Origin of the sequence: Enterococcus sp. 3G1_DIV0629 (genome assembly GCF_002141285.1) — a bacterium.
In the GTDB taxonomy this organism is placed as follows: domain Bacteria; phylum Bacillota; class Bacilli; order Lactobacillales; family Enterococcaceae; genus Enterococcus_B; species Enterococcus_B lactis.
Window position 1 is genome coordinate 289281 of record NZ_NGLI01000002.1, and the last position, 115343, is coordinate 404623.

General features: G+C 39.2%; 120 protein-coding genes and 2 pseudogenes (1 of these 122 only partly in view). 16 read left to right on the forward strand and 106 right to left on the reverse strand.

From position 1 onward, the window contains the following. The 8 genes and pseudogenes from A5816_RS10140 to treR form a co-directional block, all read right to left on the reverse strand. Nucleotides 1-291 (reverse strand): annotated as a pseudogene (locus A5816_RS10140) (hypothetical protein); the annotation flags it as partial. Nucleotides 292-988: 697 nt separating this feature from the next. Continuing rightward, nucleotides 989-1363, reverse strand: coding sequence for a hypothetical protein (locus A5816_RS10145; RefSeq protein ID WP_002289815.1), 375 nt, complete (start codon nt 1361-1363; stop codon nt 989-991). 116 nt (nt 1364-1479) lie between these two features. After that, complete coding sequence (locus A5816_RS10150) at nt 1480-1962, reverse strand: low molecular weight protein-tyrosine-phosphatase (protein WP_025478272.1); 483 nt, start codon at nt 1960-1962, stop codon at nt 1480-1482. Between the two features lie 52 nt (nt 1963-2014). Next, a complete protein-coding gene (locus A5816_RS10155; protein ID WP_002290530.1) occupies nt 2015-2593 on the reverse strand; it encodes a TetR/AcrR family transcriptional regulator in 579 nt (192 codons plus the stop codon). A gap of 28 nt (nt 2594-2621) precedes the next feature. Next, nucleotides 2622-3623 (reverse strand): Holliday junction branch migration DNA helicase RuvB, encoded by a 1002-nt coding sequence (gene ruvB, locus A5816_RS10160; protein ID WP_002290529.1) that lies wholly within the window; start codon nt 3621-3623, stop codon nt 2622-2624. 12 nt (nt 3624-3635) lie between these two features. Further along, entirely contained in the window at nt 3636-4238 is a 603-nt protein-coding gene (ruvA, locus tag A5816_RS10165) for a Holliday junction branch migration protein RuvA (protein ID WP_002290528.1), read from the reverse strand. A gap of 168 nt (nt 4239-4406) precedes the next feature. Beyond that, on the reverse strand, nt 4407-4853 hold the full coding sequence (gene msrB / locus A5816_RS10170) for a peptide-methionine (R)-S-oxide reductase MsrB (protein ID WP_086311280.1): 447 nt from the start codon (nt 4851-4853) through the stop codon (nt 4407-4409). Between the two features lie 76 nt (nt 4854-4929). Next, nucleotides 4930-5643 (reverse strand): trehalose operon repressor, encoded by a 714-nt coding sequence (treR, locus tag A5816_RS10175; protein WP_086311281.1) that lies wholly within the window; start codon nt 5641-5643, stop codon nt 4930-4932. 222 nt (nt 5644-5865) lie between these two features. Between treR and treP the strand changes: the two genes are divergently transcribed. Next, a complete protein-coding gene (treP, locus tag A5816_RS10180) occupies nt 5866-7854 on the forward strand; it encodes a PTS system trehalose-specific EIIBC component (protein WP_086311282.1) in 1989 nt (662 codons plus the stop codon). Between the two features lie 85 nt (nt 7855-7939). Here treP and A5816_RS10185 read toward each other — a convergent pair whose 3' ends face one another. From A5816_RS10185 to A5816_RS10220, 8 genes are all read right to left on the reverse strand, one after another. Continuing rightward, nucleotides 7940-8500 carry a nucleoside triphosphate pyrophosphatase gene (locus tag A5816_RS10185; RefSeq protein WP_002290524.1) on the reverse strand — a complete coding sequence of 187 codons (561 nt, stop codon included), beginning with the start codon at nt 8498-8500 and terminating at the stop codon, nt 7940-7942. Between the two features lie 20 nt (nt 8501-8520). Further along, nucleotides 8521-10629, reverse strand: coding sequence for a DNA mismatch repair endonuclease MutL (gene mutL, locus A5816_RS10190; RefSeq protein ID WP_086311283.1), 2109 nt, complete (start codon nt 10627-10629; stop codon nt 8521-8523). Nucleotides 10630-10646: 17 nt separating this feature from the next. After that, nucleotides 10647-13292, reverse strand: coding sequence for a DNA mismatch repair protein MutS (mutS, locus tag A5816_RS10195; RefSeq protein WP_086311284.1), 2646 nt, complete (start codon nt 13290-13292; stop codon nt 10647-10649). After that, entirely contained in the window at nt 13276-13692 is a 417-nt protein-coding gene (locus A5816_RS10200) for a YlbF family regulator (RefSeq protein ID WP_179189714.1), read from the reverse strand. Before A5816_RS10200 ends, mutS begins: the two co-directional genes overlap by 17 nt. Then, on the reverse strand, nt 13667-14464 hold the full coding sequence (locus A5816_RS10205) for a TIGR00282 family metallophosphoesterase (RefSeq protein ID WP_010731743.1): 798 nt from the start codon (nt 14462-14464) through the stop codon (nt 13667-13669). The genes A5816_RS10200 and A5816_RS10205 overlap by 26 nt, the downstream gene beginning before the upstream one ends. Nucleotides 14465-14874: 410 nt before the next feature. After that, nucleotides 14875-15648, reverse strand: coding sequence for a Cof-type HAD-IIB family hydrolase (locus A5816_RS10210; protein WP_002309794.1), 774 nt, complete (start codon nt 15646-15648; stop codon nt 14875-14877). A gap of 19 nt (nt 15649-15667) precedes the next feature. Continuing rightward, nucleotides 15668-16303 carry a DNA alkylation repair protein gene (locus tag A5816_RS10215; protein ID WP_002290514.1) on the reverse strand — a complete coding sequence of 212 codons (636 nt, stop codon included), beginning with the start codon at nt 16301-16303 and terminating at the stop codon, nt 15668-15670. A gap of 28 nt (nt 16304-16331) precedes the next feature. Further along, nucleotides 16332-17129, reverse strand: a complete 798-nt coding sequence (locus tag A5816_RS10220) for a formate/nitrite transporter family protein (RefSeq protein WP_025478266.1) — start codon at nt 17127-17129, stop codon at nt 16332-16334. Between the two features lie 316 nt (nt 17130-17445). Here A5816_RS10220 and rpsD point away from each other — a divergent pair, with 316 nt between their 5' ends. Together rpsD and A5816_RS10230 are read left to right on the forward strand one after the other, a co-directional pair. Next, entirely contained in the window at nt 17446-18057 is a 612-nt protein-coding gene (gene rpsD, locus A5816_RS10225) for a 30S ribosomal protein S4 (protein WP_002294265.1), read from the forward strand. Nucleotides 18058-18195: 138 nt separating this feature from the next. Then, entirely contained in the window at nt 18196-18735 is a 540-nt protein-coding gene (locus A5816_RS10230) for a biotin transporter BioY (protein ID WP_086311286.1), read from the forward strand. Nucleotides 18736-18809: 74 nt separating this feature from the next. Here the strand turns inward: A5816_RS10230 and A5816_RS10235 are convergent, their stop codons facing one another. The 6 genes and pseudogenes from A5816_RS10235 to A5816_RS10260 form a co-directional block, all read right to left on the reverse strand. Beyond that, nucleotides 18810-19319, reverse strand: coding sequence for a QueT transporter family protein (locus A5816_RS10235; RefSeq protein WP_086311287.1), 510 nt, complete (start codon nt 19317-19319; stop codon nt 18810-18812). A gap of 333 nt (nt 19320-19652) precedes the next feature. Next, on the reverse strand, nt 19653-20414 hold the full coding sequence (locus A5816_RS10240) for a 3-oxoacyl-ACP reductase (RefSeq protein ID WP_086311289.1): 762 nt from the start codon (nt 20412-20414) through the stop codon (nt 19653-19655). After that, complete coding sequence (locus A5816_RS10245; protein WP_002290506.1) at nt 20411-20632, reverse strand: DUF2829 domain-containing protein; 222 nt, start codon at nt 20630-20632, stop codon at nt 20411-20413. The genes A5816_RS10240 and A5816_RS10245 overlap by 4 nt, the downstream gene beginning before the upstream one ends. 19 nt (nt 20633-20651) lie before the next feature. Then, nucleotides 20652-22238: pseudogene (locus tag A5816_RS10250) on the reverse strand (helix-turn-helix domain-containing protein). Further along, nucleotides 22238-22939, reverse strand: coding sequence for an LrgB family protein (locus A5816_RS10255; protein WP_002315539.1), 702 nt, complete (start codon nt 22937-22939; stop codon nt 22238-22240). The pseudogene A5816_RS10250 and the gene A5816_RS10255 overlap by 1 nt, the downstream one beginning before the upstream one ends. Then, nucleotides 22932-23342 (reverse strand): CidA/LrgA family protein, encoded by a 411-nt coding sequence (locus A5816_RS10260; RefSeq protein WP_002312390.1) that lies wholly within the window; start codon nt 23340-23342, stop codon nt 22932-22934. The genes A5816_RS10255 and A5816_RS10260 overlap by 8 nt, the downstream gene beginning before the upstream one ends. A 325-nt stretch (nt 23343-23667) precedes the next feature. Between A5816_RS10260 and A5816_RS10265 the strand changes: the two genes are divergently transcribed. Next, nucleotides 23668-24402, forward strand: a complete 735-nt coding sequence (locus tag A5816_RS10265) for an MIP/aquaporin family protein (RefSeq protein WP_002290500.1) — start codon at nt 23668-23670, stop codon at nt 24400-24402. A 92-nt stretch (nt 24403-24494) separates the two neighbouring features. On the opposite strand, the gene A5816_RS10270 is transcribed toward A5816_RS10265, so the two are convergent. From A5816_RS10270 to A5816_RS10320, 11 genes are all read right to left on the reverse strand, one after another. Continuing rightward, nucleotides 24495-25964 carry a helix-turn-helix domain-containing protein gene (locus A5816_RS10270; protein ID WP_086311290.1) on the reverse strand — a complete coding sequence of 490 codons (1470 nt, stop codon included), beginning with the start codon at nt 25962-25964 and terminating at the stop codon, nt 24495-24497. Between the two features lie 264 nt (nt 25965-26228). Continuing rightward, entirely contained in the window at nt 26229-27335 is a 1107-nt protein-coding gene (locus A5816_RS10275; RefSeq protein ID WP_086311436.1) for a DUF916 and DUF3324 domain-containing protein, read from the reverse strand. Nucleotides 27336-27445: 110 nt separating this feature from the next. Beyond that, nucleotides 27446-29473 carry a MucBP domain-containing protein gene (locus A5816_RS10280; protein ID WP_086311291.1) on the reverse strand — a complete coding sequence of 676 codons (2028 nt, stop codon included), beginning with the start codon at nt 29471-29473 and terminating at the stop codon, nt 27446-27448. A 55-nt stretch (nt 29474-29528) separates the two neighbouring features. After that, on the reverse strand, nt 29529-30257 hold the full coding sequence (locus tag A5816_RS10285; protein ID WP_010731736.1) for a WxL domain-containing protein: 729 nt from the start codon (nt 30255-30257) through the stop codon (nt 29529-29531). Nucleotides 30258-30794: 537 nt separating this feature from the next. Continuing rightward, nucleotides 30795-31772: a tagatose-bisphosphate aldolase gene (lacD, locus tag A5816_RS10290; RefSeq protein WP_002372545.1), complete on the reverse strand. Its 978-nt coding sequence runs from the start codon at nt 31770-31772 to the stop codon at nt 30795-30797. A gap of 12 nt (nt 31773-31784) precedes the next feature. Further along, nucleotides 31785-32711, reverse strand: coding sequence for a tagatose-6-phosphate kinase (gene lacC, locus A5816_RS10295; protein ID WP_002372543.1), 927 nt, complete (start codon nt 32709-32711; stop codon nt 31785-31787). After that, complete coding sequence (gene lacB / locus A5816_RS10300; RefSeq protein WP_002372540.1) at nt 32708-33238, reverse strand: galactose-6-phosphate isomerase subunit LacB; 531 nt, start codon at nt 33236-33238, stop codon at nt 32708-32710. Before lacB ends, lacC begins: the two co-directional genes overlap by 4 nt. Nucleotides 33239-33251: 13 nt before the next feature. Then, entirely contained in the window at nt 33252-33680 is a 429-nt protein-coding gene (gene lacA / locus A5816_RS10305; RefSeq protein WP_002372539.1) for a galactose-6-phosphate isomerase subunit LacA, read from the reverse strand. 17 nt (nt 33681-33697) lie between these two features. Then, nucleotides 33698-35101 carry a 6-phospho-beta-galactosidase gene (gene lacG / locus A5816_RS10310; protein WP_002372537.1) on the reverse strand — a complete coding sequence of 468 codons (1404 nt, stop codon included), beginning with the start codon at nt 35099-35101 and terminating at the stop codon, nt 33698-33700. Between the two features lie 11 nt (nt 35102-35112). Beyond that, nucleotides 35113-36774 carry a lactose-specific PTS transporter subunit EIIC gene (locus tag A5816_RS10315; RefSeq protein WP_002372535.1) on the reverse strand — a complete coding sequence of 554 codons (1662 nt, stop codon included), beginning with the start codon at nt 36772-36774 and terminating at the stop codon, nt 35113-35115. Between the two features lie 15 nt (nt 36775-36789). Beyond that, complete coding sequence (locus A5816_RS10320) at nt 36790-37101, reverse strand: PTS lactose/cellobiose transporter subunit IIA (protein ID WP_002372533.1); 312 nt, start codon at nt 37099-37101, stop codon at nt 36790-36792. 173 nt (nt 37102-37274) lie between these two features. Here A5816_RS10320 and A5816_RS10325 point away from each other — a divergent pair, with 173 nt between their 5' ends. Continuing rightward, nucleotides 37275-38060, forward strand: a complete 786-nt coding sequence (locus A5816_RS10325) for a DeoR/GlpR family DNA-binding transcription regulator (protein ID WP_025478260.1) — start codon at nt 37275-37277, stop codon at nt 38058-38060. 148 nt (nt 38061-38208) lie between these two features. On the opposite strand, the gene A5816_RS10330 is transcribed toward A5816_RS10325, so the two are convergent. From A5816_RS10330 to A5816_RS10340, 3 genes are all read right to left on the reverse strand, one after another. Further along, on the reverse strand, nt 38209-39108 hold the full coding sequence (locus tag A5816_RS10330) for a metallophosphoesterase (protein ID WP_002372526.1): 900 nt from the start codon (nt 39106-39108) through the stop codon (nt 38209-38211). 9 nt (nt 39109-39117) lie between these two features. Then, nucleotides 39118-39474 (reverse strand): iron-sulfur cluster biosynthesis family protein, encoded by a 357-nt coding sequence (locus A5816_RS10335; protein ID WP_002287910.1) that lies wholly within the window; start codon nt 39472-39474, stop codon nt 39118-39120. A 63-nt stretch (nt 39475-39537) separates the two neighbouring features. After that, the gene (locus tag A5816_RS10340; RefSeq protein ID WP_002312367.1) at nt 39538-40119 is read right to left on the reverse strand and encodes a GNAT family N-acetyltransferase; all 582 of its coding nucleotides are present in this window, start codon (nt 40117-40119) and stop codon (nt 39538-39540) included. A 229-nt stretch (nt 40120-40348) separates the two neighbouring features. Here A5816_RS10340 and A5816_RS10345 point away from each other — a divergent pair, with 229 nt between their 5' ends. Beyond that, on the forward strand, nt 40349-40645 hold the full coding sequence (locus A5816_RS10345; RefSeq protein ID WP_002290488.1) for a hypothetical protein: 297 nt from the start codon (nt 40349-40351) through the stop codon (nt 40643-40645). A gap of 138 nt (nt 40646-40783) precedes the next feature. Here the strand turns inward: A5816_RS10345 and A5816_RS10350 are convergent, their stop codons facing one another. Genes A5816_RS10350 through A5816_RS10365 form a run of 4 tightly spaced genes read right to left on the reverse strand, consistent with a single transcriptional unit; the run spans nt 40784 to nt 44414 of the window. Beyond that, nucleotides 40784-41737, reverse strand: coding sequence for a siderophore ABC transporter substrate-binding protein (locus tag A5816_RS10350; protein ID WP_086311292.1), 954 nt, complete (start codon nt 41735-41737; stop codon nt 40784-40786). Between the two features lie 22 nt (nt 41738-41759). Continuing rightward, entirely contained in the window at nt 41760-42515 is a 756-nt protein-coding gene (locus A5816_RS10355; protein ID WP_002372520.1) for an ABC transporter ATP-binding protein, read from the reverse strand. Then, complete coding sequence (locus tag A5816_RS10360; protein WP_086311293.1) at nt 42512-43471, reverse strand: iron chelate uptake ABC transporter family permease subunit; 960 nt, start codon at nt 43469-43471, stop codon at nt 42512-42514. Before A5816_RS10360 ends, A5816_RS10355 begins: the two co-directional genes overlap by 4 nt. Then, nucleotides 43464-44414 (reverse strand): ABC transporter permease, encoded by a 951-nt coding sequence (locus A5816_RS10365; RefSeq protein WP_086311294.1) that lies wholly within the window; start codon nt 44412-44414, stop codon nt 43464-43466. Before A5816_RS10365 ends, A5816_RS10360 begins: the two co-directional genes overlap by 8 nt. A 149-nt stretch (nt 44415-44563) precedes the next feature. On the opposite strand from A5816_RS10365, the gene A5816_RS10370 reads away from it, so the two are divergent. Continuing rightward, nucleotides 44564-45016, forward strand: coding sequence for a YueI family protein (locus A5816_RS10370; RefSeq protein WP_002287902.1), 453 nt, complete (start codon nt 44564-44566; stop codon nt 45014-45016). 87 nt (nt 45017-45103) lie between these two features. Here the strand turns inward: A5816_RS10370 and gshAB are convergent, their stop codons facing one another. From gshAB to A5816_RS10445, 15 genes are all read right to left on the reverse strand, one after another. Beyond that, entirely contained in the window at nt 45104-47371 is a 2268-nt protein-coding gene (gene gshAB / locus A5816_RS10375; RefSeq protein ID WP_010731731.1) for a bifunctional glutamate--cysteine ligase GshA/glutathione synthetase GshB, read from the reverse strand. A 186-nt stretch (nt 47372-47557) separates the two neighbouring features. Further along, on the reverse strand, nt 47558-48556 hold the full coding sequence (ftsY, locus tag A5816_RS10380; RefSeq protein ID WP_002287900.1) for a signal recognition particle-docking protein FtsY: 999 nt from the start codon (nt 48554-48556) through the stop codon (nt 47558-47560). 11 nt (nt 48557-48567) lie between these two features. Continuing rightward, a complete protein-coding gene (locus A5816_RS10385; protein WP_002287898.1) occupies nt 48568-49377 on the reverse strand; it encodes a Cof-type HAD-IIB family hydrolase in 810 nt (269 codons plus the stop codon). An 8-nt stretch (nt 49378-49385) separates the two neighbouring features. Next, on the reverse strand, nt 49386-52967 hold the full coding sequence (smc, locus tag A5816_RS10390) for a chromosome segregation protein SMC (protein WP_086311296.1): 3582 nt from the start codon (nt 52965-52967) through the stop codon (nt 49386-49388). A 19-nt stretch (nt 52968-52986) separates the two neighbouring features. Beyond that, complete coding sequence (rnc, locus tag A5816_RS10395) at nt 52987-53673, reverse strand: ribonuclease III (protein WP_002287896.1); 687 nt, start codon at nt 53671-53673, stop codon at nt 52987-52989. Between the two features lie 347 nt (nt 53674-54020). Then, a complete protein-coding gene (locus tag A5816_RS10400) occupies nt 54021-55802 on the reverse strand; it encodes an oligopeptide ABC transporter substrate-binding protein (protein ID WP_002315512.1) in 1782 nt (593 codons plus the stop codon). Nucleotides 55803-55828: 26 nt separating this feature from the next. After that, a complete protein-coding gene (locus tag A5816_RS10405; protein WP_086311297.1) occupies nt 55829-56743 on the reverse strand; it encodes an ABC transporter permease in 915 nt (304 codons plus the stop codon). Between the two features lie 26 nt (nt 56744-56769). Beyond that, the gene (gene opp4B / locus A5816_RS10410; protein ID WP_002290474.1) at nt 56770-57732 is read right to left on the reverse strand and encodes an oligopeptide ABC transporter permease; all 963 of its coding nucleotides are present in this window, start codon (nt 57730-57732) and stop codon (nt 56770-56772) included. Next, on the reverse strand, nt 57732-58676 hold the full coding sequence (locus tag A5816_RS10415) for an ABC transporter ATP-binding protein (protein ID WP_002309831.1): 945 nt from the start codon (nt 58674-58676) through the stop codon (nt 57732-57734). Before A5816_RS10415 ends, opp4B begins: the two co-directional genes overlap by 1 nt. After that, nucleotides 58677-59681 (reverse strand): ABC transporter ATP-binding protein, encoded by a 1005-nt coding sequence (locus tag A5816_RS10420; RefSeq protein ID WP_002309832.1) that lies wholly within the window; start codon nt 59679-59681, stop codon nt 58677-58679. It abuts the gene before it with no gap. A 267-nt stretch (nt 59682-59948) separates the two neighbouring features. Then, the gene (gene acpP / locus A5816_RS10425; RefSeq protein ID WP_002294295.1) at nt 59949-60191 is read right to left on the reverse strand and encodes an acyl carrier protein; all 243 of its coding nucleotides are present in this window, start codon (nt 60189-60191) and stop codon (nt 59949-59951) included. A gap of 120 nt (nt 60192-60311) precedes the next feature. Next, nucleotides 60312-61313: a phosphate acyltransferase PlsX gene (gene plsX, locus A5816_RS10430; protein WP_086311298.1), complete on the reverse strand. Its 1002-nt coding sequence runs from the start codon at nt 61311-61313 to the stop codon at nt 60312-60314. Nucleotides 61314-61361: 48 nt separating this feature from the next. After that, the gene (recG, locus tag A5816_RS10435) at nt 61362-63398 is read right to left on the reverse strand and encodes an ATP-dependent DNA helicase RecG (protein WP_086311300.1); all 2037 of its coding nucleotides are present in this window, start codon (nt 63396-63398) and stop codon (nt 61362-61364) included. A gap of 117 nt (nt 63399-63515) precedes the next feature. Next, nucleotides 63516-65198, reverse strand: a complete 1683-nt coding sequence (locus A5816_RS10440; protein ID WP_002290465.1) for a DAK2 domain-containing protein — start codon at nt 65196-65198, stop codon at nt 63516-63518. Nucleotides 65199-65249: 51 nt separating this feature from the next. After that, a complete protein-coding gene (locus tag A5816_RS10445; RefSeq protein ID WP_002290464.1) occupies nt 65250-65612 on the reverse strand; it encodes an Asp23/Gls24 family envelope stress response protein in 363 nt (120 codons plus the stop codon). A gap of 269 nt (nt 65613-65881) precedes the next feature. Between A5816_RS10445 and rpmB the strand changes: the two genes are divergently transcribed. Both rpmB and A5816_RS10460 read left to right on the forward strand, forming a co-directional pair. Next, nucleotides 65882-66070: a 50S ribosomal protein L28 gene (rpmB, locus tag A5816_RS10455; RefSeq protein WP_002290463.1), complete on the forward strand. Its 189-nt coding sequence runs from the start codon at nt 65882-65884 to the stop codon at nt 66068-66070. Between the two features lie 238 nt (nt 66071-66308). Then, entirely contained in the window at nt 66309-68978 is a 2670-nt protein-coding gene (locus A5816_RS10460) for a YfhO family protein (RefSeq protein ID WP_086311301.1), read from the forward strand. 575 nt (nt 68979-69553) lie between these two features. Here the strand turns inward: A5816_RS10460 and truA are convergent. The 37 genes from truA to rpsL all read right to left on the reverse strand — a co-directional run bounded on the left by truA (nt 69554) and on the right by rpsL (nt 92253). Then, entirely contained in the window at nt 69554-70300 is a 747-nt protein-coding gene (gene truA, locus A5816_RS10470; protein ID WP_002373153.1) for a tRNA pseudouridine(38-40) synthase TruA, read from the reverse strand. A gap of 203 nt (nt 70301-70503) precedes the next feature. Then, entirely contained in the window at nt 70504-71301 is a 798-nt protein-coding gene (locus tag A5816_RS10475; protein ID WP_002315505.1) for an energy-coupling factor transporter transmembrane protein EcfT, read from the reverse strand. Then, nucleotides 71291-72160, reverse strand: a complete 870-nt coding sequence (locus tag A5816_RS10480; protein ID WP_002373152.1) for an energy-coupling factor ABC transporter ATP-binding protein — start codon at nt 72158-72160, stop codon at nt 71291-71293. Before A5816_RS10480 ends, A5816_RS10475 begins: the two co-directional genes overlap by 11 nt. After that, nucleotides 72136-72975, reverse strand: coding sequence for an energy-coupling factor ABC transporter ATP-binding protein (locus tag A5816_RS10485; protein ID WP_002290456.1), 840 nt, complete (start codon nt 72973-72975; stop codon nt 72136-72138). Before A5816_RS10485 ends, A5816_RS10480 begins: the two co-directional genes overlap by 25 nt. A gap of 271 nt (nt 72976-73246) precedes the next feature. Beyond that, entirely contained in the window at nt 73247-73627 is a 381-nt protein-coding gene (rplQ, locus tag A5816_RS10490; protein ID WP_002288716.1) for a 50S ribosomal protein L17, read from the reverse strand. Between the two features lie 27 nt (nt 73628-73654). Continuing rightward, entirely contained in the window at nt 73655-74593 is a 939-nt protein-coding gene (locus A5816_RS10495; RefSeq protein WP_002288715.1) for a DNA-directed RNA polymerase subunit alpha, read from the reverse strand. 79 nt (nt 74594-74672) lie between these two features. Next, a complete protein-coding gene (rpsK, locus tag A5816_RS10500) occupies nt 74673-75062 on the reverse strand; it encodes a 30S ribosomal protein S11 (protein ID WP_002288714.1) in 390 nt (129 codons plus the stop codon). 27 nt (nt 75063-75089) lie between these two features. Next, nucleotides 75090-75455: a 30S ribosomal protein S13 gene (gene rpsM, locus A5816_RS10505; RefSeq protein ID WP_002288713.1), complete on the reverse strand. Its 366-nt coding sequence runs from the start codon at nt 75453-75455 to the stop codon at nt 75090-75092. Nucleotides 75456-75472: 17 nt separating this feature from the next. Further along, nucleotides 75473-75589 (reverse strand): 50S ribosomal protein L36, encoded by a 117-nt coding sequence (gene rpmJ, locus A5816_RS10510; protein ID WP_002288710.1) that lies wholly within the window; start codon nt 75587-75589, stop codon nt 75473-75475. A 32-nt stretch (nt 75590-75621) separates the two neighbouring features. Continuing rightward, nucleotides 75622-75840, reverse strand: coding sequence for a translation initiation factor IF-1 (gene infA, locus A5816_RS10515; protein WP_002288695.1), 219 nt, complete (start codon nt 75838-75840; stop codon nt 75622-75624). A 190-nt stretch (nt 75841-76030) separates the two neighbouring features. Then, the gene (locus A5816_RS10520; RefSeq protein WP_002288690.1) at nt 76031-76678 is read right to left on the reverse strand and encodes an adenylate kinase; all 648 of its coding nucleotides are present in this window, start codon (nt 76676-76678) and stop codon (nt 76031-76033) included. Between the two features lie 61 nt (nt 76679-76739). Beyond that, nucleotides 76740-78035, reverse strand: coding sequence for a preprotein translocase subunit SecY (secY, locus tag A5816_RS10525; protein ID WP_002288688.1), 1296 nt, complete (start codon nt 78033-78035; stop codon nt 76740-76742). Then, complete coding sequence (gene rplO / locus A5816_RS10530; RefSeq protein ID WP_002288687.1) at nt 78035-78475, reverse strand: 50S ribosomal protein L15; 441 nt, start codon at nt 78473-78475, stop codon at nt 78035-78037. Before rplO ends, secY begins: the two co-directional genes overlap by 1 nt. A 42-nt stretch (nt 78476-78517) precedes the next feature. Beyond that, nucleotides 78518-78697, reverse strand: coding sequence for a 50S ribosomal protein L30 (gene rpmD / locus A5816_RS10535; protein ID WP_002290455.1), 180 nt, complete (start codon nt 78695-78697; stop codon nt 78518-78520). Between the two features lie 14 nt (nt 78698-78711). Then, nucleotides 78712-79212 carry a 30S ribosomal protein S5 gene (gene rpsE / locus A5816_RS10540; RefSeq protein WP_002288681.1) on the reverse strand — a complete coding sequence of 167 codons (501 nt, stop codon included), beginning with the start codon at nt 79210-79212 and terminating at the stop codon, nt 78712-78714. A 20-nt stretch (nt 79213-79232) separates the two neighbouring features. Beyond that, nucleotides 79233-79589 carry a 50S ribosomal protein L18 gene (rplR, locus tag A5816_RS10545; protein ID WP_002288679.1) on the reverse strand — a complete coding sequence of 119 codons (357 nt, stop codon included), beginning with the start codon at nt 79587-79589 and terminating at the stop codon, nt 79233-79235. Nucleotides 79590-79749: 160 nt separating this feature from the next. Continuing rightward, a complete protein-coding gene (gene rplF, locus A5816_RS10550; protein WP_002309839.1) occupies nt 79750-80286 on the reverse strand; it encodes a 50S ribosomal protein L6 in 537 nt (178 codons plus the stop codon). A gap of 31 nt (nt 80287-80317) precedes the next feature. Beyond that, entirely contained in the window at nt 80318-80716 is a 399-nt protein-coding gene (gene rpsH, locus A5816_RS10555) for a 30S ribosomal protein S8 (protein WP_002288675.1), read from the reverse strand. A 35-nt stretch (nt 80717-80751) separates the two neighbouring features. Then, nucleotides 80752-80937 (reverse strand): type Z 30S ribosomal protein S14, encoded by a 186-nt coding sequence (locus A5816_RS10560; RefSeq protein ID WP_002288673.1) that lies wholly within the window; start codon nt 80935-80937, stop codon nt 80752-80754. Nucleotides 80938-80955: 18 nt separating this feature from the next. Further along, a complete protein-coding gene (gene rplE / locus A5816_RS10565) occupies nt 80956-81495 on the reverse strand; it encodes a 50S ribosomal protein L5 (RefSeq protein ID WP_002288671.1) in 540 nt (179 codons plus the stop codon). Between the two features lie 27 nt (nt 81496-81522). Beyond that, entirely contained in the window at nt 81523-81831 is a 309-nt protein-coding gene (rplX, locus tag A5816_RS10570; protein WP_002288670.1) for a 50S ribosomal protein L24, read from the reverse strand. A gap of 36 nt (nt 81832-81867) precedes the next feature. Continuing rightward, nucleotides 81868-82236 carry a 50S ribosomal protein L14 gene (gene rplN, locus A5816_RS10575; RefSeq protein ID WP_002288669.1) on the reverse strand — a complete coding sequence of 123 codons (369 nt, stop codon included), beginning with the start codon at nt 82234-82236 and terminating at the stop codon, nt 81868-81870. Nucleotides 82237-82293: 57 nt separating this feature from the next. Beyond that, on the reverse strand, nt 82294-82560 hold the full coding sequence (rpsQ, locus tag A5816_RS10580) for a 30S ribosomal protein S17 (RefSeq protein ID WP_002288668.1): 267 nt from the start codon (nt 82558-82560) through the stop codon (nt 82294-82296). A gap of 24 nt (nt 82561-82584) precedes the next feature. Then, nucleotides 82585-82773 (reverse strand): 50S ribosomal protein L29, encoded by a 189-nt coding sequence (gene rpmC, locus A5816_RS10585; RefSeq protein ID WP_002288664.1) that lies wholly within the window; start codon nt 82771-82773, stop codon nt 82585-82587. Next, nucleotides 82763-83197 (reverse strand): 50S ribosomal protein L16, encoded by a 435-nt coding sequence (gene rplP / locus A5816_RS10590; RefSeq protein ID WP_002288661.1) that lies wholly within the window; start codon nt 83195-83197, stop codon nt 82763-82765. Before rplP ends, rpmC begins: the two co-directional genes overlap by 11 nt. 2 nt (nt 83198-83199) lie before the next feature. Continuing rightward, the gene (rpsC, locus tag A5816_RS10595; protein WP_002288659.1) at nt 83200-83856 is read right to left on the reverse strand and encodes a 30S ribosomal protein S3; all 657 of its coding nucleotides are present in this window, start codon (nt 83854-83856) and stop codon (nt 83200-83202) included. A gap of 13 nt (nt 83857-83869) precedes the next feature. Beyond that, nucleotides 83870-84217, reverse strand: a complete 348-nt coding sequence (rplV, locus tag A5816_RS10600) for a 50S ribosomal protein L22 (protein WP_002290452.1) — start codon at nt 84215-84217, stop codon at nt 83870-83872. Nucleotides 84218-84239: 22 nt separating this feature from the next. Continuing rightward, the gene (gene rpsS / locus A5816_RS10605) at nt 84240-84518 is read right to left on the reverse strand and encodes a 30S ribosomal protein S19 (protein WP_002288655.1); all 279 of its coding nucleotides are present in this window, start codon (nt 84516-84518) and stop codon (nt 84240-84242) included. 42 nt (nt 84519-84560) lie between these two features. Next, nucleotides 84561-85394, reverse strand: a complete 834-nt coding sequence (gene rplB, locus A5816_RS10610; RefSeq protein ID WP_002290451.1) for a 50S ribosomal protein L2 — start codon at nt 85392-85394, stop codon at nt 84561-84563. Nucleotides 85395-85432: 38 nt separating this feature from the next. After that, complete coding sequence (gene rplW / locus A5816_RS10615; protein WP_086311303.1) at nt 85433-85723, reverse strand: 50S ribosomal protein L23; 291 nt, start codon at nt 85721-85723, stop codon at nt 85433-85435. Then, the gene (gene rplD, locus A5816_RS10620; RefSeq protein WP_002290446.1) at nt 85723-86346 is read right to left on the reverse strand and encodes a 50S ribosomal protein L4; all 624 of its coding nucleotides are present in this window, start codon (nt 86344-86346) and stop codon (nt 85723-85725) included. Before rplD ends, rplW begins: the two co-directional genes overlap by 1 nt. Nucleotides 86347-86373: 27 nt before the next feature. Next, nucleotides 86374-87003 (reverse strand): 50S ribosomal protein L3, encoded by a 630-nt coding sequence (gene rplC, locus A5816_RS10625; RefSeq protein WP_002290445.1) that lies wholly within the window; start codon nt 87001-87003, stop codon nt 86374-86376. A gap of 30 nt (nt 87004-87033) precedes the next feature. Next, nucleotides 87034-87342 (reverse strand): 30S ribosomal protein S10, encoded by a 309-nt coding sequence (rpsJ, locus tag A5816_RS10630; RefSeq protein WP_002290443.1) that lies wholly within the window; start codon nt 87340-87342, stop codon nt 87034-87036. Nucleotides 87343-87745: 403 nt separating this feature from the next. Then, on the reverse strand, nt 87746-88933 hold the full coding sequence (gene tuf, locus A5816_RS10635) for an elongation factor Tu (protein ID WP_002373149.1): 1188 nt from the start codon (nt 88931-88933) through the stop codon (nt 87746-87748). Nucleotides 88934-89104: 171 nt separating this feature from the next. Then, nucleotides 89105-91192, reverse strand: a complete 2088-nt coding sequence (gene fusA / locus A5816_RS10640; protein WP_010731719.1) for an elongation factor G — start codon at nt 91190-91192, stop codon at nt 89105-89107. Nucleotides 91193-91285: 93 nt separating this feature from the next. After that, nucleotides 91286-91756, reverse strand: coding sequence for a 30S ribosomal protein S7 (gene rpsG, locus A5816_RS10645; protein ID WP_002290440.1), 471 nt, complete (start codon nt 91754-91756; stop codon nt 91286-91288). An 83-nt stretch (nt 91757-91839) separates the two neighbouring features. Then, complete coding sequence (rpsL, locus tag A5816_RS10650; protein ID WP_002294318.1) at nt 91840-92253, reverse strand: 30S ribosomal protein S12; 414 nt, start codon at nt 92251-92253, stop codon at nt 91840-91842. A gap of 318 nt (nt 92254-92571) precedes the next feature. Between rpsL and rpiA the strand changes: the two genes are divergently transcribed. The 4 genes from rpiA (at nt 92572) to A5816_RS10670 (ending at nt 96243) form a co-directional block, all read left to right on the forward strand. Next, nucleotides 92572-93255, forward strand: a complete 684-nt coding sequence (gene rpiA / locus A5816_RS10655; RefSeq protein WP_002309842.1) for a ribose-5-phosphate isomerase RpiA — start codon at nt 92572-92574, stop codon at nt 93253-93255. Between the two features lie 132 nt (nt 93256-93387). Further along, complete coding sequence (locus tag A5816_RS10660) at nt 93388-93969, forward strand: recombinase family protein (RefSeq protein WP_002290435.1); 582 nt, start codon at nt 93388-93390, stop codon at nt 93967-93969. A 170-nt stretch (nt 93970-94139) separates the two neighbouring features. Continuing rightward, nucleotides 94140-94826 carry a 2,3-diphosphoglycerate-dependent phosphoglycerate mutase gene (gene gpmA / locus A5816_RS10665; RefSeq protein WP_002294321.1) on the forward strand — a complete coding sequence of 229 codons (687 nt, stop codon included), beginning with the start codon at nt 94140-94142 and terminating at the stop codon, nt 94824-94826. 550 nt (nt 94827-95376) lie between these two features. Continuing rightward, a complete protein-coding gene (locus tag A5816_RS10670) occupies nt 95377-96243 on the forward strand; it encodes a carbohydrate binding domain-containing protein (protein ID WP_086311305.1) in 867 nt (288 codons plus the stop codon). A gap of 383 nt (nt 96244-96626) precedes the next feature. Here the strand turns inward: A5816_RS10670 and deoD are convergent, their stop codons facing one another. The 12 genes from deoD to A5816_RS10735 all read right to left on the reverse strand — a co-directional run bounded on the left by deoD (nt 96627) and on the right by A5816_RS10735 (nt 108959). Continuing rightward, entirely contained in the window at nt 96627-97334 is a 708-nt protein-coding gene (deoD, locus tag A5816_RS10680; protein ID WP_002291121.1) for a purine-nucleoside phosphorylase, read from the reverse strand. Between the two features lie 16 nt (nt 97335-97350). After that, nucleotides 97351-98169 carry a purine-nucleoside phosphorylase gene (locus tag A5816_RS10685; RefSeq protein ID WP_002373143.1) on the reverse strand — a complete coding sequence of 273 codons (819 nt, stop codon included), beginning with the start codon at nt 98167-98169 and terminating at the stop codon, nt 97351-97353. Nucleotides 98170-98193: 24 nt separating this feature from the next. Continuing rightward, entirely contained in the window at nt 98194-99360 is a 1167-nt protein-coding gene (gene deoB, locus A5816_RS10690) for a phosphopentomutase (protein WP_025478380.1), read from the reverse strand. A 98-nt stretch (nt 99361-99458) separates the two neighbouring features. Further along, nucleotides 99459-100415, reverse strand: a complete 957-nt coding sequence (locus A5816_RS10695; protein WP_002309847.1) for an ABC transporter permease — start codon at nt 100413-100415, stop codon at nt 99459-99461. Continuing rightward, nucleotides 100415-101548, reverse strand: a complete 1134-nt coding sequence (locus A5816_RS10700) for an ABC transporter permease (RefSeq protein WP_002291115.1) — start codon at nt 101546-101548, stop codon at nt 100415-100417. Before A5816_RS10700 ends, A5816_RS10695 begins: the two co-directional genes overlap by 1 nt. Continuing rightward, on the reverse strand, nt 101541-103103 hold the full coding sequence (locus tag A5816_RS10705) for an ABC transporter ATP-binding protein (protein WP_086311307.1): 1563 nt from the start codon (nt 103101-103103) through the stop codon (nt 101541-101543). The genes A5816_RS10700 and A5816_RS10705 overlap by 8 nt, the downstream gene beginning before the upstream one ends. Before the next feature lie 211 nt (nt 103104-103314). Further along, nucleotides 103315-104397, reverse strand: coding sequence for a BMP family protein (locus tag A5816_RS10710; RefSeq protein ID WP_010731713.1), 1083 nt, complete (start codon nt 104395-104397; stop codon nt 103315-103317). 65 nt (nt 104398-104462) lie between these two features. Then, on the reverse strand, nt 104463-104861 hold the full coding sequence (locus A5816_RS10715) for a cytidine deaminase (protein ID WP_002291109.1): 399 nt from the start codon (nt 104859-104861) through the stop codon (nt 104463-104465). An 18-nt stretch (nt 104862-104879) separates the two neighbouring features. Further along, a complete protein-coding gene (gene deoC, locus A5816_RS10720; RefSeq protein ID WP_086311308.1) occupies nt 104880-105542 on the reverse strand; it encodes a deoxyribose-phosphate aldolase in 663 nt (220 codons plus the stop codon). Nucleotides 105543-105588: 46 nt separating this feature from the next. After that, nucleotides 105589-106890, reverse strand: coding sequence for a pyrimidine-nucleoside phosphorylase (locus A5816_RS10725; protein ID WP_086311309.1), 1302 nt, complete (start codon nt 106888-106890; stop codon nt 105589-105591). A gap of 140 nt (nt 106891-107030) precedes the next feature. Continuing rightward, entirely contained in the window at nt 107031-108047 is a 1017-nt protein-coding gene (locus A5816_RS10730; RefSeq protein WP_002291103.1) for a LacI family DNA-binding transcriptional regulator, read from the reverse strand. A gap of 306 nt (nt 108048-108353) precedes the next feature. Continuing rightward, a complete protein-coding gene (locus A5816_RS10735) occupies nt 108354-108959 on the reverse strand; it encodes a class I SAM-dependent methyltransferase (protein ID WP_086311310.1) in 606 nt (201 codons plus the stop codon). A 195-nt stretch (nt 108960-109154) separates the two neighbouring features. Here A5816_RS10735 and coaA point away from each other — a divergent pair, with 195 nt between their 5' ends. Together coaA and guaA are read left to right on the forward strand one after the other, a co-directional pair. After that, nucleotides 109155-110078, forward strand: a complete 924-nt coding sequence (coaA, locus tag A5816_RS10740) for a type I pantothenate kinase (RefSeq protein ID WP_002288627.1) — start codon at nt 109155-109157, stop codon at nt 110076-110078. Nucleotides 110079-110136: 58 nt separating this feature from the next. Continuing rightward, nucleotides 110137-111702: a glutamine-hydrolyzing GMP synthase gene (gene guaA / locus A5816_RS10745; RefSeq protein ID WP_002298578.1), complete on the forward strand. Its 1566-nt coding sequence runs from the start codon at nt 110137-110139 to the stop codon at nt 111700-111702. 428 nt (nt 111703-112130) lie between these two features. On the opposite strand, the gene A5816_RS10750 is transcribed toward guaA, so the two are convergent. Both A5816_RS10750 and A5816_RS16560 read right to left on the reverse strand, forming a co-directional pair. Next, nucleotides 112131-114074, reverse strand: a complete 1944-nt coding sequence (locus A5816_RS10750; RefSeq protein ID WP_256926087.1) for a MucBP domain-containing protein — start codon at nt 114072-114074, stop codon at nt 112131-112133. A gap of 117 nt (nt 114075-114191) precedes the next feature. After that, a complete protein-coding gene (locus A5816_RS16560) occupies nt 114192-114323 on the reverse strand; it encodes a hypothetical protein (protein WP_256926088.1) in 132 nt (43 codons plus the stop codon). Nucleotides 114324-114612: 289 nt separating this feature from the next. Here A5816_RS16560 and A5816_RS10755 point away from each other — a divergent pair, with 289 nt between their 5' ends. Next, nucleotides 114613-115343 carry the 5' portion of a helix-turn-helix domain-containing protein gene (locus A5816_RS10755; protein WP_086311311.1) on the forward strand. It continues 106 nt past the right edge of the window, so 731 of the gene's 837 nt are visible here — the first part of the coding sequence; the start codon lies at nt 114613-114615; the stop codon falls past the right edge of the window.

Consider the following 115343-nt stretch of genomic DNA (forward strand, 5'->3'; position numbering starts at 1 on the left):
TTTCATCTTGTCAAAAAATCGGATATCCGTATAGTTGATTTTTTCTTCTCTGAATTCATAAAATTTTTGTGCGTATGTTTTTTTAGAAACCATCGTTCCTTTTTCAATAGAATCACCGATTCGCCATAACCAGCAAGCTTGTAGTCTACTTGAGCAATTAAGAAATTCTAAAACTGCCTCCTGATGACTAGTTAGCCCATCATATTCTTCTTCCTTGAAAAAAGCATAAGTGAATGGGATTCGATTACGTTCCAAATAAAAATCAATACTTTCTTTTTCTAATAGTTCCATCTTTTCTCTCCTTGTGTTCTTCTAACGGCACTCCTGATACACCAACACAACTGACCCTTTCATCTGCCACGTCAATACATGTTTCTCTCGAATTTTATCTATCCATTTTTATTTTATCGCAACTATCAAGACTTCTATTCCTATTATTTCTTTTTGGAGAAAAGATAGTTCTTAACTCATGGGAATCGCTGGATTTGTAAAAAAAGGTTGTGAAATCAGCGCCTTGGCTTAAGTATTAGAAAAGCAAAACAGCAAAATATAAGGAGCTATTTTACCGTTTTTTGAACTAATACCAAAGGGTAGCTGATTGCACAACGTGTCTTTTTATAGTATAAAATTTTAGACAAATATATGATATAAAAATAAATTTCGCAAAAAAACTTAACAACTTTCGAAAACTTTCGTCACAAAATATTCACAACTAATGACTATTATATAAGCATACCAACAAACAACCCTAACAACACTTTTTCATTTTTAACTCCTTATCCTGCTAGCTCCCCGGCTAGCAGGACCTTTTTTTATCAAAAAAACTTGTCCCATACAATCGATTCAACTAATCAACCGAATGCTGTCATGCTGTGATACTCATCGTAAAACGCTCCGTTTTACCGATATCCGCTTAAAGCATTCGGTTATTTTTGATTAGTAATGATTGATGGTACAAGCTCATACGTGCTTTTCTATCTGGTATACATTATTTTGATAACCGTTCCTGTTCTCCTGCTGGCGAAAGGATTGTTATTTTTTCAATTTGTTCTACGGGAACCATGCGGATCTGCTGCTCTTCGTTTTGTAGGCGGATCATTACTCGGTCTTTTTCGACCGTTTTTGTCGCCACCCAACCTGAGATCGTTTCATACTTGCTACTCAAACGATTCGCTCTTACTTGTAAGATAACTAAACTATGTTCAGTCGCAGCTTTTTGCAGCTCAAGAATAAACTTTCCTTGCAATCGTACATTCTTAGCATGTTCTTCAGTGTCATTTACAAAAGAATCAAAAAGTTGATACGAGGTATGAGTAACTAACTTCGTAAGCTTCTTCATTGGTGATACTGTCTCTTCGTTCATCGAATGCACTCCTCCTTTAGCTAAGAAAGTGTTACTTAATTAATCTTATTTTACCTAACATTTTACAAAAAAACAAGGAAATGCTCTAACGTCTCCCAAAAAAGAAAGCGCTAATTTTAGAAACTGTTTGTTATTTTATTTTCATCCATCCAAATGTCCCACCAATGATCTAACCCTTCTGTGATCAATTGATATGTCTCATCAAAGTTATTGGTATAGTATGGATCGGGAACATTTTCTTTTTCTTTTCCAGGAATGCTACTTAAAAACAAATGGATTTTTTCCTGTGCTGAGCGTGGTGCTCTTCTTTTCAGTTCTTCTACATTTTCTTGATCCATGCCAATGATCCAATCAAAAGTTTCAAAATCGTGGGGTGTGATTTGACGAGCAACCATATTCGTCATATCCACATTTTCTTGGTTTAATATTTTTTTCGTTCCAGGATGCGGTGTCTTTCCAACTTCATACGTACTTGTAGCAGCAGAATCCACAAAAAATTCTGCTTCCTTTCCTTCTGATGCTATTCGTTTCTTCAACAAGCCTTCTGCCATTGGTGAACGGCAAATATTTCCCAAACAAACAAATAAAATTTTTGTCATTTTCCCATCTCCTTTTAACGATCATGGATTTTTCAACAAAAGATTGTTTCTATTACTGTTCTTCCAACTCTTCTTTTGCATAAAGACGATAAGAATATAATTCCGTATCCTTGGCTAAACGGAAAAGCTGCATAGCGATTTCCATCGGTGTTTCTTCATATTCATTCGTGATCCAATTGACTAACACGCCGCTGCAACCGTAAGAAAAGAAACGAGCATAAAATAGTTTATCTTTTGCAGAAAGCTGTCTTTCTTCATCCATTTGCTCAAAAATCTTGATAAAAGATTTTTGGATTAGTTGAGAGAATTCTTTTTGTAAAATTTCTTGGTCAGAAAGCACAGTATTTGCGTAAAACTCTTTCTTTTCAGCAATTGCTTTCAGCATTTTCAATGCTTGCTCTTCCCAATTATCAAGAGTAAGACATTGCGGGTCTAAATAATGCAAGGCATCCTCACAATAGACCCAACGAAGCAAATCGTATTTATCTGTAAAATGATAATAAAATGTTTGACGATTGATTTTTGCTTCATTTGCGATTTTTTGGACGCTGATTTTTCGAAAAGATTGTGTTTGGCACAAATCAATCAATACGTTTTTGATCAATTGTTTCGTACGTGTTGTATCACTCATTCATTTTCCTCCAATCTAAAAGCAAAAATCACATATGATAGTCGTAGCCGAAATGTTCATAAGCATAAGCCGTAGCCATTCGCCCTCTAGGTGTACGCTTTAAAAATCCTTTTTGGATCAAGTACGGTTCATACATATCTTCGACTGTTTCTCGTTCTTCTCCTATATTTACGGAAAGCGTGCTTAATCCTACTGGTCCGCCGCCATATAATTCGATCATCGTCCGTAACAATTTCTGGTCAACATAATCCAAACCAGCTTGATCGACTTGTAGTAAAGTAAGAGCCTGATCTGCTATAGGACGATCGATTTTCCCGTCTCCTTGAACTTGCGCAAAATCACGAACCCGTTTGAGTAAGCGATTCGCGATTCTAGGCGTTCCTCGCGATCGGCGAGCAATTTCCAATGCCCCTTCTTCAATGATCTCTGTTTGAAAAATATCCGAAGAACGTAAAACGATCTCCTGCAGTTCCTGTTCGTCATAATATTCCATATGTGAAATGATGCCAAATCGATCGCGTAAAGGTGCAGAAAGCATACCTGCTCGCGTCGTCGCCCCAATCAAAGTAAAGGGAGGAAGAGGGAAATGGACCGGATGTGCGGTTGGTCCTTGTCCTACCATGATGTCTACATAAAAATCTTCCATGGCCGAATAAAGCATCTCTTCTACTACTCTAGGCAATCGATGGATCTCATCGATAAATAGGACATCCCCTGCTTCCAGTTCATTCAAGATCGCTACTAAATCACCCGGACGTTCGATAGCGGGGCCGCTTGTCGTACGAATGTTCACAGTCATCTCATTAGCAATGACCATAGCCATCGTCGTTTTCCCTAATCCAGGAGGCCCATACAACAGAACATGATCTAATGGTTCTTCCCGATTTCTGGCAGCTTCGATGTAGATCTGAAGTTCTTGTTTGACTTTTCTCTGCCCGATATACTGAGAAAGCAGCTGCGGACGAAGAGATTTTTCCAAACTCAGTTCATTTTCGCCAGTTTCTGGTGATAACAAGTATTCATCTGTCATTTGGTCTCCTCCTTATTTTTTCATCATCAGCTTGAGTGCTTGGCGTAAATACTCATCTGTTGTCTGATTATCGACTTCTTTTAATTGTTTTTCTACACGTTTGATTTCTCTATCACTGTAACCAAGAGCTGAGAGAGCCTCCATTGCTTCAGATAGAGCGGTAGCGTCTTTTGTATTTGCTTCATCGAATAGACTGAAGGGCGTATCAATACTCAGCTCACCAAATTTTCCTTTTAGATCCAAGATCATTTGTTGCGCCGTCTTCTTCCCTACCCCTGGAAATTTTGTCAAATAAGTGACGTCACTGGATTCCACTGCTTGGATCAAACCGGAGTGGTCTTCACTTGCCATGATCGCAAGAGCACTTTTTGGACCGATTCCTGAAACACTGACTAATCGCAAAAACAGTTGTTTTTCTTCTAAAGAATCAAATCCATACAAAAGATGCGCATCTTCGCGGATCACCTGATGGACATAAATTTTTATTTTTTGATTTAGTTTGCTACTGTAGCGGTAAGGATTTCCTAGTGCGATCTGGTAGCCGATACCATTGGTTTCTACTACTATGTAATAGGGGTTGATAAAGGTAACCACACCTGTCAGATATTCATACATATTCTAGTCCTCTTTCTTTTGCACACATACGTTCCCTTTATTGTAGCACATTTCCCCTTGTGAAAAAAGGAGTCTGGGGAGCGTTTCTTTCAAATAGCAATCGCTTGAATAAAAAAGAGCGGACGATCGAGTGAAGCCCCGTATTGTACCGCTCTTTTTGTATTTTCATTATTCTACCAGTGATTTGTATTCGCCATAACCGAGTTCATCCAGCTTTTCATAGGGAATGAATTTTAGTGAGGCAGAATTGATGCAGTAACGCAGACCGCCTTTATCTACTGGGCCATCGGTAAATACATGTCCAAGATGAGAGTTTGCTTCTTTGCTTCGAACTTCTATTCGATGCATGCCATGAGAAAAATCGGCTTTTTCGCGTACTTGTCTTTTCGCTATTGGTTTGCTGAATGATGGCCAGCCACAACCAGCGTCATATTTTTCCGCAGAGCTAAATAACGGTTCGCCGCTGACGATATCGACGTAGATCCCTTTTTCGTAAAAATCATCGTATTTTCCGGTAAATGGACGTTCTGTTGCATTTTCTTGTGTGACTGCATAAGCCATCGGTGATAATTTTTCTTTCAGTTCTTCTTTTTCTGGTCTTGTTGGTTTATCCATTAAAAATGCCCCCTTTGTGATCCTATCATAGCGCCAAAGCAGACAGATGCCAACAATTTGCTTTCTTTCGAATCATTTACACTTTTCGGCGCCGGGCAAACTCAACGAAACGGAATTTATCTAATCGGTGTACCGACTCAGAATACTCAAAACAGCGGGTATCTTCCAAATGAACAAGACTTCTGACGACTACTGCGTAAGTGTCATCGTGAAGATCCATCGTTGTTTTCATGATATCTGTTACTTCTTCTACTGTGATTTCCTTTTGTGCGTAAGCAATCGTTAAAGAAAGCTCATTTTCAAAATATTCATAGATCGATCCTTGTGCTTGTACTGGGGTTAAATGAGGAACGATCTCCTTTAATAGATAATCAGTATCTAATATAACCACTTCACCATCGATTTTTCTTTCGCGTATCAAATGCCAGACAGGTGCACCAATCTCCCAGCCAGTAATCTCATTCAGTGCTTTTGTTACTTCTGTTTCTTTTAACGTATGAACGATTGTTTCACTTGGAATACGTTGGGTTTCCTGTAGCTCTTTATAGCTTGTCAGCCCAGAAATAGGAAAATCAAAGCGGTTTCGATCTAGTACGATCGACCCTTTTCCTTGTTTTTTTTGAATATATCCTTCCGTCGTCAAAAGATTCAGTGCTTTTCTAATTGTTTCTCGTGAAACACCGTAGATTTTGATCAATTGGTTCTCACTAGGCAAAAGCGAATGCGGAGGATATTCTTTCGCTAAAATTTTCTGTTCCAAATCTAAAAAAATTTCATTGAACTTGTTCATGTTTTTTCCCTCACTCGTTCTTCCATCATTTCTTCACTATACTACAGCTCTTTTTGTATTTCAATGTTCCTCTTTTTAAGAAAAGCTTATTTTATGCTTTTTAAAACGATATCATTTTTCTGGATGTTTTTGAATAAAACGCTTGCAATTCTTCCTAAAAAAAAGTATAGTAAACGAAGAAGCAACTTGCATAGACAAGTTAAAAGAAAGGGGTTTATTGATATGGCAAAGTATCAAGCAGATGCCGAGAAACTGCTACATGATATCGGCGGAAAAGAAAATATTGCTGCAGTTAGTCATTGTGCAACTCGTATGCGTTTTGTCCTAAATGATCCTGGAAAAGCAGATCAAAAAGCAATCGAAGATATTCCTAGCGTGAAAGGGATGTTCACGAATGCTGGGCAGTTCCAAGTCATCATAGGAAACGATGTTTCTACTTTTTATAACGACTTCGTTGCAGTATCCGGAGTTGAAGGGGTTTCCAAAGAACAAGGAAAAGCAGCAGCAAAACAAAACCTTCATCCCGTACAACGCGCCATTGCCGTCTTGGCAGAAATCTTTACACCACTGATTCCTGCAATTATCGTCGGCGGATTGATCCTTGGGTTCAGAAATGTACTTGAAGGTATCCAGTTTGAAAGCCTTGGTGGAACGATCGTTGAACACTCGCAATTTTGGAATGGCGTCAATGCCTTTTTATGGCTGCCAGGTGAAGCAATTTTCCATTTTCTTCCAGTAGGTATCACTTGGAGTATTGCGAAAAAGATGGGTACTACACAAATATTAGGAATCGTTTTAGGAATTACATTAGTTTCTCCGCAATTATTAAATGCTTATGGTGTAGCTTCCACAGCCGCAGCAGATATTCCATTTTGGGATTTTGGTTTTGCTCAAGTCCAAATGATTGGTTATCAAGCACAAGTTATTCCAGCCATGCTGGCAGGGTTTATGTTAGCGTATCTAGAGATTTTCTTCCGCAAATATATCCCTCAGTCGATTTCAATGATCTTTGTTCCATTGTTTTCATTGTTACCAACTGTTTTAGCTGCTCACGTTATTTTAGGTCCTATCGGTTGGACAGTCGGAAGCTGGATTTCAACTATCGTAAATACCGGGTTGACGTCTTCTATCAGCTGGTTGTTTAGTGCTGTATTCGGGTTCCTGTATGCACCTTTAGTCATTACTGGTCTCCACCATATGACCAATGCGATTGATATGCAGCTGATTGCAGATTTCGGATCAACGAATTTATGGCCGATGATTGCTTTATCAAATATCGCCCAAGGCTCTGCAGTCTTAGCCATCGTCTTCTTGCATCGTGGGAACAAAAAAGAAGAACAAATCTCGATTCCAGCAATGATTTCTTGTTACTTAGGCGTAACTGAACCTGCTATGTTCGGAATCAATTTGAAATACGTCTATCCTTTCGTCGCAGCAATGGTCGGTTCTGGATTAGCTGGCATGTTTGCCAACTTGATGGATGTTCGAGCAAACGCGATCGGAGTAGGTGGTTTACCAGGAATACTAGCTATCCAAGCAGAAACATGGGTACCTTTCATCATCGCAATGATCATCGCTATCATCATTCCATTTGGCTTGACGATCGTCTTTAGACGTCAGGGAATCTTGAATAAGATTGATCCTGCTGTTCCTGAAAATGCTGCTGATGTACAGCTTCAAACAGCGAATGGCGCAACAGCAACGCCACAGTCTTTCGAACCTGTTTCAGCAACTGGTACGGCAGTTGCAACAAAAGAAACATTATTCGCAGTCGCTGCTGGGAACATCAAGGAAATTACTGAAGTAAATGACCCAGTTTTCTCACAAAAAATGATGGGTGACGGTTATGCTGTCGAACCGTCAAACGGCAAAGTCTATGCACCAGTAAATGGTAAAGTAACGAGTGTTTTTGAAACAAAACATGCCATTGGTATTCTTTCTGATGAGGGGCTGGAAGTACTTGTTCACATGGGATTAGATACCGTTGAACTAAAAGGCGTTCCTTTCACTGTATTCGTGAAAGAAGGAGATCTTGTCACACCAGAAACTCTGATTGCTGAAATGGAATTGCCAGAAATCGAACAAGCTGGTAAGAAAACTGATATTATTGTTGCTTTAACTAATAACGAAAAAGTTGCTGGTCTATCCCTTGACCAATCAGGACTTGTTCGCCCAGGCGAAGCAGTCGGTAAAGCTGAAGTAAAATCTTAGTCAGAGTAGATAAGTAATCTTTTCAATAAAAAAGACGGGCTATCATGGATTTTCAATCGAAAATCAGATAGTCCGCTTTTTTTGTTTAATTGAATGTTTTCAGTGCCTGATTGACAGCACCAATCGGAAACCCTACGATACTGTAGTAATCTCCAGAAATTTCTTTGACGAATACACTTGCAGCATTTTGGATGCCGTATGCCCCTGCTTTATCCGCATAGTCTCCCGTCTCCAAGTAACGATTGATTTCTTCATCTGTCAGTGGATAAAAAGTGACATGTGCTTCTGCTAGTATTCGTTCTTCTCGCTCCTTTGTTTTTAAAACAACTGCTGTGTATACAGTATGTGTTTCCCCACTTAATTTTTTCAACATGACTTCAGCCTCAGCCATATCTTCTGGTTTACCCATGATCTCCTGGTTGAGAACAACAGTCGTGTCGCTAGCAATCACTAAGCTGTCTTTCTTTTCTTTTTGTTCCCAAACAGTTCGTGCTTTTTCTTCAGCCATTCTGCGTACATAATCGACTGGCAGTTCGTCTGGAAATGGCGTTTCATCAATATCAGCAGGTTCGATCTCGAATTCTGAAACGATGTGAGCCAATAACTCTTTTCTTCTTGGTGATTGAGATGCTAGTATAATCTTCATGTTTCCCTCTTTTCTCTGACTTAATGCGGGTCTTGGATCCGTTTGAACATTCTTTCCATATCCGAGTTGGTAAAGTGAATCAATACTGGGCGGCCATGGGGACAATTGAACGGATTTTCGCATTGTGCTAAATCTTTCAGCAGCACACGTGCTTGTGCTTCATTCAAATAATGGTTGGCTTTGATCGATCGTTTACAGCTCATCATGATTGCTGTTGCTTCACGGAATTTTTTTACGCTCACACTTCCTGTCGTCAGTAGCATGTCGATCATCTCGCGAATAATCGATTCTTCTTCACCATTGGGATACCAAGTGGGATGGGCCCGTACAATAAAGCTGTTTTGACCAAATTCTTCTAAATAAATCCCTGCATCTTCTAGCAAATGCTTTTGCTCTTTTAGTTTCAAAGCATCACTGTTTGGATAGTCCAACACAAATGGAACAAGCAATTCTTGCAAATCATCAGATACTTCCCCAATTTTTTCCCGGAAATATTCATATTTGATACGCTCTTGAGCAGCATGCTGATCGATGATGTACAATCCTTCGCTACTTTGGGCAAAAAGATACGTTCCATGCATCTGTCCAAAATATTCCAATTGAGGAAAACGTTGAACTGGTTTTTCCGTTTCTAGTTTCTTGATCGCTTGTTCTAATGTTTTGTCGTTTCCTTGAGTGAAATCAAATTCAGGGTGGAGTGTCAATTCTTCCTCGTAAATCTGTTCATCCTCTTCCAAGGATATATCTATCTGTTCTTTATTTGTTTCTTCCGTGTTATCCACAGTAGGAATTTCTTTCTTTTCAGATTTTTCCACTGTTTTTTCTACAAAGTTATCAACATTTTCACCAAACTTATCCACCGTTTTCGTTGTTTTTTCTGGATAACTGGTGTTTTCTTCAGAAAAACCAGAAAAGTTTTCAACATTTTCCACAGACTTATCAACAGATCTGTCAACAAATGTGCTCTTTGGTTCTTCTACAAAAAAGGTTCCTGTCTTTCGGTCAAAATTCAAACTACTTGGCTTTTTAGGTTTTTCTTCTTCAAAAGCGTAGGACAAATCGATTTCGATTTGTTCCGTTTTAGGCTGATCTGGTACTTTTTTCTTGAACCGTAGATTATCCGCGGCACTTGGGATCAGGTTTTCTTGGGACAATGCTTGTTGAATGGCGTTACTAATTAGCTCTGTTAGTTCTTTTTCCTTCGACAACCGGACTTCCTGCTTCGTCGGATGGACATTTACATCGACTAAAAGAGGGTCCATCTTGATTTCCAATATAGCAATAGGAAAACGGCCGACCATTAATTTTGATCCATAACCTGCAACGATTGCTTTATTTAAGGAAAAATTCTTGATAAAACGTCCATTGATGATCGTCGATAAGTAGTTCCGACTGGCACGAGTCACCTCTGGCAATGAAACATAACCAAATAACTCAAAATCTAGATCTTTTCCTTCGATTTTCAACATTTTTTTAGCGGTAGATAATCCGTAGATTCCCGCAATCGTTTGTTTCAAATCGCCATTTCCAGCAGTTGCCAACATTTTGTTTCCATCATGTACTAAACGAAAAGCAATTGTTGGGTGACTTAATGCCAGACGATTGACGATGTCCCCGATGTTCGCTAATTCTGTGTGCAGTGTTTTCACGTATTTCAAGCGGGCTGGTGTATTGAAGAATAGGTTGCTGACGGTAATCTTCGTTCCTTGACGCAGAGGTGCTGGTCGATGCTCCATGACCTCGCCGCCTTTGAGCGAAAGATAAGTACCTTGGTTTTCTTCCTGATTCGCCGTTTCCAGAGTCATTTCAGAAACAGAGGCAATACTTGGCAAAGCTTCCCCTCGAAAGCCTAGCGTTCGTATGCGAAAAAGATCGTCGCGATTATGGATCTTACTTGTCGCATGCCGCTTGAAGGCATTCTCTACGTCGTCTGCCAAAATGCCTTCTCCGTTATCAATCACTTGGATCGTCCGCAGTCCCGCTTCTTCAACTAGGATATCAATCTGAGTACTACCGGCGTCAATTGCATTTTCCACTAATTCTTTCACGACGGAAGCTGGTCGTTCCACTACTTCTCCCGCAGCGATCTGATTAGCTAAACGTTCAGATAATTCTTGGATTTTGGCCATCGATATCCGCCTTCTTCCTACAGTTGTTTTTGTAATTCATATAATGTGTTTAGTGCATCCATTGGCGTCATTTCTAGTAAATTTATTTGCTTCAGTGATTCAATGACTTCTGTTTCATTTTCGGATAATTCACCGAATAAAGAAAGTTGTTGGTTTTCTTCTTTGACACTGTCTTGTATAGGGTCTTGGTTTACTTTTTCTGCAGGTGGTTTTATTTGCTCCTGTTTGGCTGTTTTAGTCTTCTCTTCTATTTCAGCTGGAACAGTATGGTGTCCGTTATCGCCATTTTCTAGCGTATGCAGAATATCTGCTGCTCGCTCTAGTAGATTGGCAGGCAACCCTGCGATTTTTGCCACATGTATACCATAGCTTTTATCCGCAGGTCCATCCATCATTTTATGCAAGAAGACAACTTCTCCGTCTTTTTCAACAGCTCCAACATGGACATTTTTAAGCTGCGGAAGTTCTTTTTCAAGTACCGTCAGTTCATGATAATGGGTAGAAAAGAGTGTTTTTGCTTGTACATGACGATGGATATATTCGATGATTGCTTGGGCCAACGCCATTCCGTCATAGGTTGCTGTTCCTCGCCCGAGTTCGTCAAACAAAATCAAACTGTTTGGCGTAGCATAACGCAGGGCTTGATTGGCTTCCATCATCTCTACCATAAAAGTACTTTGTCCAGCAATTAAGTCGTCACTTGCACCAATTCGGGTAAAAATCCGATCAAAAATAGGTAAAACTGCTTGTTTTGCCGGAACGAAACAGCCCATTTGTGCCATCAGAACAGTTAATGCCAACTGGCGCATATACGTACTTTTACCAGACATATTCGGTCCTGTAATCAGCAAGATCATTTCGTCTTCTGCCATTTCTACGCTGTTAGGGATATATTCCTGATGTCCTAATACTTTTTCTACTACAGGATGTCGTCCGTCTTTGATCAGAAGCTGATGCTTGTCACTGACAAGTTCTGGCCGAACATACTGATAGCGTTCGCTGATCGTTGCAAAACTTTGTAGCACATCTGCTGCGCTGATTGCTTTTGCAAGTACTTGTAGCGGCTGGATAGCCTTTTTGACTTCTTCTCTCACAGCTAAAAACAACTGATATTCTAAATCAACAGATTTTTCTTCTGCTTCGAGGATTTGTGTCTCCAATTCTTTTAGTTCTGGCGTGATGAAACGCTCTGCATTTGCTAAGGTTTGTTTTCGTTCATACTTCTCCAGTTCTGCATTTCCAAGATTTGCTTTTGTGATTTCTATATAATAACCGAAAACGCGGTTAAATCCGATTTTTAAGTTCTTGATTCCTGTTTCTTGACGCTCTTTTGCTTCAAGTTCTGCTAGCCACTTCTTTCCGTTTCTCATAGCAGAACGGTACGTATCGAGCTGCTCATTGAAACCATCTTTGATGATGTTTCCTTCCGTTATTTGTAACGGCGGATCATCTTGGATAGCTTGGTCGATCAATTGGACGAGATGGTCCATCGGTTGCATTTCTGAAAGCAGACTTTGCCATTGACCTTGATCGATTCCTTCAATCAACCCTCTGATCATTGGCACTTGTTCTAAAGAAGTTTTCAACTGGATCAAGTCTCGCCCATTGACATTACCGAAAGCTACTCGACCTGCAAGGCGTTCCAGATCATAGACTTTCGTTAATGCTGACTGCAAATCGATACGTTCAAAATAACTGTCTAGCAAAGAAGCGACCATTTCTTGTCTTGCTTTAATTTGTTTTGCCTGGATAAGCGGACGGTCTAGCCATTGTTTTAATAAGCGGCCACCCATTGCTGTTTTTGTTTCATCTAACAACCATAGAAGAGTGCCGTGCTTTTTCCCAGTCCGAATAGATTGGCTTAATTCTAGGTTGAATTTTGAATAATAATCCATTTTCAAAAAATGATCTGGTTGGTATTCTACTGCTTTTTGTATATGAGCTAAACTCCGCTTTTGTGTTACCGATAAATAAGTCAATAGTTTGCCGGTTGCTTCTTTTTCCAGCGGATCAACTAGTTCGCTTGTCAAAAAGCTAAATTCCGCGTTTTCTTCCATCTCATTTTGTTGAGAAAAGACTAGCCCTAAACGCCCGCTTAGCTGTTCGCGAAGGGTATCAGTGATCTCACTGCCTAATACGAGTTCTTTTGTCTGCAATGCAGAGGCTTCATTTAAAACAGCTTCTTCATCATGCAACCGAGCCGTCTTCAATTCTCCCGTACTTAGATCGGCATAAGCAAAGCCAAATTCATTTCCTTGACTAACTACAGCTGTTAAAAAATTGTTGTCTTTTGCCGACAATCCTTTGCTGTCCATGACTGTACCAGGAGTGACTAGCTGGATCACTTCGCGCTTGACCATCCCTTTAGTCGTCTTTGGATCTTCTACCTGCTCGCAAATCGCTACTTTATAGCCTTTTTCAATCAAGGCATCGATATATCCTTGTGCTGCATGGTGAGGGACACCGCACATAGGAATAGGTTCTTCTGCATTTCGATTTCTGCTCGTCAACGTTAATTCCAAAAGCTGTGATGCCTTGATCGCATCTTCATAAAATAATTCATAAAAGTCTCCTAAACGATAGAACAAAAAAGCATCTTGGTATTGTGCCTTGATGCTTAGATATTGTTCCATCATAGGAGTGTTTTTAGTTTTTTGAGGCATGTTTTTCCTCCTCTATTTGTCCATTGATTTCTTCTTGTATCATCGTTGTTAAATGATGAAGCAGATCATCTGCTTCCAACAGCTGTTTTCTATAAGCTATAACAAGCGGATGCTGATCAAATTCTTTCATGAATTGATCCGCTCGCTTGATGGCTTCTTGTTCTGCTGCTGGTTTATCATAGTGCGCAAAATGAACAGCTTCTTTTTGCGCTTGTTTGATTTTCTCTCTCAACTCAGCCAAATACTGGTTTTGCTGGATCTTTTCTTCAAGTTCTTTGTAGCGAATGATCGTTTCATTTTTTCTTAAAAGTTTTGTCAGTTTCCTTACTTCTTTTTGAATTTCCGGCTCCTGCTGCAAAAAACTGCCTCTCTTTCTACTCCATGAACGGTCGATCCTCATTGATTTGAATCAGCTGGATTCCTTTTGCATGACCTGTCGTATCATCCAATTCTAAGATACAGCCGCTTAAAATCGATCGGCCTTGTTCGACAACTTCAAAACGTTTTGGTAATGCGGTCAGAAACTTTTCGATCACAGGTTCTCTGCGCATACCCAAAATACCATCATAGGGTCCTGTCATCCCAACGTCTGTCAGATACGCTGTGCCTTTTGGCAAAATTCGCGCATCATTTGTCTGGACATGTGTATGTGTACCGACCACTGCTGAAACTTTCCCATCTAAAAACCAGCCCATCGCTTGTTTTTCACTTGTTGTTTCTCCATGAAAATCTACAAAAATGATTGGCGTACGTTTCCTAGCTTCTTCTACTAGTTCCTTCATTTTACGAAAAGGATCATCCAAGTCCACCATGAAAGAACGAGCTTGCATGTTGATTACTGCCAATTCGATCTGATTCACTTTGACAAAGACCATCCCTTGTCCAGGCGTCCCTTCCGGAAAATTTGCCGGCCGAACCATCTTTTTGGCTTCATTTACAAACTCAAAAATCCCGCGGTTGTCCCACGTATGATTTCCCATCGTCACGACGTCTACACCGTCTTGCAAAAATTTTTTATAGATTTTTTCTGTGATTCCACGTCCAGAAGCGGCATTCTCACCATTTACGATCGTTACTTGCGGACGATACTTCTTCTTCAACCTAGGAAGATATTCAGTAATCATCTCTCGTCCCATTGAACCTACTACATCACCAATAAACAATACCCGCACACTAAATTCCTCTTCTCTTTTAACATCACTCTATATTATAGTTGTTTTCAATAAGAAAGAAAAGGTCAAACAAAAGGAACTCTTTCCTGATATTTCTTAGATTTGAAAAATAAAATAAAGAAATGGGACGGTGATAAAAGTCTTATCACCGTCCCATTTCCCGAATAAACGTTGTTCCATCTGCTGCTTCTTCAGAAATAAGCCGAAATTTTTCAAAAATTTGAGAAGCAATTTTCATAAATCTCTTCTTATTACTTGAAACTGACCACTTCTGTCACGACATCTTCCTTAAACGGTGTTCAAAAGCTTGCATCTGCGGTAATAAGCCCAGCCAAACAAAAATAGCTCCTCCTATTTTTCGTTTGGCTGGGCTTATTACTTGATGCAGAACAGCTTTTTCACAACCTCTTTTAAATCACACTTAACTCTTTCAATGCCTTCCAGATACCATCTTGATCATTTGTATCAGTGACCATCTTGGCTTCTGCTTGTACTTCTGGCACAGCATTCCCCATAGCTATTCCGATCCCTGACATACGCAACATTTCACGGTCATTTTGTCCGTCACCAAAGCTGATAATATCTTCATGCGGGATACCTACTTGTTCTGCTAAGTGTAGGATCGTCGCCGCTTTAGAACCGTTTTGGGGAACGACATCTACACTGTTCTCATGCCAGCGGACAAATCGAATCTTATCATATGAAGAGAATTTTCCGTCATATGTTTGATCGAAAAATGCTAACGCTTGATAGATTTCTTGTTCCTCTGCAAAAAACTGATCTAGTTCAGGCAAGACAGCGCCGAAAGAATGCATCGCCTCTTCCATCACCGTTACATCATTGGAAGAAGAACGTTTGATATTGTCTAAGCTGACAAAAGCTGTGTCGATCTGTTCATGATGCGCTTCCTGGACGAATGCATCTAACTGTTCGCGATCTAGTAAATTCTTATATACTTGTTCATGGTCTAAAAAACCGGCCGCTCCATTACATAAAATGTAGTTCGTAAAATCCAGATCTCGAATGACTTCTTGCGCATGGAATCGGCTCCGCCCTGTAGCAATCGTGACCAGATGACCGGCTTTGCGTAATTTTTCCAATGCTTCTCTCGTGCTATCTAAAGCTTGTTTATTTGAATCTAACAACGTTCCATCAATATCAAAAGCAAATAATTTGCGTCTCATCTCTTGTCGTCTCGCTTTCTTATAAATACTTGCTTGCCTCTCGAACAGCTAACTTGCTCAAATCTGTTGTCAGCTGACTTTTTACCCAAGCGGCATCGGTCTTACTATAATCACGCAATGCCCAACCGATTGCTTTTTGGATAAAGAATTCCTTTGTTTGACGGTCTTCGTCTATTGCTCGGATCAATAGTGCTGTGTCTGTTTGCTGTTTATAACCTAATTGCAACGTGATTGCTATTCGACGCAACCAGAAATCTTCCTTTTTTTCGAACAACTGAAAGACTTCTTTACGTTGCTCTGGATGGGCTTTACACCATGTACTGTATACTTTTCTCCAAGAATCGATGCTGTCCCACCATTCTTTTTTCTGGACTAGTGGTAACAATGCAACTATCTCTTCAAAGGTAAGACGTTTGATGTTTTTTTGGACTAAATCGATCGCCACATACTGATATTCTCTTTCGATTTGTTCATAATAATAATGAACAAAAGCTAAAACTTCAGAAACAGATAAATGTTTGCTTTCATCCAATAACGGCTGTTGCAAAAGAGCGCGTTCCGGCTTAGGTACCCCAGCAAAAGGAAAGAGATTTTTCATGTACTTTTCCATTTGTAACGCTTTTTCTTCATTTTTTGGAAAAACTAACACTTCCATGGTATTTCCTCCCTTAATGAACGACTTTTTAGTCCACATAGGATGATTTTGATTGATTCAGCCAAGCATAACCCAGTCCCATCACTAAACCGCCACCAATATAATTCCCTGCCAAAGCAAAAAACAAATTATGTAACACATTGCTGGCTGTCATTCCATCCATCTGGCCTTGAGAAGCAAAGTAAGCAAGCGTAAAGGCAGGAAAATTCGCTATCACGTGTTCATATCCTAAAAAAGCAAAAATGAAAATAATGAATACGACCGTGATTACTTTCCCAGCATCCTCTTTCATCCGCATGCTGATCAGTACAGCGGTATTGACAACGATATTCGCAAACATCCCTTCCACCAAAATCGTTGTTGCAGGTTTTGCTAGTTTTACTGCTATTGATTCTAACATAAAGTTGTCCAACGTTAAATCTTGAAATGGCGTAGTCATAGAAATAAGAAATCCACATAACATGCCGCCAATCATATTGAAAAAAATACAGGCAAATAGAATCTTGGCTGCCTTACTTAAAGCAAGTCTCTGCCGAAAAACACCCACGGTCATATAAAGCATATTCGATGTTCCTAATTCGGCGTTCATGTATAGAATCATGACCAGACCCCAGCTGAACATAAATGCGTATAAAATCTTTCCTAGACCGTGCGCGATATCTTCCCCCTTCATCGCAATCGCAAATGCCACAGCCGTTCCTAAAGTCAAAAACAAACAGGCAAGAACCGCTCGAACAGCGTAACGTGAAAAGCTGTTTTCAAAAAGGTTCGCCTTCTTTTCAATTGAAGCATCGATTTTCTCAAATAATGGTGATACCGGATTCATTGATTTTCTCCTTAAACTTCTTTCACTTTTTTTCCATTTGCACATACCTTCTCATTTTATAAAGAGAGCCTAGGTTTGTAAAGCGTTTTTACGCACTAATTATCTTGACATTCATGGATGATCTATCATATACTGTAGTTTGTGTAAAATAATGCAGCAGAAAAATAATAACTCATCCCTAGTTTGTTGCCCCGTCTCGGGTTCGATTGTGTAACCGCGGCTGCAAAGGTGAAGATTGAAGAACAAACTATATGATTATGAATTTTTCAACGGATTATTTTACTCCAAAAACTTATATTCATTGGAGGAAATTTTAATGTCTCGTTATACAGGACCATCATGGAAAATTTCTCGTCGCTTAGGCATCTCATTGTCAGGCACAGGAAAAGAATTAGCACGTCGCCCTTACGCACCAGGTCAACACGGACCTAACAGCCGTGGCAAACAATCAGAATACGGCATGCAATTAACTGAAAAACAAAAACTTCGTCACATGTACGGAATGAACGAACGTCAATTCCGTAACTTGTTCGTAAAAGCTAGCAAAATCAAAGAAGGTAAACATGGTGTTAACTTCATGATCTTACTAGAACAACGTTTAGACAATGTTGTTTATCGTTTAGGACTTGCAACGACTCGTCGTCAAGCACGTCAATTAGTTAACCATGGTCACATTTTAGTTGATGGCAAACGCGTTGATATCCCTTCATACCACGTAGAAGTGGGTCAAGTGATCTCAGTTCGTGAAAAATCACAAAACATCGTAACAGTAAAAGAAGCTGTAGAAGCAACTGTTGGACGTCCAGCATTCGTAAGCTTTGACGCTGAAAAATTGGAAGGTTCATTGACTCGTTTACCAGAACGTGACGAACTATATCCAGAAATCGACGAAGCTCTTGTCGTTGAATACTACAACCAAAGCTTATAATTTCAAAAGCTTTCTTGAAAAAGACCGCTATCTATTGGATAGCTGGTCTTTTTTTTATTTTCTATTTACAAAGCAATCACTTTGTTTTACAATTTCGTTAACCAAATAAAAATATCAAGTTAACGAAAAGAGGGCATTATGAACCGAACATTGAAAGAATTGATACTTGCTGCGGAATTTGCCGCGATTATTTCTGTCCTTTCTCAGATGACCATTCCTTTTGGTTTGGTTCCTTTGACAGGGCAAACATTTGCTATTGGACTGACAGCCACTTTTCTCGGAAGAAAACTGGGATTGATATCTGTTACAGTTTATCTTTTACTGGGTTTGATCGGTCTTCCTGTATTTTCAGGGATGACTGGAGGCATAGCTGTTTTATTTGGTCCAACTGGCGGATACTTGATTGGATTTCTCTTTCAAACATGGCTAACTGGCTGGATGATCGAAAAAACAGACGCTCATTACTTGTACGCAATCTTTGCCAATCTAATGGGTTCTCTTGCCGCATTAGTCTGTGGGACGATCTGGCTGAAGATAAGTAGCGACCTTACTTTTACAACTGCATTTGCCAGCGGGCTGCTGCCTTTTTTACTGCCGGAAGTAATCAAAGCAACTGGAGCAGCCTATATCGGTGTCTTGTTGAAGAAACGGCTAAATCGATTTCTTCAAACGAATTGAGCAAAAAAGCAGCCTGGAAGAAGACTCAACATCCGGTCTCTTCCACGCTGCCATATTTTAATTTAAACAGATCTTTATTTTGTCAAATCCACTTTTTTACCGATCCAATAAATAATTATCCCACCGACAATCATTGATGCCAATTCTCCTAAAGCAATCACCCACCAATTCAAGAAAAAAGGTAGTTGATATAAAATCGTTAGCTGACCAGCTACTGTAAACATGGAAAAAGCGAATACGCATGCTGTCACTGCCATTTTGATTTTCATGTTTTTGATGCGACTAGTGATTTTATAGTTGATAAGCAATACAATCAGCGTGCTGACGCTTCCTACTACAACATCTATCAGTCCAAGAGGAGAAGCAATATTAGCCAAAGCTACTCCCGCTGTTACCGCGACGATGTATCTTTTGTTATACAAGGACAGATAGTTGAACATCTCCGAGAGACGAATCTGAATCACTCCAAAGCTAAAAACAGACAAAACCAGCGTCACTGCCACATATAAACCAGTGACTAGCGCCATCCGAGTCACATCTGTCGTTGTCCAGCGTTTGGCTGAACGGGTATTATTTTTTTCCATGTTCTATTTCTCCTTTGCAAGATAATTTTATCTTGGTAATGACTGCGACCAAAGGATGGGAAGAAAATTCCAACTGAAGTGCCGCAGAAGGTTGTGAAAAAGCTGCCCTGCAACAAGTAATAAGAATAGTCAAATAAAAATAGCTCCTCCTATTTTTCATTTGGCTGGACTTATTACCGCAGTTGCAAGCTTTTGAACACCGTTTATATCAGAAGGTTGTGAAAAAGCTGTCTGACATCAAGTGCCGGGAACAATCATCGACTTTCTTTTATCATCAACCATTTGGTTCTCTCTTTATTTCTTATCATACAGAAGCTTGAAAAAAACACAAGGTTATTTTAGCAACCAGCCACCGTCGATTGGAATAATCGTTCCTTGTATATAGCTTGCTTTAGGAGAGGCAAGAAATAATGTCAGCTCCGCTACTTCTTCCGGCTGTGCCCATCGTTTGACTGGTGTTTCATTTGCCACCCACTCTGCCATCTCACCTTTCCCTTCAAAATCAGCCGCATTCATCGGCGTTTGGATGGCTCCTGGAGCAATTCCTTTTACTCGGATCCCCTGCTCTGCGTAATCCAGAGCGAGTTGTTTGGTAAAACCAACGATTGCATGTTTCGCACTTGTATAAGCGATTCCACCTCCGCCAGCAACCAAACCCGCAATCGAAGCCATGTTGATGATTGTTCCGCTTTTTCGGCGGATCATATCAGGAAGGATGATGTTTGTTAGATGATACATGCTTTTCACATTCGTTTCATAAATCAGATCCCACAGCGATTCGTCAGTTTCCATCAAGGATTTGTATGCATCTAGTATCCCCGCAGTATTCAATAAAATCGTAACTTCACCAAAATGATTTTGGCATTTCGATACCGCTTGTTGGAGTTCTTTCCTCTGTCGGACATCCCCTAGTGCGTAGGCAAAAGTTTCAGGAAATCGAAAAGAAAGTTCTTCCATTTTTCCAAATTTTTGATCTAATCCAAACACAAAGGCATCTTGTTCCAGAAAAGCTTGGGCTTGTGCGGCACCAATACCAGAAGCAGCTCCTGTAATAAATACGACCTGTTTAGCTAAATCTGGATAACGGTTTTTCATTCTACGATCGCCCAATCATCTGCTAAAATATCGCAAACTGTAGGAGCAAAGCTAGAAAAACCTTCATCACTTGTTTTGATCAATAAGTAAGGCGTCACCGGACAGCCATCAAATTCATCATCGGATACGAGAACAACATAAAGCTCAAATCCACTCCATCCTTTACGAATAATCTTTGCACCTTTTTTCAATTCTGGTAAAATTTCTTCAAATGTCATCTTTATTCTCCTTTTTTTGTTATTGTTTTGATTGTTTTTGTTTTTGAATCATTTCAAATTTTTGAGATAGCTGAATGTAATCTATCAATTTTAATTCTTCGGTCACAATAAAATAGTCAAGATCCGCCCACGGTTTTCGATGAACTTTACTTGTTGAAATCAGAAGATCCACTTCTCTTCCCCGATAATCCGTTGGTAGAAAAATCAGCTGATAATCATTACGGAAAAACGTCCGTAACCCCTCCTCTAACAGTTGCTCTTCAAATAATGGGAAATCTGTCATCAAGAGGATCGTGATCTTTGGAAGCTGTGGAGTAAAGGCTCCTAATGTTTTAAACACAGTCAGATACCGACCCATCAAAAACGCATGATTTTTAAACGCCAGATGATTAGGCTGTTTGTGTCTGCTTTCAAAAAAGCGTACTAACCATTGTTTTAATTCCTTGTTTTCAATGACTAAATGATTAATGAAGTCACTACTGTTTCCATCAATCGTTTCTTTTGCGTTAGGAAAAAGATAGGCGAAAAAATGACTACTGAACAAATAGTTTTCTGCCTCAAAGGTCAGATTTTCCGCTGGTAGCTCCTGCTCTTCTTGATAAAGAGAAAGAGCTGCTTTTGCTTCAGAAAGAGCTGCAAAAGGCGGTGTTTCTGCTTGTTGATGGAAATCAAAGATTTTCTTCCGTATCTTAGGATCACTATAATATTCTTCACGCGTCATCAGAACAAGAAATAATGCGCCTAACTCGTCTTCTACTTGAAAATAATTAGGAAATACCGGTTCCATGACTTGGCAGAATCGCTGGAACAACAGATTGTCTGCGATCAGCCGTCTTTTTTTCTCATTCAATACCACATAATGCTTCTGTGATTTTCTTAAAAAAAAGGCACCTAGCATATATTCCAATCGTCTTTTTTTGATTTCATTCAAACGAACGTTGAAAAAAGCCATGATATGTTCCGCCATATTCTTTACGTCCATTTGAGAAATCGTTTCAAATGGCCAAATTTTCCCTCGAAACAACTGCCAAAATGTCATATGCAAGTAAAGTCGAATAATTTCTTCTTCGCCTTGCGCGATATATGTACCTCGTTGCAGACGAATGCCGTAAGTTTGCAATTGCTGTTTCCATTCATTGATTTTTCGATGAGCAGTGGATTCACTAATGTAATGCTTTTGCGCGAATTGATACATTGTATGAAATTCTTCAAAAAAAATGTCGTGCAACAGCTGGAATTTCAGCGTACTTTGCACGAGATAGATCAAAAAACGCTCATGTTCGATCGAATCGAGCGTATCATAAAAGTTATAGCCTGAACGGTGATTTTTTGTAAACAAAGGGTGCGTCTTACCGCTAAACTGCTGATAGTTTTTAGACAGCTCGTTTAGGTATTTCGACACGCTGCGGGCATCCAGCTGAACAACTTGCGCTAATTGTGCAGCAGTATGCCAAGCTTGATCCTCAAAACTTTCTAGGAGGAGAATCTTATAATATAGATCTTTATCAAATTGTTTAAGATACTCGGAAGACAAATACACGTCTTTCCCTCCTTTTTTATGCTAGAACGTTTTGGTTATTGTAGCATAAAATAGTGGTTTTCGCATCAAAACAAGCCAGCAAAGGGCTGAAAGAATAACGGTAGCAACAAAACGGTCAATATCCCATTTACGCATATCGCAAGCCCTGAAATGATCCCTTCTACTTCGCCAATCTCGATTGCTTTTGCTGTACCGATAGCATGAGAAGTACTTCCTAACGCCACACCGCGAGCAACGGGACTTTCGATCTTGAATAGGCGGAAAATATGAGTAGCGATCAGCGAGCCAAAAATACCTGTAGAGACAACAATAGCAAGAGTCACGGCATTCACCCCGCCCATCGTATGAGACAAATCGACAGAAATAGCCGTCGTTACAGATTTCGGTAGTAAGGAGATGACCATCTCTTTATGAAGAGAGAAGAAATAACCGATCCCTACACTAACCAAGCAATTTGCGACTATTCCTGCTAAAATCGCAGCTATTACAGGATAAAAATTTTCTTTCAGCAAACGGAAGTTTTTATAAAGCGGGATGGCAAGTGCCACTGTCGCAGGAGTAATCAGCATAGTCAAAAAATTGCCGCCGATATTATACTCTTTATAGCTGACGCCAGAAAAATGCAGAAATAAGATAATAACAACAATCGATAATACGAGAGGATTCAAAACAGGCAGTTTATATTTCCGCAAAAATTTGTCAGATAATACGTACACTCCTAAAGTCAAACTTAAGCCAAATAATGGATTTACAAAAAACTCAGTCAATTTGATTCTCCTCCATTTCGTTTACAGATACCCTGCTTGCTTTTTTCTTACGGACATAGCCTAGCAAAGCTTCTACCCCTTCTGCCGTTTTTCCCGCTGCGACCATCGTGACGATGGAACACACGACGACTGCCCCCAATAAAATAGGCCATATCGAAGCAATGTCATCAAAATATTCCAATAAACCTACACCAGCTGGAACAAATAAAATAGCTAGATTATTCAATAAAAAATCACCAGTTGCTCCGATTTTTTCAGGATCAACAAGATGCATTTCAAATGCTAAAAATAAAAAAAGAATCCCTAAGATACTCCCGGGAATAGGTAAATGAGCAAAAATTCGGATACCTTCTCCTAATACAGAAAAGAAAATAATAATGAAAAACTCTTGAAAAAATTTCATCAAACAACACTCCTTACGTATAGCTTTCATTTTACTAACAAACCTTTTCTGAAAGTTTCAAAACATGCTGTTTCTAAGATACAATTTTTGAGAAAAAAAACGTTTTTTTTTTGGTATATTTATAGTTAAGCTTGGTGATTTGTGGAGAACTTTTAAAAAGAGTTGGAGTTTTACTGTTGGTCTGGTTTCTTATACGTAATGGAAATCATTTTTTTATTCACATTTGTTAAGACTGCAGAAATCCTTCCGACACGAAACACTGCACCGATGCTTTTCGTGTTGATGTTTCTTTTTTTTTGCATTTTTATAACATTTGGAGGTATTTATGGATTACTCACTAATGACCCGTCTTGCGGCGGAAATGATTGGTACAGCATTACTAATCGTTCTAGGTAACGGTGCTGTAGCAAACGTAGATTTAAAAGGTACAAAAGGATATGGCAGCGACTGGATGCTGATTGCTGTCGGATATGGATTTGGGGTTATGATGCCGGCAATGATCTTTGGCGGAATCAGCGGTAACCACATCAACCCAGCATTTACGATCGCCTTAGCGTCTAACGGATTGTTCCCTTGGGCTGAAGTTGTTCCTTATATCATTGCACAATTGATTGGTGCAGCGATCGGACAATTGATCGTAGTGGCTTGTTACAAACCTTACTACGACCAAACAGAAGATGTAAACCATGTGTTAGGTACATTCTCAACAATCAACAGTGTTGGTTCTAAATTCAATGGTTTCGTCAATGAATTCTTTGGTTCATTCGTTTTATTCTTTGGAGCTTTAGGTATTACAAAAGCACCATTCTTCCAAGATAACCTTGGTACAGCTCACTTAGCACTTGGTTTCCTTGTATGGACATTAGTTGCTTCACTTGGTGGTCCTACAGGTCCTGGCCTGAACCCAGCTCGTGACTTTGCACCACGTCTTGTACACGCACTACTTCCATTGAAACATAAAGGTTCTTCTCAATGGGGATATGCATGGGTACCCGTTGTTGCACCTATCTGTGCTGGTGTCGTAGCAGTATTCTTATATAAATTATTATTTATGGCTTAATTAAAAGCTAAATAAAAAAACTTGGTACAGCGATTGCGTACCAAGTTTTTTTATTTTTAGAAAAAGCAGTCGGACTTTCTAAAAGAAGTTCACTATTCGATCCTGTCGATGATTTCTTCAGCAAAATCGTCTATTTGCTTGTCAATTTTGCTGTCTTTGTATTTCTCTTCTTGGATAGTCAACAAAATCTTTGTAAGGTTCCCCCAGTCTACTGCTCTTGGCGGATCAAGCCAAACCACTACTTGAGACACACTTTCTTCATATAAATTGTTTCTATTCGTGATTATAACATCCGGAAAATCAGGCTTTCCAGCCTCTATCACTTCCGTATTCAGATTAATGTACAAACTTAAATTTTTCTTGATAAATCGATTATAGGCAGCACCATAAGAAAAATCGATGATGATTTTTACTGGCTCAGAAACCAGTTGAACGGGTATGTGATTGATCAATAACAATAAATAACTGAAAAAAAGAAAAAATTTATCTTGAAGCAACTCTTTGTGTTTTGACATTAAATCATTCATATACTCTAACAGATAGCAATAAAATGTAGGATAGTTTTGATTAAAAAAAGAAATATCTAGTGGAAATTCATCCGATTTATTAAGGGTATAATGCAAAAGTTTAAAATGTATTTTGGTTAACTCATTTTGGATCGATTTTCTCGTCTCTTTCGGTAACCGTTTGAACCGTTTTTCAAAACTTTCAATGAACTGCTCATTCAACCATTCGATTGTTTCATCTTCTTTTTTCCTCAAATACTTTTGATCTAACTTATCATGGAGATAAAGCCACGAGAGGGTCTTACAGATAAAAACAACTGATTCCGTCTCCAGTACTCCTTTTAGATAGAAAAATCCTATATCTGAGAAAAATAGCGGCTGATTGTTGACAATATCTAAAGAATCTTCTTGTTCAGACAATAGATTGATTGCTAAAAAGTGGAATAATTTCTTTTTTTCATAAGCGGAAAGAGGATAATACCGATTTAAATTTTTTACCATTTTTTCTGTTTTTATAATTATAGGTAGCGCATACAACTTTTCAACACTTATTTCTGTTGAGTTAAAAAGATTATATAAAAAAAGGCGGATGTTTTTAGGATTTCCTGCCAACTTTCTTTTCTCAAAAAAAATTTGATACTTTTTTAGATTTCTTTTCAGCCCTTGCAATACTTTATAAGCCACAGAATAACTCACATGATGCTGTTCAGCAAAATTTTCTATTGAGATATATTTTTCCTGAAAGAAAGCCAATACCATTTTCATGGATAAAGAATCTGTTATATAGCGAGATAATAGGGCTTTACTAGAACTTTTACCATTGATTTCCAAACATATCACCAATTCACTAACAGTTAGACGAAAATTTTTCTCTAAATCGAACATTTGTAAATCATGTTTTAGCTTATCGATAGTTTTTTTCAAGAGAAATGTCGATAACGATAGTTTCTCTTGAATATCCGAGATTGATTCTGATAAATTTGAGCTTGCTTCTAAATATTTAAGTAATGAATAACTTCTATAATCTTCCTTGCTTAAAAAAAACTCATAATTCATTAGCCATCAGCTCTTTCTACGTATATTGCTGTTTCCATTCCTTCACTGCTACTATCCCTTCTTATTCATATTTTCTGCATTGTCCCAACTGTACGCTACACAACCTGGAGGATCCGTTTATTGACCATTCTTGCTGTTATACCAGTTATAATGATTATATCATTTGCTTATAGGCATCTACGCTAATACAAAAGCATTTTATACTATCGAAAAAGAACTTAAATATCACTCAATAAGGAAAAACTATTATTTGTTATTTTGATCTTACTTTTCTTTCTCTTCTTTCTTTTCTTTCTTTCTCAAAATAAACCAAAGGATAAGTATTAAAACGAACAACAAGAAAATCAGCGCTTCTAAGATGTAGATCCAATTATTGGCCTTTTTAATCGTCACATCCTTCGTATTCAATTCCTTGGCTTCTTTCCCGTCTATCATAAACACTTTTTCAAATATCCATTGGTCGGTATAGTTGATGGTGGTATTTTCTTTTTTTCTTGAGAATTTTCCGTTTTCATTTTCATTTCCTAGAATGGTCATTGTGAGATGATATTCGCCTGGAGTTAATGGCTGACCATCCAAAGCTGTTGGAAAAGAAAAGTTTGTATTCGGCGCAATCTGCAATCCTTCTTTTTCCTCCTGATACAAAACTTCAGAATGTCCTTTTTTTGTAATTTTTGTTTCAATAACTACTTGATTGATATAGGTTTTTTGATCATTTTGAACGTTTGCTAAAATGACATTTCTTGCATTGATTTGATCAGGTTTAACTTCATGGAGAACTAGGTTAGGAGCAACTTCATTCAGTGTCTGTCGCATTAACAAGGCCACAGTATAGGCGTATTCATTCTCAATCGATAAGCTTTGATCCTTGTTTTCTGTTTGATCCTTTTCCGTCACAATTTCTTTGAATGTGATCCCACCGGCCAATACACCATCGAATCGATCTTTTGGCATCTTGGCATGAAAAACCACGGTTTGAACGCTTTTAGGTTCCAGTGTCACTGTCTCTGGATAACTCACATAGTCGATCAGATCAAAGATTAGACTTTCGTCTTTTTCAATCTCATTTTTTCCATATTCAACCATCACGTTTGAATTAGTCGTTGCGCTATTTACAGAAATGTCGATTTTCACTTCTTTTTCCGTATCATTTCTCAATTCTGCTTTTAATTCTACTTCCTGATCTGGAACAAGTTGGAGATCGAAATAAGTTTTTCTTTTATCGATTTGATTCTCCGAAGTTATTGGCGTCACCGAAAAATTGAATGCACTAGCTGTCACTGGTAAATGGTTAAAAAGTGTCCCTATAATAACTAGGAGTGTTACAAATAATTGCTGTTTTGGTTTCAAGAAAATCGCTCCTTTCATCATATGTAAGAAAAGACGGGAACAAAAGCGTGTCTCTGCCATTTTAAGCTGTGCAATTTATGGTTCCTGTTGTCCTTGGTGAACCATGCTTTTGTCCTCATCTTCTCTTTTTATTAATTTTCTGGGACATCTGCAAGAATCCAGGATAGTTTCCCCTCAAATGTTCCAATCCTTTGATTTTCTACAGGAATATCTATTCTGATTCCATGTTGAGATGTAGAATCTAAAATAGCAGACAAATCACTTTCGCCTTTTTGGTCACTTTCGAAAATCGTAACAGCAGATGACCCTATAACCGTTGTCTCTTCAGAAGTAACAAAGGAAAGAGCTTCCGGGAGTTCAAACGTTCCATTTGTAAGAACTTTTTCTTGTTTCAATTGTAATGTCCAACCTCCACAAGCCCGTTCATCCATGATTTTCAATTCACCTGAGAACTGCCCAAATGCACTTAATGGTTTACTGGATATTTTATGTTGCCCAAAATCAACATACTGAGGAGCCGCTGAAAGATAAAGCTTTCCTTTTCTGTAATAAAAATAGATATCCGCCGTATTTTCGGAAAAGACACCTTCTGTATTCGCTGAATCAGAGTCAAAAACATATCCCTCAATATCAATAGGAATTTCTTTATAACTCTCTCCGATTTTTCCAGTGATTGTTTTCATTTCTGCGAGATCATTTTGACTCTCTTTCTCTTTATAATAAACATGGACATCTATTTCCTTCAGCTTCGCAATCGTCAGACTTATATCATTTGACTGCTCAATTAACTTTGCATTCTCAAGATATTCAAAGTGCATAGTCAGTACCTTTTCGGGAATGACTTCTCGCAAGTCTGTTTCCAACTCAATAATCAATGTATCACCAAGAACAAAATAATCTCCTAGATTGAGTGTGACTCGGTTTCCTGTTATCAGGATATCTTTGGTATCAACTTGATTTCCGTTGATCAAGATACGCTCAGGAATATTTAATTCTTGTGGTAGGTCTATACTAGTCTCCAATTTCTTATCTTCAAGAAAATTCCCAGTGACTTTCAATGTATTTCTGATAGTTATCTTATCGTTTCTTTCAACTTCAGCGATGGCCCCATAATCACTATCATTGACTTTTACATCAGCTGTTGATGACACATTAGATGGAAGTTGCGTCATTGCGATAGCGTTTTCTTGAAAAAATGTACCTGTTGAAGAAGTAAATCCCCAATTTACTTCTGTAGAACCGAATTGACTGATGAGATCAGGTACAATGTGAGAAGAGCGACCGACACCTTCCAGATCATAGGTGAGACTTCTTTGAGACGCGTCCCATTGAATGATTAATGTACGCCATGTACCATCAGAGAGAAAGGTAGGTGCTACTGTTACGCCAGTATGCTCTCCGGAATAATTGTTGTTATTTGGTTTAGGAGTGACAAAGGCGACATGTCCATGTCCCTTATTATCGGCAGTTATTTCACGATCCATTCGATCAGAAGAGCCACTATTTTTATATGTGTCGAACTCAATCGAGAGTGCATTTGCGACATAAGGCTGTCCTGATCGAGTCGAATAAGAACCAATTCCCATACCTGGAGAACCAATAACTTGACTGGGATCATTAGCCATTCTAGAATCACCAGTCAATGTAAAAGTCATACCATCTCCCGCTTTATCTCGTTGATTTCCTAAATATAAATAACATTTAAATGTAAAATCTGAGCGTAAATCGATTTTATTGTTTGACCAAATAGCGCCTCTTTGAGACCTCTCTGCTGGATTCAATTGCAATAGCTTCCCGTTTTCCAATATGGACGTGCTGGTACCGATGGGTTGTTGAAAAATCTTATCAATAGAAATAATATTGGGATCATTAGGCAGCCCCACTCGATAGGTCGGGGCATTCTCCAATGGCTGTTTGATTAACTCTTCAGATTCTTCTTTGTCAGTGATCTCTTTACTGTCAGTAGTACTTGAATTCTCACTGCTTTCTTGGATCTGGCTGGATTCTGTTAAATGATCGAGTGTCGAAGCCTCTTTACTTTCTTCGACTCTTCTATTATCATTCACCAACTGATTCGATTCCAAAGAATACCCTATAATCGGAAAGATATTAGTCGCTAATAGACTGCTTAAAATGAGCGCGATCCTTCTCTTTTTCACTATATCTTTTCCTCCTGATCGTTGAATTCCCAGATGAACTGTTCTTGCAAGTAAACTAGTTATTAGGTGTATCTTCTAATGTCCAAACTAATTTAGTAGAATATTGTTGCGCTAACTTGACAGATGTACCAGGTACCGAAAGCTGTACCGCATCTTTATTTTCATTTTCATTCGCACCAAATCGATAGACCCAAGTCCCCACACCTGTTCCTGATTTAGCATTGATTGCTAACGTATTATTTCCTCCTGGTGTCAGAGTTAATTCAGAATTGACCGTTTCAGGTGTATATGTTGGATCAACCAAAGAAACAGCCTGTCCTTTCGTAAACTTCAGCTGTGCTCCAACTAGTTCGTCCCCACTGGCAGTTTTAAATTGTTCTGGTTGGGCTACACTTAATTTCCACCCAGATAGTGTTCCTCTTTTATCTGTCACTTGGACATATGTCGGTTTTTTAGAACCATCAGTCATTTCATCAGCAGATGCATAATACGTTTTATCTGCAGTAGAAATTTTTTGAGTCCCAAATTTGAATTTTGATCCATAATCAATCGATAATGCTCCTCCTGTTCCAGGACTTGGAGGGTCTACTGGATCGACAGGGACGTTGGGATCAGGATCTTCCGGATCAACTGGAGGAGTTATTCCCTCATCTCCTGCTTCAAATGTGATCGTTCCGTCTGTGTTATATTCCTTTGGGTACACTTCAGCTGCAGAAACAAAAGTCGTACTTACTGCCATACTGAATAACATCGTTGCTACTAATATAGTTTCTTTTTTCATCATTGCCATTCCTCTTTCTTTTTTTAATAAATATACAATCGATCCATAGCATATGTTTGCTTTACGGAACTTATGAGAGAGAAGAATATCGTCCCGTGTCTGCTCATATATGTCGATTAGTTGTTAGATGATTATCAGTCCGTTTTGATTCTTATTTTTCTATTGCCGCTTGATGCAATTAAAATTAGAACTATAGCTGTCATAGTCTTTAAAATCATTTGTACGTCTCACACCTCCATCCATCAAAATATGACTTGACTGTCAAGACTGCAATCAATAGTTATTATAAGTAAATAAAAAATACATATTATATTATTTTTTGACAGTATCAGATAAAAAAAGAATAAACGCTTGCATCTAGTACTCCCTATGTTATGAATCGATTGATCAAATAAACATTCGCTGACTATTCTCCACAGCAAAAAAGCAGCAGATCCACGATAAATGGATCTACTGCTCTTACTTATCCTTATATTTGACAGGGATTTTCTTTGTCGTTGATGATATTCCATCACTGCCGTAGTAATAACAGAAAAAATATTAGAACCTATTAAAATCAATAGGTGTCGCGGTTTCCTTCAATACGGTATTTAAGCTTTCGATATTTGCTCGTCCTTGTGTATTCATCCATTCAATTGCTGCCTCTTTTCCATCAAGGACATAATGTTTGATTCCATCAGCCCAAGTGGCACGACCACAAAGAACACCGTTGAAGGTAGAACCAGCATGTTTTGCAAAGTGTAAGGTTTCTTGGAACAATTCAGAGGTTACACCAGCACTCAAAAAAACGTAAGGCAGAGGAGTAGATTCAGCTTGTTCTTTGAAAAAAGCTGCTGCTTCTGATTTTGTATAAATGGCTTCATCTATCCCATACCCTTCGACATATTTCATATTGACTGGCACTTCTACTTTTAGTGCATCCACCCCGTAACGTGTTTTAGAGAATTCTTTCATCATTCCAATCACTTTATGGGGTTTTTCGCGTGCATATTTTTTCGATGCTGAATCAGGAATGGTTGCATCATAAGACAGCAATTCTAGAAAGAATGGTAACTTCTCTGCTTGGCACTCCAAACCAATTCGTTCAATAAAGGCGTGCTTTTGATGATTTATTTCTTCAGATTCATCAATATCATAATATAGAAGTGTTTTACATGCATCCGCACCAGCTTCTTTCAAGCGCTTAACTGACCAAGCAGTTAACAAATCTGGGAGGCGTCCAGGAGTGGAGGTATCATAGCCAGTTTTCTCATAAGCTAACAATAATCCTGAATTTTCGTTCTTTACATCAGCAGCAGGTAGCCCGTAGTCTGGATCTAATAAAATAGATGATGCATATTCCGTTAATTCAGAGGCAACGATTTTCTTAAATTCTACAATCTCTGTGTCTTCTGCTTCACTTCCCTTGAATTGAGCAATCATTTTCTTCAATGCACCACGTTGGTCGATTGCTAAAGCACCAATTATCCCCTCGCTACTACATAAGCGATTGATAAATCGTCGTTTTTCTTCATTCAAATTGATATCCTCCTAGACTTCTTTTATTTGTATCTGCTTAATTAATGTATGATAATTTACTAACTCAATATAACCCGTGGTTTCTTCTTGTGCATTTAGTATTCCCAGAGCATTTCCTTGCTTCAGCACCACATCAACTGATTTTTCTTTTTCAATAGCAACCGCTAAACCAGCTAACATTGCATCACCAGAACCTACAGGGTTTACGGCTTTGATTGAAGGGATCATCACATGATAGAATCGATTCGAATGTTTAGCAAATGCACCTTTTCTACCCATCGAGACTACAACCCAGTCAATACCAGCAAATAACGGATCCGATAAAGCTACTTTCAGTTTCTTCACATCCGTAGTGATAGGCTGATCTAATAACTCCGCTAATTCTTGTATGTTTGGCTTAATCAAATACGGTTTAGATTCTCCTTTAAGTACTGTCATCAATGCTTCACCAGAACAATCTAACATGACCGGCTTGGGTCTGCAGACTTGTATCATTTGCTGGTAAAAATCTATCGGAAGTCCTTGAGGCAAACTACCAGAAAAACAAATAACATCAGCTTTTACTGCCAATTTTCCTAAATGATTGAGAAAGTCAGAAGCCTCTTGTGTAGAAACAATTGGTCCCCTTTCTAAGATTTCCGTCTGCTGATCTTCATGTAAAATAGCGATGCAATTTCGTGTTTCGCCTTTGATGGACAAAAATTCATGAAGGATATTATCTTGCGTTAACCTCTCTTTGATTTCTTCCCCTAAAACCCCACCAATTAATCCACTCGCCATCACTTCTGCATCTAATTGTTTCAAAATGCGTGTGACATTCAATCCTTTCCCACCGACTGTTTTTTTCACATTTTTCACACGATTGACTGCATCTAAACTAAATTCTGTTAATGGATAAGAAACATCGATTGAAGGATTCATCGTAATCGTTAGAATCATTGATTAGCCTCACAATCTTGGTATTCATCGCGATTCCATTTTTCGATAAATTCATCAAAAAAATTCGGATCAATTTGATACTCATTAGCTTTTTCGATTTGTTTGATTTTAGCAATCAGTTGCTGGTTCTCATCCGTTTCTTGATAGTTTGCCTGAATGAAAGCATCAAGAATATCACAAATCAAAAATTCTCCAGTAATCCGAGCGCCAAACCCGATCACATTTGCATCCAATTGTTCTTTTGCATAGATAGCTGTTGTCATATCACGCACTAATGCGCTCCGAATACCTGGAACTTTGTTTACTGCATTATTGATTCCTACCCCGGTCCCACATAAACAGACCCCTAGATCTGCTTTTCCCATCACTACTGCTTCTCCTACTTTTTTTCCATAAATAGGATAATGAGTCCGTGTGAAATCATAGGTTCCCATGTCTAATACTTCATGTCCTTTTGCTTTCAAAAAATCTGATAGAGCCATTTTAGTATCTGTGACGATGTGGTCACAACCAATTGCGATTTTCATACTTTCTCCTTTTTTATGCCATTTTATTCAACATATCTACACGAACTTGATGTCTACCACCTGCGTAAGTTGCTTGTAAAAATTCCTTTACGATCGATAACGCTAACTCTTCTCCTACAATCTTCGATCCAAGAGCAATCATGCGAGAATTATTGTGCTCTCTAGTCATATAAGCACTACGTTCGTCTGAAACTACTGCTGCAATCATCCCTTTGACTTTTGTTGCTGTGATGAAGCTTCCTACTCCGTAACTGTCTACTGTAATACCTAAACTTCCTTCATTCTTCATTAGATCATTCGCGACGGCTAAAGTAGATGCTACAAAATCTTCCGAAGGAGTCTCACTTTTATCTGCTATCATAAATCCTTTTTCGATTAGATCTTTCTTGATCACTTCTTTCAGTTGCATTCCATCTTTATCCGAACCGATTACTATACGCATCTTCTTACCTCTCTTCCTTATTCAAGCAATTTGCTGTTGCTGATTTTCTTATACCAATAGGCACTTTTTTTCGCATATCGATTTTGATTTTTAAAATCGACATAAAATAAACCATAGCGTTTCTTATAGCCATTTGTCCATGAAAACACGTCCATCAATGACCATACAAAGTAACCTTCTACATTTACCCCGCGCTCAATAGCTTTTAAAATGGCTTTCAAGTGTACGAAAATATAAGCGATTCGAGAATCATCTTGCACTTGCTTGTCACATAACACATCTTTTTCGCCCATTCCATTTTCTGTTACATAGATTTTTTTATAGTTTGGATACCGTTCCTTGATAAAGACCAACATATCCTCTAGTCCTTGCGGATAAATTGGCCAATCCCAGTCTGTTGTTGGAACTTCAGGGTTATTGACTCTTTCTCCGACCCCTTTCAATGCAAAACGACTACTTCCTTTTTCTCCCGTACCGTTGTGATGGATAGTAGATTCACCAATATAAGCTTTTACGAAATGGCTAGCATAATAATTGACTCCAATAAAATCAATTTGATCAGCTGCATAAGCTAATATCTCAAATTCTTCACGTGTAGTTTTCAACACTCCTTCGTTTTCGCGAAGAATCTCTTCGATGCTCTCCAAAGTATCTTCAGCGTAATATCCCCTATAAGTAGCGTCTAATAAAAATTGATTTGCCAAAATATGTTCTTTTCGTGCAGAACGTTCATCTTCAAGATGATTGGTAATACCATATTTTGATTCCAAGATGTGGACAATACCGATTTCCCCTAGGCACTCCGCCTTTTTATACTTTTCCACTACTTTTGCATGGGCAACCATCATGTTGTGCATGGCTTGGATGGCTTTTGGAAGATCGTATTTTATATTCGGTGGAAAATGACCAATAATGTATTGACCAGCTACTACAGACCAAGGCTCATTGAACGTGATCCAATAATTTACTTTGTTCCCATATTCTTTGAAACAAAACTCCGCAAAATCAACATAAGCAATAATCGTTTCTTGAGAAAGCCAATCGCCCTTTTCGAACAAAGATAAAGGGGTGTCAAAGTGATGCAAGGTGACAAAGGGTTCCACTCCATTAGCTATACATTCATCAATCAATTTGTGATAAAACTGAACACCGGATGGATCAAATTTTCCGACACCTGAAGGAAATATCCGTGACCAAGCAATAGAAATACGAAGACCATTGATACCGAATGCACGGCAGAATTCTAGATCTTCTGGGTATTTATGATAAAAATCACTTGCTAGACTTGGATCAAACATACCTTGCTCTTTTAAATAATCATCCCAATAATTCTTCCCTCGATTTCCTTCTAATAGTGCACCTTCTGCTTGAAAAGCAGCTGTCGCAGCACCAAAAACAAAATGTTCCGGAAACTTATTCATTCTTTACCTCCTTAAATTAAATTCTTAAAAACAAAATCTACTGCTTGATTCGGCGCTTTCGCTAAAGCCACATACTCCGCTCCACTAGTAGAAACAGCTTTTGTTTTGTAATTTTTTACATCTTCTTCCAACTCTTTAAACATTGAAGCCATTTGTGGAGCTAAAACGATCAAATCAAATTCATTGATTAAATCTTTGTGTTGCCCATAAGCCATTGCTGTAGATTCAATATCGATAGCTCGAGCTTTAGCACCTTTTTTGATTGCATTAGCCAACATAGAACTTGTTGCACCATTTGCACATAGAACCAATACATTTTTTTGACCACCTTCTTCCATTAACCCTGTAGTCACTTGTTCAGCTATAGGAGGTTCTTCTGTAAAGATTGGTTCAGCCTTTACTTCCTCAAGGTTTTCTTTTGCCACTAATTCATTGTCGTATGCTTTGAAAAATGGAAAATATATTAAAAAATCAACGATCAGTAATAGTATGACTAATAAAACTGCTAATCCAGCAAATCCTGTTCCTAAAATCAAACCAATTGGTCCAGGCGTTGTCCATGGCAAATTATAAATAAATCCATCCATCCCTAAAGTATCGACGAAAAACTTAAAAATCCACACATTTAAGATTGGCGCAGTCACAAAAGGAATAAAGAAAATCGGGTTCAAAACAACTGGTGCACCAAACAGGATCGGTTCATTCACACCAAATAACACAGGGATAGCAGAAGCACGGCCAATCGTTTTCATTTGCTTCGACTTTGCCAAAAAAGCAAACATGAATGTTAGGATAAGCGTAGCTCCTGTACCACCTAAAGTAGCGACAAAATATTGGATCCCTTGAGAAAGAATCCGTGGTGCATGTTCACCACTTTGATAGAGCTGAAGATTCGCTTCAACATTTGTAATATAGATTGCCGCAACTGCAGGTTCTACAATAGAAGGTCCGTGGATACCGACAAACCAGAAAAAAGCCATTGCACCAAAAATCAATGCCAGTCCTAAATATCCATCTGCAGCACTAAAAATTGGCTGGAACAATTCAATAATCTTTTCTGAGAATCCTGTTCCTGCTAAATGCCTGAACCCTAAGTCGAATAACCAAAAAAAGACAGTTACTAATGTGATTGGGATAAGATCTTTGAATGTCTGCGAAATATTCCCTGGAACTTCTTCAGGCATTTTTACAGTGATATTGTTTTTGACACAGAAACGATAGATGTTTGGGACAATAAATCCGACTACAAAAGCTGTCAACAATCCTTTTGTTCCCATAAAATCAGAAGAGAAACCGCCTTCAATCGTATCCACGCCAATAATCACAAATCCGATAAATGCTGCGATCATCGTTGAAGTAGGATTGATTTGATTGGTTTTAGGTAGTTTATTATTAAAAGTCTCTGTCAAACTTTTTGCCACAGTAGCGGCCATAAGCAAACCTAGAATACCCATTGATCCGTTGTAAGCCTTCATTAGAATCGTTTCGATTGATGTATCCCAATGGAAACCGAAAGCATTTGGAACATAAGCAGCTAACAAAAAGAAACTTGAAAAAAGAATCACTGGTATAAGGCTGATAAAGCCATCTCTAATCGCTCTCAAGTAAGGATTATTCGAAATCTTTTCAAAATGAGGTTTCATCTTTTCGATTGTTTGTATCAGCTGTTTCATACTGCTTCTGCCCCCTTACGCTTTTTTGTAGATATTGAATAAATGTCTGATCGTATCTTTCAACAACATCGTCGTCATCAAGTGATCTTGTGCATGGACCATGATAAAACCGATTTCGATTGATTCACCGTTTGCCTCAGCTGCTAACATTTGTGTTTGAGATTTATGTGCCTCCATCAAACTGGTATGAGCTTCTTCTACTAGCCGCTCTGCTTGCTCAAAATTTTTCTTTTCTGCTTCTTCAAGCGCTTCCATTAATTTGGATCGTGCTTCTCCTGCAAATGCAACTACTTCAAATCCAATCATTGCTGCTTCTTCTTTATTCATCGACTTCTCCTTTTTGTTTATTTTTGTTTGTTTTTGTTTCTTCCAAACATATCATAAAAGAAGAAGTCATTCCTGTCAATAGCAGAGTTACTGTTTAAAATTGACTTTATTTTCAAAATATAATATGTTTAATTCGGACATAAAAGAAGGACTTGAACGAGGGGCAAGAAAAAATGATAAAAGAAGAACGTCAAAAGTATTTGATGGATTTATTGAGCCAATATAAATTCTTAAAAGTAAGAGACATCGTCAATGAACTTAAAATAACTGACATGACTGTTCGTAGAGACTTTCAAGAATTAGAAGATAAAGGACTGATCATTCGTGTACATGGTGGTGCAAGAATCATTGAAGACAATAAGAATGATATACTTACTGAGCTAAGCCATCGAGAAAAACAACATATCCATCTCAATGAAAAATTGGAGATTGCAAAGATCATTGCTAAGAATATATTCGAAGACGAGACTGTTTTTTTGGGTGCAGGTACAACCATCGAACTGGTCTATGAGTTTTTAACCGTGAACCATGCCAAGATCATCACGAATTCCATTCATGTATTCGACAAATTCAAACATGATCCAAGATTTGAATTGATTTTGATTGGCGGTTCTTATCGGAGTAAAACAGGTGCATTTGTGGGGACGATTGCAAATGATTTTATTTCAGGAATCCATGTGATGAAAAGCTTTATCGGAGTAAATGGATTAGATACATCTGCTATCTATACTTCAAATGAAGACGAAGGATTAACTCAAAAATGTGCGTTGAATATTGCTGAACAGAGATTTATTGTTGCTGATCACCATAAAATAAATAAAAAAGATTTTTACAGTTTTTATTCTTTAAAAGACGCTGACTACCTAATCACTGACTCAATGATTACTGCGGAAGATCAAGAAATACTCGGAAAGAAGATTCCTATATTATCTTCTAAGGGACGACTTGATTTATCTTGAATAGAATGAATTTTCCGCTATTGCTTTCTCTCATGATGCCACAGATATAGAAAAACAAAAAAACTTGGTACACGAATGTTGTACCAAGTTTTTTTGTTTTTCTAGAATGTGTTTATCGATCAATCATACACAGGTGTAACTGTTTCTTTCAATACGAAATGATCGTCATCGCTTGTTCAAATTCCTCTTGTAAATGTTGTGTTTGATAGGCCTGAAAAGCTGGGTGATGGGCACGCAAGAGTACACGTAATTTCATAGGATCATAGCTGTCTAACAACTGTTCTTTCAAAACAAAATCACGAGTCAGTTGCCATTCATAATAATAACCGAATGGTCGACAACTATAAATTGCTCCATGGATCAACTGATCTTCGAACCGCCGATGCGTATGACCAAAAACTACTTGTTTGATATTTGAGTAATGGTCTAGTAATTTTCCGAATGATTCTGATCCTAAAAACGCATTTAATTTGTTCCAACGCTCATAAGGAGCAGATTGATACACGATAAATGCTCGTTTAGGAACGAAATGAGTGGATAAGATGACCTCAAGCTTTTTTGCTTCCAACTGGTCTAGCAATTTTTTTGCAGCTGCAAGCATTTCTGCATTGACCTCGAGATCTGTTTTCCCACGCTGGATGAACCGATCATACCAATACAAACGTTTCATTCGTACGATTGCATCGTAATCTTTCAATTCGGAAAACTGATAGTCGTACCAGCCATTCATCCCTAAAAGAACAGTCTGCTCATTTAAAGCAATATACCGTTCATTTAAAAAATGTGGGTCTGGAAAATGGTCCATCATCTGTTCATTGGGCACATCTGCCAACTCGTGATTGCCGAAATGAAATGTCGTAGATAATCCTTTATTGACGAAAAATTCGACAACAGCTAGGCAACGATCTACTTTATTGGCCGTATCTCCGGCTAGATGAAGCCGAGTGATCTTGTGCTTTTGCAAAACTTGCCAAAGCTGCATCAGCTCTGATTCGCCGAATTTATTGATGTCCACATGTAAGTCGCTGATGATCGCCAATTTTCCCATTTTATCCCTCTAGTCTTTTCGAACAACTTGCAAGTTGCCTTTTCTCAAGCCGCTTGGTCCTTTTAATTGTAAACTATTATAAGTTGGTTCTAAAGCAAGTGTTGATGGATCATCCATGTAAAGTATTGCACTGTCTTTGATTTTGATTGGTCCAACTGGTGTATCAGCCACAACAGAATAAAGACTTAGATCTGTTTGTGTATCTTTTTTAACAATGATCAATCGAAATGCCGTGTCTAATTGGCAACTGACTTGGCTTTCTGCAAATGGACCGTCGCCGTTTTCGATATCTAATAAAAGTTGATCATCTGCTTCTAATTTATTTTTCAATACTTCTTGTGCTTCTTTTGTCACTTCTAATTTCATCTGTATCACCTCACGTCATAGAATAATCACTTTATTCATCAGATGCAACTAATTTGTCTGGTTTTAGCTGTTTTCTGTTTGTTGGAGAGCCAACCATTCGGATCTTGTGATTCCTCTTATCACTAAAGAAACCACTTCACCATTTCTTCGCTCAGCATCTGAGATCAATCCTTCTTTTTTCATATGTAACTTCTCCATTACCCGTCCCGAATTGGAATTTCTCACGTCATGGGTAGCAAAGATCCTTACAAGATCTAATTGTTCGAAACCTAGTTTCAGCAAAGCAGCGGTAGCTTCAGGCATATAGCCATTTCCCCAATAGGCAGAATTGAGCGCATAGCCGATTTCGGCAGTCCCGTTATGGTCATTCACACGAATATCTGTCGTTCCGATCAGTTTACCTGATTTTTTTAGTTCTATACCATATTTTCCTAAAGGATCCTTTATAAAGGATGTAGCAATATTTGCTCTTGTTTCTGCTAATGATTGGTTTGCGGGAAAGAGGAACCGTGTCGTTACCTCATCACTTGCATATTCATATACATCCTCTGTATCTGCTAAAGTGACGGGTCGTAAAATAAGTCGTTCTGTTTCTATCCATTGATTTTCTGCCAGTACAAGGTCTGTTTTAATTTCTTCTCCCATCTAAATCCGCTTCTTTCGTTATTTTTTCTCTACTATAGCGAAGCAGGCTCCAAAAAGCAACCTGTTATTTGTCCAACCTTATCCATTCCTTAAATAACAAAATATATTCTAAAAAATAAACATCCCTTAATAACTATTGGAAAAAGAATAACTTTTTGTTCACGGATTATTAACAACTCTTCGGTAAAGTAAACTTATCAAATAAAAAGACTTCTTTGGAGGAATCACTATGAAAGAATATATAAAAAGTATCTATTTTATCGAAGAAACACAAAACATCGAGGGTTCTTATATTGAAGTAAAAACACTTTTTGTCAATGAAGATAAAACAAAAGCATTGGATATCTATAAAAAATTAGCTGCAAAACAAACGAATAGTTTTGGATTGATATTAAGCGAGTATAAGATCAAAGCAGAAGAAAGTTATTTCTATCAATTATTAAAACGTTGGAGTAAGCTTCCCGCCGATTTTTATCGAAAAATGCAGATCATCAACTATCAACCGCTTGCTGAGACACATGCGTGAATAAAGGTTGTGAAATCAGCTCTTTAACCTGAGTATTAAAGAAAAAAGATTTCCCAAACACATAAAAACCGACCTCTAAAGTTAGCTGGAAAATCTAACTTTTAGAGGTCGGTTCAATTTTTTCGATTATTTTTGATTCTACTTAAATGCTTGATCCACATCTTCGATCATCAGTTTCATTGACTCTAAACCGCCCCCGCTTAAATACCAAACATCTGGTTCAAGGGAGATGATCTGCTGATTTTTACCAGCATTCGTTTGTGCTACCAGTTCATTGGCAGAAATATCATCTTTGCTGTCGTCTCCACCAATAGCTTTTGTTCGGTCTACCACAAATAAGATATCCGGATTTTTTTCCAGCACATATTCATAAGAAACACTTTGACCGTGAGTGGATGCTTCGATTTGATCATCTGCTTGTTCAACGCCAAATAAATCATGGATGAAACCAAATCTAGAACCTGATCCATAGGCTGATAATTGCCCTTCATTCACAAGTGTGACTAGTGCTTTTTTGTCAGACGCTTCTGCTTTCTTTTTCGTCTGATCGATTGCATTGGATAATTCCTCTAATTGAGTTTTGGCTTCTTCTTGCTTGCCAAAGATCTCCCCTAAAGTAGTGACATTTTGCTGGAAAGATTCCCATGGCTTTTTCGCATCTAAAGAAAGGAAAATAGTCGGAGCGATTTGACTTAGATCTTTTTGAAAATCTCTTTGTCGGCCAGAAATGATGATCAGATCTGGCTGAAGCTGATTGATTTTTTCTAAGTCTGGTTCTTTGATCCCACCTGCTGATTCCACTTTTTTATAGGAGGAAAGATACTCTGGAAGGCTGCTCGTAGCTGCTCCAACTACCTTATCTCCAACACCAAGAGCATCCATCGTATCTAAAGAACCATTGTCGAATACGACGACTTTTTTAGGATTCTTTGGCACCTCGATTTGATCGCCATTACTGTCTTTTATCGTTAATGCCGTTTCAGCTTGCGTACTGCTTTTCTTTGTATCTGCCTGACTGGTGTTGTTACTATTTCCACATGCTGCTAAACCAAATGATGCTAGAATCAAAATACCTACTACTAATTTTTTCATCTCTTCTCTCCTAATGTTAGTTTTAGAAATAAAGACAGAATCTGCGGCCTTCAATCTCACAAATCCGTATGTCCATTTCGTACAATTCATCCAATACATCTTTTTTTATCATTTCTTGGGTCGTTCCTTGCGTAAATAACTGCCCCTCTTTCATTGCAACGATCTCGTCTGCATAACTTGCAGCAAAGTTGATATCATGAAGAACGATAACAATTGTTTTCCCAATTTCTTGTACTAACTTTTTTAAAATCTGCATGATTTGAACAGCAAAATTCATATCCAGATTGTTCAAAGGTTCATCCAGTAAAATATAATCCGTGTCTTGCGCTAGTACCATTGCAATATACGCACGTTGGAGTTGACCTCCTGAAAGAGTGTCAATCGATTGATCTGCTATTTCTTCTAACCCGAGGTGTTCCAGTGATTCCTGAACGATTTTTTGATCTTTTGTCGTCAATTTTCCTTTCGTATAAGGAAATCGTCCAAATTCTACTAATTCTTTCACGGTGATTTGGACATTTATTTCATTCGATTGTCGCAAGATCGATAATTTTTTGGCTAATTCATTGGATTTCCAAGCCTTTACTTCGTTATGGTCTAAATAGATTTCACCTGTATCTTTTGGTATCAAACGACTGATCATCGACAACACAGTTGACTTTCCAGCACCATTTGGACCGATAAAAGCAGTCAACTTCTTTTCAGGAATCGTTAACTGTACATCTTTGACCACTGATTTTCCATGGTACAGTTTATTGACCTTTTGTAAATCGATCATAGGATACTCTTCCTTTCGCGAATCAATTTTGTGACAAAATAAATTCCTCCGACAAATTCAACGACGACACTCACTGTTGTATTCCAGCCGAAAATCTGCTCTACTGCGAGCTGTCCGCCTGTCAGAAACAGCATAGCTACCAGAAAACTTCCGATAAATAGCTGACCATGACGATAAGTAGAAAATACACGGTAACTGACATTTGCGACAATAAACCCTAAAAAAGTAACTGGACCCACAAGAGCCGTTGATGTTCCTGTCAGAAGACTGACACAACACAAAATAAAAAATTCAAATCGATCTGTTTCTACCCCAAGGTTTACAGCTTGTTCATTCCCAAGATGGAAAACGTCTAGCACATGTCGATATCGAAATAACAGGAACCAACAGCCGATAATGATCAAAGAAGCAGGCAAAAGATACTGGCTTTGGATATTGCCAAAACTTGCAAATAATCTCCCTTGAAGCAAATCATATTCATTCGGATCCATGATAACTTGTAAAAAGGTACTGACACTACCAAAAAGCGTACCTAAAATCATCCCTGACATCAGTAACAAAAAAAGATTCGCTTTCATTTTTTTCAAAAGAAAGAAAAATAACAACAGACTCAACCCGACCATCAGCCCAACGTTCAATAAGAAAAAAACTGTACCTGTCTGCTGAAGCATCGTCACTCCTCCGATAAAGAAGAAAAGGACCGTTTGGACAAGGACATATAACGACTCAAGTCCCAATACTGAAGGAGTCAAAAACTGGTTATGCGTAATTGTCTGAAAGCTGATCGTAGCACTGCTGACAGCTAGCGAGACAAGGATAAATGCAAAAATTTTCTTACTCCTCAATGCCCACGCAAAATGCCAGTTTCCATATGTATGGATCGTCAAGTACACTCCTGTAACAAATAGAACAAGAACAAGCATACCAATAAAAATAGACGGCTTTTTTTTAAGCATATCGTCGCCCCCTTATCAGAAGATAAAGGAAGATAGCCCCACCGATGATTCCAACGATCACACTGACTGGTATTTCATAAGGAAAAATCAACACACGAGCGACAAGATCGCAAAATACTAAGAACAAACTACCTGCTAAAGCAGTTACGCTAATTGTTTTGTGCACTTGATCTCCGTATATTCTAGAGACAAGATTCGGAATGATCACTCCGATAAAAGGAATGCTTCCCACCATGATCAACATGACTGCACTAGCCAATGAAACCAAGCCAATACCTAAAAACTGCATCTTCTGGTAATCTATTCCCAAATTTACTGCAAACGATTCGCCCAGACCAATGATTGTAAATCGGTAAGCAAATAGCCAAACCACGAGCAGCAATGGAACAACAGCATACAGTAACTCATAATTTCCTCGTATCACAGTCGCAAAATTCCCTTGAAGCCACGAAGTCATATTTTGTACCAATTGGAATTGATAAGCAAAAAAAGTAGCAACTGAACCAATGATATTCCCTAACATGACCCCAATCAACGGAAGCATCAATTGATTTTTCTGGGGGAACAATCGCGTAAGGGATAAAAAAAGCAATGTTCCTGCGAAAGCAAAGCAAAATGCAGTCAAGGATCGGACAATCAAGGATGCACCAGGTAGGAAAATCATGGCCACTAAAATACCTAAACGCGCACTATCCATCGTACCCGCAGTCGTCGGTGAAACAAATTTATTTTGGGTCAAATGTTGCATGATCAACCCACAAATGCTACTAGTCGCTCCCACAAGAATCAAACAAATCGTTCGCGGCAAACGAGTCGCTAGCAAGATTTGTAAACTTTGCCCATTTAACTGGAGCAATTCTGACAATTGTACATTCGATACTCCAATGAACAATGAAATACTACTTAAAATAACTAATAATGCTACTAGTCGTCCGTAGCGCATCCAATCCACCTTTCTAATTGAGAATGATTTTCATTCTTATTTTAAGTGAATCGTTGAACAAAAGCAACCGCTTTTTCATATGTTTTAGGTATTATTGGGAATATGCTATAATCGTAAGAAAGACAAAGAGAAGAAGGAGGGTATTTTTTATGGCACAAGATGATGTAAAAAGCCATTTGGATAAGGGACTTTATGGTACACCTTTAGTGAACCCTGAAGAACAGCATAAATATTTAGGGACATTCAGGGAACGTTGCTATCTTAGTATGACTGTTGCTGAAATGATCCAACCGAAAAACAAAGAAAACTTTTTAAAAGAACTCAAAAAACATCCAGATGCTTCCATACTCTTGAATGGGGCTCTACCCCTTTCTGTCCAAAACCAATATATCCAGCTAGCAACGAAAAACAATAGCCGATTTACTGTAGTCAACGATTACGTCACTGCAAATCCTGAGGAATTCGGATTGCTCTTAACAGCAAAAGAAGCAGTAAATGAACCTGTGATCGATATCGAAAAAAAATACCCAGAAGAAAACTCTTCGCCAGCTGAAAAAGAAAAACCAAAAAAGAAAAAAAGCTTCTGGGATCGTTTATTTTAAAACGAAAAAACACATAAATTTTTACATGCAAAAAAGCTTTTGAACAGATTGACATCAAATAGGACAATCTGTCAAAAGCTTTTTCGTTTAAAATACTTCAGGATATAACAATTTCAATACATTCATCGTCAATCTTCTGCCTTTTCCTGCAAAAGGATAAACATGCATATGCATCGCTGGATTGAAATTTGCTTCGATGATCCCGTATGCTTTTTTATCGGTTGTAGGATCGATTTCTTTATCTGGTATGATCAAATCAATACCACTGATTTTAGCTCCTAGTGCTTCTACCGCAGAAACGGCGATTTTTTTGTAAGCTTCAGAAAATTCATCAGTCATATCGATCGAATCACCGCCCGTACTGATATTTGAGTTCTCCCTTAGATAAACAATTTGATTGGCTTGGGGAACTGATTCGATCGTTAACCCTTGTTCTTTCAACATCAATTGTTCTAATTCGCCTAATTGGATCAATTCCAACGGTGCACGATGATTCGTTCCACGCAAAGGGTCACTATTTTTTTCTTCAACAAGTTCTTTCACTGTTCGGATACCGTCACCAATAACATTAGCAGGGACTCGCAACATGATGGCTTGGACTTCTCCATCGATTACAAAGAAACGATATTCCGTTCCCGGCATAAATTCTTCTACTAAAACCGAGCTGTCTTCACGAAAAGCAATCGCCAATCCTGCTTGATAATCCTCCAGATCAGCCCCTTCCTTGAAAATCGTGATACCCAACCCGTAATTTGTGGACTTAGGTTTGATCACAAAGGCCTGATCGGCAAATCTTGGATAAGCTTTTACGGCTTCTTCCATGGATGAAAATTCTGCGCCACCTGGCACTCGGAACCCAGCTTCTTTTAAAACTTTTTTCGTTACTGTTTTGTTTTCCATGATAAGTGGAACGATATAGCTGTCCTTACTTGTCATGTTTGCATTTTTCACATATTCTACATGGTCTTGGAATTGCAGACGCAAAAATTGATCCGACTCATCTAATACTTTGACTTGGACACCTTTTTGGATGGCATCGAACATAAATATCTGAGTAGAAAGTTCCATTTCGCGAAAACCAGCCAACTGATAGGGACGTTCATGACTTTCTTTATAATATTGATGTCCCAATGCCACAGCAACTTCTTGCTGACTCGATAGCTGTGCTTCTTGATAGAGTTTCGCTGCTAATGTTTGTTCGGGATGATCCATTTGAATCAATGCTTCCTCCACTAAATAAAGAGAATCCAACCAATCCAATTCAACCAACATTTGCTTCATCCCTTCAAGGATTTCTCTACCTTCTTGATGAAATTCTGTTTGATCTGATGGTTGTTCTAGTGCTACTTTGTTATTTCGAGTTGTACCTTCTGCCACCCATTGGTCACTGTCTTCTTTTTCTTCTGTCCATAGCATATACATCAGGAATAATTGTAAGAAACGAACTTGTTCCGGATTGATTCCCAGCCTTGCGTAAGGGTTCAGATCGATATTCCGCAATTCAATATAACGAACGCCTGTTGTTGCTAAATCTGCGACTTTCTTTCCGCCTCGGAAACGAAGCGGTGTATAAAATTCTTTCTCCTCTGAAAGTTTCCCTTCTTCGATCATTCTCTCAATATCTGCTAAATACTGTTTCATGGAAGCATAGGAAACTTTCACATTTGGATGATTCGTATAGCCTAGCGCACTGTTTCGAATACTGCGAACAGGTTCTTGCGGATGCGATTCATTTATAAAATAGTTTTTCTCACTCATCGGTGAAGCACCAAATAAATAAGTGATCATCCAGCGATAACGTAAAAAATTTCTCGCTGTTTTCAAATAAAGTTCTGTTTTGAATTCAGAAAAATCCTGAAATTCTTCCTGATGGCTGAACAATGTTCTTAACAATTCGTCACCAAATTCAAAATTGAAATGGATGCCGCTTACCATCTGTTTTCGCTTCCCATATTCTTTTGCTAAATAACGTCGATACAAGACATCTTCGAAATTTTTTAATTTTGCAATAATGATTTCTTCGTCTTTTTCCGGTAAGGCAGGTGGCATACTTAATGGCCAGATCATCTCTTCTTTCGGTATAGAACGAGCAGTCACATCATAAACAGCAGCCAGATACTGAAATAATTCGGGAATAGAATCGGTAACAGGGGTGATCATCTCTGTTTGTGTTTCGCTAAAATCTGTTTGGATATAGGGGTGATAGGATCGATCGCCAAAAATTGCTGGATGATCGGTTTTTGCTAGATTTCCTGCAAGATCAACCCGCTGTCCTTCCCGTTCTATACCAAATCGAGCTTGGTCGATAAAAGGGCGCGCATTGTCATGCAATAATAATTGCTTAAAATTCATCATTAAGTGACCTCCAATTCATATGAATCTAATTATAATCAAAAAGTCTAAGAAAAAGAACGAAATTGTTTGAGAACCGCTTACAAATAAGTATAAAAATGAAGGCATCAAAAACACAGCTATGTTAAAAACAATCATTCAAACAAGGAGCTGCAACTTTTGTCACAGCTCCTGCTTTTTAGACATGGGTTATTCTTCTTTTAGTAATCCTTTGAATAATCCAACGACAAAATCGTTTGGATCAAACGGCTCCAAGTCATCGATTCCTTCACCAAGACCGACCAATTTCACTGGTAAATGCAATTCATTACGGATAGCAAGTACGATACCGCCTTTTGCTGTACCATCTAATTTTGTCAAAACAAGACCGGTCACATCTGTTGTTTCTTTGAATTGTTTTGCTTGAACCATCGCGTTTTGACCAGTTGTTGCATCTAATACAAGTAATGTTTCTTGGGGTGCTTCTGGTAATTCCCGCTGGATTACTCGTTTTATTTTTTCTAATTCGTTCATCAAGTTCACTTTATTTTGCAGTCGGCCTGCAGTATCAACTAGTAAAACATCTGCCTGCTCTGTCTTTGCTCTTTCCAAAGCATCGAATACGACAGCTGCTGGATCGCCGCCTGCATTGCCACGAACAACTTCAACACCAGCGCGTTCGCCCCAGACAACTAATTGGTCGATTGCTCCAGCACGGAAGGTATCTGCTGCTGCCATCAATACTTTTTTACCTTCATTTTTGAACTGATGGGCAAGTTTACCAATACTTGTTGTTTTCCCTACACCATTGACGCCGACAAACAAAATAACTGTTAGTCCGTCTTCTTGGATATTTAGTTCATTTACTTCATTGATTCCTTCCGCTTCATAGAGATCCACAAGTTTCTCGATGATTGCATTTTGGACTTCTGCCGATTTTTTCGCATTTCTGAGTTTCACTTCTTGACGTAACGCTTCGGTAATTCGTATCGCTGTTTCAAAACCTACATCTGCCCCGATAAGTGTTTCTTCTAATTCTTCAAAAAAGTCTTCATCGACTGTTCGAAAATTGGCAAACAGCTCATTCATCCGTTCACCAAATGTTTTACGCGTCTTTTCTAAACCCTTGTCGTACTTCTCCTGTACTTCAACTTCTTCCGTTTTCTCCTCGCCAGTAAAAGCACGCTTGATTTTATCAAAAAATCCCATTTGACTCCCCCCTACTCTAATACAAATTTTTGGATCACTTTGGCTACGCCATTTTCTTCATTGCTGGCTGTCACGAAATCTGCTGCTTCTTTGACGAAAGGCACAGCATTCTCCATCGCTACGCCTAGACCAGCGTATTGGATCATCGGTAAATCATTTTCTTCATCACCGATTGCCATGATTTCTTCTTGTTTCAAACCAAGATCTTTTGCCAATAAAGAAATACCATAAGCTTTTGTGACACCTTTTGGCATAAATTCCAAAAGCATACTTCTCGTTTTGATGATCTCATACATTTCATGGAATTCTGCTGGTATTTCTTTGATTTTAGGATCTAATTCTTCTTGGTCATAAGCGATTACTGCCTTATTAAGCACAAATTCATCTGTAATATCGCTTATATCCGCTGGTTGGAATTGCAGCAGTTTATTCAACACATTGTACAAGGATTGCTTCCTTGGTGCACTAGGCAGCTGTAAAACCACATTGTCAGACAAAACATCTAGTGGCAGATCCAATTGCTGAGCCAATTTGTATAAGCGTTGGATATCTGATACTTCCATCACTTTCTTTTCCATGATTTCACCAGTATCGTTTTTTTGTACCAAACCGCCGTTGAAAGTGATGCTATAGTCACCCTCATCTACCAGCCCTAATTCTTGCAGATAATGCGCCATCGCAGCTAAGGGGCGTCCTGTGCATAGAACGATCTTGACCCCTTGCTGTTTTGCTTGTGCTAATGCTTGTTTATTCTCATCTGAAATTAGCTTTTGTTCATTTAATAATGTACCGTCCAAATCAATTGCTACTAATTTGATCATTTTCGTTCCTACACTTTCGTTTCGTTGATTTTCGCCTCTTCATTGATATCTTCCATCCGTACAGAAACGATTTTTGATACACCGGATTCCTGCATCGTCACTCCGTACAGTACATCTGCTGCGACCATCGTTCCTTTACGGTGTGTGACTACGATAAATTGTGTGTCATCTTGGAAGTCGCTTAAGTAACGACCAAAACGTTTCACATTTGCTTCATCTAACGCTGCTTCTACCTCATCTAAGATGCAAAACGGAACAGGACAGACACGGATAATAGAAAAGAGCAGCGCAATGGCTGTAAGTGCTCGTTCTCCTCCGGAAAGCAAACTTAAACTTTGCAGTTTTTTGCCAGGAGGTTGTACTTCAATCTCAATACCTGTTTTCAGCAGATCAGTTGGTTCTGTCAATACTAATTCAGCTTTACCGCCGCCAAACATATTTGGAAAGACAATTTTGAATTCTTGACGGATAGCTTCAAATACTTCTTTGAATCTTGTCCGCACTTCGTCATCCATCTCATCCATCGTTTCAAACAACTGGTTTTTCGCTGCTAACAGATCATCTCGCTGTGTCGCTAAGAAGGTATGTCTTTCACTAACTTGTTCGTATTGTTCGATTGAATTTAAGTTTACTGGTCCTAGCTTTTCAATTTGTTCTTTTAAGGAAGCAACCTTTATTCTGCTGTCTTCGATATCGGTTGTTTCTTGATAGTCGTGGGAAGCTTTCTCAAATGTCAGCTGATATTCTGACTGCAGATAGGTTAAATGATTATCTAAAATCATTTCAGCTCGGTCTTTTTGGACTTCTAATTTGGATTGTTCCGACAGTCGTGCTTTTTGCTCACGATTACGCTCTGCCAAGACTGCTTCAAGCTCATCGATCTCCCTTTGCCTTCTATCTCGCTGCTCTTTGGCTTTTGCCAACTCGGCTTTCAATGTTTCTCGCTGAGCAGATAATTCGTTAATTTGTTTTTCCAAACTTTCTTCTGTGACTTCATGATCAGAAAAGTCTGCTGTCAATGTCGCCAACTGTTTTTCTATCGCTTCTTGACGTTCGATTGCCTCTGCTTTTTGGACTCGGGCACCGCGGAGCTGGATCTGCAGATGATTAAACTGCTCTTTCAAGACAGCAAGATCTGCTTGTTCTTGTGCTTTTTGACTTTGCACTTGTGCTCTTCTGGCTTCCATCTGGTCACTTTCTTGACTTAAAGATTTGATCTCTTCGTCGATTTGTTGACGTTGCGTTTCAAGATCTGTTTGTTTGTCTTTCAACTCGTTCGTTTGTTTTTCGTAATCTTCGATAAACTGCTGCAGCTCACGTGTCTCAAAAGTTGAGATTTGCTTTTCTTTTTCAAAACGTTCAAGTTCGTTTATGATGTTTTGCAACTGATTTGTCGCTTCTTGTTCTTCAAAACGTAATTGTTCGCCTCGTGTACGCAAAACTTCTTGTTCTTCGGCTAAACGAGCTGTTTCTTGTTGCAGCTCCTGAACTTTCTTTTCTTGCACTTGAAGTTGTTTATCTGCTTCTTCGAATTCACTAGTCAACTGTTTCAATTCTTGGTTCTGTACAAACAAACTGCCTTGGTTTCCTCGTTTGTTCGCTCCACCTGTCATGGATCCTCCGGCATTCATCACGTCACCTTCTAAGGAAACCACTCGGTATTGATAGCGGATCGTTTGCGCGATTGCATTAGCACTAGTTAAGTCTTTTGCTAAAAGGATCGTTCCTAACAGGTTTTGAACCACTGTTTGGATTTGATCAGGATAAGCAACTTGTTCACTGGCAATCCCTATAAACCCTTCTACAGCTGTTGCTTGTGTCAATATATGAGCTGGTAACTGTCTTGGTTTGATTGTCGTCAGCGGAAGGAATGTTGCTCTTCCTCCTCTTTGCTGTTTCAAATACGTGATGGCTTGCCGAGCATCTTTTTCATTTTCAACGATGACATGTTGAGCTGCTCCACCTAAAGCTGTTTCAATGGCTAACGTGAAATCTGCAGGGACGTCGATCAGTTCAGCCACTGCTCCGACAATACCGGAAAGCTGCTGTTTATGCTGCAAGACCAATCGAACGCCTTGGTAAAAGCCAAAATAGTTTTCTTGGATCTCTTGAAGGCTTTTCTGACGAGCACGCAGCTGCTGGACTTGATTCATCAATTGATACATTTTAGGCTGTTCTTTTGCTAATGCTTCTTGGAACTTTTTCCCGTTTCGTTGGATCATTTCTAACTTCTCTTTTGTTTCAGTTAAAGATGATTTTAGCTGCGCCTGCTTTTGTGTCAATTCTTCTTTTTGTAAGATCAATCGGTCTACTGATGCTTCTACTTCCGATTGCTTGGCTAACGTCTGCTTGCTTTTTGCTGTTTCTTGTACATATTGACGTTCCAGATACTTCAGTTCGTTTCCTACAGCTGCTTGTTCTTGCATCAAATCAACATATTGATCTCTTAGTTCTGCCAATAATTCTTTCGTTGATTTTTGGTATTTTTCTAATTCTTGCTGTGTTTTTATGAGATTTGCTTCAGCTTTTTGGATCTCTGTTTCTTTTTCTGCTGCTTCTTTCATCAAGCTTTCTTGAAGCTTTTCAAAATGTTTAACCTTTTTTTGTGCTTCTGCTAATGAAGTTTGATATTCTTGCGAGCTTTTTTGTGTATGCTTTGTCCGCTCCTGCAAAACATCTTTTTGTCCTTCTGTCTGCTTCAGTTTTTCCGAAAGATCTAATAATACTTGCTGATTTTTTTCGATCAGACGATCGGCTTGCGCATTTTCTTTACGCTGCTTCGCCAAAATGGATTCTTGTTCTTGGATCGACTCAGATAGTTTTCCTAATTCTAGATTGAATTTCGCAAGCTGTGCTTGTTTGTTGTCCCAATCTTTTTTTGCTGTCTTGATTTCAGCAACCATCAAAGAAACATCGGTTTGAGTCAGTGTTTCTTTTAGCCGTAAAAACTCCTTTGCTGCCTCACTCTGGGCGGCCAAAGGAGTTAACTGTTCTTCCAATTCATGGATGATGTCTTGGACGCGGCTGAGGTTGTCTTCTGTTTCAAAAAGCTTTTGTTCTGCTTTCTTTTTCCGCTGCTTGTATTTCAACACACCAGCTGCTTCTTCAAAGATCCCACGACGGTCTTCCGGTTTACTACTGAAAATCGCTTCTACTTTTCCTTGAGAAATGATTGAGAATGATTCTTTTCCTAATCCAGAATCTAAGAACAATTCTTGGATATCTTTTAATCTGCAGCTTTGTTTATTGATGAAAAACTCGCTTTCCCCAGTCCGTCGATAACGGCGGGTTACACTGATCTCATTGTACTCCAATGGCAGATAATGATCACTATTGTCTAAAATCACTGTGACTTCTGCAATATTCAGCTGCTTACGGGTATCGGAACCGGCAAAGATGATATCCGGCATTTTTCCGCCTCGCAAACTTTTAGCAGATTGTTCTCCTAATACCCAGCGGATAGCTTCTGTAATATTGCTTTTTCCGCTGCCATTTGGTCCAACCACTGCTGTGACGCTGTTTTCAAAATCAATGACTGTCTTGTCTGCAAATGATTTAAAACCGGCTATTTCAATTCGTTTCAAATACAAAGCTTTCCCTCACTTACTTTTACAGTGCTGCCAATGCATTTTCCGCCGCAGCTTGTTCTGCTAATTTTTTCGATTTTCCTTGTCCAGTGCCAATCAATTGATCATCTACGTAAACTTCGATCCAAAATACTCGTTCATGAGCTGGACCTTCTTCATTGATCAATCGGTATTCGATCGATACATCACCTGATTTTTGCAAGACTTCTTGCAATTTTGTTTTATGATCCATCTCATGTGAAAAAGCACCTGCTTTGACTTTAGGAAAAATCACTTTTTCGATGAACGCATGGGTCGTGTCGAATCCTTGGTCAAGATATAACGCGCCTAAAAAAGCTTCGAATAGGTCGCAAAGCAATGCTGGTCGCGTACGTCCTCCTGAATTCTCTTCTCCCTTGCCCAACAGAACATATTGATCAAAGTGACATTCTTTGGCAAATTTCGATAAACTGTCTTCGCGAACGATCGCTGCTCGTGTTTTTGTCAATTTTCCTTCTGGCAAATGAGGATATAAACGGAATAAATACTGAGAAACCATCAATTCTAAAACGGCATCTCCTAAAAATTCAAGTCGTTCATTATCCGATAATTGCAGATTGCGATGCTCATTCACATAGGATGAATGGGTAAAAGCTTGTTCAAGCAAATTTAGATCGTGAAAAACGATGTTATAATTTTCTTTTAGTTCTTTTGTCAGCTGGTTGTCCATTTTCCACATTCCTTTTATGGATATTTTTTCGATACTTCCTTATTATACTGGTTTTTTGTTAAATTTGAAATGGTTCAGGTAAAAGGTAAGTAAAGCTTTAATAATCCTAGTGATTGACGAGAAGTTGTGAAAAAGCCGTTTAGTTTGGAGTATGAAGAAAAAATTTTGTGAAAATGGCTTTCCATATTTTTGCATAAATTTGACTTAATACCGAGAAACTGGACTTTGAACACCGTTTATTGGAGAAGTCATGAAATCAGCGCCTTGACCTGAATATTAGAGAAATAAACAGAAAAATATTAAAAAACCGAAAAAGGACATCGCCCTTTTTCGGTCATTTTTATTGATTATGAACGTGAATCTGCTGTAACAGAAACATTTGCCCATGGGTTTGGTACATCATAGGACCAATCCCAGTCTTTGACACGGTCGTTCACTGGCAATACTTCGTTACGGAACAACGTTGGAATCGCAAATGCTTCTTCAAACGCATATTGTTGCCATTTTTGATAGGCTTCTTTCAAATAGTCTTCATCAAATGCTTTGCTTGAACTGATATCGTTGATCAACTTTGTATTTTCTTCTGATTCATAACGAGTGTAGTTGAATGCTGCATTTGGTCCCCATAGTCCACTTGGATTTGGATCAGTTCCTGTATTCCAAGCAGCTTGGTAAACATCGATTTCAGGATCATCATTTTCTAATTTATCGTAGAAAGAGTTGAATTCGATCAGACGACCTGTTGTGTATTGGACATCCAAACCGATTTCTTTCCATTGTTGGATATAGTAATCTGCCAATGGTTGCGCTGTTTCTCCACCGGACATCGAAGCAAAGTTGATGGTTAGTTTGTTTCCATCTTTGTCTTCTCTTAAACCATCGTCGTCCACATCTTTGTAGCCGGCATCATCCAATAGTTTTTTCGCTTTGTCTAAATCTTGTGTGAATCCTTTCATCTCATCATCGTGATATGACTGGAATACTGGAGGGATCAATGAAGTCGCATTGCTTCTCAAACCTGCATAGAAACGTTCACCTACTGCATTGTTATCTAATGCATAGCCCATGGCTTGACGTAATGATTTATCAGCCATTTTTGAATCTGGATTGTATTCCACACTCTTTGTATCTGAATTCCATTTACCTAACTTGAATCCTAGATAAGTATAAGAAGTTTGTTCACGGCCTAAGTTTGTATAGCCAGCAATTTCTTTATACGTATCATAAGTATCTGTTGGCATTTGGAAAATCATGTCATATAGCTTAGAGTTCAATGCTTCAGTTGCACTAGCCATCGGTACAGATTTCATCGTGATTTTTTTCAATTTAGGTGTACCGTTCCAGTAGTGCTCGTTTGGTAAGTACTCTACTGATTCTCCTGCAACAATATTACTCATGTAATAAGGGCCGAAAGTCACTGGATTTTTACGTACTTGATCGCTTGATTCCATGTCTTTGATTGCTACACCTTCTAACGTATGTTTCGGTGCTGCATATGTCCAGATACCGCCACCCGATTGAAGCATGCTTGGATTTACTTCTTTATATTCGATTTCAACTGTTTTGTCGTCTATCTTTTTGATTCCAGAGATCGTATCGGCACTTCCATCATGATATTCTTCCATACCTACGATGTTACGGAAAGTGTCGTCATAACGGATACCAGTGTAATCTTTATTCCCAATGATTTCGTAAGGGAAAATCACATCGTCCGCCGTTACATCTTCACCATCTGACCATTTGACGTTGTCTTTTACTTTGATTGTCGCTTTTTTCGTATCTTCGTCTAGATCAAGTGTTGCAGCTCCGTCATCTGTGATTCTAAAATCATCATCGTTTGCAAACAATGGTTCGTGAGAGGGTGCCATAAACGCTGCATCATATGAATCTTGATAAAACTCCCACTGGAACAATCCTTTGAACTGACTGTCCGTTGCGACCGCAGCTTCTAATTCACCGTCTTCGATTGCATCATCATTGTTTTTTGTTGCGATTGGAAAAGTTAATTCCTCTTTGTTATTGCTGTTGCCTCCAGAGTTATTTCCAGAAGTATCTGTACCTCCGCCCCCGCATGCTGCAAGAACGACAGCAGACATCAGCGTTGCAAATCCAAAAATCGTTTTCTTCATTCCTATTTCCCCCTTCGCTTCTATAACTAGCCTAACCGTTGGCGTGCATCTGCAGAACGCTTGAATGCCTGTCCAACATAATTGATACTCAACATCAAAACTAAAATGAGGATTGATGCGGGTAACCAGATCCATTGCCGATTCACTAAGACTTCTCCATTACTTGCATAACCGATCAGTGTACCTAAACTAGGTACATTTGCCGGCAAACCGAAACCTAAGAAAGTCAAAGTTGTCTCGATACCGATGTTTGCCGCAAAGTTCATTGTCAAGTTCGTAATGATCAATGAACTTAGATTCGGCATGATTTCGCGGAACATGATTTTAAAATCACTTGTTCCCATTGTTTTTGAGGCACTGACATAATCTCTTCTTGCTTCAGATAATGTCTTGCTTCGGAATAATCGGGCTTTAGCTACCCAATAAAATGCACTCATGATGAAAATAAAGGACCAGACATTGTATCTAGAAATAATCGATACGAAGACGATGATGATCAGCATGATCGGTAGAATCATGATAAAATCAACGATTCGCATCAAGATGTTGTCAATGATCCCTCCGTAGTAGCCAGAGATGATCCCTAATCCAACCCCGATGATCGAAGTAAGGATCGTGATCGCAAATCCGATCGTAACAGAGTTTCTAGCACCTATGATCAATTGACCTAATACATCACGTCCGCCTTCATCTGCTCCCAGAATGAACTTTTGTCCTTGTGTCGAAACTGCTCCTGGGGCAGCATATTTGTCAAAAATACTAACATACATCACTTTATCTTGATCGGTCAGCGTTGCACCGATAAAAATCACTAATAATAAAACCACTAGCAAACCTAATGAAAAAATAGCGATTTTATCTTTTTTAAATTCTCGAGCAATCATTCGTATCCCCATAGGAGGGATACTTTCTTGAACTGCTGTATTGTTTTTTTCACTCATCGATCCATTCTCCTTTCTGATTGGTTTTATTGAATCCGAATGCGCGGGTCAACGATACTCATAATGATATCTGACAGTAATGTCCCCACTAGCGTCGCGATTCCTAAAATCAATACTAAGGATGTGATCACGGTGTAGTCTCGTTGACCAATAGAGTCAATAAATAGTTTACCGACTCCTGGATAGCCAAAAATCTTTTCGATAACTACAGAACCAGCAATCAACGAAGTGATTTCATACCCCATTTGCGAAGCCATCGGCAACGCTGCATTCCGGAAGATATGTCTACTGAATACTTTATTCGTCGGTACCCCTTTGGAACGGGCTGTTCTGACAAAATCAAGCGACTTCGAATCGATTACTTCGCTTCGCAGATATTGGATCGTAACGGCAGTCGCCAGAAATGCTTGGGTAATCGATGGTAGCAGAATATATTTCAAGCGATCTATCCACTGAGTGATAAATCCCCCTTGCAAACCTAGTGTTTGAGAACCGCTTGTTGGGAACCAGCCTAAACGATAACCAAAAACAAACAGCATGATCAAGCCGAAGATAAATAACGGAACAGCAAAACTAAAGAAGTTATAAATCACGACGATCTTATCCAAGATCGAATTTTGATACCGGCCTGCTAGCATCCCTAGAGGCACAGCAATCAAATAAGTAAGGACAACTGTCAAGATCGATAGATATAACGTGTTGATGATCCGTTCACCGATTAAGTCAGCAACAGAGCGTTTGTATAAGAAACTTTGACCAAAATCGCCTTGCAAAGCATTTCCGATCCAACGGAAGTACTGGACATACCATGGGTCATTCAATCCAGCTGATTGTCGCATTTGTTCGATCACTGCCGGATCTTGGTTTGGGTTGATCAAACCAGTAAATGGATCCCCTGGCATCGCTTGGGCTAATAAGAAGATCAGAACACTTAAAATAATAACTTGCGGGATCATCAATAAAACACGTCGCAGAATCGTTTTCCACATTAGCTCGCACCTCCATCTTTCAACGCCACTTTATGTGTAGTTGTGATCGTACGCAAATCGTAGACTCGGCCAGTCGCATCATAGTATTCTCTTTGGTTTTGGATATACTCTTGTTCTACTTTTCGGCGATTTTCTTTGTGGCTTTCCCGATTTTCTACATCGATTTGCGGAATTGCTGAAAGCAGACGTTTCGTATAGATGTGGCGCGGGTCATTATAAATGTCTTCTCTTGTACCGATTTCTACAAATCGACCTTTGTACATAATCGCGATGTTGTCGCACATATGTTTTACTACACCTAAATCATGAGAAATAAATAAATAGCTGAGACCGTATTCTTGCTGGATCCGTTTCATGAAATTCAATACTTGCGCTTGAACAGATAGATCCAGAGCAGATACCGGTTCATCGGCCACGATTAATTTTGGATTAGTAGCAACAGCGCGGGCTACTCCTAGACGTTGGCGTTGTCCCCCTGAAAATTCATGAGGATATTTGTAAAGTGCATCTTCCGGCATCCCAACGATATCTAGCAATCCTTTTACCTTCTTCTTTTCTTCTTGATCGCTTAACCGTTCAAAATTTCGGATAGGTTCTGCAATGATATCCAATACTCGTTTTTTAGGATTCAAACTAGACATTGAATCTTGGAAGATCATTTGTACGTCTTTGTTATAACCCATTTTTTTTCGGTTGCTTCGCTTCGTTACATCTTTTCCTTCATACATGATTTGTCCAGCTGTCGTCTTTTCTAAACCAACGACTGCTTTTCCTGTAGTGGATTTTCCGGAACCGGACTCTCCCACCAAACCATACGTCTTTCCTTTTTCGATAATAAAATCCACACCATCTACAGCATATACATGATCCGTTACTCGATTGAAGAATCCACTGCGAATAGGGTAATGAACTTTCAGGTCTTTGATTGTGATTAATTCTGTCATCTACACCTCTCCTTTTTCGTCTCTAAAGTGGAAATGCTTGTAGCAAGAGCAACGTACCAAATGGTTCGGAGCGACTTCATGAAGGATAGGATCTTCTTCGTGATCACTTGCTGGTATCCACGGAATACGTGGAGCAAATCGGCACCCTTTACGAGGCATGTTTTTCAGAGAAGGAACGACACCTTCGATCACATGGAGTTCTGCATCATGATTTCCTTCTTGAGGTATAGAGTTCAATAAAGAGCGCGTATAAGGATGTTTCGGATGATCAAACAGTTCTTTTACACCCGCTACTTCAACAAACTGTCCGCCATACATCACTGCCACTCGATCAGCCATTTCTGCTACGACTCCTAAGTCATGAGTGATCAGGATGATCCCTGTTTTTGTTTCTTCCTGAAGATCTTTCAGTAAATCAAGAATCTGTGCTTGGATGGTTACATCTAGGGCTGTCGTCGGTTCATCTGCAATGACGATTGGAGGTTTGCAGGCGATTGCGATCGCGATGATGACACGTTGTCTCATACCGCCTGATAATTCATGGGGATATTGACGTCCAACTCTTGCTGGATTAGGAATCCCTACTTGTTCTAGTAATTCCAGTGCGCGAGCTTGACGCTGTTCTGCATTCATCTTTGTGTGATAGGAAAGTCCTTCTTTGATCTGGTCTTCGATTCTCATGAGAGGATTTAATGCAGACAACGGATCTTGGAAAATCATTCCGATATCATTTCCGCGGATTTTATTATAAAGCGTTTCGTTCAGTTCGATTAAATTCAGATCGTTATATAAAATTTCACCTGTAATTTTTGTGTTATTAGGATCAAGTAATCCCATAATCGTAGTAGCTAATGTACTTTTCCCGCACCCAGATTCCCCAACGATTGCTAAGATCTCGTTTTTGTCTAAAGTAAATGAAACATCATCTACTGCATCGTAATAGTCATCTTTGAGTCGGAAGCCTGTATGTAGGTTCTGAACTTCTAATAATTGATTATCTGACAATCGAATACCCCTCTCTGCTTCCTAAACGGAAGTTTTTCTTAGTAAAAAAAGAACATTACACAGAATAAAGCGTTTTATAACAAAGGTTATTCTTATCTTTGTGTAATGAATTATTAATAATTATATAGAAAACCGCTTTACTTTGCAACATAATTTCTAATTATCGCCAGAATTATCAGAAAAATGTCTTTTCCGTGTCAAAAAGATTAAAAAAAGAAGGATAAAAAGTTGCATACAACTTTTTATCCTTCTTTGCTTTTATTGAAATTATTTGAGATGGCTGCTGATATAATCTACTGCACCGCCAACTGTTTCAATTTGTTCAGCATCTTCATCTGAAATTTCTGTACCGAATTCATCTTCAAGTTCTAAAACGAACTCCATAATACTAATTGAATCAGCTTTTAAATCATCTTTGATGTTCAATTCATCCGTCACTTTATCGGTATCTATCTCAAAATGATTTGAAATAATTTTCGCTACTTTGTTAAATACTTCTTCGCGAGTCAACTTTTTCACCTCCAAGAATCATACACTTGTCAATTACCTACACCATGGCTAATTTTACTGACATTTTTCAGGAATGTCCACCTTTTTTTAACGAACCGGATTGCCTCAGCTATCTGAATATTATTCTTCGCTTTTTTCAAATTGTTCGACTAACTGTCCTACTACATTTGTTTCAAGCATCGTGTGGATTTGGCGGATCGTATAGCGGACAGCATCAGGACCTGTTGCTCCGTGGGTTTTAATGACTGGTGCTTTCAAGCCAAACAAAACAGCTCCGCCATGTTTGGAATAATCCATTTCAGATTTTAAAGAACGCAAGCCGTCTTTTAAAAGCATGGCGCCCATTTTCCCTTTGATCCCTTCGTTTAGAATAGCGGATTTTAATAGATCCATCATATTCATTGCCGTTCCTTCAATGGATTTCAAAACAGCATTGCCTGTAAATCCATCTGTGACTACTACGTCAGCCACACCATTGAGCAACTCGCGCGCTTCTACATTTCCAATGAAATTCAAACTGGTTTCATTCTGAAGAAGTTCATAGGCTTTTTTCGTCACTTCACTACCTTTTGTGGCTTCTGTTCCGTTGTTTAAAAGAGCAACGCGGGGACGTCCGATCCCTCGGACTTTACGTGCATAGAAAGAACCTAAAATACCGTATTGCAACAAATGTTCTGGTTTGTTTTCTGCGTTAGCGCCGAGATCCAGCATATCGAAACCGGCACCTTCTTTTCCTACTACTGGCAAGGTAGACATCAAGCCAGGGCGTTCGATATTTTTGATACGTCCTACGATGAACAAACCCGCTGCTAGCAGCGCACCTGTATTCCCTGCTGAAAATATAGCATCCGCTTCGCCGTTTTTCACTGCTTGTGCAGCAAGGACCATTGAAGCAGTCTTTTTCCGTCGGATCGCTTTTACTGGCTCATCATCACTATTGATTTTTTCGTCTGTATGGATAATCGTGATGTTTTTTTCATTTGTTAAGTATTTCTTGATTTCTGCTTCTTTTCCGTAAAGTAAGAATTCTACTTCTGGAAAATCTTGCTGCGCTAAAACCACGCCTTCTACAATTGCTTGAGGTGCGTGATCTCCGCCCATTGCATCTACGGCAATTTTCATTGTTCCCACTCCTTTTTCCATCATCATTATAAAGTATAGCATAGTCTGCTAATCGAAATAACGATTATCCTGATTTTCTATCTGGAGGCTTTGTGCTAGAGGCTGATACTCAGGCAGCATCTGCCAATTCTTTATCTGCCAAAGAGCTGCAGCCTCTTCTCTGGCTACCTCCAAAACATTTCCATCCGTCACCAAGTCAGCAATCGCAAATTGAGGTAAACCAGATTGTCGGAAGCCGAATACTTCACCGGGACCGCGTAATTCCAGATCTTTTTCACTTAGTACAAAACCATTGGTGGTCTCTGTCATGATTTTCATCCGTTCCACGCCTAGTTCATTTTTGGGATTAGCAACTAAGATACAGTAGGAAGCATCACTTCCGCGTCCAACACGTCCACGAAGCTGATGCAGCTGTGCCAAACCAAATCGATCCGCATCCATAATCAGCATGACGGTTGCGTTTGGCACGTTTACCCCTACTTCTATTACCGTAGTAGAAACTAATATCTGCATCTGGTTATCTTTGAAAGCTTCCATGATCACTTCTTTTTCCTGATTCTTCATTTTACCATGTAACAAGCCAACTTCATATTTTGGTGCAAATAGTTCACGAAGTTTTTCATAGATTTCCACTGCGTTTTTTACGTCTAATGCTTCTGATTCTTCGATCAGTGGACAGATGACATACATTTGATGTCCCCTTGCCAGTTCTTTCCTTGTCCAATCCAGTACACTGTCTAATTGAGGTGTTCTTACCCAGCGTGTTTCAATAGGGATACGTCCAGCTGGAAGTTCATCAATGATCGATACGTCCATCTCACCGTACGCTGTGATAGCTAGCGTTCTAGGGATCGGAGTGGCTGTCATAAACAAGACATCAGGTCGCCAGCCTTTTTCACGAAGGACTTTCCGCTGATTCACACCAAAACGGTGCTGTTCATCCGTAATAACTAGTCCTAAATTCTGAAATTCAACTCCATCTTGGATCAATGCATGTGTACCGATCACGACGTTGATTTCTCCTCGTTCTAGTTTTTCAAGGAGTTCACGTCGTTCTTTTGTTTTCGTTGACCCTGTAAGCAATGCGACCGTTACTTCATTGGGATCAAACAGCTGTTGCAAACTTTCCATGTGCTGTTGTGCCAAGATTTCGGTAGGCACCATCAACGCACCTTGGAACCCCGCTGTAACGGTGGCATATAATGCGATTGCGGCAACTACTGTTTTTCCGCTACCTACATCTCCCTGCAAAAGTCGCTGCATATGTTGAGGACTGCGAAGATCCCGACAGATTTCATTCGTTACCCGTTTTTGGGCATTTGTCAGTTCAAAAGGCAGCTTTTGAGTAAATTCTTTTAATTTTTGGACATCATAAAGGATTTCCAAGCCATTCGTTTCTGCTTTTTCTGCTTTTTTCAATCCTTGAAGACGCATTTGAAATAAAAAGAATTCTTCAAAAACGACACGTCGTTTGGCTTGGTAATTTTCTTCGTGGTTTTTCGGAAAGTGCATACTTCTTACAGCGGAAGCTCGGTCAAGTAGTCGATATTTCTCCACAAGGTTGTTCGGCAGGTTTTCTTCGATCAATGTGCCGTATTCTTGAAACCCTTTTTTGATTAGATCAACTAATGTCGTTTGACGAATCGATTTATTGACGTGATATATCGGCGAAAAGTCATCCATTGTTTGAGAACCTAAAATCTTCATCCCGTTCAAGGCTTTACGCTTTGCATCCCATTTACCATATACAGCGATTTCCTCCGATAAAATGACTTTTTCTTTTAGATAAGGTTGATTAAAAAAAGAAACGTTGAACACATCATGTTCTTGCATCATACGAAATTGCAATCGGCTTTTTTTATAACCAAATCGATTCATCACAGGAGGAGAGACTACGATTCCTTTCAAAGTAACCTTTTCTTGATCTTGGATCTCGTTTAGATTTCTTTCCTGAATATCTTCGTAGCGAAAAGGATAATAAGTCAGTAAGTCTTCAATCGTTTGGATGCCCAAGCTGGCAAGACTAGCTGCTCTTTTTTCTCCGACTCCTGCCAGCATAGTGATTGGATCATCTAAAGAACGCATATATTTTTTCCTCCCTCCTTTAACAAAAAAAGGACTTGGTCAGTGATCATACCTGATCACTAACCGAAGGCCTTTTATGAATGAATACTGTGTTAGAAAGATATTCTGTCACAGGAATTATTCAGCAGAAAATAGATAAGGATAGACAGGCTGATCTCCTTGGTGGATCTCGATTTCCAAATCAGGATGTTTTTCTGTTAGTTTCTCAGCAAATTCATTTGCTTGTTCAACTGTTCCTTCATCACCTGCTAAGATCGTTACGATCTCTGTGTCCTCATTGATCATTTGTTCTAGTGTACTTAACGCTGTTGCTGTGATATCTGGGTTAGAGATCATGATTTTTCCATCGATCATGCCTAAAAAGTCGCCTTCTTTGATCTCTACACCGTCGATTGAGGTATCTCTGATTGCGTGAGTGACTTGACCACTTACGACGCTAGACAACATTTCTGTCATCGTTTCTTTGTTTTCTTCTAAAGAAGCTTGATCATTGAATGAAAGCATAGCCGTCAATCCTTGAGAAATCGTTCTTGAAGGAACAACTGCTACTGGGATATCTGCTACTTCTGCCGCTTGATCAGCTGCCATGAAGATGTTTTTGTTGTTCGGTAAGACAATCACTTTATCTGCGTTCACTTCTTGGATTGCTTTAACGATGTCTTCCGTACTTGGGTTCATTGTTTGCCCACCGCTGATAACATAATTAGCGCCTAAACTTTCAAACAGCTCTTGGACGCCTTTACCAGCAGCGATTGCTACGATACCATACGGGATACGTGGTGTTTCTTTTTTCGCAAACTCGTTCACTTCTTCATCGTGTTCCAAAATCGTCTCATGCTGCAAGCGCATGTTGTCGACTTTGATTTTGACTAATGAACCGAATTTTTGTCCATAGTTCAAGACTTCTCCTGGGTTTTCTGTATGCACGTGGACTTTGATGATCTCGTCATCATTGACCACAAGTAAAGAATCTCCAATACCATCTAAATAGTTACGGAATTCTTCGTAGTCGAACGTGCTATCAACAGTAGGTCCTTCACCGATTTTCACCATGATTTCTGTACAATAACCAAAATGGATATCTTCTGTCGCCATTTGTCCTTGGACACTGCGATGGTGCTCTGCATTGACCATATCATCCATTTCTGCTGGAGAAGGTTCATATGTTTCATCCGCTTGGAATTCTCCATTCAATGCGCTTAAAAAGCCCTCATAAACAAACAGCAATCCTTGTCCTCCACTGTCTACAACACCGACTTCTTTTAGGACTGGAAGCAAGTCTGGGGTTTTCGCTAAAGCACGTTTTGCTCCTTTTACAACAGCTGTCATCACTTCAACGACATCATCTGTACTCTTCGCTTTCTTTTCTCCAGCTTTTGCTGCTTCTCTAGCTACTGTCAAAATCGTTCCTTCTACTGGTTTCATTACTGCTTTATACGCAGTTTCAACACCATGAGTGAATGCTGCAGCAAGATCAGAAGCATTTAATGAGACAACATCTGGAATTTGCTTAGAAAATCCTCGGAACAATTGAGACAAAATAACGCCGGAATTTCCGCGCGCACCCATCAGCAATCCTTTTGAAAGCATTGCTGCTAATTCTCCTACTTTTTCTGAGGTTGAATCTACTACTGCCTTCGCTCCACTAGTCATAGATAGATTCATATTTGTTCCCGTATCGCCATCTGGCACAGGGAATACATTTAATGAATTGACGTATTCTGCATTTACTTGCAGACGATTCGCACCAGCCTGCACCATTTCCTGGAACTGGCTTGCACTTATTTCTGTTACACTCACCTAGATAATCCTCCTTCAGATCGACTGCTGAGTTATCAGCCAGTCTCCTGCCTAGTCTGGCAGTACACGAACACCTTGTACAAAGACATTAACTGAATTGGCAGCTACGCCTAATAATGCCTCTAGATTGTATTTCACTTTTTCTTGGACGTTGCGAGAAACTTCAGAGATTTTCGTACCATAGCTGATAATCGTATAAACATCTACAGCAATACCATTATCTTCTTGGCGGACAACTACTCCTCTTGAGTAATTTTCTTTACGCAAAATCTCAGTAATATTATCTTTAATTTGATTTTTGCTGGCCATTCCTACAACACCGAACACATCTGTCGCGGCGCCACCAACAACTGTTGCAATTACATCATTGGTAATTTCAATGGTTCCAGCTGACGTTTGAATTTTTACAGCCATGAATGAGCCTCCTTAACGGGTAAAATACTCCCATTTTTCTTCTATCATATTTTATCATAGCGCAACTTGAAATAAAAGGCAGTTACCCAAAGTACTCAAAAACCTTGCAAAATTTCAGGTATAACCCTGTTTAATTTACAATTATTCTTCACAAATGTCAATTGTATCCATGAAAATGTACTTGCAAATTTCCAATCTATATGATATGTTAGTCTGGTATGAGCTGAATTATTCTATTGCTCCAAATCAAGGCAAAGGAGGAAATTACCATGGCAAAAGTTTGTTACTTTACAGGTCGCAAGACAAAAAGTGGAAACAACCGTTCACACGCTATGAACTCAACAAAACGTACTGTTAAACCTAACTTACAAAAAGTTCGCGTTATGGTCGACGGAAAACCTAAAAAAGTTTGGGTGTCAACTCGTGCTTTGAAATCAGGAAAAGTTGAACGCGTTTAATTGAATGATACTTGGACCGTTCAGATAGTGAACGGTTTTTTATTTAATAAAAATTTTGGTGGGTGGAATTTTTGATTCCTCCCCTTTTTTTGTGTTTATTTTTGTTATACGAACAAATTGTGAAGTTATTTATTCCCAAATTTTATTTTTTTATGAAAACTAGACTCTTTTTAAGCAGAGAAAAACAAGGATATGATAAACTAAATACAACTTCATAGAAATTTGGTGGAAAATAAATATGAAAAAAAACTTAAAGTCATTCTTTAGAGAAAACGGACGCTACGCAGCAGCTAGTTTCCTGATTCCGTTTTTGATTTTAGCACTTGTTTATTTAAGTATCGGGATCTATCCCGGGAGCAGCAGAAGTATTTTGGCAAGTGATGCCTTTTCACAATTTTCTAATTTTCATGCAAGCTTCCGAAATGTCCTTCTTGGAAAGCAAAGTATTTTCTATACATGGAATGCTTCTCTGGGCTTGAATTATCTGTCTTTGATTTCTTATTATCTCGGCGGAATCTTCACGCCACTGGTTTTCTTCTTTCCAAACCAGATGATGCCAGATGCACTTTATGTTCTGACTTTGCTTAAAGTCGGCTGTGCCGGATTAGCTTTTTGGTTTCTTGCACGCACATTCAAGATTCCTCGCTGGGGGCATGTTGCACTTAGCGTCAGTTACGCATTGATCTCATTCATCACTGCACATTCGGAGATCATCATGTGGCTGGATGCATTTGTTTATCTTCCATTAGTGATTTTGGGGATTCATCGTGTCATGGATCTGAAACGGCCGAAACTTTTATTCATCAGCTATTTACTCTTGTTTCTATCCAGTTTTTATATGGGCTTTATGATTGGTGTCTTTTCTTTCTTATATTTTATTGCCCGTCTATTGACAAACTGGTCAGAATACAAAAAATCGATTGTTCCTTATGGGATCACTTCTTTACTGGCAGGCGGCGCTTCAATGATCATTGTATTACCAGCAGTACTGGATCTTCGGTCAAATGGCGAAGCATTGAGTCAAATCACTACGCTGAAAACAGAAGCGACTTCTTATCTGGATCTGATCATGAAAAACATGATTGGTGTTTATGACACCACAAAATACGGTTCGATTCCGTTCATTTATGTAGGTCTACTTCCGCTGGTCCTTTGCTTGTTTTATTTTGCCAGTCGGAAAGTACCGTTGAAAAATAAGTTTTTGTACGGTGGTCTTTTCGCCATACTTATCGCAAGTTTTTATCTTGTTCCATTGAATTTGTTTTGGCATGGTATGCATGCACCGAATATGTTTTTATTCCGTTATGCCTATCTGTTCTCTTTCTTAGTTCTCCTGCTTGCAGGAAAAGGATGGGAAAAGGTAGAACAAGACGATCGTGGGCTGTTGTTAGGAATCATTTTGGTCGTAGCTGCTCTCTTTGCGGTGGCATGGGGCATCAAACCTGAAGGAAGCTACACCTATGTGACAATGACTTCCTTTGTATTGACAGTTGTTTTCTTAGGGATCTATGCTTTTGCTGTGGGATTTTATCAGCATAAAAAACTTTCCTTCAACCATCTAAGTATATTGTTGTTATTGATCATGTCTGCTGAGGCTCTAGTCAATACGAACAGCATGATCCATGGTATCCTTGATGATTGGAATTATGCTTCCCGCAGTTTGTATACGGATCCTTATCCTGACTTGAAAGCTCTTGTAAATGAAACAAAAGAAGATTCTGACTCGTTTTACCGCTTGGAAAATCTGGATCCGGTATCGCCAAACGATTCGATCAACTACGGTTACAGTGGCATCAGCTTGTTTTCTTCTATAAGAAATCGTAATTCTTCCTCTTATCTGGATACATTAGGGTTCCGTTCAAGAGGGACAAATTTGAATATCCGTTACAATAATAATACTTTGCTGATGGATGGCTTTACAGGAATCAAATACAACATTTCTAAGAACGAAAGCACGTTCAGCAAATATGGCTTCCGCCAAGCTGGTCAAAGCGGCGACTATACACTGTATCAGAATGTCAATGCATTGCCACTGGCATTTACCGCACCGTTATCCGTTAATGATATTGAGCAGCCCGTAACAGATAATTTAACTAGTCAGACAAACTTGATCAATACATTATCTGGTCTAAATGAACAGTATTTTACATTCTATACGCCTACTTTGAAGAATCAGTTAAATACGACGATCACAAAAACAACGACTGGTGTGACTTATTCAGAGACGGCAGATAATCAACCGAAAGAGCTCACATGGGAAGTCCATGTACCTGCAAATACACAAGCTTACTTAAGTTTGTTCCCAACCAATTTTGCACAATTAGAAAGTTCTAGTGCAACGATCACTGTCAATGGTACATCGAGGAAAACGCAAATCAATATTTCTGGACAATACTATGATCTTGGCTATTATCCCCAAGAGACAACGGTGACATTTACTGCAAGTTTTTATGGGACGAAAGAAGTAAGTTTCATGGAGCCGAAAGTCGTTGGTCTAGATGTTGTAGCCTATCAAGCCGCAATGAATCAGATCAAAGAAAAAGGTGTCGAAATGAAAGCATCTGGCAGAAAAGCTTCTGGAACTGTAGATACCGCAGAAGATTCTATGTTGGTGACAACTATTCCTTACGACAAAGGATGGAAAGCCGAAATCGATGGAAAGCCAGTCAAAGTCAGCAACTTCAAAAACGCATTCTTGATGATAAAAGTTCCAGCAGGTAAACATACGGTCACTTTCAGCTACTTGCCTGAAGGATTTATGATAGGTGCAATCCTTTTTGTCCTATGTATTGCATTGTTTATTCTTTATGTCTGGTACCTTGACCGCAATCGCCCCTTTTATGGCACGATTGATCCAACAATAGAAGAAAAACCGCGAAACACACACAGAAGAAGACGAAGAAAATAAAGAAACGATGGAACCTGTTCAGACTGTCCGCACCAAGGGCAATCAAAACAACGTTCCATCGTTTTTTGGTTACAAAAAAGTAGTGTGGCAAAAAGAAGGTTCACTTATCCATGCTTCGTTCACAAGTTGTGATATTCATCAAACGCGAGAAGCTGTTTTTTGAAATTATTTCTTGTGACTCAGAGCTAAATGACAGGCTCACGACCTCTTTCTTAAACGGTGTTCAATCAGCTGTCCTTCGGTATTAGCTCAACAAACGGCAAAATATGAGGAGCTATTTTTCCGTTTGTTTCTCTAATACTCAGGTCAAAACGCTGATTTCACGACCTCTTCCTTAAACGGTGTTCTCCTGCCAACTCCTCGGTCACAAGTCACAATATTCAACAAACATGAGAAGCTGTTTTTTGAAATTGCTCCTTGTGACTCAGAGTTAAACGGCAGGATCACGACCTCTTGGTAAACGGTGTTCAAAACTTGCATCTGCAGTAATAAGCCCAACCAAACGAAAAATAGGAGGAGCTATTTTGGTTTGGCTGTTCTTATTGCTTGATGCAGGGCAGCTTTTTCACAACCTCTTATTCATATTTCACTTCATACAAATAAAGTCCTTCAGGGTGTGCTGTAGGTCCTGCTGCATTACGATCTTTTTTCGCAATAATCGCTGGGATACTATCTTCAGGCAATCGGCCATTACCAATTTTCAAAAGCGTTCCTACTAAGATACGTATCATCTTATACAAGAAGCCATTTCCCCTAAAAGTAAACAACAATTCGTCTTTTGTTTCATTGACCTCCATCTTAGCCTCATAGATCGTACGTACTTTATCCTCTATCGAGCTTCCTGATGCGCAAAAAGAGGTGAAATCGTGGGTCCCCAATAAATCAGGTAGTGCCCGCTGAATTTTTTCCAAATCAAGTGGGTAAGGATAATAACTGGCATAATGACGTCGAAAGGGACTGCGTGGCTTGCCTATATCCACTCGAAATTGATAAGTTTTTTCTTTGACCAAATATCTTGCATGGAATTCTTCTGAAACGATTTCTACTTGTCTTACAGCGATATCCTCTGGTGACTGGGTATCTAACGCAAAACGCATTCGTTCTAACGGGCGTTCTTCTGGATAATCAAAATGGATCACTTGCCCGATTGCATGTACTCCGGCATCTGTCCTTCCCGAACCAAAGACCGTGATTTCTTTCCCGTTTGCCATTTTTTGTAATGTTTTTTCTACTTCTTCTTGAACAGTACGTCCATTTGGCTGTTTCTGGAACCCATTGAAATTTGTTCCGTCGTATGCAATGATTGCTTTGTAACGTACCATGGTTTTCTCTCCTTTGTTTCTAAAAAGTTGTCTAGAAATAGTGGTTTTTCCAGATAATGTTGTTTGTTCTTTTTTTCAAATAAAAGAAAAAGGCCTGTGACATTAGTCTGCCACAGACCCTAATGTTTCTTGTCATACACTGCTCGCATACTTTCTTGCAAATAGATTAGCAAGAAAAGGATAGATAGCGGTCCACTGAACGTTTATCCTCTTAAAAAGATCAGTAGCACGGTTAATAATATAAAAGCAATGATAACCATCGTGTCTCTATTATGCCAATGCAAGACACGATATTTCGTTCTTCCTTCCCCGCCCTTGTAGCCCCTTGCTTCCATAGCGGTCGCAAGATCTTCCGCTCGGTTGAAACTGCTGACAAATAAAGGTATCAGCAAAGGAATGACTGCTTTCATTTTCTGAACTAGATTGCCTTCACCAAAGTCAACACCACGCGCGCGCTGAGCGTTCATGATCTTTTCTGTTTCATCCATCAATGTAGGCACAAAACGAAGCGCAATCGACAGCATCAAAGAAATTTCGTGGACTGGGAACCGTACGGCTTTCAATGGTCGAAGCAAGTACTCAATCGCATCAGATAATTCCAAAGGCGGTGTAGTAAGCGTGAGCAGCGTCGACATAAAAATAATCAACACGAATCGGCAGAAAATAAAGAGACCGTTCATCACCCCAAATTCAGTGATATGGAAAACACCCCAACTCCAATAAGTTTCTCCGCCACTAGTAAACAAGACTTGCAAAGCTACAGTAAAGAGGATCAGCCAAATCAATGGGCGAATACCTCGGATAAAAAATTTCAAGTCTACTTTTGATAAGAAGACAGAAAATAATGTGAAAACTGCCAATACAAGATATGTTTCCCAATTATTTGCTAAAAAAATGATACCAATAAAATAAAAACTGGCTAATAATTTGGCTCGGGGATCCAATCGATGGATCAAGGAATCTCCTGGCATATAACGACCAAATATCAATTTATTCATCATGGGCATTTCCTCCAGCAGAATGGACGATGGCGTCTGCTAATTCTTCAGCTGTCAAAGGTAAGGTAGTGAAGTCCATCCCTTTAGCCATTAATTCTTCTGCAAATTCTGTGGCAGTAGGTACACCTAACTGTTTTTCTTTTAGCCATTCGATGTTTTGAAAAACCTCTTTGGGCTGCCCGCTATTAACGATTCGCCCCTTCTCCAGTACATAGACATAGTCTGCAAAATTAGCTACATCATCCATTAAATGCGTCACTAAAACAATAGTAATCTGTTGTTCCTTATGAAGACGCCAAAACATCTCCATCATTTCTTTTCTGCCCTGAGGATCAAGTCCTGCCGTTGGTTCATCCAATACAAGTACTTCAGGCTTCATGGCAAGCACACCAGCGATTGCTACTCTACGCATTTGCCCTCCTGAAAGTTCAAATGGTGAACGTTCCAAATAGCTTTCATCCAGTCCAACTTGTTCTAATGTTTCTTTTGCTAGTATCACCGCTTCTTCTTCACTGACACCAAAGTTTTTAGGACCGAAGGCAATATCTTTTGCCACTGTTTCTTCGAATAGCTGTGCTTCTGGAAACTGAAAGACGATGCCGACTTTTTTTCGGATAGGCTTTAGATTTTTATTATCCGTATCTGGCTGAATGTCGCGTTCTCCAATATGGACGGTACCGCTTGTTGGCTTAACAAGCGCATTCAAATGTTGGAGTAAAGTTGATTTCCCGCTTCCGGTATGCCCTACTAATGCTGTATAACTGTTTTCTTTGATCGTCATATTGATGTCAAATAAGGCCCGTTGTTCAAATGGTGTATTCGGCTGATAAGTGAAGTCTACTTGTTCAAAACGGATGTCCATAACCAATCCACCATCCTTTCTTCTGTCATATATTCACTTGGCACATCTACCCCACGTTCTTTCAGTGCACGTTTCAGTTTTTCAGGAAATGGTAGATCTAGACCTAAATCGATCAGTTCAGGACCCGCAGAAAAGATTTCTTTTGGTGTACCTTCACGGACAAGTTCTCCTTGCCTCATCACTAGTATCCGATTGGCATTAGCTGCCTCATCAATATCATGAGTGATAGATATAACGGTCAATTGACTTTCTTCTTTGATCTTCTTGATCGTAGAAATCACTTCTTCACGGCCTTCTGGATCTAGCATACTTGTTGCTTCATCTAAAATAATGATATCAGGTCGTAAGGCAACCACGCCGGCAATAGCAACACGCTGTTTTTGTCCTCCTGATAAACGAGCAGGCTCGCGTGTAGCAAACTCAGCCATTCTAACTTTCTCAAGTGCATCTTTCACACGTATCAGCATTTCTTCTCTGGGAATCCCTTGATTTTCAAGACCAAACGCAACGTCATCTTCTACTGTCGAACCAACGAACTGATTGTCTGGATTTTGAAAAACCATTCCAACCATTTGCCGGATTGTCCAAATGTTTTCTTCATCCAATACTTGATTTCCGACTTTCACGACCCCTGATTCTGGCAGAAGTAGCCCATTGATTGTTTTGGCAAGTGTCGATTTTCCTGAACCGTTGTGTCCAATAATAGCGATCCACTCACCTTTATCAATTGTAAAGGAGACATCTTTCAATGCGGGGCGAAGATCATCTGGCTGGTATTTGTAATTTATTTTCTCTAATTCAATAATTGGCTCCATGATTACTCCTTCTTCATCCTAAAGTTCCTACTAACACTATCAAAAAAAGACAAAATTTTCAATTATTTCTCGCTTAAAATGTTTTTTTATGCCTTCAAGCAGAGCTGTCATGACAGTTAATTGAAGGTATAAAAAAACACTTTATGATGAGTGCTTACTCCCCAAGCGATATTCGCTTGAGGAGCAGCGCTGAGCTAGACTCGGAAAAATATCTTCCAACATCATAACACTCTAAAAGAATCATCTATAAAGTGATGTTATTAGTGTGATTTTAGACAAGTTCTAAGACAACCATTGGTGCACCATCACCGCGTCTTGGTTCTGTCTTCAAAATGCGTGTGTATCCGCCTTGACGTTCTGCGTAACGAGGTGCAATATCGTTGAATAGTTTTTGTAAAGCTGATTCAATGACGATGTCCTCATTTTCTTCACGCACGCTGGCAACTTCATTACGTACGAAAGCCGCAGCTTGACGACGTGCATGCAAATCTCCGCGTTTACCTAAAGTGATCATTTTTTCTGCAGTTGAGCGAACTTCTTTCGCACGAGCTTCAGTAGTCACAATACGTTCGTTGATTAATAAATCAGTTGTTAAATCACGCAACATCGCTTTACGTTGGCTAGATGTGCGTCCTAGTTTACGATAACTCACGTTGGTTTCCCTCCTTCGTAAAAGGTTTTAATCTTCTTTACGTAAACCTAAACCTAAGTCGTGCAATTTTGCTTTAACTTCTTCTAATGATTTACGTCCTAAGTTACGGACTTTGATCATTTCAGGCTCAGATTTATTTGTAAGTTCTTGTACAGTATTGATTCCTGCACGTTTCAAACAATTGTAAGAGCGAACAGACAAGTCTAACTCTTCGATCGTCATTTCCAACATTTTTTCTTTTTGTGTTTCTTCTTTTTCGACCATGATTTCAGCATTTTTTGCTTCATCAGTTAAGTTCACAAAAATATCCAAATGTTCAGTCATAATTTTCGCAGATAAACTCATTGCTTCCAACGGTTCGATTGAACCATCTGTCCAAATCTCCATCGTCAATTTATCAAAATCTTCACGGTGTCCAACACGTGTGTTCTCAACTTGATAGTTCACACGACGAACAGGTGTGTAGATTGAATCGACTGGAAGAACGCCAATTGGCATATCTTCTTTTTTATTTTCATCTGCTTGAACATAACCACGTCCAGGTTTCACTGTTAAGCGAGCATGGAACGTAGCTCCTTCAGAGACACTACAGATGTACATATCTTTGTTAAGAATTTCTACATCACTATCAACGATAATATCGCCAGCAGTTACTGTAGCAGGTCCGGTAATATCGATTTCAAGGGTTTTTTCTTCTTGGCCATACATTTTCAGCGCTAAGCCTTTAATGTTCAAGATGATTTGAGTGACGTCTTCTCTAACACCTTTGATGGTAGAGAATTCATGCAGTACACCATCGATTTGAATATTAGTGATGGCAGCACCTGGCAAAGAAGATAATAAAATACGACGTAGGGAATTCCCTAAAGTAGTCCCATACCCTCTTTCAAGAGGTTCAACGATGAACTTGCCATAATCTTTTTCTTCATCAATTTTTGCGATTCTTGGTTTTTCGAACTCAATCATTCTTATCTTTACCCCTTTCAAAACGAAAAGTGTCTTGTTCAATGACGTTACTGATAAAACTCAAAATGAGCGGCACTCATTAAACACGACGGCGTTTTGGAGGGCGGGCACCATTATGAGGAACTGGAGTCACGTCACGAATTGCAGTCACTTCTAAACCTGTAGCTTGTAATGAACGAATTGCTGCTTCACGTCCAGAACCAGGTCCTTTAACTGTTACTTCAACAGTCTTTAATCCGTGTTCCATTGCTGCTTTTGTAGCAGTTTCTGCTGCCATTTGAGCGGCAAAAGGAGTTGATTTTTTGCTTCCTTTGAAACCTAATGAACCAGCTGATGACCACGCTAATGCATTTCCGTGAGTATCAGTGATCATGATGATAGTGTTATTGAATGTAGAATGGATATGTGCAATACCTGCTTCTATATTCTTCTTCACACGGCGTTTACGATTCACTTTTTTTGCTGCCATGAAGTTTTAACCTCCTTCACTTAAGAATTATTTTTTCTTGCCAGCGATAGCGCGAGCTGGGCCTTTACGAGTACGTGCATTGTTTTTCGTGTTTTGTCCACGAACAGGCAATCCACGGCGATGACGGATTCCACGGTAAGAACCGATTTCCATCAAACGTTTGATGTTCAAGTTCACTTCACGACGAAGATCCCCTTCAACTTTTAATTTATCTACTTCTGCACGGATAGCATCTGTTTGTTCATTCGTTAATTCACGAACGCGAACATCTTCAGATACACCAGCATCAGCTAAGATCTTTTTAGCAGTAGTGTTACCAATACCATAGATATAAGTAAGTGAAACTACCACACGTTTATCACGAGGAATATCTACTCCTGCAATACGAGCCATATTTATAGCACCTCCAATTATCCTTGACGTTGTTTATGTTTTGGATTTGCTGGGCAAATCACCATAACGCGTCCTTTACGACGAATTACTTTACAATGTTCGCACATTGGTTTTACTGATGGTCTTACTTTCATGATAATACCTCCTGTAGTTTTACGGAGTACAATTATTTAAAGCGATAAGTAATACGGCCACGGTTAAGATCGTATGGAGACAATTCAACCGTTACTTTGTCACCAGGTAAGATACGGATGTAATGCATACGAATTTTACCTGAAACAGTAGCAAGAACTTGGTGTCCGTTTTCTAGTTCAACTTTAAACATTGCATTCGGCAAAGTTTCGACGACTGTACCTTCGACTTCAATCATATCTTCTTTTGCCACGCACAGTACCTCCTTGTACTTGTTTCGCATTTTCACACGATAAAATGGCGGAAACTGCAGTTCCCACCTCAAAATTCTCAAAATGGATCATCTAGAGGATTCTCTAGAAGTCGGACTGACATATTCTATCATAATTTATTGAACTTGACAAGAGTAACTGCATAATGCAAGTCGGCTACGGGCAATCGTGCTATTTTTCAATGATTTTTTGTACATCTGCAAATACAGCATCGATTTCACGAGCACCATCAATAGTGTTTAGCAAACCTTGTTCTTTATAATAAGCCAAGATTGGTTCACTATTTTTGATGTTGATAGCCAGACGATTTTTAACCGTCTCAGGTTTATCATCTTCTCTTTGATAGAATTCATGCCCACCGCAACGATCACATGTGTCTTCAACTTTTGTAGGGTTGAAAATTTTATGGTAAGTTGCTCCACAATTGCTGCAGATAAATCGGCCGGCTAGACGTTCGACCAAGATTTCTTCACCAACATGGATATCGATGACAGCATCAATTTTTTTATTCAAATCTTTTAGCATTGCGTCCAGAGCTTTTGCTTGATCTAGTGTACGTGGAAAGCCGTCTAATAAGAAGCCTTTCTCTGTATCTGGTTCAGCTAGTCGCTCTTTCACGATTCCATTTGTTACTTCATCAGGAACTAATGCACCTTTATCCATATAAGACTTTGCTTCCAGGCCAAGAGCTGTTTCGTTTTGCATCGCTGCGCGGAACATATCTCCTGTTGAGATGTGCGGAATACCATAAGCGTCAATGATTTTTTCAGCTTGTGTTCCTTTACCTGCGCCTGGCAGCCCCATTAAAATGAGGTTCATTGTTTTCCCTCCTAATAAATGTGTGAGAACGTGTGTTGAGGAAGAACCTCAACACGCTTTCTTACTCAATGAATCCAACATATTTACGTTTCAGCATTAAGCCTTCTAACTGTTTCGCAGTTTCTAAAGCTACACCGATAACGATCAGTAAGCTTGTACCACCTAATCCAATTGATTGTGGAAGATCCCAAACCATTTGAGCAATGATTGGAAGCAATGCCACTAAACCAAGGAAGACTGCACCAACTGTACTTAAGCGCATCAGTAATCTTGAGACATACTCTTCAGTCCCCTTACCAGGGCGTACGCTTGGTATATAACTTCCTTGCTTTTGCAAGTTTTCCGCTAATTTCTCAGGGTTTACTTGTACAAAGGCGTAGAAGAAAGTGAAGGCAACGATCAGAATCGTATAAATCGTAGCACCAGGTGCTGTATTATAGTTAAAGATCTCCATCATCACTTTATACCAGTTTTCAGAACCGAATCTACCACTCAATGCTTGTAAAACAGCATTTGGCGTAGCAATAAACGAACTAGCAAAGATAACTGGAATAACTCCAGCTGCATTTACTTTCAACGGCAGATAGCTGCTTGTAGGCGCGCCAGCGACACGTTTCGTATATTGGATCGGGATCTTGCGTTCAGCTTGTTGGAAAAATGTTACGAATGTCACGATCAATAAGACCGCTACTAATAAAATGGCCACAAAAATAGCAGATTTCCATATGTCTGAAGGATCGATATTTATAAAGTAATCTTCATAAATTTCTCTGATACTTTCAGGCAATCTAGAAATGATACCTGCAAAAATGATCATTGATACGCCATTTCCGATACCTTTTTCTGTGATCTGTTCTCCTAGCCAAGTAACAAACATCGTACCGGCTGTTAGAATCAAACCGATCGTTACGTAAGTTGCTACGTTAGGATTATTCACGAAACCTAATTGAGCGTATTGATTGAATCCAGCAGTGATACCGACAGATTGGATAAATGCCAATACTAATGTCAGATATCGAGTGGCTTGATTCAATTTTTTACGACCCACTTCCCCTTGTTTCGACCATTCAACAAATCGAGGCACGATGTCCATTTGAAGAAGCTGAATGACGATAGAAGCAGTAATGTATGGTGAAACCCCCATTGAGAAAATGGAGAAGTTTTGCATCGCACTACCACTTACCAAGTTCAACATATTGAAAAATGGCAAAGAAGAAAGGTTTTGCAATGAAGCAGCATTTACGCCTGGTACAGTGATATGTGCACCTAGGCGAAATACAAACAACACAAATACAGTAAATAGGATTTTTGATCTAATGTCTTTTACTTTAAAAGCATCTTTTAATAGTCTAAACATTAGATCACCTCGATTGATCCACCAGCCGCTTCAATTGCTTCTTGAGCTGCTTTAGAGAATTTTGCTGCTTTCACAGTTAATTTCTTGTTTAGTTCCCCGTTAGCTAATACTTTGATTCCAGCTTTTTCGTTTTTCACGATTCCAGCTTCAACTAAGGCAACAGGAGTTACTTCAGCTCCGTCTTCAAAGCGGTTCAATACATCAAGATTGATGACTGCATAGTCTTTACGGTTCACGTTTGTGAATCCTCGTTTTGGTAAACGACGGAACAATGGTGTTTGTCCCCCTTCAAATCCTAAACGCACACCACCGCCTGAACGGGCTTTTTGTCCTTTTTGTCCGCGTCCGGCAGTTTTTCCGTTACCAGATGAAGTACCACGACCAACACGGTTACGTACTTGGCGTGAACCTTCAGCAGGTTTTAATTCATGAAGTTTCATAGGTTTGGCACCTCCTTAATATTCTAGTTCTGATTTTTTTAATTAAACTTCTTCAACGTCCACTAGGTGAGAAACAGTATTGATCATGCCTTTAATTGCTTCATTAGAAGGCTTAACCACTGAACTGTTAATCTTTGTAAGACCTAACGCTTTAACTGTATCGCGTTGGTTTTGAGGACGTCCGATAATACTGCGTTTTAAAGTAACTTTTAATTCAGCCATTATTGTTGTCCTCCTTATCCGATTAATTCTTCAACTGATTTGCCGCGAAGTTCTGCAACTTCTTCTGCACGTTTCAATTGTTTCAAACCTTCAACTGTTGCGCGAACAACGTTGATTGGTGTATTTGAGCCTAAAGATTTAGAAGTGATATCTGCTACCCCAGCTAATTCTAATACGGCACGAACTGGTCCGCCAGCAGCAACCCCAGAACCTTCTACAGCAGGTTTCATTAGGATTCTACCACCACTAAAAGCACCGATTACTTCGTGTGGGATTGTTGAACCAACCATAGGTACTTCAACTAAGTTTTTCTTCGCATCTTCAATTGCTTTACGGATTGCTTCAGGAACTTCTTGAGCTTTACCTGTACCAAATCCTACGTGTCCGTTTTTGTCACCGACAACAACTAAAGCAGCAAAACGTAGACGACGTCCACCTTTAACAACTTTTGTTACACGGTTAATTGCAACAACGCGGTCTTCTAATTCCAAATGTTTTGGATCGATATAAACCATGAATGGTATTCCTCCTTCTTCTAAAATTCTAGTCCATTTTCGCGAGCAGCTTCAGCTAAAGCTTGCACACGGCCATGGTAAAGGTATCCACCACGGTCAAAGACTACTACTTTAATGCCTTTTTCAGCTGCACGTTCAGCAACTAGTTTACCGACAGCTTGTGCTGCTTCTGTTTTTGTTCCACCTGAAATTTCTTTATCCAAGGTAGAGGCACTTGCTAGCGTTACACCCGCTACGTCATCAATAATTTGAGCGTAGATGTTTTTGTTAGAACGAAAAACGTTCAAGCGTGGGCGCTCAGCAGTACCAGAGATATTGTTACGTACACGACGATGTCTCTTTTGACGTGTTTTGTTCTTATCTGGTTTTGTAATCACAATTGTCACCTCTTTATTTTTATTGTACTACTATTTCAAGCAGTAAATACGTTTCGAAAAATAGAAGCTGCGGCACAAGTAAAAATTTATTTTTTTGAAGGTAAACTTCAGCCAAATGCCTTTTTCCTGCTGCTGGCTTCTATGCAATTTTTCTAAACGATTATTTACCAGTTTTACCTTCTTTACGGCGTACATATTCGCCAACATAACGAATACCTTTACCTTTATAAGGTTCTGGAGGACGAGTTCCGCGAATATTTGCAGCTAATTCGCCAACTTCTTCTTTGTTCGCACCTTTAACAATTACTTGTGTGTTAGCTGGTACTTCAACAGTTACTCCAGCTGGTGGTGTGATTTCTACTGGATGTGAGTAACCAACGTTCAATACAAGTTTTGATCCTTGTAATTGTGCACGGTACCCAACCCCGATTAATTCTAACGCTTTTTGGAAACCTTCGCTGACACCTACAACCATGTTGTTGAAGTTCGCACGAGTTGTTCCATGAATTGTTTTCATTTCTTTACTGTCGTTTGGACGAGTGAAAGTCACTTCGTTTCCTTCGATATTCATTTTGATATCTGCTGAGAAAGTACGAGTCAATTCACCTTTTGGTCCTTTAACTGTAACGTTGTTTCCTTCTTGAGTAACTGTTACTCCTTCAGGGATAACAACGACTTTATTTCCGATACGGCTCACTTAAAGACACCTCCTTGTAGATTCTACTTGATTACCATACGTAAGCGATAACTTCGCCGCCGATATTTTTTTCACGAGCTTCTTTATCAGTGACAACACCTTCAGAAGTCGAAATGATTGCGATACCTAAACCGTTCAATACTTTTGGTACTTCGTCAGCTTTGACATAAGCACGCAAACCTGGTTTAGAGATACGTTTTAAGTTTGTGATAACACGTTCGCCGTTTTTACCAAATTTTAGGAAAACACGGATCACGCCTTGTTTGTCATCTTCGATGTATTCAACATCACGAACGAAACCTTCACGTTTCAAGATTTCAGCGATGTCACGTTTAATTTTTGATGCAGGTACTTCTAAAGACTCATGTTTAACCATGTTTGCGTTACGGATACGAGTTAGAAAATCTGCAATTGGATCTGTCATGACCATTGATCTTTTACCTCCTTCTTATGCGAATTTACTTTTTACCAGCTAGCTTTCTTCACGCCGGGAATTTGACCTTTATAGGCAAGTTCGCGGAAGCAAATACGGCAAAGATGGAACTTACGATAAACTGAATGTGGACGTCCGCAACGTTCGCAACGAGTATAAGCTTGTGTTGAAAATTTTGCAGGACGTTTGTTTTTAGCAATCATTGATTTTTTAGCCACGTAGTTCGCCTCCTTTAATTATTTTTGGAATGGCATGCCTAATTGTGTCAACAACTCACGAGATTCTTCATCAGAGTTTGCTGTTGTTACAATAACGATGTCCATACCACGTACTTTATCTACTAAATCATAATCTACTTCTGGGAAGATCAATTGTTCTTTAATACCTAAAGTATAGTTTCCACGACCGTCAAAGGCTTTTTTACTTACACCATGGAAGTCACGTACACGTGGTAGTGAAACTGAAACCAATTTGTCTAAGAATTCGTACATTCTTTCTCCGCGCAATGTAACTTTTGCACCAATTGGCATTCCTTCACGTAAACGGAATCCAGCGATTGATTTTTTAGCTTTTGTAATCATTGGTTTTTGACCAGTGATCAAAGTTAATTCTTCAACTGCTTTATCTAAGTTTTTAGCGTTTGATACCGCATCACCAACACCCATGTTGATGACGATTTTTTCAACTTTAGGTGTTTGCATAACAGAGCTATAGTTAAATTTTTCCATCAATGATGGAGTTACTTCTTTAAGATATTTTTCTTTTAGGCGGTTCATTCAGTAAGACCCTCCTTCCTTAAACTTTTATTTATCTAAAACTTCACCGGTTTTTTTAGAAACACGGACTTTTTTGCCGTCTACTTCTTTGTAGCCAACTCGGCCAGCTACACCAGTAGAGTCAACCACCATCACGTTAGAAACATGAATTGGCGCTTCCATCTCAACAATTCCACCTTGAGGAGCAGCTTGAGAAGGTTTTTGGTGTTTTTTAACGACATTTACACCTTCGACAATAACTTTATCTTTTTTCGGGAACGCTGCTAGTACAACGCCTTCTTTGTTTTTGTCTTTTCCAGTGATAACTTTAACTTTATCGCCTTTTTTAACAAACATAACTGTTTCGCACCTCCTTTGATAAGTGTCTCAAGATTATAAAACTTCTGGTGCTAGTGAAACGATCTTCATGAAGTTGTTTTCACGTAGTTCACGTGCAACTGGCCCAAAGATACGTGTTCCACGAGGGCTTTTATCATCACGAATAATCACTGCAGCATTTTCATCAAATTTAATATATGAACCGTCTGTACGACGAGCTCCTGATTTTGTTCGAACGATAACGGCTTTAACGACGTCACCTTTTTTGACAACCCCACCTGGCGTTGCTTGTTTAACCGTAGCAACGATCACATCACCGATGTTAGCAGTTTTACGACCAGATCCACCAAGGACTTTGATCGTCAAAATTTCACGTGCGCCTGAGTTATCAGCGACTTTTAAACGACTTTCTGCTTGGATCACGTTGTGTATCCTCCTTTCAGATTTTGCATTCAATCTATATAGGAAAATCTCGTGTTATTAGATAATAACTGCTTCTTCGACTACTTCCAACAAACGGAAACGTTTTGTAGCTGATAATGGACGAGTTTCCATAATTCTCACGATGTCGCCAACTTTTGCTGTGTTGTTTTCATCATGCACTTTGTATTTCTTAGAATAGTTCATGCGTTTGCCATAGATAGGGTGGTTTTTCTTTGTTTCGACAGCAACGGTAATTGTTTTATCCATTTTGTCTGAAACCACGCGACCTTGATAAACTTTGCGTTGATTTCTTCCTTCAGTCATACGCTTAATGGCCTCCTTCCATAATTACTTAGCTTGTTCACGCAACACAGTTTTGATGCGTGCAATCGATTTACGTACTTCTTTAATACGTGCAGTGTTTTCTAATTGACCTGTTGCTAATTGGAATCTAAGATTAAACAATTCTTCTTTTAATTGTTTTTCTTGATCAAGCATTTCGGCAGTGGTTAATTCTCTGATTTCTTTAACCTTCATTCGATTCACCACCCATTTCCTCACGTTTTACGATCTTAGTTTTCATTGGTAATTTGTGAGAAGCTAGACGTAACGCTTCACGAGCTACTTCTTCAGGAACGCCTGCGATTTCAAACATGATTTTACCACGTTTTACTGGTGCAACCCATCCTTCAGGTGCCCCTTTACCAGAACCCATACGTACCCCAATTGCTTTGGCAGTATAAGATTTGTGAGGGAAAATTTTAATCCATACTTTCCCACCACGTTTCATGTAACGAGTCATTGCGATACGAGCAGCTTCGATTTGGCGGTTTGTGATCCAATGTGAATCAACAGCTTGCAAACCGTATTCACCGAATGCTACTTCTTTTCCGCCTTTAGCTTCCCCGCGCATTTTTCCGCGGAATTCACGACGGTGTTTTACACGTTTAGGTACTAACATGATTATTTCCCTCCTTTCTCAGTGTTTTTTTTAGTTGGAAGAATTTCTCCACGATAGATCCACACTTTAACTCCTAGTTTTCCGTATGTTGTATCTGCTTCTTCCCATGCGTAATCAATGTCCGCACGTAAAGTATGAAGAGGAACAGTTCCCTCTGAGTATCCTTCTGAACGAGCGATATCTGCTCCGTTTAGACGACCAGATACTTGAGTTTTGATCCCTTGAGCGCCAGCACGCATTGAGCGTTGGATCGCTTGTTTTTGAGCGCGACGGAAAGCAACACGGTTTTCTAATTGACGTGCGATTCCTTCACCTACTAATTTTGCATCTAGATCTGGTTTTTTGATTTCCACGATGTTGATGTGGATTCTTTTACCAGTTAATTTGTTTAATTCTTTTCTTAGGCTTTCGACTTCAGAACCGCCTTTACCAATAACCATACCTGGTTTAGCTGTGTGAATTGAAATGTTTACGCGACCTGTTGCACGTTCGATTTCAACTGTTGATACAGCAGCATCAGCAAGTTTAGTTGAAATAAATTTACGGATTCTTAAATCTTCGTGTAAGAACTCAGCATACTCTTTTTCAGCATACCATTTAGCATCCCAGTCGCGGATGATGCCTACACGCATTCCAATTGGATGTACTTTTTGACCCACTGATTATCCCTCCTTATTTTTCTGATACGACTACCGTGATATGACTTGTACGTTTGTTGATTGGAGAAGCTGATCCTTTTGCACGAGGACGGAAACGTTTCATTGTAGGTCCTTCGTTAACAAAAGCTTCGGTTACTACCAAGTTTTCAACATCTAAGTCAAAGTTATTTTCTGCATTCGCAACTGCTGACATCAATACTTTTTCAATGATTCCAGCAGATTTGTTTGGTGTGAATTTCAAGATTGAAATTGCATCTGCGACACTTTTACCTCTGATAAGGTCAATTACTAAACGGGCTTTTCGAGGTGAAGTGCGAACTGTTTTTGCAGTTGCTTTAGCTGATGTGATTTGTTCTGCCATTTGGATTTATCCTCCCCTCAAATTAGCGTTTCGTTTTCTTATCGTCAGCAGCATGTCCACGATAAGTTCTTGTAGGTGCAAATTCACCTAATTTGTGTCCTACCATGTCTTCTTGGATGTAAACTGGTACATGTTTACGTCCATCATAAACTGCGATGGTATATCCAACAAAACTTGGGAAAACTGTTGAACGGCGTGACCAAGTTTTGATAACTTTTTTCTTTTCAACCCCTGCTTGAGCTTCAACTTTTTTCATTAAATGCTCATCGACAAAAGGTCCTTTCTTTAAACTACGACCCATGGTGAACCTCCTCTCAAAATGTGCGACACATGGTCAAAGTAATTATTTATTTTTGCGACGACGAACAATAAGTTTGTCTGATTTAGCTTTTTTGTTACGAGTTTTGTAACCAAGAGCTGGTTGACCCCAAGGAGAAACTGGTGCTTTACGTCCGATAGGAGCTTTACCTTCACCACCACCGTGTGGGTGATCATTAGGGTTCATTACGCTACCACGTACAGTTGGGCGTTTACGCATCCAACGAGAGCGTCCAGCTTTACCGATGTTGATTAATTCGTGTTGTTCGTTGCCTACAGAACCGATTGTTGCGCGGCATGCAGCTAAGATCATACGAACTTCACCAGAGTTCAAGCGGATCAATACGTATTTGCCTTCTTTACCAAGTACTTGAGCACTTGTACCAGCAGAACGGATCAATTGTCCACCTTTACCAGGTTTCATTTCAATGTTGTGGATAACAGTACCAACTGGAATGTTTTCTAATGGAAGAGCATTTCCGACTTTGATATCTGCTTCTGGACCTGAAACAAGTTTCATACCCACTTCTAGTCCTTTAGGTGCTAAGATGTAAGCTTTCACTCCATCTTCATAGTGTACTAACGCGATGTTAGCTGAACGGTTTGGATCATATTCGATCGTTTGAACAGTTGCAACAACGTTGTCTTTGTTACGTTTGAAGTCGATCACGCGATATTGGCGTTTGTGTCCGCCACCTTGATGACGTACAGTGATGCGGCCGTTGTTGTTACGTCCAGCATGGTTTTTCAATGGTTGTAACAATGATTTTTCAGGTGTTGATGTTGTGATTTCAGCAAAATCAGAACCTGTCATGTTACGACGACCATTTGAGGTAGGTTTGTACTTTTTAATCGCCACGTTTTTCCCTCCTAATTTAATGAGTTATCTATTAGTGCTTATTCAGCAACTTCGAATAATTGGATTTCTTTTGAATCTTCAGTCAATGTAACGATCGCTTTGCGACGTTTTTTTGTATATCCTGCATATTTGCCCATACGTTTGAATTTCGCACGTACGTTCACGATGTTCACGTTTTTGACTTTAACGTCAAAAGCAGCTTCTACCGCTTGTTTTACTAAAGTTTTGTTTGCGCGAGTGTCCACTTCAAAAGTGTATTTCTTGTCATCCATGGCAAGCATTGATTTTTCAGTGATCACTGGGCGTTTGATTACGTCTAGTAAGTTCATTATGCAAGCACCTCCTCAATTTGAGTAAGAGCAGTTTGTGTTGCTAACACTTTTGTATTTGATACAACGTCTAGCACACTCACATTATCAGAAGTTACTACAGAAACGTTTGGTAAGTTACGTGCTGATAAAGCAGCAAAGTCGTTACCTTTTTCTAGAACAACCAATACTTTAGAGTCGATAGATAAGTTAGCAAGAACTTGTTTGAATTCTTTTGTTTTTGGTGCGTCGAAGTTCAAGCCTTCGATTGCTACCAAGTTGTTTTCAGCAACTTTTTCTGACAATACAGATTTCATTGCTAAACGACGAACTTTTTTAGGAAGTTTGTAGCTGTAAGAACGTGGTGTTGGTCCAAAGACTACGCCACCTCCACGCCATTGTGGTGAGCGGATAGATCCTTGACGTGCACGACCTGTTCCTTTTTGACGCCATGGTTTACGTCCACCGCCACGAACAGCGCTACGGTTTTTAACCGCGTGTGTTCCTTGTCTTAATGACGCACGTTGCATTACGATTGCATCGTAAACAACACTTTCATTAGGTTCAATTCCGAAGATTTCTTCGTTAAGTGTGATTTCACCGTTTTGGCTTCCATCTTGTTTGAATAATGCTACATTCGGCATTCCTTAGTTCCTCCTTTCTTCCTACAATTATTTAGCTTTCACAGCTGATTTGATAGTGATTAAAGATTTTTTCGCTCCAGGAACATTACCTTTGATCAAGATAACATTTCTTTCTGCATCTACACGTACAACTTCCAAGTTTTGGATAGTTACGCGGTTGCCACCCATACGGCCAGCAAGACGTTTGTTTTTGAATACACGGTTAGGTGCAACTGGACCCATTGACCCAGGACGACGATGGTAACGAGAACCGTGAGCCATTGGTCCGCGGCTTTGTCCATGGCGTTTGATAACCCCTTGGAATCCTTTACCTTTCGTAGTACCTGTTACATCAATAATGTCTCCTGCTTGGAAAACATCTACTGTAATTTCTTTTCCTACTTCATATTCTCCTAGCTCAACATTTTTGAATTCACGAATGAAGCGCTTAGGAGCCGTGTTTGCTTTTGCAACATGACCTTTCGCAGGTTTGTTTGATAAAACTTCACGCATATCTTGGTAACCAACTTGAATAGCTTCGTAGCCATCCGTTTCCATTGTTTTCACTTGTAGTACTACGTTTGGCGTAGCTTCTACAACAGTAACTGGAATTAATTCACCAGATTCAGTGAAGATTTGTGTCATTCCCACTTTTTTCCCTAAGATTCCTTTGGTCATGAGTACACCTCCATTATTTTTGTTTTAGTTTTATAATTTGATTTCGATGTTTACACCAGATGGTAAGTCTAGCTTCATCAAAGCATCAACAGTTTTTGGTGTTGGGTTCACAATGTCGATAAGACGTTTGTGTGTACGCATTTCGAATTGTTCGCGTGAATCTTTGTATTTATGAGTCGCACGGATGATTGTGTAAAGACTGCGTTCAGTTGGTAATGGAATTGGACCAGACACGCTAGCTCCAGTTCTTTTTGCAGTTTCCACGATTTTATCCGCTGATTGATCTAAAATACGGTGTTCATACGCTTTTAAACGGATACGAATTTTTTGTTTTGCCATCTTGTTCCCTCCTTCGCCTATTTTGAAAAGTAGACATAGCTCCACGAAAATTTCCGTCACGCTCGTTCGTGGCAAAGCGTCCGGGCGTGTCGCAACCTCTCGTTTCTTAGCCGACGAAATCAATCTGATTACGTCTGTGCAATTCACTAAAGTAAACGCACCTTTGTCATTATAATATATATAAACTCACAACGCAAGGCTTTTTCTTGTAAAAAACATTTTGTTTTCATAAAGTTTCATTTAAAAAACACTAACCCTTTTATTTCGCGTTCCTTCTATTATAATGCCCTGTCTTTTCTTTCCTGAGCCTGCAATAAATAAAAAAGCTCGGAACAAAGATCCTGAGATCTTCATTCCGAGCGATTACGTCCGAATAAATGTTGCTTAGTTTTGCTTAATTCAATTAAGCTTTGATTTCTGTAACGACACCGGCACCAACTGTACGTCCGCCTTCACGGATTGAGAATTTAGTACCGTTTTCGATAGCGATTGGGTGGATTAATTCAACTTCCATTGTTACGTTGTCGCCAGGCATAACCATTTCAGTTCCTTCTGGTAATTCAACAACACCTGTTACGTCAGTTGTACGGAAGTAGAATTGTGGACGGTAGTTAGTGAAGAATGGAGTGTGACGTCCACCTTCTTCTTTTGTCAACACGTATACTTCTGCAGAGAATTTTGTATGAGGTGTGATTGTACCTGGTTTAGCCAAAACTTGTCCACGTTGGATGTCTTCACGTGCAACACCACGTAGTAAAGCACCAATGTTGTCTCCAGCTTCAGCGTAGTCTAACAATTTACGGAACATTTCAACACCAGTAACTGTTGTTTTTGAAGTTTCTTCAGAAATACCAACAACTTCAACTTCGTCACCAACGCGAACTTGTCCACGTTCCACACGACCTGTAGCAACAGTACCACGACCAGTAATTGAGAACACGTCTTCAACTGGCATCATGAATGGTTTGTCGTTTTCACGTTCTGGAGTTGGGATGTATTCGTCAACTGCAGCCATTAATTCAAGAATTTTTTCTTCGTATGAAGCGTCGCCTTCTAGAGCTTTCAAAGCTGAACCAGCAACTACAGGAACATCGTCACCAGGGAATTCGTATTCTGTTAATAGGTCACGAACTTCCATTTCAACTAATTCTAGTAATTCTTCGTCATCAACCATGTCTACTTTGTTCAAGAATACAACGATGTAAGGAACACCAACTTGACGAGACAATAGGATGTGTTCACGAGTTTGAGGCATAGGGCCATCAGCAGCAGAAACTACCAAGATAGCTCCGTCCATTTGAGCAGCACCAGTGATCATGTTTTTAACGTAGTCCGCGTGTCCTGGGCAGTCAACGTGAGCATAGTGACGTGCGTCAGTTTCGTACTCAACGTGAGCTGTTGAGATTGTGATTCCGCGTTCGCGTTCTTCTGGAGCACCATCGATTTGATCGTAAGCCATAGCTTGGCCGCCGTTTTTCTTAGATAGTACAGTTGTGATTGCAGCTGTTAATGTAGTTTTACCATGGTCAACGTGTCCGATAGTACCAATGTTAACGTGTGGTTTAGAACGGTCAAATTTTTCTTTTGCCATTTTAAAATGTCCTCCTAAAAATACAATATATTTTTTATTTGTCTGATAGGTATATGATGTACACGAGGTACACCACATGCCCATATCATCGATAATTATTTTACACGAAACTATATTAAAAATATAGTCTCTTTGGATAATCTCTTTGCAGGACTATCCGGTTTTAAGAAATTATTCAGCTTTTCCGCCGTTTTTCTTAATGATTTCTTCTTGTACTGATTTTGGTACATCTTCGTAGTGGTCAAATGTCATTGTAAATGTACCACGACCTTGAGTAGCAGAACGAAGAGTTGTAGCATAACCAAACATTTCAGCAAGTGGAACCATCGCACGAACAACTTGTTGGCCGCCAGCGCGAGCTTCCATACCTTCAACACGTCCACGACGAGCAGTTACGTGACCCATAACATCACCTAAGTAATCTTCAGGGATAACAACTTCTACAGCCATGATTGGTTCAAGGATTACTGGATTAGCTTTCTTAGCTGCTGCACGTAATGCCATAGAAGCAGCAACACGGAAGGCAGTTTCATTTGAATCGACATCATGGTATGAACCATCGTAAAGTTTAGCTTTGATATCTACTAATGGATAGCCAGCTAAGACACCATTTTCCATAGCATCTTTCAAACCAGTTTCAACAGCTGGAATGTATTCACGAGGAACAACCCCACCAACGATCGCATTTTCAAATTCGAAACCAGCACCTTCTTCGTTTGGTGTAAATTCGATCCATACGTGACCGTATTGACCTTTACCACCAGACTGACGTACAAACTTACCTTCGGCTTGAGTGCCAGCACGGAAAGTTTCACGGTAAGATACTTGAGGCGCACCTACGTTAGCTTCAACTTTGAATTCACGACGCATACGGTCAACGATGATATCTAAGTGAAGTTCACCCATACCAGCGATGATTGTTTCGCCTGTTTCCACGTTTGTTTCAGCACGGAAAGTAGGATCTTCTTCAGATAGTTTTTGTAAAGCCACACCCATTTTATCTTGGTCAGCTTTTGATTTAGGTTCAATAGCGACTTGGATAACTGGTTCTGGGAATTCCATTGATTCAAGAATAACTAGATTCTTTTCATCACATAGTGTGTCCCCAGTAGTTGTGTCTTTCAAACCAACAGCAGCAGCGATATCTCCAGCGTAAACTTCAGAGATTTCTGAACGAGAGTTGGCATGCATCTGTAGGATACGACCAACACGTTCGCGTTTGCCTTTTGTTGCGTTTTGTACGTATGAACCTGATTTTAAAACACCAGAGTACACACGGAAGAAAGTTAAACGACCTACGAATGGGTCAGTCATAACTTTAAATGCTAAAGCTGAGAAAGGAGCGCTGTCGTCTGCAGGACGTTCTACTTCTTCATCAGTTTTAGGGTCAATCCCTTTGATAGCTGGGATATCTAACGGTGATGGCAAGTAATCAAGAACAGCGTCCAATAGTAGTTGAACCCCTTTGTTCTTAAATGCTGAACCACATAGTACTGGGTAGAATTCTACGTTAACTGTTGCGCGGCGGATACCTTCTTTTAACTCAGCTTCAGTGATTTCTTCACCTTCTAAGTATTTCAAAGTAAGTTCTTCATCAGTTTCAGCTACAGCTTCAACCAATTTTTCGCGCCATTCTTCAGCTAATTCGCGGTATTCTTCAGGAATTTCTGTTTCTTCGATCTCTGTTCCAAGATCGTTTGTATACATTTCAGCCTTCATTGTTACAAGGTCAATAATTCCTGTAAAGTCGTCTTCCGCACCAATTGGTAATTGGATTGGGTGAGCGTTTGCTTGCAAACGGTCATGTAAAGTTGATACTGAATATAAGAAGTCAGCACCGATCTTGTCCATTTTGTTTGCAAATACGATACGAGGTACACCGTAAGTTGTAGCTTGACGCCAAACTGTTTCAGTTTGAGGTTCAACACCTGATTGTGCATCAAGAACAGTTACAGCACCATCAAGTACACGCAATGAACGTTCAACTTCAACTGTGAAGTCTACGTGTCCTGGTGTGTCGATGATGTTGATTCGGTGACCCTTCCATTGTGCTGTAGTAGCAGCAGAAGTGATCGTAATCCCACGTTCTTGTTCTTGTTCCATCCAGTCCATTTGTGAAGCTCCTTCATGAGTTTCACCAATTTTATGGATTTTACCAGTATAGTACAAGATACGTTCAGTAGCAGTCGTTTTACCAGCATCGATGTGGGCCATGATACCGATATTACGAGTGTTGTGTAAAGAAAATTCTCTGGTCATTCTCCTTGTTTCTCCTCTCTTTACTATCTAGTTGCTAAAAATAAGGACACTATCTGAGGTCGGCTTATAAAAGCCGACCAAACAGAGAGAATCTTACCAGCGATAGTGAGCAAACGCACGGTTGGCATCAGCCATTTTATGAGTGTCTTCACGTTTTTTAACAGAAGCACCTGTGTTGTTTGCAGCATCCATGATTTCTTTTGCTAAGCGTTCTTCCATTGTGTGTTCACCGCGCAAGCGAGCGTAGTTTACTACCCAACGAAGACCTAGAGTAACCCGGCGTTCAGGGCGAACTTCAACTGGTACTTGGTAGTTTGAACCCCCAACACGACGTGCTTTAACTTCAAGAACAGGTTGAACGTTTTTCATTGCTTGTTCAAACACTTCTAATGGATCGTTACCTGTAGATTCTTTGATCAAGTCAAAGGCATTATAGATAATGTTAGCTGCAATCCCGCGTTTTCCGTCAACCATTACACGGTTGATCAAGCGAGTTACTAATTTTGAGTTATAAATAGGATCTGGTAAAACATCACGTTTTGCAACAGGACCTTTACGTGGCATCCGTAACTCCTCCTTCCGAAATATTGTTCATAGTAATTACTTCTATATAATAGAAGCAAGTTTCATTTGTTTAATAATTAAAATTAAGCTTTAGGTTTTTTAGTTCCGTATTTAGAACGGCTTTGTTTACGGTCGTTAACACCAGCAGTATCTAAAGCACCGCGAACGATATGGTAACGTACCCCTGGTAAGTCTTTTACACGACCACCGCGTAATAATACAACACTGTGTTCTTGTAAGTTATGACCAATCCCTGGGATATAAGCAGTAACTTCAATTAAGTTTGACAAACGAACACGTGCATATTTACGTAAAGCTGAGTTCGGTTTTTTAGGTGTCATTGTACCCACACGAGTTGCTACCCCACGTTTTTGAGGTGAGTTTACGTTAGTTTGAGTTTTCTTAAAGCTGTTATATCCTTTGTTCAAAGCAGGTGAATTAGATTTTTCCACCTTTGATTTACGAGGTTTACGTACTAATTGGTTAATTGTAGGCATTCCTTGTTTCCTCCTTCCCACGATTTGCGTCTAGTTCCACACATCCAGGTGGTTCTTTTTTTGCGATAAAAAATAAATGCAATGTCTGCATCCTTATCAAATATGCTTTGATAAACAGTCAGCACGTTTCTTCACAGAAACCTGTAGATAAAGCACCTTTGTTAGAATATCACGAATGAAAAAACATGTCAACAAGAGATGTAAATTTTTTTGAAAAAGCTTTATTGCAATAAAAAAGAATGGTATCTTTTTGCCGTAAATCACGCTAAAATAGTGAGGAAAGCACGAAGCTCAAATTAAAAAAAGGTGGATGCAAAGATGAATTTAAAACAATTAGCTGGCATTGAAGCCGCGAAATTCGTAAAGGACGGGATGATCGTTGGTCTCGGGACCGGTTCAACCGCCTATTATATGGTAGAAGAGATTGGTCGCCGCATGCGTGAAGAAGGATTACGTATCACAGGAGTCACTACTTCAAATGCAACAAAAGAACAAGCGGAAAAATTAGGAATACCGCTAAAGAGTATCGACGAGGTTCCAGTAGTCGATCTAACGATAGACGGTGCTGATGAAATCAGTGCTGATTTTCAAGGGATAAAAGGCGGCGGTGCTGCTTTGCTTTTCGAGAAAATAGTCGCTACGTACTCAAAAGAAACGATTTGGATCGTTGATTCTTCTAAATTAGTCCATAAACTTGGGAAGTTCCCACTCCCAGTTGAAGTCATCCCTTATGGCTCCCAACAGCTACTTCATATTTTTGACGAAAAAGGATTCCAGCCTGTTTTGCGTACTGACGAAAACGGCGAAGTCCTAACCACAGATGGTGGTCATTATATCATTGATCTGCATCTAGAAGTTATTGAACAACCAGAAAGCTTAGCTACCTATTTAGATGAACTTGTTGGGGTAGTCGAACATGGACTTTTCCTAAATATGGTTTCAAAAGTTGTTGTTGGCTCAGAAAAAGGTGTTGAGATTCTTGATGCCATCCGCCATAAATAAAGAAAAACTGCTTGATCATCCAATAAAAAAAGACAGCGGAAAATTTGCGAAAAAACTATCTTTTTGACGTACTTTATGCTACATTTTTACTGTTATATCCAGTTAGAAAATCACTGCTAGAAAGGAATCACCATGAAAATTATTGGTTATGCACGCACAACCATAAATGATGTTGATTTAACAACTCAGGTTGAACAATTATCTGACTTTGGTTGTCAAGAAATTTTCCATGAGACATATGAAGTGGAACAAAACGATGCTACTGCTGTTCATTTGGAGTCAGTGATTGCTGACATGCAGCAAGGCGATGCACTAGTCGTCTGCCAACTTCATCGATTGGGCAAATCTACACGGCAATTAACAGAACTTACGCAATTATTCAAAGACCGCGGGCTGCACTTGATTAGCATTGATGAAGGAATCGATACGCGCGAAATGGGAAAAATCTATTTCCAATTGATGGAAAACCTGGCAAACATGGAGTGCGCATTGATCAAAGAACGTACATTAGTTGGATTAGATGAAGCTCGTAAAAAAGGAAAAATCGGCGGAAGACCAAAAATCGATGCAAAAACGATCAAAAAAATCCGACGTCTCTATTATGAAAAAAAAGAAACAATCCAATTTATTTCTTCAAAATGCGGTGTTTCAGTTGGAACATGTTATAAATATATCAATTTGCCTGAAAAAGAAATCGAGCAATTATGCATCTAATGCCTAAAAACGAACAGTGCTTTCGCAGCTGTTCGTTTTTTTATCTTCTCTACTCGTTTTCTCATAGAATCTTATCCAATTTTTCGATGGAAATCTCTTCCAAAAAATTGTACAATAAAACAGAACTGAAATTTTCAGAAATATAAACCTATCTTAAAGGAGAGCTAAACATGCCAAAATTAGTTTTTTCTCGTCACGGTCTTAGTGAATGGAATGCATTGAACCAATTTACTGGTTGGGCTGATGTAAACCTAGCACCAGAAGGAATCGAAGAAGCAAAAGAAGGCGGACGCAAAATCAAAGAAGCTGGAATCGAATTTGATGTTGCCTATACTTCTGTTTTGACTCGTGCAATCAAAACATGTAACTTGATCTTAGAATATTCAGATCAACTTTGGGTACCACAAATCAAATCATGGCGCTTGAACGAACGTCACTATGGTAAATTACAAGGTTTGAACAAAAAAGAAACAGCTGAAAAATACGGCGACGAACAAGTACACATCTGGCGTCGTTCTTACGATACTCTTCCTCCATTAATGGAAGAAACTGACGAAGGTTCTGCAGCAAACGACCGTCGTTACGCAATGTTAGACAAACGCGATATTCCTGGTGGCGAAAACTTGAAAGTGACATTAGAACGTGCTTTGCCATTCTGGCAAGATGAAATTGCTCCAGCATTACTAGACAACAAAACTGTTTTAGTAGCTGCACACGGTAACTCATTACGCGCTCTAGCTAAACATATCGAAGGTATCTCTGACGAAGACATCATGGATCTTGAAATCCCAACAGGTCAACCACTTGTTTATGAATTAAATGATGACTTAACAGTGGCTAAAAAATACTACCTATAATAGATACTCTATTGTAAATAAGACAGCCCTCTCACCTCCTATTATTGTAAGAGATGAAGGGGCTGTTTTTTTAGATATTGGAAGACGGTAGTCTTGGCTATCTAATGCGAATGACATCAATTTACATAATCACTATATGATTATAATAGTAAGTACTGTTTGAATAAACAAAAAATGAAGAGAGAAGGCGTAGCATTGAGAGAAAAAAGAATGTCTGACAATCATTCAGATGTGGAGCGAACATTTTTTGTAGAAACTTATTTAAATTTCATTCTTTTATCCTGTTTCTAAGAGGAAGTTTTCATTTGTATGAGCTATCACCACAACTCTCCATCTTTTCTTATGTTGCTAATAAATGAAGTTTAGATAGAAGTCAACCTCATAAAACTATTTATTTTATCATTTTTTTCTAATAATAAATGTTATATAGAAAAAAGTGTTTACACGACCGCTATTTTCTCGGTTATGATTAATTTGTGAGATACAGACTACACGGCTGCATCTTACAAACAAAATCAAAAAATAAAAATATAGAGTGAGGAGATACAAGATGATCAAAAGTAATTTAAAAACAGTGATGGCAGCAGGTATGGTATTTTTAAGTTTAGGAGGATCCGTTTCAACATTCGCAACAAGTCTATCAACAACTGACTTCGTTAGTACAAGTAAACAGGCCATTGAGCAACAATTGTATATCCATAATGGTGACTTTAATGACGGGTTTGATCATTGGATCACTAGTGGCCAAGAGCCAAATAATCCCACACTTCAAACCGTTAATGGAAATAACTTTGCTTTAGCAAAAAATGGTGAAAATGTTCATCAATACGTGACATTAAAACCAAGTACCACGTATACATTTAGTTATGATGTTGCAGCAAGCGAATCAGCACCAGGACGTGTTGAATTAGGGATCATGAATCATGATATCGGTTTTGATGTATTAGAGAGCAGTGAATATAATAATGAGAACTGGGAACGTGGCAAACTTACTTTTACGACTCCAGACGATGAAAATACATACCTTATACGATTTGCTTCTACATGGAATGGTTGGGCGAAATATGACAATATCCAAGTGGAAACAGGCGTAACAGAAACAAACATGTTGTCTGTAGGGCGAGAAGGCTCTCAAGCATTTGCTTATTTAACATTGACACCTGAACTTTTTCACAATAATCAAGACAGATGGGTCGTTTACATTGATGGAAGATATCGTTTTGAAACATTTGACGGCACAGCATACTATAGCATTCCAAGAATAGTTGATGGTAATATTCAAATACGTCACGGAATTCCTGGAAAAGCAGGACAGCGAGTAGAAGTATATCGCCTACCAGGACGTCCTGGATCAAGCTCCTCACTTGAGCACGCTGTATTATTCGAAACACTTATTATTGATGCAGACTTGAATTAAGTTGAATTTTTCATTCTTCAAGCATCATCACATGAGCAATTGAATGATTAAGGTATTCATCTAGACGAAGCCACCAACAGGAGATGACTCATTTGTCACATCCTGTTGGTGGCCTAGTTCGGAACAGAAAGAGCGTAACTCGCTTCTTTCTGTTCTTTTTTATTTGATTAAGATTGTGCCATGCATCTGCAATTTAAAAGGAATGTCGATTCACATTTTAGACATTCAAATGGTTGACTTTAGGAGGACTCTCGAAGTAACTGAAGCAACGGTTGTCATTGATTCCAGGTTACGTGAGACAGTTTCTGCAAAAAAATGTGACTGCCAAATTTCTATTAATAGAAGTTTAGGCAGTCACACTTTCTTGCTATTTAGCTATTACTTTACCCTTGAATCGCCGTTTCCAATCCTACTTCGATCATTTCATTGAACGTCGATTGACGTTCTGCAGCTGTTGTTTCTTCCCCAGTAATCAAATGGTCGCTAACGGTCATCAAACTTAATGTCTGCACATGGTATTTCGCGCCTAAGTAATAAAGAGCCGCTGCTTCCATTTCCACTCCTAAGACGCCAAGTTCAGCTAATTGGAATGTCTCTGTCAAATCATCTTTGTAGAAAGAATCTTCCGAAAGGACATTTCCTACATGAACCGTATAGCCTTTTTCTTTAGCTATCTCATATGCTTTCAGTAATAGATTGAAATCACTGATCGGTGGAAAATGAAAGGCTTGGAAATTTTTTTCGATCATCGAAGAGCTAGTCGCTGCGCCTTGCGCTAGTACCAAATCACGAACATGGACATCTTTTGACAATGCCCCGCATGTACCTACTCGGATCAATTTCTTTACGCCATATGACTGGATCAATTCATGGGCATAGATAGTGGCTGATGGCATCCCCATCCCTGTTCCTTGAACAGAAATACGTTCTCCTTTATATTTGCCGGTAAAGCCTAACATGCCGCGGACCTGATTGTAACAAACTGGTTCTTCTAAAAAAGTCTCCGCAATATATTTAGCTCGCAAAGGGTCTCCCGGAAGTAAAATCTTATCGGCGATCTCGCCTTCTTTCGCTTCGATATGCACACTCATTTTATTGTTCCTCCTATTACAATAGTGTCAATGTTTCTTTAACCAATGCTTTAAAAGATTGTTTGACTCTCTGAGTTGTTTCTACAACTTCTTCATGGCTCAGATTCGCTTGCATGCCTGCTGCTAAGTTGGTAATACAAGAGATTCCTAACACTTTTAATCCGCTGTGAGCTGCTACGATGACTTCTGGAACAGTCGACATCCCTACTGCATCGGCTCCTATTGTCCGAGACATCCGAATCTCAGCAGGCGTTTCATAAGTTGGTCCAGAGTAGCCCATATATACGCCTTCTTTAAGATCCAAACCTAGTTTTTCTGCTGCTGCTTTTGCTGTTGTTTGATAGTCAGGCGTATAAGCTTGACTCATATCTGGGAATCTAGGACCCATTTCATCTTCATTCGGGCCGATCAAAGGATTTTCACCAGTAAAATTGATGTGATCGGTAATCAGCATCAAATCTCCTGGTACGAAGGATTCATTGACACCGCCACATGCGTTGGTCACAATGACTGAATGGGCACCTAGTCCGGCCATCACACGTACTGGATAGGTCACTGTTTGCATGGAATGACCTTCATAGTAGTGGAATCTTCCTTGCATGGCTAACACTTTCTTGCCTGCTAGAGATCCGTAAACTAGCTGTCCTGCATGTCCAACTACTGTCGAAACAGGAAAGAACGGGATCTCATCATAAGAAATCATTACAGCATCTTCGATTTCATCTGCTAATTCACCTAATCCTGAACCTAGGATCAAACCAAAATCAATTTCTTTTACTCCTTTATCAAGGATAAACTGGGTCGTTTCTTGTAACATCTCGCTTAACTTGGTCATTTGCTTTCTCCTATTTTAAAAAGATTATTTTAATAATTTTAAGAAGCTTTCGCCATTTTCAGTCGAAGAAACACTAAAGTTCTCAGCAATCGTTGCAGAGATATCGGAATAATATCCTTGAGGCAACGCCCCTTGTTCTTTCATTTTTTTACTGTAAACCAATAACGGTACATATTCTCGCGTATGATCGGTACCAGTAAATGTCGGATCGTTTCCGTGATCGGCTGTAATCATTAGCAAGTCGTCTTCTTCCATAGCTTCAAGCAGTTCTGGGATCCGCAAGTCAAATTCTTCAATCGCATGCGCATAACCGACTACATCCCGGCGATGACCGTATAATGCATCAAAATCTACTAAATTGGTAAAGCTGATACCTGTAAACTCTTTTTTCATAACGTTCAGCAACTGGTCGACGCCATCCATATTACTTTTCGTGCGGACAGATTCAGTGATTCCTTGTCCATTGAAAATATCGTTGATCTTTCCTACAGCAATCACATCTTTTCCTGCTTCTTTCAAAGAATCGAGGACGGTGTGTCCGAATGGATCCAACGCATAATCATGACGATTGCTTGTTCGTGTGAAGTCTCCTGGTTCTCCCACATATGGACGTGCAATGATTCGACCGATCATGTACGGGTCATCTTTTGTTATATCACGAACGAATTGGCAAATCCGGTATAGTTCTTCTAAAGGAATGATTTCTTCATGTGCCGCGATCTGAAGGACAGGATCGGCAGAAGTATATACGATTAAATCGCCTGTTTTCATTTGGTGTTCACCGTAATCGTCAATCACAGCCGTTCCGCTATATGGTTTGTTGCATACGACTTTACGGCCAGAAAACTCTTCGATTTGTTTGATCAGATCATCAGGGAATCCGTTCGGAAACACACGAAACGGTGTCTTGATATTCAATCCCATGATTTCCCAATGGCCTGTCATCGTATCTTTCCCTACAGAAACTTCTTCTAATTTCGTCGCATAGCCTTGATGATCTTTCACTGATTCCACACCTTCAAGAGGACGAATCGTTCCCAAACCAAGCTGCTCTAAATGCGGAATGTTCAATCCTGCTTCTTTTGCAATGTGTCCTAATGTATCAGAACCAACGTCACCGAACTTCTCGGCATCTGGTGCTTCTCCAATTCCTACTGAATCCATGACGATCAGATGTACGCGTTTAAACATGATTATTCCTTCTTTCTTTTTATTTTTATTACCTTTAAAACAAAAAGGGCGAGACGAAAAACACTTCCCGTAACCCACCCTTTTTATTCGCTAAAAGATTATTTTGATTTGATATAGTTCTTCCCGTTTGCTTTTGGTCCAGAAGCTTTCCCTAAGAAAACAACCAACACAATGATTGTCAGCAAATATGGAGCAATTTGCAGCAATACTGGTGGAATCGAAGAAATAACTGGTAATTGTGCACCGATGATACTCAAGCTTTGTGCAAAACCAAAGAACAGTGAGGCACCCATTGCGCCTAAAGGATTCCATTTACCAAAGATCATAGCAGCCATAGAGATGAACCCTTGTCCGACGATCGTACCAGCTGAAAAGTTACCGGAAATCGACTGAGCAAAAACAGCACCGCCCATACCGCCTAACAAGCCTGAAATCAGCACGCCTGAATAACGCATAGCATATACATTGATACCTAATGTATCGGCAGCTTGAGGGTTTTCACCGACTGAACGGAGGCGTAAGCCGAATTTCGTCTTGAAGATGATCACCCAAGCAATGACAGCAATCAAAATTGCACAATAAGCAGGCAAGAATGTATTTTTGAAGAAAATTGGTCCAATGACCGGAATATCTGCTAAACCTGGGAAAGAGAAATATCCCAGATTCTGCGTGATGTTATCTGTTTGACCTTTCCCATACCATGCTTTGATCAAGAAAACACCTAAAGCTGGTGCCATCAGATTGATCACTGTACCGCTGATGATATGGTCAGCACGCAAGCTGACTGTTGCTACTGCGTGGATCAAAGAAAATAGGATACCTACGACGCCACCCACTAAAATAGCGATCCATGGCGTCATGGAACCAAGTGAGGGGCTCATCGTCAAGTTGAAAACGATGGAACTAAAAGCACCCATGACCATGATTCCTTCTAACCCTACGTTTACGATCCCGCTGCGTTCAGAAAACGTTCCGCCTAGTGATGTTAGAATTAACGGTGTTGAATAAACCAGTGTTGAAGTAAGAATCAAGGCAATTAATTCGATAGTCGACATTATAGTTCGCCTCCTTCATGGTTTTGATTCGTTGGCTTCGCTTCGATTGTCGCAACGATTTCTTCTTGTTTTTTTCCTTGGAAGAACTTAGCCATGACGAAACGAATCAAGAAATTGATCCCAACAAAGAAGATAATCAGAGCGATCGATACATTGACGATCTCAAACGGAACACCAGCTCCTGTCTGCATGCCAAGTCCGCCGATCTTCAAAATACTGAACAAAATCGCTGACAAAAGAATACCGATTGCTGATCCAGATCCAAGTAAGGAGACAGCCATTCCGTCAAATCCAATAGATAATGAAGTTGTTTGAACGAAGAAGTTTTGATACGTTCCTAATCCTTCAACCACACCGCCAAGACCTGCCAAAGCGCCAGAAATGACCATCGACAAAACGATCGTACGTTTACTACTCATCCCTGCATACTCAGAAGCAAAAGGATTCAAACCAACGGAACGGATCTCAAATCCTAAAGTCGTTTTCTTCATCAATAGCCAAACGAAAATAAGCGCGATGATTGCTAAAAACAAACCTGAGTTTACGCGAGAACCGCCAAAAGCTTGTGTTAACCATGGTAACCGCAACGATGCATTTTGACTGATCATATTGGAAGAGTCCAAACTTGATCGGTAGCTTTCAGGCATCACTTCATGTAAAGCAAATGTGCTTACGTATAATAAGATATAGTTCATCATGATCGTTACAATCACTTCACTTGTTCCAAAAAATGCTCGTAGTAACCCAGGAACAGCCGCTGCCATCGCACCTGCTAAGGCACCTAGGATCACACACAATGGAAGCAAAACGACTTTTGGAAGATCTGGAAAAGCAAGTGCCACCCAGACACTGACAATCCATCCGCAAAGCGCTTGTCCAGAAAGCCCGATATTGAAAAACCCAGCTGAGTTAGCTACAGAAAACCCTAATGCTGTAAAAATCAACGGCGTTGCTTGCCTTAATGTTTCACCGATTCCTCTTTGCGAACCAAGTGCTGCATCTAACATAGAAGAATAACCTTGGATGGGCTGAAAACCAAAAGCAGCCATCAATATCGCGCCTAAGATCAATCCTAAAACAACTGAAAGTACAGGCACTAATAAATTACGGAATTTCTCGCTGCGATCATTCATGTGCGCCAGCCCCCTTTTCTAACTCTTTTCGTGCTTCTTCTAAGGTATAGCCCGCCATCAATAGACCTAATTCATTTTCAGATGTTTCTTTCGGATCAACGATCCCGACGATTTCTCCTTCATGGATAACAGCAATACGATCCGAAACATTTAAAATTTCTTCTAATTCGAAACTAATCAATAACACTGCTTTGTATTTGTCCCTTTGTTCGATCAGACGTTTATGAATAAATTCGATCGCACCTACATCCAGTCCACGAGTTGGATTTGCAACGATCAACAGATCAGGATCTCGGTCGACTTCCCGAGCGATGATTGCTTTTTGCTGATTTCCGCCTGATAAAGCTTTTGCAGGGACAAGTTCATTCGTTGTTCGAACATCATATTCTTCGATCAATTCTCTGGCATGTTCATTTATCACTGAATAGTTCAGCATACCGTTTTTACTGTAAGGTTTTTGATGATACGTTTGCAGTGCAATGTTTTCAGACAATGTCATATCTAGGACCAACCCGTATTTATGACGGTCTTCTGGCACATGTCCTACACCATGTTCAGTGATCTTTCGAGGTTTTTTATTGGTGATGTTTTCCCCTTTTAGCTTGATATGTCCGCTTTCTGCCTTTCGCAAACCAGTCAAAGCTTGGATCAACTCCGACTGCCCGTTTCCATCGATTCCAGCGATACCAAGTACTTCGCCAGCACGAACCTCTAAGTTCAGGTTTTTCACGGCTTCTAATCCACGATTTTCTTTCACCACTAGATTTTCAATAGACAAAACGACTTCTTGAGGCTTCGCTTCTTTTTTCATCGTTTTGAATGAAACCGTTCTTCCGACCATCATATCAGCTAATTGCTGTGAGGTAACGTCTTTAACGTTGACTGTACCGATTCCTTTTCCACGGCGGATAACTGTACAACGGTCAGCTACTGCTTTGATTTCATCTAACTTATGCGTAATCAAAATGATTGACTTGCCTTCTTTGACTAATTCCTTCATGATCACGATTAATTCATCAATTTCCTGAGGGGTCAATACAGCTGTCGGCTCATCAAAAATCAGTACATCTGCTCCTCGGTAAAGTGTTTTTAAAATTTCTACCCGTTGTTCCATCCCAACTGAAATATCACGAACATAAGCATCCGGGTTGACTGATAATCCATATTGTTCAGAAACTTTTTGGATCTCTTTTCGCGCTTTTTTATGGTCAAGCATCCCTGCACGACTAGGTTCGCTTCCCAACACGATGTTTTCTGTTACAGTAAAGGCATCCACAAGCATAAAGTGCTGATGGACCATCCCAATCCCTAATTGATTGGCTTTTGTCGGGCTTGTGATCTGTACTTCTTTTCCACGCATCAAAATTTTCCCTGATGTCGGCTCTAATAATCCGGAAAGCACGTTCATCAATGTAGATTTGCCAGCACCGTTTTCTCCAAGCAACGCATGAATCTCTCCTGCCTTTACTTGTAAATTGATGTTGTCATTTGCCTTGAATGTTCCAAATTCTTTGGTAATATTCTGCATTTCTATGACAATATTTTCTTGAACCACCTTTTTTTCACATCCTAACGATTTCTATCTAGGGCAACGATTGACTAAGATTCACGCTTAGTGAGCGTTCTTCTTTTGAAACAAACATTACTTCAGGGAGTTGTTCCCTTATCCAAACTGTCTCAAGGCAGCTTGGATAAATGAACAATTCTTGTTCTAATCAAACCATAGCCTTGTCAAACATGTGTCTAACAAGGCTATAGAAATGGTTTTAGTTTTCTTCAGGAGTTTCTGGAACTTTTACGTCACCTGAAATGATTTTTTCTTTTGCTTCATCCACTGCTTTTTTCGCTTCGTCAGAAAGTTGTCCTTCTGTTAGACCAACACCGTCTTCTTTCAATCCATAAACAGTGTGTTCACCACCAGGGAATTTACCGTCAGCTGATTTTTGTGCCAAATCTTCTACTACTGTTCCAACTGCTTTCAGTGTAGATGTCAATGTGAAGTTTTTCTTTTCGCCGTTCAATGTGTATTCGCCTTCGTCTGATTGGTCGCGGTCAACACCGATAACCCAAACTTTTTTGTCGCCTGATTCGTTCAATGATTTTGCTTCTTGGAATACACCGTTACCTGTACCACCTGAAGCATGGAAGATGATATCTGCATTTTGTGCATACATACCTTGAGCAATTGAACGTCCTTTATCTGGAGCAGAGAAGTCACCAGCATATTGGTTCAATACTTTGATTTCTTTTCCTAGTTCTTTCGCACCTGCATCAACGCCGGCTTTGAATCCAGCATCAAAACGATCGATTACTTCACCTTTTACGCCGCCGATAAAGCCGACTACGTTCGTTTCAGTCGTGTAAGCTGCTGCAATCCCTGCAAGATAAGAAGCTTCGTTGTCTTTGAATGTTGCAGATACAACGTTATCTAATCCGTCAATCACATCATCGATGATAACGAAGTTCGTACCTGTATTGTTTGTTGCTTGTTCTTGGATCGCTGGTTTTAGTTTATAACCAATACCAAAAATCGTTTTGAATCCAGCATTCAATGCTTGGTCGATATTTGGGATATAATCTGATTCGTTTGAAGATTGGAAGTATTGGAAGCCATCATTGCCTCGTGAAAGTCCTTGATCTTTCCCCCATTTTTGTAATCCTTCCCAAGCTGACTGGTTGAATGAACGGTCGTCTACACCACCTGTATCTGTGATTAATGCTGCAGTTGTAGCGTCTGATGAGCTTTTGCCACCGGATGAATCAGTAGAGCCGTTGTTGCCGCATGCACCTAAAAATAACCCTGCTGCTAGTGCGACAGCACCTAAACCAAATAATTTTGCTTTTTTCATTTCTGTAAAGCCTCCTAAAATAATTGTTTTATTTTTCAACAGTCAGCTGACTGAATGAACATGAGTTATAGATCTTTTTCAGTAAATGCATAAGGCAGTAGTTCTCGAACGGTCGTTGCCTTCGTCACACCATTGTCTCCCACTAGCGTAACCGGCATATCAGGGGCGCAGAACTCTGCCATTACTTGCCGACATGCACCACATGGAGAAATAGGATCAGGGGTGTGCCCTGCTACGACTAAATGGGTAAACGATCTTTCTCCTTCTGATACGGCTTTGAAGAAAGCTGTGCGCTCAGCACAATTCGTTAATCCAAATGATGCATTTTCGATGTTGATTCCTTGATAAATCTTGCCTGATTCTGTTACGAGACAAGCACCTACCGGAAAATGGGAATAAGGAACGTATGCTTTATCTAACGCTTCAATAGCTGTGTTGATCCATTCTTGTTTGAGTTCTGCCATGAGTTTCTCCTTTGAAAATTAATAGCTTTCGCCAGTTGAACCAGATACGATTGCTACTCCTGCGCTTGTTCCGATTCTTGTAGCACCCGCTTCGATCATTGCCATTGCTTCTTCTTCGTTATGGATACCGCCAGAAGCTTTGACGCCCATTTCAGGTCCTACCGTTTCACGCATCAAGCGGACATCCTCTACCTTTGCACCACCCGTTGAGAAACCAGTTGATGTTTTGACAAAATCAGCGCCTGCAGCTTTTGCTAATTCGCATGCTCGGATGATTTCTTCTCTATCTAATAAAGATGTTTCGATGATCACTTTGACAAGTGCACGATCTTTTGCTGCTTCAACAACTGCTTCGATATCTTTTTGAACTTTTTGATCATCTTTTGATTTCAACGCACCGATATTGATGACCATATCGACTTCATCTGCACCGTTATTGATGGCATCTGTCGTTTCAAATGCTTTTGTCTCGGATGTGTTTGCTCCTAAAGGAAACCCAATCACTGTACATACAGCTACTGGTTCACCTTGTAATTGTTCTTTTGCTAGCGCAACCCATGTTGGATTGATGCAGACAGAGTAAAAATGATATTTTTTCGCTTCTTCGATAATTTGCATCACAGCTTCTTTAGATGCGTCTGCTTTCAAAATAGTATGGTCGATCATTCGGTTTAGTTCCATTTCTTTTCCCCTTTTCTTTCAAACGGTAAAATCCGCTTTTTTCCTTTTACTGTGTGATAATGTCATGAATCAATGTTGGCTTCATTGCTGATTCGCCAATTTCAATATTTTTATATAATAATTCAATAACCGAAGAGATTTCTTCATCATTACTATAGATTGTCAATAATGACTCGCCCTTTGTCACAGTGTCCCCGATTTTTTTATGCAGTTTCAATCCAACGGCGTGATCAATATCGTCTTCTTTGGTTTTACGCCCAGCACCTAGCATCATTGCAGCAATTCCTAATTCGTTTGCCACGATTTTTGACACGACTCCGCTTTGTTTAGCAGGAAGCTCCATTGTGTAACGTGCAGTCAAAATTCGTTCTGGTTGTTCCACGATCGTTGGGTCTCCCCCTTGATTTTGGATCATTTCTTTGAATTTTGCTAACGCTTTACCTGATTCCAGAGCTTCTTGAAGCAACGTTCTTGCTTCATCGATTGTTTTAGCTTTGCCAGCAAGAACAACCATTTGGCTTCCTAAGGCGTAGCACATTTCTACTAGATCTTCTGGACCATTTCCTTGTAATGTTTCGATTGCCTCGACAACTTCTAGACTATTTCCGATTGCTTCGCCAAGAGGTTCTGACATATCCGAGATTACCGCCACTGTTTCTCGGTTCGCTAGTTTGCCAATGCTTGTCATGGTTTTTGCCAGACGTCTTGCATCTTCGATATTCTTCATGAAAGCACCGTCTCCAGTGGTCACATCCAAAACGATTGCATCTGCTCCTGCCGCGATCTTTTTACTCATGATCGAACTGGCAATCAGCGGAAGAGAATCAACGGTCGCTGTGACGTCACGCAAAGCGTACAATTTTTTGTCCGCCGGTGCCAAGTTTCCTGATTGACCGATTACTGCTACTTTACTTTCATTGACAATGCGCACGAATGCTTCATCCGAAAGCTCGATCTGAAATCCGGGAATTGCTTCTAGCTTGTCTAGCGTACCACCTGTGTAACCTAGACCGCGTCCAGACATTTTAGCCACTGTCACTCCGACACTAGCTACTAGGGGGGCTAAAATCAATGTGGTCGTGTCACCAACGCCACCTGTCGAATGCTTATCTACCTTTATTCCTTCAAGAGAACTCAAATCGATGACATCACCAGAATTAGCAATCGCCAATGTTAAGTTCGTGATTTCTTCATTTGTCATGTCTTGATAAAAAATTGCCATCAATAATGCACTGACTTGATAATCTGGAATCTTTCCATTCGTATAGTTTGTGACGATGTACTCGATTTCCTCTTTTGACAGCTCGTTTCCATCCCTCTTTTTTTCAATCAGATCCACCATTCGCATTGCCTGATCCTCCTTGTCTTCATTCGGTATTATACATTATTTTTAGGAAAGGTAAACCACTTTAGTAAACTGGTTTACTAAAAATAAAAAAAGCACTAACTCGCCTTTGTAAATGCTTACATAAGCAATATACCGCCGAGTTAGCCCTTTGTCAATACTTTTACGCTCTCACGAATAATTAATTTTGTTTCGAACACTTTGTTCGGAACTTTTCTTTGAGGAAATTCGATCGTATCGATCAGGAAACGTGCAGCATAAAATCCAATATCAAAACTTGGTTGCTGCACTGTCGTCAATTGCGGAATCATGTATTCTGAGAGCTTTAATCCATCGAATCCTATGACTGAGATATCTTCTGGGATTTTTTTGCCCAATTCATCTATCGCCTGATAGCATCCGATCGCCATGGCATCATTTCCGCAAAAAATAGCCGTGATATCTTTATGTTTGAGTAATTTTTTTGATGCAGTATATCCACCTTGGACAGTCAACTCTCCATGTTCAACAAATTTCCCATTAAAAGGCAGGCCATGATCTTTCAGCGCATGACGATATCCGTTGAAACGTTCTTCTAATTGATAGTATCCAGTGGTTTCCTTCAGCATGCCGATCTTCGTATGGCCGCTTTCAATAAATAGTGAAACGGCTTGATAGGCGCCCTCATATTCCTTTACGATAAGCCGTCCGTTATCCCGACGATTCAATCCGCGATCGATTAAAATAATCGGCATTTTTTGATAAAATCCGCTGTCTAATGCGTATTTCTCAGGTAAAATATTTGGTGTTGCCAGCAAGATCCCGTCCACTGAGCGGTGGGAAAGCTCTTGTAAATACTTGATCTCATTTTCTTGGCTATGACGAGAATTGCATAACATGATCACATAGCCCAAAGGATTCAAATAGCTCTCTACACCTTCAATCAGTTTGGAGAAGAAGAAATCGGTGACATCAGGGACGATCATTCCGATGGTCTTTGAATGTCGATTGATCACATTTGAAGCGAAATAATCGGGTTTATAATGATGTTCATTCACGATCGACAACACTTTTTTTCTTGTCTTATCACTAAATCGGCTTCCTTTGTTATTCAAAATCTGTGAGACAGTTGTTACTGAGACCCCTGCCATTTCTGCGATATCTCTGATGGTCAGCTTCAACCTAGTGGCTCCCTTCTATCTAAATTCCCTATCAGTGTACCAAAACCCCCAAGAAAAGAATAGAGAAAAAAGAAAGTATGTTTTTTGATAAAAATCTCCTTTATCTACCAACTTGGCAGCCTTCTATACAAGTTCTGTATCTTATTTATTTTATCGTAAAAAACAACGACTCTGTTCCTACTATTTCTTTTTGAAGAAAAAATAGTTCTTTGTTTTTAAAAACTTCTCAACAAAAAAAGAACTGATACGTACCCGTACATGCACGCCCAGTTCCACTTTTTCGTCGCTCTATTATTTTTCAGCTAGTTATTCTTTCACACTTTTGATGATATAATATCCTTTATCTTTTGTGACGATTTCTGCATTGCCAAATGTTTCTTCCATCTTCTTTTGCGCACTCGGCGCTCCTTGTTTCTTCTGGATCACAATTGTCAGTGTACCGCCCTGCTTCAATCGAGGATATGCGCCTGTCAAGATTTCATGTACGACTTTTTTTCCAGCACGGATTGGCGGATTGCTGACAATAGCTACATAGGTTTCTTCATGAAGTACTTCATAGATATTCGATTGATGGATGTCCACTTGTTCGATTTGGTTACGCTTTGCGTTTCCTTGCGCTAGACTCACTGCTCGCTCATTAATGTCGACCATTTCAACAAACCGTTGTGTTGCAAATGCCAAAGCTAGCCCAATCGGTCCATACCCGCATCCCACATCTAAGATCTTTCCTTCATCAGGTAACTCTTCCCAATCAAAAGCATCAATCAGGACACGTGAACCATAATCCACTGTTTCACGTGAAAATACACCAGAATCAGTTACAAATTGAAAGGTTCTGCCTTTTAACTCAAAAGCCCATTGTTCAAAATCGTGCGCCGTATCTGGGCGTTCAGAATAGTAATGATTTGTCATGTCTTCCATCCTTCTCATTTCTTTCATGTCAACAGTCTATCCTTTTATGTATCCGTGCGCAAGTCAAGAATAAAACTCCTTTTCTTTCTATTATAAAGATTGTACAAAAAGATTGGCAATCTCTCTTAAGTGGTGGGGTTTGTGTTTATTTTGTGTTAAAATAGTTCCATTGATGGGAGAACGCAGGAGGCTAATATGAATGATCCAATGAACTACTACCGTGTGGCAAGAGAAGAATGGCGAGAATTTTATCGTAATGGGCAAGCACCTTTGACACAAGATGAACTAGATAATATCAAAAGTTTGAATGACCGCATTTCCATGCAGGATGTTCGAGATATCTACGTACCTCTTGCTCATCTGATATATCTATATATGAAAGAATTTGAATCTTTGTTCTTGAGTAAAGGTTTATTTCTTCATAAATATGTAGAAGTACCGCCTTTTATTATCGGGATTGCCGGAAGCGTAGCCGTTGGAAAAAGTACCACAGCCAGACTGCTGCAGACGATTTTGTCTCGTACCTTCAAACGAAGAAATGTTCAGCTGATCACGACTGATGGATTTCTTTATCCAAATCGTATATTAAAAGAGCGTGGAATCATGGATCGCAAAGGATTTCCTGAAAGTTATGATATGGAGATGCTGATCGACTTCTTGAATCGTGTAAAATCTGGTCAGGAAGAGATAAAAGTACCTGTTTACTCACATGATGTATATGATATCATTCCAGATAAGTACGAGCTGATCCAGCAACCTGATATCTTGATCGTTGAGGGAATCAATACGCTTCAATTACCTGCGAATCAGCAAATCTACGTCAGCGACTTTTTTGATTTTTCTGTCTATGTCGATGCCGATCCCGTGCTGATCGAAAAATGGTATTTGGATCGTTTTGGCGCGTTACTGGATACGGCTTTCCAAAATCCAGAGAATTATTATTATCGTTTTGCTATCGGAGATCGTGAAGAAGCCTTTAAAATGGCAAAAGATGTATGGAAAAATGTGAATTTGAAAAATTTACAGGAATATATCTTGCCTACACGAGGAAGAGCCGATATAATTCTCCATAAAACTGAAAATCATATCATCGATTCGATTTTCATGCGAAAATATTAGCATTTTAAAATAGTTTGACTATTTTGAGATAAAATTTAAAGGGATAGGGGTAATAAATTTGACAAACGTTGCCGATATGACGAACGTTGAAAAGATTATCGTATTAGACTACGGTAGTCAGTATAACCAATTAATCACAAGACGTATTCGTGATCTTGGAGTCTTTTCCGAATTATTGAGCCACCGCATTACTGCAGAAGAAGTAAAAGCGATGAATCCAAAGGGAATCATTCTTTCTGGCGGACCAAACAGTGTGTATGATGAGAATGCATTTGGGATCGATCCTGAGATCTTCAATTTAGGTATTCCTGTATTAGGGATTTGCTATGGTATGCAATTGATCACGTACAAACTTGGCGGTTCCGTAGAGCCTGCTAAAAATCGCGAATATGGGAAAGCCTTGTTAGAAGTAACAAGCGATCAAGCTGTCTTGTTTAAAGAAACACCAAAACAACAAACAGTATGGATGAGCCATGGCGACTTGGTAACTAAAGTTCCTGAAGGCTTTGAAACAGTCGGAACAAGCAAAGATTGTCCGATTGCTTCTATCCAAGACACAACACGTAATTTTTACGGTATCCAATTCCATGCAGAAGTACGTCATTCCGAATACGGAATCGAATTGCTGCGCCACTTTGCCTTTGATGTTTGTCACTGTGAAGGTAACTGGACAATGGATAACTTTATCGATATGCAAGTAGAAAAAATCCGTGAACAAGTTGGTGACAAAAAAGTCTTGCTTGGTCTTTCAGGGGGCGTTGATTCTAGTGTCGTTGGGGTTCTTTTACAAAAAGCGATTGGTGACCAATTGACATCTATCTTTGTTGACCATGGTCTGCTACGCAAAGGCGAAGCGGAACAAGTAATGGAAAGTCTAGGCGGAAAATTCGGCTTGAACATCATCAAAGTCGATGCAAGAGATCGCTTCTTAGACAAGTTGAAAGGTGTATCTGACCCAGAACAAAAACGTAAAATCATTGGGAATGAATTCGTATATGTTTTTGATGACGAAGCAACAAAACTTGCTGGTGAAGAAGGCGTCTCTTTCCTAGCACAAGGAACGTTGTATACTGACGTTATCGAATCTGGTACAGAAACAGCACAAACGATCAAATCTCACCATAATGTAGGTGGACTGCCAGAAGATATGCAATTTGAATTGATCGAACCATTAAACACATTATTCAAAGACGAAGTCCGTGAATTAGGTACTCAATTAGGCATGCCTGATTCAATCGTTTGGCGTCAGCCATTCCCTGGTCCTGGTCTTGGTATTCGTGTTCTTGGCGAAATCACTGAAGACAAGCTAGAAATCGTACGCGAATCTGATGCTATCTTGCGTGAAGAAATCGCAGCTGCTGGACTTGACCGTGATATCTGGCAATATTTCACTGTTCTTCCAGGAATCCGCTCTGTCGGTGTTATGGGTGACGGACGTACTTACGACTACACAGTCGGTATCCGTGCGGTGACTTCAATCGACGGAATGACAGCTGACTTTGCCCGTATCCCATGGGAAGTCTTGCAAAAAATCTCTGTACGTATCGTAAACGAAGTAGCACATGTCAACCGTATCGTGTATGACATCACTTCTAAACCACCAGCAACAGTGGAGTGGGAATAATAAAAGAAACCGTGAATCCTTTGATAATTAAGGGATTCGCGGTTCTTTTTTCTTTCTCCATCAAACACTTCCTAAAAATTCAGTATGTGTTTATTACATAAAAACGATAGGCTAAAAACTACATACTCTAAAAATAGTAATGTTCTTGTATATCTCTATTCTATTTTTAATTAGCTTCAAGAAAGTAGTTCCCGAAGATTATTTCTTGAATTTTTGGAAAATTTCAGCTTATCTCATAAGAAATTAGTAGTTATTAAACCTCTCCTTACTTTTATAAATAAAAAACCAAATTTTTAACAGAACTTAGATTTTTTGACGAGTTTGTAGACACAAAAGATAGCCACTTGTTCAAATTATGCTTGCAAAAAAGAGTGCCCAGAAAATTTTCATTTTCTGAACACCCTCTTTTCCTAAAAAAATACTATAGCTTATTCTCGTTTACTCTTTTTCCGCTCTCCAATCACTACTAAGGTAAACAGGACAAATAATAAGCCAATTCCAATCATTACTCTTTGACTTGATTTTTTTTCTCCTGTATTTGGTAACTTCCCATCAGAACTGTTTTCTCTATCTGTTGTCTCTCCACTTTGTTTGTTCTCTTTATCTTGATAATTATTTTCTGATTCGTTCTCATCATTTTTTTCTGACACATCTGTTTCGAGATTATTCTTTTCTTCATTTTCCAGTTGAGAAGCGTAAGTATACACTACTTCTTGTACTTCTTCACTAAAGAATCCTGATGCATTACTTGGCGTTTCGATCACATACCAGCCGGTAATTTCTTTTGCTTCACTCTCATATGGTAACCCGATTTTTCCACTTAAGATTTTTGGTTCTGATAATTGATTTCCTTGGGAATCCTGATACCTCACCGTCACTGGTGCCGCATCGCTGCGCTCATATACATACACTACTTCTTGGGTATCTTCGCTGAAGGTGCCCGTCGCATCACCTTGAACTTCTTTTAGAGTATACCCGTCTATTTCTAACTTATACTCTGGCGTTGTTGCATCAAAAGATTCACCAATATTACCGCTAATGTTTTGAGAAGGTTTCAATTCATTCCCTTCAGTATCAATATAACTCACTATGATATCTGCAGCGGCTTCTTGATGATTGATCAAGAATTGGTGCAAATAGGTTCCTGAAGAAATGGCGTAAAAACTATAACCATCTGGTTGTGCATAGGATCCAGCAGGATTATTAAATCGTGCGTTATACTCCATTGTTTCAATACTTTCAAATTCACTTTGAGTAACCCCAGATACAGTAATTCCATCTTCAGTAATAGCTAGTCTTGAGGAAGGTACCTGCACACCATTCAAATCAAAGTACGTCTGACTAGTACTATTAGATGTTGTAAAAGGAGGCTGATACCCATCAAAATTTGTTAATCGATTGGGCATTAGTGAAAATGGTACAAAAAAAGATTGATTTTCCTGATCATACGTTAAGTCTTTAGCTAATATCGAAGTTGGCTCATCTTTTCTTCCTACATTCTGGCCGTAAGCTGCTAAACTTTCTAATTTAGGAAACTCATTAATTACAGTAAAGTCAGAAACACCACAAGTTTGAATCCTCAATTCTCTTAAATTGGGGAGAGCAGCTAATGGAGCAATAGTTGTAATATTCATATTAGACTCAAAGCTTAACGATTCTAATCCTCTCATGTTAACAATCTTTGAATATACAGCATCTGTCACACTTGCATCAGTAAGATTTAATCTCGTTATGTTATCTCCAAAGTTAGGTACGTTATCATCAGTTACATTTGCCCCCATCAAATAAACATAAACTAAATTCTCACAAGTGGTTAAAACAGTAAAATCAGTAATCTTATTCGTTCCGCTCATGAAAAAAGAAGAAAGATTTGTAGCATATTCTAATCCAGTCAAATCTGCAATATTAGCATCACTAGAGTATATATATAGCGTTTCTAAATGACTGATTTTTTCTTTTGTGATTTCTGAGACTGATATACCAAGAGAATTGGCGACAACCGATTGTAATATTGGATCAGGTAACCACGATGAAAGGTCTTCTTCTGCTATCCTAACACTATTCGAGGCATCTACTTCCGATGATGCTGTAGCATTAGGTTGAATTCTTTCTTCAAAGTCGCTCGAGTCAGATACCTCTAAGGTCCTTTCGCTCGTCCCGTTTGTTGACTCCTTATTGTTCTCTGAAGAATCAATCGAATTACTTGGATCAGATAAAGAATCCGTTGTCTTTTCTATAGATTTTAAATCCTCATTGTTATATTGTTCTACTGTCTCTTTTTGTTCTTCAGCCCATACTTCTATCAAAGGCATTAAAACAAGGGAATTTAATAAGATAGCTAACGATAAAACACCAAAAATCTTTTTCTTCATTTAAATCTCCTTCTTTAGTAACTCTATAGGTATTAAAGTAATCATCTATTCTTTATTTCACTCAAACTTTTATGTCATATTTTTATCAAATCAAGCATGGCAAATAGCTCTTTTCTTCTATGTCTCAGTTTGTAATTGTCCCTGTTTGGTTTCTGGTTCATCTACTACATCTGCCATAGTCTGTACGGTTGGTAAAAGATTCCCAAATAATAGAATCATTGCGGCGAATGATTTTTTTGATTTTCTCATAATTCCCTCCTTTATTTCTCCTTGTTTTCACATGTTCATTTATATACAATATCATTTTTTTAAGACAATCGTTTAAAAGAAGTATTATAAGTCATTTTTATCAAAATCTTATATTTATTAATTTACTACTTCAAAAATATGGTTTAAAATCATTATGTTTATCTGTTATAGATATGGTAAGAAGCTCGGAGATCAATATTACAAAAAAATAACCTTGAAAAACCAATTAAACATAATTTAATTAGTTGGAAAAAAATTCACAAATAATTAATTTTTATAGGAGGTTATCATGGATCTAGGATTAACCATAAGAAAAATAAGAGTTGAAAAAGGGTTAACACAAAAAGAAGTTTGTAAAGGTATAGTTACTATGAGCTACTATAGCCGCATTGAAAGAAATATAAGTGAACCTACTATTTCAGTATTTCTAGAAATTTTACAACGATTGAACATCAGTTTTGATGAATTTATGTTTATACACCTAAATTACAAAGAATCTTCCAGCGATTTTTGGTGGTATAGATTGTCCGATCTTTATCATTCAGGAAATATCGAAGAGCTCCAAAAAATTAATACTATTTTAGAAACATCCTCTAACAAAAATGATTTACAATATATAGTACAACTTTGTATAACGCGCTTGAGAGGAAATATTCCTGAACCCAATGAGAATATGCCTATTGTAAATAAGTTGATGACCATGGATTTATGGACAAGCGAAGAGATAAAAATTTTTATATCGATAATGGATATACTGCCATTGGAAACTGTGACAGTTATAGTCAACAGAATACTTAAAAAAAGGACTCTTTATTCAAAATCAAAAGGATTCAATTCCCCTTATAATAAGATACTTATTAATTCCACTTTACTATGTATTGATGCCTCCCAATTTTCTAAAGCAAAAAAATATTTGATTGAGTATCAAAAATCTCTTGATACAAGAGATTTTTATGGTCGTGCCATGGCTGTATATTTAGAAGGGCTACTCTTAGTTATGACAGGGGATTCCACAACAGG

Bases quoted from the DNA above. Each gene is read 5' to 3' on its own strand.
- rnc (WP_002287896.1), bottom strand. From the start codon at position 53,673: ATGGACAACCAGCTGACAAAAGAACTAAAAGAAAATTATAACATCGTT.
- A5816_RS10230 (WP_086311286.1), top strand. From the start codon at position 18,196: ATGAACCGAACATTGAAAGAATTGATACTTGCTGCGGAATTTGCCGCG.
- rplX (WP_002288670.1), bottom strand. From the start codon at position 81,831: ATGTTTGTTAAAAAAGGCGATAAAGTTAAAGTTATCACTGGAAAAGAC.
- A5816_RS10670 (WP_086311305.1), top strand. From the start codon at position 95,377: ATGATCAAAAGTAATTTAAAAACAGTGATGGCAGCAGGTATGGTATTT.
- rpsL (WP_002294318.1), bottom strand. From the start codon at position 92,253: ATGCCTACAATTAACCAATTAGTACGTAAACCTCGTAAATCAAAGGTG.
- deoD (WP_002291121.1), bottom strand. From the start codon at position 97,334: ATGAGTGTGCATATCGAAGCGAAAGAAGGCGAGATCGCCGATAAGATT.
- A5816_RS10695 (WP_002309847.1), bottom strand. From the start codon at position 100,415: ATGTCGACTATCGAATTAATTGCCTTGATTCTTACTTCAACACTGGTT.
- recG (WP_086311300.1), bottom strand. From the start codon at position 63,398: ATGCGTTCTTTAGATGATCCAATCACTATGCTGGCAGGAGTCGGAGAA.
- A5816_RS10520 (WP_002288690.1), bottom strand. From the start codon at position 76,678: ATGAACCTCATTTTAATGGGGCTGCCAGGCGCAGGTAAAGGAACACAA.
- fusA (WP_010731719.1), bottom strand. From the start codon at position 91,192: ATGACCAGAGAATTTTCTTTACACAACACTCGTAATATCGGTATCATG.
- rplO (WP_002288687.1), bottom strand. From the start codon at position 78,475: ATGAAACTTCATGAATTAAAACCTGCTGAAGGTTCACGCCAAGTACGT.
- rplD (WP_002290446.1), bottom strand. From the start codon at position 86,346: ATGCCGAATGTAGCATTATTCAAACAAGATGGAAGCCAAAACGGTGAA.
- A5816_RS10320 (WP_002372533.1), bottom strand. From the start codon at position 37,101: ATGAATAAAGAAGAAGCAGCAATGATTGGATTTGAAGTAGTTGCATTT.
- A5816_RS10715 (WP_002291109.1), bottom strand. From the start codon at position 104,861: ATGGCAGAACTCAAACAAGAATGGATCAACACAGCTATTGAAGCGTTA.
- A5816_RS10345 (WP_002290488.1), top strand. From the start codon at position 40,349: ATGAAAGAATATATAAAAAGTATCTATTTTATCGAAGAAACACAAAAC.
- A5816_RS10145 (WP_002289815.1), bottom strand. From the start codon at position 1,363: ATGAACGAAGAGACAGTATCACCAATGAAGAAGCTTACGAAGTTAGTT.
- rpmD (WP_002290455.1), bottom strand. From the start codon at position 78,697: ATGGCTGAATTAAAAGTTACTTTAAAACGCAGTATTATCGGACGTCCT.
- A5816_RS10235 (WP_086311287.1), bottom strand. From the start codon at position 19,319: ATGGAAAAAAATAATACCCGTTCAGCCAAACGCTGGACAACGACAGAT.
- A5816_RS10700 (WP_002291115.1), bottom strand. From the start codon at position 101,548: ATGAATGATCGCAGCGAGAAATTCCGTAATTTATTAGTGCCTGTACTT.
- treP (WP_086311282.1), top strand. From the start codon at position 5,866: ATGGCAAAGTATCAAGCAGATGCCGAGAAACTGCTACATGATATCGGC.
- rpsK (WP_002288714.1), bottom strand. From the start codon at position 75,062: ATGGCAGCAAAAAAAGTGAATCGTAAACGCCGTGTGAAGAAGAATATA.
- A5816_RS10710 (WP_010731713.1), bottom strand. From the start codon at position 104,397: ATGAAAAAAGCAAAATTATTTGGTTTAGGTGCTGTCGCACTAGCAGCA.
- A5816_RS10350 (WP_086311292.1), bottom strand. From the start codon at position 41,737: ATGAAAAAATTAGTAGTAGGTATTTTGATTCTAGCATCATTTGGTTTA.
- rpsH (WP_002288675.1), bottom strand. From the start codon at position 80,716: ATGGTCATGACAGATCCAATTGCAGATTTTCTAACTCGTATCCGTAAC.
- rpsM (WP_002288713.1), bottom strand. From the start codon at position 75,455: ATGGCTCGTATTGCAGGAGTAGATATTCCTCGTGATAAACGTGTGGTA.
- A5816_RS10365 (WP_086311294.1), bottom strand. From the start codon at position 44,414: ATGCGCTACGGACGACTAGTAGCATTATTAGTTATTTTAAGTAGTATT.
- rpmC (WP_002288664.1), bottom strand. From the start codon at position 82,773: ATGAAGGTTAAAGAAATCAGAGAATTAACCACTGCCGAAATGCTTGAT.
- A5816_RS10725 (WP_086311309.1), bottom strand. From the start codon at position 106,890: ATGCGAATGGTGGATCTGATTGAAAAAAAGAGGGATGGAAACGAGCTG.
- rplW (WP_086311303.1), bottom strand. From the start codon at position 85,723: ATGAACTTACTAGACGTAATCAAACGCCCAGTGATCACTGAAAAATCA.
- A5816_RS10685 (WP_002373143.1), bottom strand. From the start codon at position 98,169: ATGACCAAGTTAAGCGAGATGTTACAAGAAACGACCCAGTTTATCCTT.
- A5816_RS10485 (WP_002290456.1), bottom strand. From the start codon at position 72,975: ATGGAGCCAATTATTGAATTAGAGAAAATAAATTACAAATACCAGCCA.
- rpsG (WP_002290440.1), bottom strand. From the start codon at position 91,756: ATGCCACGTAAAGGTCCTGTTGCAAAACGTGATGTTTTACCAGATCCT.
- rplV (WP_002290452.1), bottom strand. From the start codon at position 84,217: ATGGCAGAACAAATCACATCAGCTAAAGCAACTGCAAAAACAGTTCGC.
- rpmJ (WP_002288710.1), bottom strand. From the start codon at position 75,589: ATGAAAGTAAGACCATCAGTAAAACCAATGTGCGAACATTGTAAAGTA.
- A5816_RS10475 (WP_002315505.1), bottom strand. From the start codon at position 71,301: ATGATGAATAAATTGATATTTGGTCGTTATATGCCAGGAGATTCCTTG.
- A5816_RS10335 (WP_002287910.1), bottom strand. From the start codon at position 39,474: ATGAAATTAGAAGTGACAAAAGAAGCACAAGAAGTATTGAAAAATAAA.
- rplE (WP_002288671.1), bottom strand. From the start codon at position 81,495: ATGAACCGCCTAAAAGAAAAATATCTTAAAGAAGTAACTCCATCATTG.
- rpsE (WP_002288681.1), bottom strand. From the start codon at position 79,212: ATGGTTTATATCGATCCAAAACATTTGGAATTAGAAGACCGCGTTGTT.
- A5816_RS10340 (WP_002312367.1), bottom strand. From the start codon at position 40,119: ATGGGAGAAGAAATTAAAACAGACCTTGTACTGGCAGAAAATCAATGG.
- A5816_RS10155 (WP_002290530.1), bottom strand. From the start codon at position 2,593: ATGAGTGATACAACACGTACGAAACAATTGATCAAAAACGTATTGATT.
- A5816_RS10735 (WP_086311310.1), bottom strand. From the start codon at position 108,959: ATGACAAATCATTACTATTCTGAACGCCCAGATACGGCGCACGATTTT.
- A5816_RS10370 (WP_002287902.1), top strand. From the start codon at position 44,564: ATGGCACAAGATGATGTAAAAAGCCATTTGGATAAGGGACTTTATGGT.
- A5816_RS10245 (WP_002290506.1), bottom strand. From the start codon at position 20,632: ATGACATTTGAAGAAATTTTACCAGAATTGAAAAAAGGTGCAAAGATT.
- A5816_RS10660 (WP_002290435.1), top strand. From the start codon at position 93,388: ATGAAAATTATTGGTTATGCACGCACAACCATAAATGATGTTGATTTA.
- A5816_RS10355 (WP_002372520.1), bottom strand. From the start codon at position 42,515: ATGATCGATTTACAAAAGGTCAATAAACTGTACCATGGAAAATCAGTG.
- gpmA (WP_002294321.1), top strand. From the start codon at position 94,140: ATGCCAAAATTAGTTTTTTCTCGTCACGGTCTTAGTGAATGGAATGCA.
- A5816_RS10200 (WP_179189714.1), bottom strand. From the start codon at position 13,692: ATGAGGATCGACCGTTCATGGAGTAGAAAGAGAGGCAGTTTTTTGCAG.
- gshAB (WP_010731731.1), bottom strand. From the start codon at position 47,371: ATGATGAATTTTAAGCAATTATTATTGCATGACAATGCGCGCCCTTTT.
- A5816_RS10405 (WP_086311297.1), bottom strand. From the start codon at position 56,743: ATGAGTGAAAAAAACAATACAGCAGTTCAAGAAAGTATCCCTCCTATG.
- coaA (WP_002288627.1), top strand. From the start codon at position 109,155: ATGAATGATCCAATGAACTACTACCGTGTGGCAAGAGAAGAATGGCGA.
- A5816_RS10240 (WP_086311289.1), bottom strand. From the start codon at position 20,414: ATGAAAAACCGTTATCCAGATTTAGCTAAACAGGTCGTATTTATTACA.
- rpiA (WP_002309842.1), top strand. From the start codon at position 92,572: ATGAATTTAAAACAATTAGCTGGCATTGAAGCCGCGAAATTCGTAAAG.
- rplP (WP_002288661.1), bottom strand. From the start codon at position 83,197: ATGTTAGTACCTAAACGTGTAAAACACCGTCGTGAATTCCGCGGAAAA.
- rpsQ (WP_002288668.1), bottom strand. From the start codon at position 82,560: ATGACTGAAGGAAGAAATCAACGCAAAGTTTATCAAGGTCGCGTGGTT.
- A5816_RS10445 (WP_002290464.1), bottom strand. From the start codon at position 65,612: ATGGCTGTAAAAATTCAAACGTCAGCTGGAACCATTGAAATTACCAAT.
- lacC (WP_002372543.1), bottom strand. From the start codon at position 32,711: ATGATTCTAACGATTACGATGAATCCTTCAATCGATGTTTCTTATCCA.
- treR (WP_086311281.1), bottom strand. From the start codon at position 5,643: ATGAACAAGTTCAATGAAATTTTTTTAGATTTGGAACAGAAAATTTTA.
- A5816_RS10415 (WP_002309831.1), bottom strand. From the start codon at position 58,676: ATGACAGAATTAATCACAATCAAAGACCTGAAAGTTCATTACCCTATT.
- A5816_RS10495 (WP_002288715.1), bottom strand. From the start codon at position 74,593: ATGATTGAGTTCGAAAAACCAAGAATCGCAAAAATTGATGAAGAAAAA.
- plsX (WP_086311298.1), bottom strand. From the start codon at position 61,313: ATGAAAATTGCCGTAGATGCAATGGGCGGAGATCACGCACCTCAAGCA.
- A5816_RS10325 (WP_025478260.1), top strand. From the start codon at position 37,275: ATGATAAAAGAAGAACGTCAAAAGTATTTGATGGATTTATTGAGCCAA.
- tuf (WP_002373149.1), bottom strand. From the start codon at position 88,933: ATGGCAAAAGAAAAATTTGACCGTTCTAAACCACACGTTAACATTGGT.
- A5816_RS10750 (WP_256926087.1), bottom strand. From the start codon at position 114,074: ATGAAGAAAAAGATTTTTGGTGTTTTATCGTTAGCTATCTTATTAAAT.
- secY (WP_002288688.1), bottom strand. From the start codon at position 78,035: ATGTTTAGACTATTAAAAGATGCTTTTAAAGTAAAAGACATTAGATCA.
- A5816_RS10360 (WP_086311293.1), bottom strand. From the start codon at position 43,471: ATGCTTAAAAAAAAGCCGTCTATTTTTATTGGTATGCTTGTTCTTGTT.
- rpmB (WP_002290463.1), top strand. From the start codon at position 65,882: ATGGCAAAAGTTTGTTACTTTACAGGTCGCAAGACAAAAAGTGGAAAC.
- ruvB (WP_002290529.1), bottom strand. From the start codon at position 3,623: ATGACAGATGAATACTTGTTATCACCAGAAACTGGCGAAAATGAACTG.
- mutS (WP_086311284.1), bottom strand. From the start codon at position 13,292: ATGCCTCAAAAAACTAAAAACACTCCTATGATGGAACAATATCTAAGC.
- lacG (WP_002372537.1), bottom strand. From the start codon at position 35,101: ATGAATAAGTTTCCGGAACATTTTGTTTTTGGTGCTGCGACAGCTGCT.
- ftsY (WP_002287900.1), bottom strand. From the start codon at position 48,556: ATGGGATTTTTTGATAAAATCAAGCGTGCTTTTACTGGCGAGGAGAAA.
- deoC (WP_086311308.1), bottom strand. From the start codon at position 105,542: ATGGAACTAAACCGAATGATCGACCATACTATTTTGAAAGCAGACGCA.
- A5816_RS10265 (WP_002290500.1), top strand. From the start codon at position 23,668: ATGGATTACTCACTAATGACCCGTCTTGCGGCGGAAATGATTGGTACA.
- deoB (WP_025478380.1), bottom strand. From the start codon at position 99,360: ATGTTTAAACGCGTACATCTGATCGTCATGGATTCAGTAGGAATTGGA.
- A5816_RS16560 (WP_256926088.1), bottom strand. From the start codon at position 114,323: ATGAGAAAATCAAAAAAATCATTCGCCGCAATGATTCTATTATTTGGG.
- rpsJ (WP_002290443.1), bottom strand. From the start codon at position 87,342: ATGGCAAAACAAAAAATTCGTATCCGTTTAAAAGCGTATGAACACCGT.
- A5816_RS10260 (WP_002312390.1), bottom strand. From the start codon at position 23,342: ATGAAATTTTTTCAAGAGTTTTTCATTATTATTTTCTTTTCTGTATTA.
- A5816_RS10480 (WP_002373152.1), bottom strand. From the start codon at position 72,160: ATGGACATCCGTTTTGAACAAGTAGACTTCACTTATCAGCCGAATACA.
- opp4B (WP_002290474.1), bottom strand. From the start codon at position 57,732: ATGTGGAAAACGATTCTGCGACGTGTTTTATTGATGATCCCGCAAGTT.
- truA (WP_002373153.1), bottom strand. From the start codon at position 70,300: ATGGTACGTTACAAAGCAATCATTGCATACGACGGAACAAATTTCAAT.
- A5816_RS10210 (WP_002309794.1), bottom strand. From the start codon at position 15,648: ATGAGACGCAAATTATTTGCTTTTGATATTGATGGAACGTTGTTAGAT.
- A5816_RS10285 (WP_010731736.1), bottom strand. From the start codon at position 30,257: ATGATGAAAAAAGAAACTATATTAGTAGCAACGATGTTATTCAGTATG.
- lacB (WP_002372540.1), bottom strand. From the start codon at position 33,238: ATGAAAATCGCAATTGGTTGTGACCACATCGTCACAGATACTAAAATG.
- A5816_RS10315 (WP_002372535.1), bottom strand. From the start codon at position 36,774: ATGAAACAGCTGATACAAACAATCGAAAAGATGAAACCTCATTTTGAA.
- ruvA (WP_002290528.1), bottom strand. From the start codon at position 4,238: ATGTATGAATATCTGACAGGTGTGGTTACCTTTATCAACCCCTATTAC.
- msrB (WP_086311280.1), bottom strand. From the start codon at position 4,853: ATGGATAAACCAACAAGACCAGAAAAAGAAGAACTGAAAGAAAAATTA.
- mutL (WP_086311283.1), bottom strand. From the start codon at position 10,629: ATGGCCAAAATCCAAGAATTATCTGAACGTTTAGCTAATCAGATCGCT.
- rpsS (WP_002288655.1), bottom strand. From the start codon at position 84,518: ATGGGTCGTAGTTTAAAGAAAGGACCTTTTGTCGATGAGCATTTAATG.
- A5816_RS10270 (WP_086311290.1), bottom strand. From the start codon at position 25,964: ATGAATTATGAGTTTTTTTTAAGCAAGGAAGATTATAGAAGTTATTCA.
- A5816_RS10150 (WP_025478272.1), bottom strand. From the start codon at position 1,962: ATGACAAAAATTTTATTTGTTTGTTTGGGAAATATTTGCCGTTCACCA.
- A5816_RS10400 (WP_002315512.1), bottom strand. From the start codon at position 55,802: ATGAAGAAAACGATTTTTGGATTTGCAACGCTGATGTCTGCTGTCGTT.
- A5816_RS10185 (WP_002290524.1), bottom strand. From the start codon at position 8,500: ATGAAGATTATACTAGCATCTCAATCACCAAGAAGAAAAGAGTTATTG.
- A5816_RS10220 (WP_025478266.1), bottom strand. From the start codon at position 17,129: ATGAATCCGGTATCACCATTATTTGAGAAAATCGATGCTTCAATTGAA.
- A5816_RS10330 (WP_002372526.1), bottom strand. From the start codon at position 39,108: ATGGGAAAATTGGCGATCATCAGCGACTTACATGTGGACATCAATAAA.
- A5816_RS10215 (WP_002290514.1), bottom strand. From the start codon at position 16,303: ATGGAAGTGTTAGTTTTTCCAAAAAATGAAGAAAAAGCGTTACAAATG.
- A5816_RS10460 (WP_086311301.1), top strand. From the start codon at position 66,309: ATGAAAAAAAACTTAAAGTCATTCTTTAGAGAAAACGGACGCTACGCA.
- rpsD (WP_002294265.1), top strand. From the start codon at position 17,446: ATGTCTCGTTATACAGGACCATCATGGAAAATTTCTCGTCGCTTAGGC.
- lacA (WP_002372539.1), bottom strand. From the start codon at position 33,680: ATGCGTATAGTAATCGGTTCGGATAAAGATGGAATGCAACTGAAAGAA.
- A5816_RS10275 (WP_086311436.1), bottom strand. From the start codon at position 27,335: ATGATGAAAGGAGCGATTTTCTTGAAACCAAAACAGCAATTATTTGTA.
- rplC (WP_002290445.1), bottom strand. From the start codon at position 87,003: ATGACCAAAGGAATCTTAGGGAAAAAAGTGGGAATGACACAAATCTTC.
- A5816_RS10385 (WP_002287898.1), bottom strand. From the start codon at position 49,377: ATGATCAAATTAGTAGCAATTGATTTGGACGGTACATTATTAAATGAA.